At 51.4% G+C, this 111952-nt stretch carries 118 protein-coding genes, 2 tRNA genes, 4 rRNA genes and 7 pseudogenes; 96 read left to right on the forward strand and 35 right to left on the reverse strand.

The window, feature by feature from the left end; translation table 11 throughout:
* Window positions 1-141 precede the first annotated feature (141 nt).
* Window positions 142-267: pseudogene (locus H2P46_RS13720) on the reverse strand (MFS transporter); the annotation flags it as partial.
* Between the two features lie 274 nt (window positions 268-541).
* Here H2P46_RS13720 and H2P46_RS13725 point away from each other — a divergent pair.
* Window positions 542-1596, forward strand: a pseudogene (locus tag H2P46_RS13725) (AI-2E family transporter).
* On the opposite strand, the gene H2P46_RS13730 reads toward H2P46_RS13725, so the two are convergent.
* The gene (locus H2P46_RS13730) at window positions 1585-2265 is read right to left on the reverse strand and encodes a FadR/GntR family transcriptional regulator (RefSeq protein ID WP_193405572.1); all 681 of its coding nucleotides are present in this window, start codon (window positions 2263-2265) and stop codon (window positions 1585-1587) included. The pseudogene H2P46_RS13725 and the gene H2P46_RS13730 sit on opposite strands and share 12 nt — an antisense overlap.
* A gap of 149 nt (window positions 2266-2414) precedes the next feature.
* Here H2P46_RS13730 and uxuA point away from each other — a divergent pair, with 149 nt between their 5' ends.
* The 3 genes and pseudogenes from uxuA to H2P46_RS13745 all read left to right on the forward strand — a co-directional run.
* Window positions 2415-3599 (forward strand): mannonate dehydratase, encoded by a 1185-nt coding sequence (gene uxuA, locus H2P46_RS13735; protein WP_193405573.1) that lies wholly within the window; start codon window positions 2415-2417, stop codon window positions 3597-3599.
* A 127-nt stretch (window positions 3600-3726) separates the two neighbouring features.
* A protein-coding gene (locus tag H2P46_RS13740) for an IS5 family transposase (protein WP_238939006.1) occupies window positions 3727-4532 on the forward strand; the annotation gives its coding sequence in 2 pieces (ribosomal slippage) (window positions 3727-4077 and window positions 4080-4532; 804 coding nt in all).
* Between the two features lie 3 nt (window positions 4533-4535).
* Window positions 4536-5039: pseudogene (locus H2P46_RS13745) on the forward strand (MBL fold metallo-hydrolase); the annotation flags it as partial.
* A gap of 118 nt (window positions 5040-5157) precedes the next feature.
* Here the strand turns inward: H2P46_RS13745 and H2P46_RS13750 are convergent.
* Entirely contained in the window at window positions 5158-6000 is an 843-nt protein-coding gene (locus tag H2P46_RS13750) for a 23S rRNA (adenine(2030)-N(6))-methyltransferase RlmJ (protein ID WP_193405574.1), read from the reverse strand.
* A 277-nt stretch (window positions 6001-6277) separates the two neighbouring features.
* Between H2P46_RS13750 and prlC the strand changes: the two genes are divergently transcribed.
* Complete coding sequence (prlC, locus tag H2P46_RS13755) at window positions 6278-8320, forward strand: oligopeptidase A (protein WP_193405575.1); 2043 nt, start codon at window positions 6278-6280, stop codon at window positions 8318-8320.
* A gap of 8 nt (window positions 8321-8328) precedes the next feature.
* Window positions 8329-9081, forward strand: a complete 753-nt coding sequence (gene rsmJ / locus H2P46_RS13760; RefSeq protein WP_193405576.1) for a 16S rRNA (guanine(1516)-N(2))-methyltransferase RsmJ — start codon at window positions 8329-8331, stop codon at window positions 9079-9081.
* Window positions 9082-9131: 50 nt separating this feature from the next.
* Here rsmJ and uspA read toward each other — a convergent pair whose 3' ends face one another.
* Entirely contained in the window at window positions 9132-9569 is a 438-nt protein-coding gene (gene uspA, locus H2P46_RS13765) for a universal stress protein UspA (protein ID WP_193405577.1), read from the reverse strand.
* A 428-nt stretch (window positions 9570-9997) separates the two neighbouring features.
* Between uspA and uspB the strand changes: the two genes are divergently transcribed.
* Window positions 9998-10333, forward strand: coding sequence for a universal stress protein UspB (uspB, locus tag H2P46_RS13770; RefSeq protein WP_193405720.1), 336 nt, complete (start codon window positions 9998-10000; stop codon window positions 10331-10333).
* Window positions 10334-10368: 35 nt separating this feature from the next.
* On the opposite strand, the gene pitA is transcribed toward uspB, so the two are convergent.
* Complete coding sequence (pitA, locus tag H2P46_RS13775; protein WP_193405721.1) at window positions 10369-11868, reverse strand: inorganic phosphate transporter PitA; 1500 nt, start codon at window positions 11866-11868, stop codon at window positions 10369-10371.
* Between the two features lie 244 nt (window positions 11869-12112).
* On the opposite strand from pitA, the gene H2P46_RS13780 reads away from it, so the two are divergent.
* The 4 genes from H2P46_RS13780 (at window position 12113) to H2P46_RS13795 (ending at window position 15356) form a co-directional block, all read left to right on the forward strand.
* Window positions 12113-13297 (forward strand): aminoacetone oxidase family FAD-binding enzyme, encoded by a 1185-nt coding sequence (locus tag H2P46_RS13780; RefSeq protein WP_193405578.1) that lies wholly within the window; start codon window positions 12113-12115, stop codon window positions 13295-13297.
* 19 nt (window positions 13298-13316) lie between these two features.
* Complete coding sequence (rluF, locus tag H2P46_RS13785; protein ID WP_193405579.1) at window positions 13317-14189, forward strand: 23S rRNA pseudouridine(2604) synthase RluF; 873 nt, start codon at window positions 13317-13319, stop codon at window positions 14187-14189.
* A 176-nt stretch (window positions 14190-14365) separates the two neighbouring features.
* Entirely contained in the window at window positions 14366-14563 is a 198-nt protein-coding gene (locus tag H2P46_RS13790; RefSeq protein WP_193405580.1) for a hypothetical protein, read from the forward strand.
* Window position 14564: 1 nt separating this feature from the next.
* Window positions 14565-15356, forward strand: a complete 792-nt coding sequence (locus H2P46_RS13795) for a hypothetical protein (RefSeq protein WP_193405581.1) — start codon at window positions 14565-14567, stop codon at window positions 15354-15356.
* A 90-nt stretch (window positions 15357-15446) separates the two neighbouring features.
* Here H2P46_RS13795 and H2P46_RS13800 read toward each other — a convergent pair.
* The 3 genes and pseudogenes from H2P46_RS13800 to H2P46_RS13810 form a co-directional block, all read right to left on the reverse strand.
* Window positions 15447-16831: pseudogene (locus H2P46_RS13800) on the reverse strand (sugar porter family MFS transporter).
* A gap of 522 nt (window positions 16832-17353) precedes the next feature.
* Window positions 17354-17923: a helix-turn-helix domain-containing protein gene (locus H2P46_RS13805; RefSeq protein WP_193405582.1), complete on the reverse strand. Its 570-nt coding sequence runs from the start codon at window positions 17921-17923 to the stop codon at window positions 17354-17356.
* Between the two features lie 31 nt (window positions 17924-17954).
* Window positions 17955-18760, reverse strand: a pseudogene (locus H2P46_RS13810) (IS5 family transposase).
* A 383-nt stretch (window positions 18761-19143) separates the two neighbouring features.
* Between H2P46_RS13810 and H2P46_RS13815 the strand changes: the two are divergent.
* Window positions 19144-20166 (forward strand): alpha/beta fold hydrolase, encoded by a 1023-nt coding sequence (locus tag H2P46_RS13815; RefSeq protein WP_193405584.1) that lies wholly within the window; start codon window positions 19144-19146, stop codon window positions 20164-20166.
* Between the two features lie 127 nt (window positions 20167-20293).
* Here the strand turns inward: H2P46_RS13815 and hemB are convergent, their stop codons facing one another.
* The 3 genes from hemB to H2P46_RS13830 all read right to left on the reverse strand — a co-directional run bounded on the left by hemB (window position 20294) and on the right by H2P46_RS13830 (window position 24853).
* Complete coding sequence (hemB, locus tag H2P46_RS13820) at window positions 20294-21271, reverse strand: porphobilinogen synthase (protein WP_193405585.1); 978 nt, start codon at window positions 21269-21271, stop codon at window positions 20294-20296.
* Window positions 21272-21402: 131 nt separating this feature from the next.
* Window positions 21403-22908 carry a glycine betaine/L-proline transporter ProP gene (gene proP / locus H2P46_RS13825; protein ID WP_193405586.1) on the reverse strand — a complete coding sequence of 502 codons (1506 nt, stop codon included), beginning with the start codon at window positions 22906-22908 and terminating at the stop codon, window positions 21403-21405.
* A 352-nt stretch (window positions 22909-23260) separates the two neighbouring features.
* Window positions 23261-24853 carry an EAL domain-containing protein gene (locus H2P46_RS13830; RefSeq protein ID WP_193405587.1) on the reverse strand — a complete coding sequence of 531 codons (1593 nt, stop codon included), beginning with the start codon at window positions 24851-24853 and terminating at the stop codon, window positions 23261-23263.
* Between the two features lie 234 nt (window positions 24854-25087).
* Between H2P46_RS13830 and H2P46_RS13835 the strand changes: the two genes are divergently transcribed.
* Both H2P46_RS13835 and H2P46_RS13840 read left to right on the forward strand, forming a co-directional pair.
* Window positions 25088-25852: a class II aldolase/adducin family protein gene (locus H2P46_RS13835; protein WP_193405588.1), complete on the forward strand. Its 765-nt coding sequence runs from the start codon at window positions 25088-25090 to the stop codon at window positions 25850-25852.
* A 9-nt stretch (window positions 25853-25861) separates the two neighbouring features.
* Window positions 25862-26815 carry an ABC transporter substrate-binding protein gene (locus H2P46_RS13840; RefSeq protein WP_193405589.1) on the forward strand — a complete coding sequence of 318 codons (954 nt, stop codon included), beginning with the start codon at window positions 25862-25864 and terminating at the stop codon, window positions 26813-26815.
* Window positions 26816-27079: 264 nt separating this feature from the next.
* Here the strand turns inward: H2P46_RS13840 and H2P46_RS13845 are convergent.
* Together H2P46_RS13845 and yjbE are read right to left on the reverse strand one after the other, a co-directional pair.
* Window positions 27080-27885 (reverse strand): annotated as a pseudogene (locus H2P46_RS13845) (IS5 family transposase).
* An 80-nt stretch (window positions 27886-27965) separates the two neighbouring features.
* Window positions 27966-28211: an exopolysaccharide production protein YjbE gene (gene yjbE / locus H2P46_RS13850; RefSeq protein ID WP_193405722.1), complete on the reverse strand. Its 246-nt coding sequence runs from the start codon at window positions 28209-28211 to the stop codon at window positions 27966-27968.
* Window positions 28212-28752: 541 nt separating this feature from the next.
* On the opposite strand from yjbE, the gene ompR reads away from it, so the two are divergent.
* Window positions 28753-29472: an osmolarity response regulator transcription factor OmpR gene (gene ompR, locus H2P46_RS13855; RefSeq protein ID WP_001157751.1), complete on the forward strand. Its 720-nt coding sequence runs from the start codon at window positions 28753-28755 to the stop codon at window positions 29470-29472.
* Window positions 29469-30827 (forward strand): two-component system sensor histidine kinase EnvZ, encoded by a 1359-nt coding sequence (envZ, locus tag H2P46_RS13860; RefSeq protein ID WP_193405590.1) that lies wholly within the window; start codon window positions 29469-29471, stop codon window positions 30825-30827. Before ompR ends, envZ begins: the two co-directional genes overlap by 4 nt.
* Before the next feature lie 34 nt (window positions 30828-30861).
* Here the strand turns inward: envZ and pckA are convergent, their stop codons facing one another.
* From pckA to H2P46_RS13885, 5 genes are all read right to left on the reverse strand, one after another.
* Window positions 30862-32481, reverse strand: coding sequence for a phosphoenolpyruvate carboxykinase (ATP) (gene pckA / locus H2P46_RS13865; protein ID WP_193405591.1), 1620 nt, complete (start codon window positions 32479-32481; stop codon window positions 30862-30864).
* 285 nt (window positions 32482-32766) lie between these two features.
* Window positions 32767-33633: an Hsp33 family molecular chaperone HslO gene (gene hslO, locus H2P46_RS13870; RefSeq protein WP_193405592.1), complete on the reverse strand. Its 867-nt coding sequence runs from the start codon at window positions 33631-33633 to the stop codon at window positions 32767-32769.
* Window positions 33634-33684: 51 nt separating this feature from the next.
* Window positions 33685-34086 (reverse strand): ribosome-associated heat shock protein Hsp15, encoded by a 402-nt coding sequence (gene hslR, locus H2P46_RS13875; protein WP_193405593.1) that lies wholly within the window; start codon window positions 34084-34086, stop codon window positions 33685-33687.
* 13 nt (window positions 34087-34099) lie between these two features.
* Window positions 34100-34750 carry a GMP/IMP nucleotidase gene (gene yrfG, locus H2P46_RS13880; RefSeq protein ID WP_193405594.1) on the reverse strand — a complete coding sequence of 217 codons (651 nt, stop codon included), beginning with the start codon at window positions 34748-34750 and terminating at the stop codon, window positions 34100-34102.
* Window positions 34751-34801: 51 nt separating this feature from the next.
* Window positions 34802-36937 (reverse strand): intracellular growth attenuator family protein, encoded by a 2136-nt coding sequence (locus H2P46_RS13885; protein WP_193405595.1) that lies wholly within the window; start codon window positions 36935-36937, stop codon window positions 34802-34804.
* Between the two features lie 388 nt (window positions 36938-37325).
* Between H2P46_RS13885 and nudE the strand changes: the two genes are divergently transcribed.
* The gene (gene nudE, locus H2P46_RS13890; protein WP_193405596.1) at window positions 37326-37892 is read left to right on the forward strand and encodes an ADP compounds hydrolase NudE; all 567 of its coding nucleotides are present in this window, start codon (window positions 37326-37328) and stop codon (window positions 37890-37892) included.
* A gap of 67 nt (window positions 37893-37959) precedes the next feature.
* On the opposite strand, the gene mrcA is transcribed toward nudE, so the two are convergent.
* Window positions 37960-40512 (reverse strand): peptidoglycan glycosyltransferase/peptidoglycan DD-transpeptidase MrcA, encoded by a 2553-nt coding sequence (gene mrcA / locus H2P46_RS13895; protein WP_193405597.1) that lies wholly within the window; start codon window positions 40510-40512, stop codon window positions 37960-37962.
* A gap of 117 nt (window positions 40513-40629) precedes the next feature.
* Here mrcA and pilM point away from each other — a divergent pair, with 117 nt between their 5' ends.
* The 12 genes and pseudogenes from pilM (at window position 40630) to trpS (ending at window position 50517) form a co-directional block, all read left to right on the forward strand.
* A complete protein-coding gene (gene pilM / locus H2P46_RS13900; protein WP_193405598.1) occupies window positions 40630-41433 on the forward strand; it encodes a pilus assembly protein PilM in 804 nt (267 codons plus the stop codon).
* Entirely contained in the window at window positions 41433-41975 is a 543-nt protein-coding gene (locus H2P46_RS13905) for a PilN domain-containing protein (protein WP_193405599.1), read from the forward strand. The genes pilM and H2P46_RS13905 overlap by 1 nt, the downstream gene beginning before the upstream one ends.
* Entirely contained in the window at window positions 41968-42462 is a 495-nt protein-coding gene (locus H2P46_RS13910; RefSeq protein ID WP_193405600.1) for a HofO family protein, read from the forward strand. Before H2P46_RS13905 ends, H2P46_RS13910 begins: the two co-directional genes overlap by 8 nt.
* Window positions 42452-42838 (forward strand): HofP DNA utilization family protein, encoded by a 387-nt coding sequence (locus tag H2P46_RS13915; RefSeq protein ID WP_193405601.1) that lies wholly within the window; start codon window positions 42452-42454, stop codon window positions 42836-42838. The genes H2P46_RS13910 and H2P46_RS13915 overlap by 11 nt, the downstream gene beginning before the upstream one ends.
* On the forward strand, window positions 42795-44045 hold the full coding sequence (gene hofQ, locus H2P46_RS13920; RefSeq protein WP_202987464.1) for a DNA uptake porin HofQ: 1251 nt from the start codon (window positions 42795-42797) through the stop codon (window positions 44043-44045). Before H2P46_RS13915 ends, hofQ begins: the two co-directional genes overlap by 44 nt.
* Before the next feature lie 379 nt (window positions 44046-44424).
* Window positions 44425-44946, forward strand: a complete 522-nt coding sequence (aroK, locus tag H2P46_RS13925; RefSeq protein ID WP_193405603.1) for a shikimate kinase AroK — start codon at window positions 44425-44427, stop codon at window positions 44944-44946.
* 38 nt (window positions 44947-44984) lie between these two features.
* Window positions 44985-46073: a 3-dehydroquinate synthase gene (gene aroB / locus H2P46_RS13930; protein ID WP_193405604.1), complete on the forward strand. Its 1089-nt coding sequence runs from the start codon at window positions 44985-44987 to the stop codon at window positions 46071-46073.
* Window positions 46074-46142: 69 nt separating this feature from the next.
* Window positions 46143-47177: an SPOR domain-containing protein gene (locus H2P46_RS13935; RefSeq protein WP_193405605.1), complete on the forward strand. Its 1035-nt coding sequence runs from the start codon at window positions 46143-46145 to the stop codon at window positions 47175-47177.
* A 96-nt stretch (window positions 47178-47273) separates the two neighbouring features.
* A complete protein-coding gene (gene dam, locus H2P46_RS13940) occupies window positions 47274-48086 on the forward strand; it encodes an adenine-specific DNA-methyltransferase (RefSeq protein ID WP_193405606.1) in 813 nt (270 codons plus the stop codon).
* A gap of 67 nt (window positions 48087-48153) precedes the next feature.
* Window positions 48154-48837: a ribulose-phosphate 3-epimerase gene (gene rpe, locus H2P46_RS13945; RefSeq protein WP_193405607.1), complete on the forward strand. Its 684-nt coding sequence runs from the start codon at window positions 48154-48156 to the stop codon at window positions 48835-48837.
* Window positions 48821-49496 (forward strand): annotated as a pseudogene (locus H2P46_RS13950) (phosphoglycolate phosphatase). The gene rpe and the pseudogene H2P46_RS13950 overlap by 17 nt, the downstream one beginning before the upstream one ends.
* 16 nt (window positions 49497-49512) lie before the next feature.
* Window positions 49513-50517: a tryptophan--tRNA ligase gene (gene trpS, locus H2P46_RS13955; RefSeq protein WP_193405608.1), complete on the forward strand. Its 1005-nt coding sequence runs from the start codon at window positions 49513-49515 to the stop codon at window positions 50515-50517.
* 335 nt (window positions 50518-50852) lie between these two features.
* Here the strand turns inward: trpS and tsgA are convergent, their stop codons facing one another.
* A complete protein-coding gene (gene tsgA / locus H2P46_RS13960; protein ID WP_193405609.1) occupies window positions 50853-52031 on the reverse strand; it encodes an MFS transporter TsgA in 1179 nt (392 codons plus the stop codon).
* A 263-nt stretch (window positions 52032-52294) separates the two neighbouring features.
* Here tsgA and ppiA point away from each other — a divergent pair, with 263 nt between their 5' ends.
* From ppiA to argD, 5 genes are all read left to right on the forward strand, one after another.
* A complete protein-coding gene (ppiA, locus tag H2P46_RS13965) occupies window positions 52295-52867 on the forward strand; it encodes a peptidylprolyl isomerase A (protein WP_193405610.1) in 573 nt (190 codons plus the stop codon).
* Between the two features lie 98 nt (window positions 52868-52965).
* Window positions 52966-53136 (forward strand): YhfG family protein, encoded by a 171-nt coding sequence (locus H2P46_RS13970; RefSeq protein WP_193405611.1) that lies wholly within the window; start codon window positions 52966-52968, stop codon window positions 53134-53136.
* Window positions 53126-53719, forward strand: coding sequence for a putative adenosine monophosphate-protein transferase Fic (locus tag H2P46_RS13975; protein WP_193405612.1), 594 nt, complete (start codon window positions 53126-53128; stop codon window positions 53717-53719). Before H2P46_RS13970 ends, H2P46_RS13975 begins: the two co-directional genes overlap by 11 nt.
* A 41-nt stretch (window positions 53720-53760) precedes the next feature.
* Window positions 53761-54336: an aminodeoxychorismate/anthranilate synthase component II gene (locus H2P46_RS13980; RefSeq protein ID WP_193405613.1), complete on the forward strand. Its 576-nt coding sequence runs from the start codon at window positions 53761-53763 to the stop codon at window positions 54334-54336.
* An 88-nt stretch (window positions 54337-54424) separates the two neighbouring features.
* The gene (gene argD / locus H2P46_RS13985) at window positions 54425-55645 is read left to right on the forward strand and encodes a bifunctional acetylornithine/succinyldiaminopimelate transaminase (protein WP_193405614.1); all 1221 of its coding nucleotides are present in this window, start codon (window positions 54425-54427) and stop codon (window positions 55643-55645) included.
* Between the two features lies 1 nt (window position 55646).
* Here the strand turns inward: argD and H2P46_RS13990 are convergent, their stop codons facing one another.
* Both H2P46_RS13990 and crp read right to left on the reverse strand, forming a co-directional pair.
* Complete coding sequence (locus H2P46_RS13990; protein ID WP_193405615.1) at window positions 55647-57722, reverse strand: YccS/YhfK family putative transporter; 2076 nt, start codon at window positions 57720-57722, stop codon at window positions 55647-55649.
* 57 nt (window positions 57723-57779) lie between these two features.
* Window positions 57780-58412 (reverse strand): cAMP-activated global transcriptional regulator CRP, encoded by a 633-nt coding sequence (gene crp / locus H2P46_RS13995; protein WP_000242758.1) that lies wholly within the window; start codon window positions 58410-58412, stop codon window positions 57780-57782.
* A gap of 301 nt (window positions 58413-58713) precedes the next feature.
* On the opposite strand from crp, the gene H2P46_RS14000 reads away from it, so the two are divergent.
* Entirely contained in the window at window positions 58714-59118 is a 405-nt protein-coding gene (locus H2P46_RS14000) for an OsmC family protein (RefSeq protein ID WP_193405616.1), read from the forward strand.
* Window positions 59119-59148: 30 nt separating this feature from the next.
* Here H2P46_RS14000 and H2P46_RS14005 read toward each other — a convergent pair whose 3' ends face one another.
* From H2P46_RS14005 to H2P46_RS14015, 3 genes are all read right to left on the reverse strand, one after another.
* Complete coding sequence (locus tag H2P46_RS14005) at window positions 59149-60018, reverse strand: phosphoribulokinase (protein ID WP_193405617.1); 870 nt, start codon at window positions 60016-60018, stop codon at window positions 59149-59151.
* Window positions 60019-60079: 61 nt separating this feature from the next.
* A complete protein-coding gene (locus H2P46_RS14010) occupies window positions 60080-60298 on the reverse strand; it encodes a YheU family protein (RefSeq protein WP_193405618.1) in 219 nt (72 codons plus the stop codon).
* A gap of 3 nt (window positions 60299-60301) precedes the next feature.
* The gene (locus H2P46_RS14015; protein WP_193405619.1) at window positions 60302-61294 is read right to left on the reverse strand and encodes a hydrolase; all 993 of its coding nucleotides are present in this window, start codon (window positions 61292-61294) and stop codon (window positions 60302-60304) included.
* Window positions 61295-61378: 84 nt separating this feature from the next.
* Here H2P46_RS14015 and H2P46_RS14020 point away from each other — a divergent pair, with 84 nt between their 5' ends.
* From H2P46_RS14020 to tauD, 5 genes are all read left to right on the forward strand, one after another.
* On the forward strand, window positions 61379-61981 hold the full coding sequence (locus tag H2P46_RS14020) for a LysE family translocator (RefSeq protein WP_193405620.1): 603 nt from the start codon (window positions 61379-61381) through the stop codon (window positions 61979-61981).
* 201 nt (window positions 61982-62182) lie between these two features.
* Window positions 62183-63163: a taurine ABC transporter substrate-binding protein gene (gene tauA / locus H2P46_RS14025; RefSeq protein ID WP_193405621.1), complete on the forward strand. Its 981-nt coding sequence runs from the start codon at window positions 62183-62185 to the stop codon at window positions 63161-63163.
* A 21-nt stretch (window positions 63164-63184) separates the two neighbouring features.
* Entirely contained in the window at window positions 63185-63952 is a 768-nt protein-coding gene (gene tauB / locus H2P46_RS14030; RefSeq protein WP_193405622.1) for a taurine ABC transporter ATP-binding subunit, read from the forward strand.
* Window positions 63949-64776, forward strand: a complete 828-nt coding sequence (gene tauC, locus H2P46_RS14035; RefSeq protein ID WP_193405623.1) for a taurine ABC transporter permease TauC — start codon at window positions 63949-63951, stop codon at window positions 64774-64776. Before tauB ends, tauC begins: the two co-directional genes overlap by 4 nt.
* Complete coding sequence (tauD, locus tag H2P46_RS14040) at window positions 64773-65612, forward strand: taurine dioxygenase (protein ID WP_193405624.1); 840 nt, start codon at window positions 64773-64775, stop codon at window positions 65610-65612. Before tauC ends, tauD begins: the two co-directional genes overlap by 4 nt.
* Window positions 65613-65687: 75 nt before the next feature.
* On the opposite strand, the gene H2P46_RS14045 is transcribed toward tauD, so the two are convergent.
* The gene (locus H2P46_RS14045) at window positions 65688-67592 is read right to left on the reverse strand and encodes an ABC transporter ATP-binding protein (RefSeq protein WP_193405625.1); all 1905 of its coding nucleotides are present in this window, start codon (window positions 67590-67592) and stop codon (window positions 65688-65690) included.
* A gap of 110 nt (window positions 67593-67702) precedes the next feature.
* Here H2P46_RS14045 and kefG point away from each other — a divergent pair, with 110 nt between their 5' ends.
* The 4 genes from kefG (at window position 67703) to slyD (ending at window position 71022) form a co-directional block, all read left to right on the forward strand.
* Window positions 67703-68254: a glutathione-regulated potassium-efflux system ancillary protein KefG gene (kefG, locus tag H2P46_RS14050; RefSeq protein WP_193405626.1), complete on the forward strand. Its 552-nt coding sequence runs from the start codon at window positions 67703-67705 to the stop codon at window positions 68252-68254.
* Window positions 68254-70059 (forward strand): glutathione-regulated potassium-efflux system protein KefB, encoded by a 1806-nt coding sequence (kefB, locus tag H2P46_RS14055; protein ID WP_193405627.1) that lies wholly within the window; start codon window positions 68254-68256, stop codon window positions 70057-70059. The genes kefG and kefB overlap by 1 nt, the downstream gene beginning before the upstream one ends.
* A 23-nt stretch (window positions 70060-70082) precedes the next feature.
* A complete protein-coding gene (locus H2P46_RS14060) occupies window positions 70083-70277 on the forward strand; it encodes a YheV family putative zinc ribbon protein (RefSeq protein ID WP_006120567.1) in 195 nt (64 codons plus the stop codon).
* A gap of 196 nt (window positions 70278-70473) precedes the next feature.
* Window positions 70474-71022 carry a peptidylprolyl isomerase gene (gene slyD / locus H2P46_RS14065; protein WP_193405628.1) on the forward strand — a complete coding sequence of 183 codons (549 nt, stop codon included), beginning with the start codon at window positions 70474-70476 and terminating at the stop codon, window positions 71020-71022.
* Window positions 71023-71085: 63 nt separating this feature from the next.
* Here slyD and H2P46_RS14070 read toward each other — a convergent pair whose 3' ends face one another.
* Complete coding sequence (locus tag H2P46_RS14070) at window positions 71086-71304, reverse strand: protein SlyX (protein WP_193405629.1); 219 nt, start codon at window positions 71302-71304, stop codon at window positions 71086-71088.
* Window positions 71305-71581: 277 nt separating this feature from the next.
* Between H2P46_RS14070 and fkpA the strand changes: the two genes are divergently transcribed.
* From fkpA to H2P46_RS14270, 40 genes are all read left to right on the forward strand, one after another.
* On the forward strand, window positions 71582-72412 hold the full coding sequence (gene fkpA / locus H2P46_RS14075) for an FKBP-type peptidyl-prolyl cis-trans isomerase (protein ID WP_193405630.1): 831 nt from the start codon (window positions 71582-71584) through the stop codon (window positions 72410-72412).
* 165 nt (window positions 72413-72577) lie between these two features.
* Complete coding sequence (locus H2P46_RS14080; protein WP_193405631.1) at window positions 72578-73300, forward strand: helix-turn-helix transcriptional regulator; 723 nt, start codon at window positions 72578-72580, stop codon at window positions 73298-73300.
* Window positions 73300-73683, forward strand: coding sequence for a sulfurtransferase complex subunit TusD (gene tusD, locus H2P46_RS14085; protein WP_193405632.1), 384 nt, complete (start codon window positions 73300-73302; stop codon window positions 73681-73683). The genes H2P46_RS14080 and tusD overlap by 1 nt, the downstream gene beginning before the upstream one ends.
* Window positions 73683-74042 (forward strand): sulfurtransferase complex subunit TusC, encoded by a 360-nt coding sequence (gene tusC / locus H2P46_RS14090; protein ID WP_193405633.1) that lies wholly within the window; start codon window positions 73683-73685, stop codon window positions 74040-74042. The genes tusD and tusC overlap by 1 nt, the downstream gene beginning before the upstream one ends.
* Before the next feature lie 9 nt (window positions 74043-74051).
* A complete protein-coding gene (tusB, locus tag H2P46_RS14095) occupies window positions 74052-74339 on the forward strand; it encodes a sulfurtransferase complex subunit TusB (RefSeq protein ID WP_193405634.1) in 288 nt (95 codons plus the stop codon).
* A gap of 123 nt (window positions 74340-74462) precedes the next feature.
* The gene (rpsL, locus tag H2P46_RS14100) at window positions 74463-74837 is read left to right on the forward strand and encodes a 30S ribosomal protein S12 (RefSeq protein ID WP_003852912.1); all 375 of its coding nucleotides are present in this window, start codon (window positions 74463-74465) and stop codon (window positions 74835-74837) included.
* 96 nt (window positions 74838-74933) lie between these two features.
* The gene (gene rpsG, locus H2P46_RS14105) at window positions 74934-75404 is read left to right on the forward strand and encodes a 30S ribosomal protein S7 (RefSeq protein ID WP_013510774.1); all 471 of its coding nucleotides are present in this window, start codon (window positions 74934-74936) and stop codon (window positions 75402-75404) included.
* 90 nt (window positions 75405-75494) lie between these two features.
* Window positions 75495-77603, forward strand: a complete 2109-nt coding sequence (gene fusA / locus H2P46_RS14110) for an elongation factor G (RefSeq protein ID WP_193405635.1) — start codon at window positions 75495-75497, stop codon at window positions 77601-77603.
* Window positions 77604-77671: 68 nt separating this feature from the next.
* On the forward strand, window positions 77672-78856 hold the full coding sequence (gene tuf, locus H2P46_RS14115) for an elongation factor Tu (RefSeq protein WP_193405636.1): 1185 nt from the start codon (window positions 77672-77674) through the stop codon (window positions 78854-78856).
* A 173-nt stretch (window positions 78857-79029) separates the two neighbouring features.
* Window positions 79030-79224 (forward strand): bacterioferritin-associated ferredoxin, encoded by a 195-nt coding sequence (gene bfd / locus H2P46_RS14120; protein WP_193405637.1) that lies wholly within the window; start codon window positions 79030-79032, stop codon window positions 79222-79224.
* A 109-nt stretch (window positions 79225-79333) separates the two neighbouring features.
* Window positions 79334-79807 carry a bacterioferritin gene (gene bfr / locus H2P46_RS14125; protein ID WP_193405638.1) on the forward strand — a complete coding sequence of 158 codons (474 nt, stop codon included), beginning with the start codon at window positions 79334-79336 and terminating at the stop codon, window positions 79805-79807.
* Window positions 79808-80327: 520 nt separating this feature from the next.
* The gene (rpsJ, locus tag H2P46_RS14130; protein WP_001181005.1) at window positions 80328-80639 is read left to right on the forward strand and encodes a 30S ribosomal protein S10; all 312 of its coding nucleotides are present in this window, start codon (window positions 80328-80330) and stop codon (window positions 80637-80639) included.
* A gap of 32 nt (window positions 80640-80671) precedes the next feature.
* Complete coding sequence (gene rplC, locus H2P46_RS14135; protein WP_193405639.1) at window positions 80672-81301, forward strand: 50S ribosomal protein L3; 630 nt, start codon at window positions 80672-80674, stop codon at window positions 81299-81301.
* A 10-nt stretch (window positions 81302-81311) separates the two neighbouring features.
* Window positions 81312-81917, forward strand: a complete 606-nt coding sequence (gene rplD / locus H2P46_RS14140) for a 50S ribosomal protein L4 (protein ID WP_193405640.1) — start codon at window positions 81312-81314, stop codon at window positions 81915-81917.
* On the forward strand, window positions 81914-82216 hold the full coding sequence (gene rplW / locus H2P46_RS14145; protein ID WP_193405641.1) for a 50S ribosomal protein L23: 303 nt from the start codon (window positions 81914-81916) through the stop codon (window positions 82214-82216). Before rplD ends, rplW begins: the two co-directional genes overlap by 4 nt.
* 17 nt (window positions 82217-82233) lie before the next feature.
* Window positions 82234-83055: a 50S ribosomal protein L2 gene (rplB, locus tag H2P46_RS14150; protein WP_193405642.1), complete on the forward strand. Its 822-nt coding sequence runs from the start codon at window positions 82234-82236 to the stop codon at window positions 83053-83055.
* Between the two features lie 16 nt (window positions 83056-83071).
* Window positions 83072-83350: a 30S ribosomal protein S19 gene (rpsS, locus tag H2P46_RS14155; protein WP_001138115.1), complete on the forward strand. Its 279-nt coding sequence runs from the start codon at window positions 83072-83074 to the stop codon at window positions 83348-83350.
* 13 nt (window positions 83351-83363) lie between these two features.
* Window positions 83364-83696 (forward strand): 50S ribosomal protein L22, encoded by a 333-nt coding sequence (gene rplV, locus H2P46_RS14160; RefSeq protein WP_046289651.1) that lies wholly within the window; start codon window positions 83364-83366, stop codon window positions 83694-83696.
* A gap of 17 nt (window positions 83697-83713) precedes the next feature.
* Entirely contained in the window at window positions 83714-84412 is a 699-nt protein-coding gene (rpsC, locus tag H2P46_RS14165) for a 30S ribosomal protein S3 (RefSeq protein WP_193405643.1), read from the forward strand.
* A gap of 12 nt (window positions 84413-84424) precedes the next feature.
* On the forward strand, window positions 84425-84835 hold the full coding sequence (rplP, locus tag H2P46_RS14170) for a 50S ribosomal protein L16 (RefSeq protein ID WP_008927134.1): 411 nt from the start codon (window positions 84425-84427) through the stop codon (window positions 84833-84835).
* On the forward strand, window positions 84835-85026 hold the full coding sequence (gene rpmC / locus H2P46_RS14175) for a 50S ribosomal protein L29 (RefSeq protein ID WP_003850146.1): 192 nt from the start codon (window positions 84835-84837) through the stop codon (window positions 85024-85026). Before rplP ends, rpmC begins: the two co-directional genes overlap by 1 nt.
* A complete protein-coding gene (gene rpsQ / locus H2P46_RS14180) occupies window positions 85026-85280 on the forward strand; it encodes a 30S ribosomal protein S17 (protein ID WP_006120589.1) in 255 nt (84 codons plus the stop codon). The genes rpmC and rpsQ overlap by 1 nt, the downstream gene beginning before the upstream one ends.
* A gap of 168 nt (window positions 85281-85448) precedes the next feature.
* Window positions 85449-85820 carry a 50S ribosomal protein L14 gene (gene rplN / locus H2P46_RS14185; RefSeq protein WP_006120590.1) on the forward strand — a complete coding sequence of 124 codons (372 nt, stop codon included), beginning with the start codon at window positions 85449-85451 and terminating at the stop codon, window positions 85818-85820.
* Window positions 85821-85830: 10 nt separating this feature from the next.
* Entirely contained in the window at window positions 85831-86145 is a 315-nt protein-coding gene (gene rplX / locus H2P46_RS14190; RefSeq protein ID WP_193405644.1) for a 50S ribosomal protein L24, read from the forward strand.
* Between the two features lie 14 nt (window positions 86146-86159).
* Entirely contained in the window at window positions 86160-86699 is a 540-nt protein-coding gene (gene rplE / locus H2P46_RS14195; protein WP_031376676.1) for a 50S ribosomal protein L5, read from the forward strand.
* A 14-nt stretch (window positions 86700-86713) separates the two neighbouring features.
* Complete coding sequence (gene rpsN / locus H2P46_RS14200) at window positions 86714-87019, forward strand: 30S ribosomal protein S14 (RefSeq protein WP_006120592.1); 306 nt, start codon at window positions 86714-86716, stop codon at window positions 87017-87019.
* A gap of 32 nt (window positions 87020-87051) precedes the next feature.
* Window positions 87052-87444 (forward strand): 30S ribosomal protein S8, encoded by a 393-nt coding sequence (rpsH, locus tag H2P46_RS14205; RefSeq protein WP_193405645.1) that lies wholly within the window; start codon window positions 87052-87054, stop codon window positions 87442-87444.
* A gap of 12 nt (window positions 87445-87456) precedes the next feature.
* Window positions 87457-87990 carry a 50S ribosomal protein L6 gene (gene rplF, locus H2P46_RS14210; protein ID WP_193405646.1) on the forward strand — a complete coding sequence of 178 codons (534 nt, stop codon included), beginning with the start codon at window positions 87457-87459 and terminating at the stop codon, window positions 87988-87990.
* Window positions 87991-87999: 9 nt separating this feature from the next.
* Window positions 88000-88353: a 50S ribosomal protein L18 gene (gene rplR, locus H2P46_RS14215; RefSeq protein WP_013027463.1), complete on the forward strand. Its 354-nt coding sequence runs from the start codon at window positions 88000-88002 to the stop codon at window positions 88351-88353.
* A 14-nt stretch (window positions 88354-88367) separates the two neighbouring features.
* On the forward strand, window positions 88368-88868 hold the full coding sequence (gene rpsE, locus H2P46_RS14220) for a 30S ribosomal protein S5 (protein WP_193405647.1): 501 nt from the start codon (window positions 88368-88370) through the stop codon (window positions 88866-88868).
* Window positions 88869-88873: 5 nt separating this feature from the next.
* Window positions 88874-89053 carry a 50S ribosomal protein L30 gene (gene rpmD / locus H2P46_RS14225; RefSeq protein WP_193405648.1) on the forward strand — a complete coding sequence of 60 codons (180 nt, stop codon included), beginning with the start codon at window positions 88874-88876 and terminating at the stop codon, window positions 89051-89053.
* Window positions 89054-89056: 3 nt separating this feature from the next.
* The gene (gene rplO / locus H2P46_RS14230; RefSeq protein WP_193405649.1) at window positions 89057-89491 is read left to right on the forward strand and encodes a 50S ribosomal protein L15; all 435 of its coding nucleotides are present in this window, start codon (window positions 89057-89059) and stop codon (window positions 89489-89491) included.
* Between the two features lie 7 nt (window positions 89492-89498).
* Window positions 89499-90830 carry a preprotein translocase subunit SecY gene (gene secY / locus H2P46_RS14235; RefSeq protein ID WP_193405650.1) on the forward strand — a complete coding sequence of 444 codons (1332 nt, stop codon included), beginning with the start codon at window positions 89499-89501 and terminating at the stop codon, window positions 90828-90830.
* 32 nt (window positions 90831-90862) lie between these two features.
* Window positions 90863-90979 (forward strand): 50S ribosomal protein L36, encoded by a 117-nt coding sequence (gene rpmJ, locus H2P46_RS14240; protein ID WP_004160566.1) that lies wholly within the window; start codon window positions 90863-90865, stop codon window positions 90977-90979.
* A 146-nt stretch (window positions 90980-91125) separates the two neighbouring features.
* Complete coding sequence (rpsM, locus tag H2P46_RS14245) at window positions 91126-91482, forward strand: 30S ribosomal protein S13 (RefSeq protein ID WP_193405651.1); 357 nt, start codon at window positions 91126-91128, stop codon at window positions 91480-91482.
* Window positions 91483-91498: 16 nt separating this feature from the next.
* A complete protein-coding gene (gene rpsK, locus H2P46_RS14250) occupies window positions 91499-91888 on the forward strand; it encodes a 30S ribosomal protein S11 (RefSeq protein WP_004160563.1) in 390 nt (129 codons plus the stop codon).
* A 34-nt stretch (window positions 91889-91922) separates the two neighbouring features.
* Window positions 91923-92543 (forward strand): 30S ribosomal protein S4, encoded by a 621-nt coding sequence (gene rpsD / locus H2P46_RS14255; RefSeq protein ID WP_193405652.1) that lies wholly within the window; start codon window positions 91923-91925, stop codon window positions 92541-92543.
* Between the two features lie 25 nt (window positions 92544-92568).
* Window positions 92569-93558 (forward strand): DNA-directed RNA polymerase subunit alpha, encoded by a 990-nt coding sequence (locus H2P46_RS14260; protein WP_193405653.1) that lies wholly within the window; start codon window positions 92569-92571, stop codon window positions 93556-93558.
* A gap of 40 nt (window positions 93559-93598) precedes the next feature.
* Complete coding sequence (gene rplQ / locus H2P46_RS14265; protein WP_009087575.1) at window positions 93599-93985, forward strand: 50S ribosomal protein L17; 387 nt, start codon at window positions 93599-93601, stop codon at window positions 93983-93985.
* Window positions 93986-94083: 98 nt separating this feature from the next.
* A complete protein-coding gene (locus H2P46_RS14270) occupies window positions 94084-94452 on the forward strand; it encodes a DnaJ family domain-containing protein (protein ID WP_193405654.1) in 369 nt (122 codons plus the stop codon).
* Between the two features lie 352 nt (window positions 94453-94804).
* Here the strand turns inward: H2P46_RS14270 and mscL are convergent, their stop codons facing one another.
* From mscL to def, 5 genes are all read right to left on the reverse strand, one after another.
* Complete coding sequence (gene mscL / locus H2P46_RS14275) at window positions 94805-95215, reverse strand: large-conductance mechanosensitive channel protein MscL (protein ID WP_193405655.1); 411 nt, start codon at window positions 95213-95215, stop codon at window positions 94805-94807.
* Window positions 95216-95327: 112 nt separating this feature from the next.
* Window positions 95328-96704, reverse strand: a complete 1377-nt coding sequence (trkA, locus tag H2P46_RS14280; RefSeq protein ID WP_193405656.1) for a Trk system potassium transporter TrkA — start codon at window positions 96702-96704, stop codon at window positions 95328-95330.
* An 18-nt stretch (window positions 96705-96722) separates the two neighbouring features.
* Entirely contained in the window at window positions 96723-98024 is a 1302-nt protein-coding gene (gene rsmB / locus H2P46_RS14285) for a 16S rRNA (cytosine(967)-C(5))-methyltransferase RsmB (RefSeq protein WP_193405657.1), read from the reverse strand.
* A gap of 48 nt (window positions 98025-98072) precedes the next feature.
* Window positions 98073-99017 carry a methionyl-tRNA formyltransferase gene (fmt, locus tag H2P46_RS14290; RefSeq protein WP_193405658.1) on the reverse strand — a complete coding sequence of 315 codons (945 nt, stop codon included), beginning with the start codon at window positions 99015-99017 and terminating at the stop codon, window positions 98073-98075.
* A gap of 20 nt (window positions 99018-99037) precedes the next feature.
* Window positions 99038-99550: a peptide deformylase gene (gene def / locus H2P46_RS14295; protein ID WP_193405659.1), complete on the reverse strand. Its 513-nt coding sequence runs from the start codon at window positions 99548-99550 to the stop codon at window positions 99038-99040.
* Window positions 99551-99665: 115 nt separating this feature from the next.
* On the opposite strand from def, the gene dprA reads away from it, so the two are divergent.
* The 6 genes from dprA to H2P46_RS14325 are packed head-to-tail and all read left to right on the forward strand — an operon-like array spanning window position 99666 to window position 103459.
* Entirely contained in the window at window positions 99666-100745 is a 1080-nt protein-coding gene (dprA, locus tag H2P46_RS14300) for a DNA-protecting protein DprA (RefSeq protein ID WP_193405660.1), read from the forward strand.
* Window positions 100746-100761: 16 nt separating this feature from the next.
* Window positions 100762-101235, forward strand: a complete 474-nt coding sequence (gene smg / locus H2P46_RS14305; RefSeq protein WP_193405661.1) for a DUF494 family protein Smg — start codon at window positions 100762-100764, stop codon at window positions 101233-101235.
* 23 nt (window positions 101236-101258) lie between these two features.
* Window positions 101259-101804 (forward strand): DNA topoisomerase family protein, encoded by a 546-nt coding sequence (locus tag H2P46_RS14310; RefSeq protein WP_193405662.1) that lies wholly within the window; start codon window positions 101259-101261, stop codon window positions 101802-101804.
* Between the two features lie 9 nt (window positions 101805-101813).
* On the forward strand, window positions 101814-102386 hold the full coding sequence (gene tsaC, locus H2P46_RS14315; protein WP_193405663.1) for an L-threonylcarbamoyladenylate synthase type 1 TsaC: 573 nt from the start codon (window positions 101814-101816) through the stop codon (window positions 102384-102386).
* A gap of 3 nt (window positions 102387-102389) precedes the next feature.
* Window positions 102390-103208, forward strand: a complete 819-nt coding sequence (gene aroE, locus H2P46_RS14320; RefSeq protein WP_193405664.1) for a shikimate dehydrogenase — start codon at window positions 102390-102392, stop codon at window positions 103206-103208.
* On the forward strand, window positions 103205-103459 hold the full coding sequence (locus H2P46_RS14325) for a DUF1488 family protein (RefSeq protein WP_193405665.1): 255 nt from the start codon (window positions 103205-103207) through the stop codon (window positions 103457-103459). Before aroE ends, H2P46_RS14325 begins: the two co-directional genes overlap by 4 nt.
* On the opposite strand, the gene H2P46_RS14330 is transcribed toward H2P46_RS14325, so the two are convergent.
* The gene (locus H2P46_RS14330) at window positions 103429-103980 is read right to left on the reverse strand and encodes a gamma carbonic anhydrase family protein (RefSeq protein WP_193405666.1); all 552 of its coding nucleotides are present in this window, start codon (window positions 103978-103980) and stop codon (window positions 103429-103431) included. The genes H2P46_RS14325 and H2P46_RS14330 overlap by 31 nt on opposite strands.
* A gap of 505 nt (window positions 103981-104485) precedes the next feature.
* Here H2P46_RS14330 and H2P46_RS14335 point away from each other — a divergent pair.
* The 6 genes from H2P46_RS14335 (at window position 104486) to rrf (H2P46_RS14360) (ending at window position 109770) form a co-directional block, all read left to right on the forward strand.
* Window positions 104486-106027, forward strand: a 16S ribosomal RNA gene (locus tag H2P46_RS14335).
* Window positions 106028-106117: 90 nt separating this feature from the next.
* A tRNA-Glu gene (locus H2P46_RS14340) sits at window positions 106118-106192 on the forward strand.
* Window positions 106193-106412: 220 nt separating this feature from the next.
* Window positions 106413-109315: ribosomal RNA gene (locus tag H2P46_RS14345) — 23S ribosomal RNA — on the forward strand.
* Between the two features lie 101 nt (window positions 109316-109416).
* A 5S ribosomal RNA gene (gene rrf / locus H2P46_RS14350) occupies window positions 109417-109532 on the forward strand.
* A gap of 14 nt (window positions 109533-109546) precedes the next feature.
* Window positions 109547-109622, forward strand: a tRNA-Thr gene (locus tag H2P46_RS14355).
* A 32-nt stretch (window positions 109623-109654) separates the two neighbouring features.
* A 5S ribosomal RNA gene (gene rrf / locus H2P46_RS14360) occupies window positions 109655-109770 on the forward strand.
* The 16S, 23S and 5S rRNA genes sit together here with 2 tRNA genes alongside, the layout of an rRNA operon.
* Window positions 109771-110030: 260 nt before the next feature.
* Here the strand turns inward: rrf (H2P46_RS14360) and istB are convergent.
* Together istB and istA are read right to left on the reverse strand one after the other, a co-directional pair.
* On the reverse strand, window positions 110031-110819 hold the full coding sequence (gene istB, locus H2P46_RS14365; protein WP_193403211.1) for an IS21-like element helper ATPase IstB: 789 nt from the start codon (window positions 110817-110819) through the stop codon (window positions 110031-110033).
* Entirely contained in the window at window positions 110816-111844 is a 1029-nt protein-coding gene (istA, locus tag H2P46_RS14370) for an IS21 family transposase (protein WP_193403243.1), read from the reverse strand. The genes istB and istA overlap by 4 nt, the downstream gene beginning before the upstream one ends.
* Window positions 111845-111952 lie beyond the last annotated feature (108 nt).

A 111952-nucleotide genomic window follows, 5' to 3' on the forward strand; every position in this document is an offset into this window, starting at 1 on the left:
CGCTTTTTTATTCTTCGTTAATCTCTAACCCAGGCTCAGCGGTTTGTCGGCGAATCATGCGTAGAATGCAAAACAGCGCCAGGCAGACCAGCAGCTTGAGTATTCCTGGCGGCATTTATGCCGCGGGCTGTTTTGCACTCAGGGCAGCACCGCCAGCGGCGGGCCGATAGTGAGATAGCTGGCGAAGTTGTACAGCACAATAGAAAAGATCAGAAGGGTAAGCCGAAAACTATGTGGTGTAGATTCCGCTGCAGGTTGCTCTGGCATGAGTCATTGCGCTCGTGTTTGACTGTGCTAACTATCCTCTTTTAAGCATTCACGCCCCCTGCTGCATATTAAGGGTTGGTTAAATTCCCGTCATACCCCTGGGGCTTACTTTTCTCAACGCTCAAAGGGAGTAATAGTTTGCTAACAAGCCCGAGTTCCGGAGCGCAATAAGGCAGAGGCGCGTTAGCTGATTTTTACCGTTTCTCTGATAAATCAGTCGGTTAATTTTACTTACGCTACACTTCTCACAACCCCTATCATTTCAGGAGAGGGAATGAGCGAGTCACAGCAGGAAAAAATTGGGCAAAATATTCTCATCAAACTGGCGATGTTGGTGATTATTCTCTCGGGCATCCGTGGGGCTTCTGACATTCTGGTGCCGTTGCTACTCGCGGCTTTTTTGCCATCGTGCTCAACCCCCTGGTGACAATACTTATGCGGCACGGTTTACGGCGTGGAGTGGCCATCACTCTTGTTATTACCGTGATTTTATTTGTGATTTTGCTGCTGGTCGCGGTAATAGCCAGCTCGGTGAGCGAGTTCTATGCTCTCTATCCACAGATACGTGCCACCCTGGAGCACAAGATGAGTGTGGTTCAGCAGCTGGCGACTCAGTTTCATATTAATGTGTCAACCGATTCGCTGGTGCAACGCTTTGATCCCAGCATGATGATGAACCTGGCCACCAGTGCACTGAGCCAGTTCTCGGGTGCAATGACCCGTTTCGTACTGCTGATATTGACGGTTGTGTTCATGCTGTTTGAAGTACATCACCTGCCCTACAAAATGCGTAATTCGCTGGTTAATCCCAAAATACGCATCGCCGGTTTGCACAAAGCATTGAAGGGAGTCACCCATTATCTGGCGCTGAAAACGCTGGTAAGCCTGGTGACTGGCGTCGCGGTGTGGTTAAGCCTGGTGTTACTGGGCGTGAAGTTCGCGCTACTTTGGGGCGTGCTGGCGTTTATCCTCAACTTCATTCCCAACATCGGACCCATTATTGCAGGCATACCGCCGTTTATTCAGGCACTGCTATTGAACAGCGTATTTGACGCGTTGATGGTAGCGGCGCTGTTTTCGGCCATTCATATGGTGTTTGGTAACTTACTGGAACCGCGCCTGATGGGGCGCGGCCTGGGCTTATCCACGCTGGTTGTGTTTTTGTCGTTAATTTTTTGGGGCTGGCTGCTTGGCCCGGTCGGCATGTTATTGTCGGTGCCGCTAACCAGTATTACCAAAATCCTGATGGAGACCACACCGGGCGGCAGCCGCCTGGCCATTATGCTTGGCACCGGGCGCCCCAAACGCGTCAAAGGCTTAACCAAGTAACCGTTGCTGCACGTGCTGTAAATGATTTTCCATTGCGGCACGCGCAGCGGTTTCATCGCCCGCGACTATCGCCTCGGCAATTCGCTGATGATCCTCATTCATGTCGCGTGCAAAGGCGTTATCTGCATAATGACGTTCCAGCCGCTTAAAGTGCGGGCTGTGGCGCTTGTTCCATAAATATTCCATCATATCGCGCAGCAAATCATTGCCGCTCATTTCGCTGATCAACAGATGAAACTGCTTGTCTTGCTCAAGGAACGCCGCATCATTTTCATTAAACTGTTGCAACTCAGCGGTTAAGGCCAGCAAAGCAGCACGTTGCTGCGCGTTACCCTTGCGCGCCGCAAAAGCCGCCAGCATCCCTTCAAAAGCTTCGCGCGCCTGAAGCAGTTCCTGCAGGCTGAAGCTCTCCACGTCCTTGATTTCATTCTGCGGCAACGGCTGCGCCACATAAATACCGTTGCCGGTTCGTATATCTACCCAGCCGGTCATCTCCAGTGCAATCAATGCTTCGCGCACCGATGAACGGCTCACCCCAAGCTGTTTCGCCAGTTCACGCTCCGGCGGCAACAATCCACCCGGCACAAATTCGCCGTTTTTAATACTATCCATTATCGCATTAGCAATCTGCCGATACAGACGCTCCGTTTTCAGTATGCTTAGCGCCATACCTTTCTCCTTCTCGTAAGCGGTAGGCCAAAGTGTCGCAGCGATCACATTTTTTCATGCTGCGATCCCGATCACGGCCTTTCATTGTCCAGTATCATACTCTTGGTCCAGCGGCCTGACCACTAGGCCAAATTACATACGAGGTGAAAATGGAACACACTTGGCGTTGGTATGGCCCGAACGATCCGGTTTTGCTGGATGATGCGCGTCAGGCGGGTGCAACCGGTATTGTGACCGCTCTGCACCATATCGCTAATGGCGATGTCTGGCCGGTGGAAGAGATTAAAGCCCGCCAGGCATTGCTGGCAGAAAAAGGATTGGTATGGTCGGTAGTAGAAAGTATTCCGGTACATGAATCGATCAAAACCCAGCGCGGTGATTATCAGCGTTACATTGCTAATTATCAGCAATCACTACGCAATCTGGCTACCTGCGGCATTGATACGGTGTGCTACAACTTTATGCCCGTACTCGACTGGACGCGCACTGATTTAGCATGGGAATTACCGGACGGCGCGAAAGCGCTGCGTTTTGATGCTGATGCTTTCGCCGCCTTCGATCTACACATTTTGCAACGGCCCGGCGCCGAAAAAGATTACAGCGAACCTCAACAACAGGCTGCTGCCAGCCGCTTCGCCGCGATGAGCGAAGAGGAAAAAACCACGCTGGTTCGCAATATTATTGCGGGTTTGCCGGGTGCAGAAGAAGGCTATACGCTGGAGCAGTTTCAGGCACAGCTGGCGCAATACGACGGCATTGATAAAGCCAAACTGCGCGAACACATGGCGACTTTCCTGCGCGCCATCGTGCCGGTTGCGGAAGAAACGGGTATTAAACTGGCGGTACATCCTGACGATCCACCACGTCCGATTCTCGGTCTGCCGCGCATTATCTCGACACAGGAAGATATGCAGTGGTTAAAAGAGACCGTCGATAGCCTGCATAACGGCTTTTGCTTCTGTACCGGTTCGTATGGTGTGCGCGCCGACAATGCGCTGGTAGAAATGGCAGAAATCTATGCTGACCGCATCAACTTTATTCACCTGCGCGCTACCCAACGCGAAAAAAATCCCGACAGCTTCCACGAAGCGGCGCATTTAACGGGTGATGTCGATATGGTGGGCGTGATTAAAGTGATTTTGGCTGAAGAACAACGCCGACGTAAGGCAGGTAACCTGCGCGCTATTCCAATGCGCCCTGATCATGGGCATCAGATGCTGGACGATCTGCATAAGCGCACCAATCCGGGTTATTCAGCCATTGGTCGTTTGAAAGGGCTGGCAGAATTACGGGGTGTTGAAGTGGCCCTGCGACAAATCTTTTTTCAGGATTAATGAAGCCGATTGAAAACTAACATCATTCCCAGCTAATCAGACAGCAATCGCTATTTAAAGATGACTTAGAACCTATCCCAAAAGGAATTGTCAGATCGTAAATAATGGCAATTTTTGAGGGCGAAGTATGGCGGGCAACAAGTGGCAGATCAGCGATGGACTCTGGGAGAAAATGGCTCCACTTCTCCCGGAACATAAAACCCACCATCCGCTGGGCACGCATCGTAGACGTGTTGATAATCGTGCCGCAATGAACGCCATTTTCTTTGTGCTCAGAACCGGTTGCCAATGGAATGCCCTGAATGCCACGGATATTTGCTCATCCAGCTCAGCCCACCGCCGCTTTCAGGAATGGCGGGATGCTGGAGTATTTGAACGCTTCTGGCAAAACGGGCTGCTTGCCTGCGAGAAGCGGGATGCCATTGACTGGTCATGGTTGTCGATGGATGGCTGCATGACAAAATCGCCCCTTGCAGGCTCAAAAAAACAGGTCGCAACCCGACTGACAGGGGGAAGCAGGGAGTAAAGCGGAGCCTGATGACCGACGGGAACGGGCTTCCGCTCTCGCTGGCTGTCGCAGGGGCAAATACCCACGACATAAAACTGGTTGAAGATACGCTGGACGCGCTACAGACCGGCAGGCCGGGTCGCAGGCTGCATCTGTGTATGGACAAAGGCTATGAGGCTGAATGGGTGGAAATTTGTTTGAAAGCTCGTCGTTATGAACCTCATATCCAGTCGGGGAAAGAGGAGTCTGAGGCAATTAAAAACAGCGAGTTCAGGGCTCATCGTTGGGTTGTGGAAAGAACGCATAGCTGGATGAATCGCTTTCGCCGCATACTGACGCGATGGGAGAAGAAAGTCGAAAACTACGAGGCGATGCTGCATTTTGCTTGCAGCATCATTGTCTGGAATAAAATCCTTTTGGGATAGGTTCTTAATCATGTTATCGAATGCTTTGGGTATCGCATTGAACAATATGATAAGCCGGGTTTTCTTGATGCCTTGCGCCTGAAAGCCGAAGGCGTGCCGCGCGGTCCCTGGTATCAGCAGTTGAAGCAGGGTAAAACCATTACGCTGGAAGATGGCCGGGAATTTAACGGCGCTGATTATCTTGGTCCCGCTACCAAAGGCAAAACGCTGGCGATTTTCGGCGATACCGCGCCGACGGACGTTGCGCTACAACTGGCCGCGAATGTTGATGTCATGGTGCATGAAACCACGCTTGAAGCGGAAATGATGGAGAAGGCTAACGGGCGCGGACATTCAACTACGCTCCAGGCAGCCGAGGCGGCAAAGAAAGCCGGTGCAAAACGCATGATTGCCACTCATTTCAGTTCACGTTATTTACCACAGGATATGGCGCGCCTGTTGGCAGAATGTCAGTCTGTCTTTCCTGCTACCGAGTTGGCGCATGATTTCGCGGTATTCGACATTTAGGATGGGCGGGGCAGGCAAAACAGCAGGGGCATGACAGGAAACGTTGCTGCACATAATCTGACAGGGGTATCGTCGAGGGTAACAGCCGCGACAGAGATTATCGCGGCTAAACGTCGGGTTATTCTGGCACGACCTGCGTCACGCTGAAGTTTCCCGTACCGGCCGGAACCAGTTTTTGATGCAGCCACGGCAACAGCGTTTTCATCTGGCCCGCCAGTTTCCAGGGTGGATTGATAACAATCATACCGGATGCTGTCATACCGCGCTGGGCGCTATCAGGGCGAACCGCCAGCTCAATTTGCAATATATTTCGAATGCCGGTGGCTTCCAGATCGCGCAGCATATGTTTGATCTGCTGGCGCAATACGACCGGATACCACAACGCGAAAATGCCAGTACTAAAGCGTTTGTGGCCTTCCTGGATACCTTTTACCACTGCCTGATAATCGCTTTTCATCTCATACGGCGGATCGATCAAAATCAGTCCACGGCGTGATGGCGGAGGCAGCCTGGCTTTCAGCTGTTGATACCCATCGGCACGCTCAACGCGTGCGCGACTGTCTTTGCTGAATTCGTTGCGCAACAGCGGATAATCGCTGGAATGCAGCTCTGTTAGCTGTAATTTATCGTCTTCACGTAACAGATGACGCGCAATTAACGGCGAGCCTGGATAATAACGCAGCGTATCACCACGATTGAGGGCATGAATCGCGTCAAAATAAGGTTGCAGCAATTCTGGCGCATCGGGCTGCTGCCAGATACGTGAAATGCCTTCCAGATATTCGCCAGTGCGTTCAGCGTGTTCACCGCTCAGTTGATAACGTCCTGCACCTGCATGTGTATCGAGATAGAAGAACGGTTTTTCTTTTTCTTTGAGCGCGCTGATAATCAGGCTCTGTACGGTATGTTTCAGCACATCGGCATGGTTGCCGGCGTGAAAACTGTGGCGATAACTCAGCATAAAAAATGGGATTTCCGAGGTTGCAGCTAAAATGGGATACAGCGATGTGCGGGATTATAACGCCAGACGCGAACAATTGCTGACGTTTCGCATTGTCCACTCTTATTTGCACCGCTTTGTTGATGTTTCACGGCTTTTTACACCCTGAACCGGACAACTGCCCGTTTCTTCCGCGCCTCGCCTTGCCTGCCATTGATTTTCGCTACACTTAGCCGCATGTTACTAAGATTGCATTGCGCGACCCGTCGCGCCTCATACATTGATAAAGGACTGCGCTATGACCAATCCGTTACTCACTTCTTTTACCCTTCCGCCATTTTCTGCTATTCAGCCTGAGCATGTAGTTCCCGCCGTTACCGAGGTATTGAACGATTGCCGTGCGATGGTGGAAAAAGTGGTGGCGCAAGGCGCACCCTACACCTGGGATAATCTGGTTCAGCCGTTAGCCGAAACCGACGACCGTCTTGGCCGTATCTTCTCGCCGGTTAGCCATCTTAATTCGGTGAAAAATAGCCCGGAACTGCGTCAGGCATACGAGCAAACGCTGCCGCTACTGTCAGAATACAGTACCTGGGTCGGTCAGCACGAAGGGTTGTATCAGGCGTACCGCAACCTGAAAGAAGGTGACAATTACGCGGCCCTGGATTTAGCACAGAAGAAAGCGGTAGATAATGCGCTGCGTGATTTTGAACTTTCCGGCATTGGCCTGGCAAAAGATAAGCAAAAGCGTTATGGCGAAATCGCTGCGCGCCTCTCCGAACTGGGTTCTGCTTACAGCAACAATGTGCTGGATGCCACGATGTGCTGGAGCAAACTGATCACTGATGAAAATGCGCTGGCGGGTATGCCGGAAAGTGCGATGGCCGCCGCAAAAGCACAGGCGGGAGCCAAAGAGCAGGAAGGCTGGCTGTTAACGCTGGATATTCCAAGTTACCTGCCGGTCATGACCTATTGCGACAATGCTGCGCTACGTGAAGAGATGTATCGCGCTTACTCGACGCGTGCTTCCGATCAAGGCCCGAACGCCGGTAAATGGGATAACGGCCCGATCATGGCGGAAGAGCTAGCACTACGACACGAACTGGCTGAGCTGCAGGGCTTTGATTCCTTTGCTCACAAATCGCTGGCGACCAAGATGGCCGAAAGCCCGTCACAGGTGATCGATTTTCTCAACGATTTGGCGAAGCGCGCCCGCCCGCAAGGCGAAAAAGAGCTGGCACAGCTTCGCGCCTTTGCAAAAAAAGAACATGGCGTTGATAACCTGAATCCATGGGATCTCACTTATTACGGCGAGAAACAGAAGCAACATCTTTACACTATCAGCGATGAGCAACTGCGTCCTTATTTCCCGGAATCGCGCGCGGTGGCGGGCTTGTTTGAAGTGGTAAAACGCATTTACGGCATCAGCGCCAAAGAGCGCACCGATGTAGATGTTTATCATCCGGATGTGCGTTTCTTCGACCTGTTTGACGAAACCGGTGAATTACGCGGCAGCTTCTATCTCGACCTGTACGCACGGGAGCTCAAACGTGGCGGGGCATGGATGGATGACTGCGTCGGCCAAATGCGTAAAGCTGATGGCAGCCTGCAAAAACCGGTGGCCTACCTCACCTGTAACTTCAACCGCCCGGTGAAGGGCAAGCCAGCGCTGTTCACGCATGATGAAGTGATCACGCTGTTCCACGAATTTGGTCACGGTTTGCACCATATGCTTACGCGCGTGGAAACGCCGGGCGTTGCGGGCATCAGCGGTGTGCCGTGGGATGCCGTCGAACTGCCAAGTCAGTTTATGGAAAACTGGTGCTGGGAGCCGGACGCGCTGGCCTTTATCTCCGGTCATTATGAAACCGGCGAGCCGCTGCCAAAAGCGTTGCTGGATAAAATGCTGGCGGCCAAGAACTACCAGGCGGCGCTGTTTATCCTGCGTCAGCTGGAATTTGGCCTGTTTGATTTCCGTCTGCATACCGAATTCAATCCGGAAAAAGGCGCGCAAATCCTGGAAACCCTGCGTGAAGTGAAAAACCTTGTTGCTGTCGTACCCAGCCCGGAATGGGGACGCTTCCCGCATGCTTTCAGCCATATCTTTGCAGGTGGCTATGCAGCCGGTTATTACAGCTATTTGTGGGCGGATGTGCTGGCTGCTGATGCTTACTCGCGCTTTGAAGAGGAAGGTATTTTTAACCGTCAAACCGGCCAGTCCTTCCTCGACACTATCCTGACGCGCGGGGGCTCAGAAGAGCCAATGGAGCTGTTTAAACGCTTCCGGGGTCGCGAGCCACAGCTGGATGCGATGCTGGAACATTACGGCATTCAGGGATAAGTCGTTACGTGAAAATCTGTTTGCTCGATGAATCAGGCGCCGGAGACGGCGCCTTATCACTTTTAGCGCAGCGCTGGCAGCTAGAGCACGATGATGATGCACCGTTGGCGCTGGTACAAACGCCAGCGCATCTAGAACTGCGCAAACGCGATGAACCGAAGCTGGGCGGCATTTTTGTCGATTTCGTTTCCGGCGCGATGGCGCATCGTCGTCGATTTGGTGGCGGACGCGGTGAAGCGGTGGCAAAAGCGGTGGGCATCAAAGGCGGTTATCTGCCGGATGTAGTGGATGCGACGGCGGGGTTGGGGCGCGATGCGTTTGTGCTGGCGGCTTTAGGTTGTCGGGTGCGGATGCTGGAACGACACCCGGTGGTGGCGGCATTGCTGGAAGATGGGTTGCAGCGCGGCTATCAGGACGCTGAAATTGGTGACTGGTTGCGTGAGCGGCTGACACTCATTCACGCCTCTAGCGCACAAGCGCTGAGCGATATTTCTCCGCAACCTGATGTGGTATATCTCGATCCCATGTATCCGCATCGCCAGAAAAGCGCGATGGTGAAAAAGGAGATGCGGGTCTTTCAGACGCTGGTTGGTTCTGATGATGATGCTGATGCGTTGCTGGAACCGGCGCGGCGCCTGGCCAAAAAGCGTATTGTGGTGAAACGTCCCGATTACGCGCCGCCGCTGGCGGGTATTGCAACACAATCGGCGGTGGTAACGAAAAGCCACCGTTTTGATATTTATTCACCCTTAGCACATTAATTACAGTAAAAAGCCGGTTCGCAAACCGGCTTTTTTATCAGCGAGAAGGCTTATTCGTCCTCTTCATCGCGCAGCGGCACAATCAGCATGTCGATGTGCACGGGATTAATCAGCTGACGGGCTGATGACATCAGCTTGCTCCAGAAGTCCTGATGATGACCGCATACCACCATATCCACGTCGTACTTCTTAATCGCATCCACTAACACCTGACCGAGATCGCCGCTGCCGCTCAGGGTTTCACTGATCGGGTAACCCGCCGAGTCAGATAAGCCTTTCAGCGCCTGATGCGTTTCCTGGGAAATACGTTTCTGCATATCGCCGAGATTTACGTCAATCAGGCCGGTGTAGAGATCGGAGTAATTCACATCAACGTGAATCAGAGAAATTTTGGCATCATAAGGGCGAGCCAGCGAAACGGCTTTATCCACCAGCAACTGGCTTTCGGGAGAAAGGTCTACTGCAATCAGGATATGTTTATAAGCCATGATATAACTCCTTTCACAAGATTCAGGATGGCAACCTGTCTTTCTGCCGCGTCACAGCCAGGCGAAATCCTTTACGCGAGCGGGCGATGAGCGCCACCAAAGTTTTCGTCTACGAAGCAGACGGCATATTGTTATGTTTTTGAGTATAGCCGTGAATGTTAACAAATGCTTCTGTAGCCGCTACGGTTGTGAATAAGATCAAAAGTAAGCGATATTTGCTCGCGCTGAACGAAAATCCTCGCTGGAAAAAAATGAAACATTTCTCCTACACTGAAAATGACGGCCACATTACCTAATGTACTGGCCGTCCAGGCTTGTCAAAACAATATCGCAGTCTGGTTTATTCAGTGGTTGGAAATTTCTGTGGGGCGTATTCAGCGTTTCGCCGCTGTAAGCGTCTCTGCGGTTCCAGCCGGGAGGGGAACATGATGATCAGCACTATCGCGCTTTTTTGGGCTCTGTGTGTGGTTTGTATTGTGAATATGGCACGCTATTTCTCTTCACTGCGCGCTTTACTGGCGGTACTGCGAGGCTGCGATCCGTTGCTGTATCAGTACGTTGATGGGGCTGGTTTTTTCACTTCTCATGGACAACCCAGCAAACAGGTACGGCTGGTACGCTATATCTGGTCAAAGCGTTACCTTGATCATCATGATGAAGAGTTTATCCGTCGCTGTGAGCGGGTACGCGGCCAGTTTATTTTGACCAGTTCGTTGTGTGGACTGGTGGTCATTAGCCTGATCGCGTTGGCGATTTGGCATTAAAAAGGGCGACTTGCGTCGCCCCAGTTAGCGCTGATTTACACCAGCTTTAGCGCTATCCAGTAAAGCGAACCTGAAAGCACAATGCATACTGGCAAAGTGAAAACCCATGCCATAGCAATGTTTTTAATGGTTCGGCTCTGCAATCCGCCGCCGTCTACCAGCATGGTTCCGGCAACAGAAGAAGAGAGGATATGCGTGGTGGAAACCGGCATGCCAGTATAACTGGCAATCCCAATTGACAGCGCAGCAGTGACCTGCGCCGACATCCCTTGCGCGTAAGTCATGCCTTTTTTACCAATTTTCTCACCGATGGTCGTGGCCACACGACGCCAGCCAATCATCGTTCCCGTGCCTAACGCGACAGCAACCGCCACGATAATCCACACTGGCGCATACTCAATGGTGCCGAGCAGATCGCTTTTCAGCTTGTTGAGAAAGCGTTGGTCATCCGCGGTGGTTTCAGGCAGCTTCGCCGTTTTATCCGCCGTATCTGAAATACATAACAGCAGGCGACGCATTTGGCTGCGTTGATCAACGGACAGCTGGTCATAGCTTTGCAGATTATTCAGCAATCCTTGCGCATGCTGCACCGCTTGCAGCGCACGTGCGCTGTCGCAATGGAACTGCTGCGGGCCTGACGGTACTTCTTCTGGCGTAGGCAGAACAGGCGGTGCCATCTGAACGATGTGCGTCAGCGACTCATTGTGCTGGCGGTAATACTGTTCGAGGTGATTAATGGCATCGCGGGTACGTGTAATGTCATAACCGGAAGCGCTCATATTTACCACGAAGCCCGCCGGTGCCACACCAATCAGAACCAGCATAATCAGACCGATGCCTTTTTGGCCATCATTAGCACCATGTGAATAGCTCACGCCAATGGCGGAAATAATCAGGGCGATACGGGTCCAGAATGGCGGCTTTTTTTTGCCATCAATCTTTTCACGGTCAGCAGGTGTCATATGGATACGCGCACGTTTTTTAGTGCTGCTCCAGTAACGACGCAGGATGAAAATCAAACTACCTGCGATGATCAGACCAACAATCGGCGACAGAATCAGGGACAGAAAAATGTTGATCACTTTCGGGATATTGAGCGCATCAACCACGGAAGTACCGTTCATCAACGCATTGGTGAGACCGATACCGATAATCGCGCCAATTAATGTATGAGAACTGGAGGCAGGCAGCCCTAAATACCAGGTGCCAAGATTCCAGATGATCGCCGCCAACAGCATAGAAAACACCATGGCCAGACCGTGGGCCGATCCAACATTCAATAACAGATCGGTAGGCAGCATATGAACAATGGCGTAGGCAACGCTCAAACCACCGAGCAATACGCCAAAGAAATTAAATACGCCTGCCATCACTACAGCAAGCTGGGCCCGCATGGCGCGGGTATAAATGACCGTCGCAACTGCGTTAGCCGTGTCGTGAAAGCCATTGATTGCTTCGTAAAACAATACAAACAGCAGAGCAAGAACCAATAACAGGCCGGTACTAAGATCCAGGCCAGCAAACAGATGTAGCATAAGCGTTACGCCATTTTGGGAGGACATGAACGCGGCGCATTATCCGCGACAACATGCTGTATGGGAAAGAGAAATATAGCTTTAATTTGTGGGAAAGTTGTAATTTACCTGTCGGGATCAAAGAAAATTTCCTAAAAATTAATCAGTTATAATATGACATATTTACGGTGGTTTTTTGACACTGGCGTCGGAGTGAGCAGATCACTACAATCTGCGCCTTTCTGATAAAGCGGGATAAGCAGCAGTGGAACAATTTGACGTTATCATCATTGGCGCCGGGGCCGCAGGCTTGTTCTGTGCCGCGCAGGCTGGCCTTCGGGGCCGCCGCGTTCTGCTGCTGGATAATGGCAAAAAGCCGGGACGCAAGATTTTGATGTCTGGCGGAGGCCGCTGTAACTTCACTAATCTTTATACCGAAGCTGCGGCATATCTGTCGCATAATCCTCATTTTTGTAAATCCGCCCTGGCGCGTTATACCCAATGGGATTTCATCGATCTGGTAAATAAGCACGGCATCGCCTGGCATGAAAAAACGCTGGGTCAGCTGTTTTGCGATGATTCGGCACAACAGATTGTCGGGCTGTTGCTGAAGGAGTGTGAAAAAGGACGGGTTTCGCTGCGTCTGCGCTCGGAGGTGCTGAGCGTGAACCGCAATGAAGCCGGTTATATGTTGCAATTGAGTGATGGCGCCGTGCAGGCTGGAAAACTGGTGGTCGCCAGCGGCGGGCTGTCTATGCCGGGTCTGGGCGCGTCGCCATTCGGCTATAAAATTGCGGAGCAGTTTGGCCTCACTGTGTTCCCCACCCGTGCAGCGCTGGTGCCCTTTACGTTGCACAAGCCGCTACTGGCGCAATTACAAACGCTTTCCGGCGTTGCGTTGGATACCACCATTAAAGCGCAGGATGGCACGCTGTTTAAAGAAGCGATGCTGTTCACCCATCGCGGCTTATCCGGCCCGGCGGTGCTACAAATTTCAAGTTACTGGCAGCCAGGCGAATTCGTCACTATTAATTTGTCGCCTGCCAGCGATCTGGACGCATTTATTAATGTGCAGCGCGAGGCGCATCCCAATCTCAGCCTGAAAAACAGCCTGGCGAAACTGCTGCCTAAGCGTTTAGTCGAGATCTTGCAAGAGATGAAAATAGTGCCGGACGTCAGCCTGAAACAGCTTAACAGTAAACAGCAGGCCGGACTGGTACAAACGCTACACGAATGGCGCGTGCAGCCAAACGGCACCGAAGGCTATCGTACCGCTGAAGTCACGCTCGGCGGCGTAGATACTACGCAGCTTTCTTCTAAAACTATGGAAGCGCGAGACGTGCCGGGATTGTTCTTTATCGGTGAAGTCGTGGACGTCACTGGCTGGCTGGGCGGCTATAACTTCCAGTGGGCGTGGAGTTCAGCCTGGGCTTGCGCGCAGGCGCTCTAATTTATTTTATGGAGGCATCATGCTGACTAACTCATCTATTCGTCTTAACAAATACATTAGCGAGAGCGGCATTTGTTCTCGTCGTGATGCCGATCGTTACATCGAACAGGGAAATGTTTTTATTAACGGTAAACGGGCGGTGATTGGCGATCAGGTCGCTGTCGGGGATGTAGTGAAGGTGAATGGTCAGCTTATCGAGCCGCGTGATGAAGAAGATTTAGTGCTGATCGCGCTGAATAAACCGGTTGGTATCGTCAGCACGACGGAAGACGGTGAACGAGATAATATCGTTGATTTCGGTAATCACAGTAAACGTGTCTTTCCTGTCGGACGGTTGGATAAAGAGTCACAGGGTCTGATTTTACTGACCAATCATGGCGATTTAGTGAACAAAATCCTGCGGGCAGGCAACAACCATGAAAAAGAATATCTGGTCACAGTTAACAAGCCGGTGACGGATGAATTTATCCACGGCCTGGGCGCTGGCGTGCCAATGCTGGGAACGGTAACCAAAAAATGTAAAGTAAAGAAAGAAGCGCCATTTGTGTTTCGAATTACCTTAGTGCAAGGGCTTAATCGCCAGATTCGCCGCATGTGCGAACACTTTGGTTATGAGGTTACCAAACTCGAACGTACGCGTATTATGAACATCAGCCTGAAAGGGGTGCCGCTGGGTGAATGGCGCGATTTAACTGACGATGAACTGATTGCGTTATTCAGGCTGCTTGAACACTCCTCCTCCGATGCGAAACCGGCAAAAAAAGCTCAGGCTAAAACCGTTGCAGCGAAAAAGCCGGGCGCTAACCGACCGAAAAGCACGGAAAAAGCGGAAGGCCATTCAGCGTCACGTAAACGTTTTACTCAGCCAGGGCGTAAGAAGAAGGGGCGTTAATTTCGTTATCTGCGGGCGGGCTGGCTTTATGTCGGCGCGCCTTCTCAGCCTTTGTCTGAAATACGTATTAGCCGTCTGGCTAATTATTTGAATTTAAGAACACTTACTCTCTATAACATGGCGGGAATGATGATCTGATCACATACTTTCGTTTTATGCTAAATGAAGTGATCAACATGTTCAGATATGCTCTTTCTGTTTTCGCCAGCCCAGAGACGTTCCTTCAGATCATGACCCGCCAGGACATCAACGATTCGATTGCTGATGGCGAGCGCATTATCATTGACGAGAATGGTAATGCCTCCGTCAATATCACCAGTGATGAGGTACGCGAGGATTTTGCTCGCCATGTGAACGCACTGAAAGGGGTATGACATGGGAACAGCGATATTTATGGTGTTGATGGTCAGCGGCTATTGGTACACCAGTCGCGACCTCTCCAGCCGTTTCAAAATTCGCCGCTCATCCGGTTGGGATATGTACTTCCTTGTCGCGTTATACGGCTGTATTTTCGTCTTACAAGGCGTGCTGGCTACCGGCATTATTTGGCTGATTTTGCTGGCTGTGTCAGGGGCTATGAATGCGCTGCAAGCGATTCCCGGCGTCCATTTGAAATGGCAAATGGAGTTTATGAACTGGAGTTTTCTCGGTATCCAGGCGCCGGTGGTGGTGATGTTGGCGTTTGCGATATTCTTTTGTCTTTATCGCTCAAACTGGTCGGGCAGCGCGCAGCTGAACGCGCCAAACCGTAGAAACCTCTATCAACAACTATCCCGTTCCAACGGTGTTGAGCAGTTACTGTTTCAGTGCATGGAAGAGGGAGAACTCGCCTGGATCACCCTCAAATCGCGCCGCATCTATATCGGCATGGTGCAAGCTGCCACCTTTGAATATGAAAATACCGCGAATATAGTCGTGATTCCGATGCTCAGCGGCTATCGCGACAGCAAAACGCTGAAGCTGGCGGTCGAACATAATTACAGTAAATGGTATGCGGAGCATGGCATCACGCTGGAATCAGAACCCAAAAATGCCATGACGTTCCGAAAAGTGATTATGGTCGATCAGATAGAGAGTCTTTCGTTGTTCGATCCGGCCAGCGCCAGCGCCTTATCACAGGACAACCCGCAGGCAGTCACCAAAAGTCCGAAGGTAAAAGAATCCTGATGTTTCCCCACGACGAAATGACTTACGCCAGTCACTCGGAGACCCGGAACTTCGGGCCTCTCAACGCGTTAACTGGCCGATACTGAACGGTTAGTCCCCGATATTCCGCAGTGCCTTGCCTTTCATCAGATTGCGTTCAATGTGTTCCAGTGTGACGTGCTTCGTTTCCGGCACTAACAGCATCGTCAGCAAAATAAACGCCAGATTGAGCGCCGCATAGAACCAGAAAGTGTTGGCATTGCCCAGCTTGTCCAGCAAAGTGAGGAAGGTTGCGCCGACAATCATATTGCCTACCCAGTTGGTGGTAGTAGAGGCAGTAATACCAAAATCGCGCCCTTTTAATGGTTGGATTTCGGAGCACAGCAGCCAGATCACCGGGCCGGCCGCCATAGCAAAACCCACGATAAACATTAGCAACATGGCAATGGCGAAGTATTTCCGGAAATCGGTTTCGACGCCAATATGCAGCAGCGTACCCAGAATGCCCATGCCAATCGCCATGATTAAAAAGCTTGTGGTGAGCATTGGCTTACGTCCCCATCGATCAACAAAACCAATCGCAATTAACGTTGCCAGCATGTTAACCAGACCCACAATGACCGTGCCCCACATCTGTTCACTGGTGCTGGAAAAACCGGCAATATTGAAAATTTTAGGCGCGTAATACATCACCACGTTCATTCCGGTAAACTGCTGCATCACCTGTAACAGCATCCCCAGCCACACGGCGCGACGGAAGTTGCCGTTGGTTTTAAACAGCGACCAGCCACGTTGTTTAACCTGCAAACTTTCACGGATCTCTTCCAGCTCCTGTTTTGCCTGTTCACTGGTGTTACGTAGCCGATCCAGCACGCGTTGGGCTTCATTGAAGCGACCATGCGCCGCCAGCCAGCGCGGGCTGTTTGGTAGAAACAGAACGCCAATAAACAGGATGATGGCCGGAATGGCGATAATTCCCAGCATCCAGCGCCAGCTACCGCTGTAGCTAAAAGCGGTGTCGGACAGATAAGCGACAACAATGCCGGTAGTTAACATCAGCTGATACATGGATATCATCGAACCCCGGATGCGCTCTGGAGCGATCTCTGCAAGATAAAGCGGTGCGGTATACGATGCGATGCCAACCGCCAGGCCCAGCATCACGCGCGCACAGACCAGCGATTCAACGTCGGGCGAAAAGGCCGACCACAAAGAACCAATCACAAACAGTATGGCTCCCGTCAGCATGCTTTTTTTGCGTCCCAGTTTGGCGGACATCCAGCCAGCGCCCAACGCCCCTATCGCTGCGCCAAACATCATTGAACTCACCACCCATTCTGTTCGTGATTGCTGATATGCAGATCGGTTGAAAGAAAGGGTAGCGCTCCGGCAATAACGCCAATATCAAGTCCAAACAGCAGGCCGGACAGGGCAGCCATAAAGCAAACGAACCAGATAAAGCGATTCTGGTGGGTTTTAGTGTGGGCGGTATGCATACATGTCTCCTTGAAGGTTCAGCTTTGTAAATCTTGTTAATGTTATGTAAACATAGCTGACGCCGGTGAGTTACCGGTCACATAAAAGCGAGCCCGATAAGAAGAATTAACCGTAATAAGCAGGAAACTATTCAGGAACAAGGAAATAGAAGAGAAATGCGGTAGCATGTCTTCCGCACAAATACGCAAAGAATTAAGCGTCTGAGCGGCGGAATTTTATAACAGATCGCCCTAACGCGGCGTTTAACCCATACTTAACAGTTACTTATATCTCATTCCTTTAACTGACAACGGCTATCACTGGCTGCTATGGAAGGCAGGCCCGTTTCGTCTGGTCATTTTCCCGAAAGTCGGGTGCTGAAAATGAATAATTTTAGCATCAGCGTAACGGCACCATAATTTGAGATAAATTATCAGAAATTTCAAAGGGATAAGGGGAATAATGACCGTTACATAATTGAATCAGGCGCGAAATTTTTTATCAGCAATATGCTTGTGGCTGCGTTTATTTATTGCCCGACATCAATCGGCATCACATCGCCAGGTATCGCGAGCGCTTTCAGGCGGCTGTGCAATATTATCAGACAGAAGCGTTCTGCTCAGGAAAATAAGTTGCTGGCTTTGATATTTAACGGGGCAAAGCGTACTGCGTTGCGTAGGGCCACTGCATACAGGATTTGCTCTGGCCGTTGTCGCCTGCATACAGAGCGCACAAGGGTGCGGACAATCTGCCAGCTGTGCCTGAGTCTCCGCATCCAGCTGTCTTTTGCGACACACACGTGGCGTACAACCCATTACATGTTTGAATGCGCGGGTAAAAGATTGCTGGCTTTCAAAATGGTATTTTATCGCCAGTCCAATAATGGGCGCATTACTGTTTTTTAAATCGTGCACACAGGCGGCTAATTTGCGCTTGCGAATATAGCGCGCCAGAGTTTCATTTTGGTAACGTGCAAACAGCTTCTGTAAATACCATTTGGAATAACCCGCTTTTTCAGCAATATCATCAACGGTTAAGCGCTGGTCAAGATGATTATTAATCCATAGCGTGAGGGAAATAATCACCCCTTCATTGTATTTCTTGTCACTCATAAGCCACCTCTTGTTTAGACGCCTTAAGAACCTATCCCAAAAGGATTTTATTCCAGACAATGATGCTGCAAGCAAAATGCAGCATCGCCTCGTAGTTTTCGACTTTCTTCTCCCATCGCGTCAGTATGCGGCGAAAGCGATTCATCCAGCTATGCGTTCTTTCCACAACCCAACGATGAGCCCTGAACTCGCTGTTTTTAATTGCCTCAGACTCCTCTTTCCCCGACTGGATATGAGGTTCATAACGACGAGCTTTCAAACAAATTTCCACCCATTCAGCCTCATAGCCTTTGTTCATACACAGATGCAGCCTGCGACCCGGCCTGCCGGTCTGTAGCGCGTCCAGCGTATCTTCAACCAGTTTTATGTCGTGGGTATTTGCCCCTGCGACAGCCAGCGAGAGCGGAAGCCCGTTCCCGTCGGTCATCAGGCTCCGCTTTACTCCCTGCTTCCCCCTGTCAGTCGGGTTGCGACCTGTTTTTTTGAGCCTGCAAGGGGCGATTTTGTCATGCAGCCATCCATCGACAACCATGACCAGTCAATGGCATCCCGCTTCTCGCAGGCAAGCAGCCCGTTTTGCCAGAAGCGTTCAAATACTCCAGCATCCCGCCATTCCTGAAAGCGGCGGTGGGCTGAGCTGGATGAGCAAATATCCGTGGCATTCAGGGCATTCCATTGGCAACCAGTTCTGAGCACAAAGAAAATGGCGTTCATTGCGGCACGATTATCAACACGTCTACGATGCGTGCCCAGCGGATGGTGGGTTTTATGTTCCGGGAGAAGTGGAGCCATTTTCTCCCAGAGTTCATCGCTGATCTGCCACTTGTTGCCCGCCATACTTCGCCCTCAAAAATTGCCATTATTTACGATCTGACAATTCCTTTTGGGATAGGTTCTAAGTTTAGAATAATTTATCGATCCCTCCACATTACTTATGGGAAATTTTAACCAGAGGCGAAGGTTTATTGTTTTGATAACCGGAGCGTCATGAAATAAAAGAGATATTTTTCCTTGTTGCTCTTTTGTTGCAAAAAAGACGAAAAGGAGAAAGGGAATAATAAAATCAATAAATTCACAGGAAAATTATTTAACTGTTTAGTTCTGGTGAATAAGTTGAGTGCTGGTTATATATAAAATCAGCCACATAGCACAGGGCAGCAATACACTTTCTGCTTTGCCGTGCCAGGCTTAGGATAATTTTTATCACACGGAGAACCCGGATGAGCCCGACATACGCGTTGAAGAAACCGCTTGCCGCTTTGCTCACCTCGCTGGCCTTATTCAGTACTACAACGGTCAATGCTGCCAATATTTATGGCGAACAGCTTGAAGGTTTTCATTACCCGGCTACGTTGCAACATTTTAATTTTTCCTCCCAGCAGCAACCGCTTAGCATGGGTTATATGGATGTGAAGCCGCCACAACACGCCAATGGACAAACCGTGGTACTGATGCACGGCAAAAACTTCTGCGGTGCGACCTGGGAAGACACTATTCGCGCGTTGAGCCAGAAAGGTTATCGCGTCATCGCCCCGGAACAAATCGGCTTTTGCAGTTCGACCAAGCCGGCGTATTATCAATACACTTTTCAACAGTTAGCTGAAAATACCCATCGATTATTAACGCAACTCGGCGTCGAAAAAGCGGTGATTGTTGGACACTCTACCGGCGGCATGCTGGCGACGCGTTATGCGCTGATGTATCCCGATCAAACACAAAAGCTGGTGCTGGTAAATCCGATTGGATTAGAGGACTGGAAAGCCAAAGGCGCGCCGTATCGTACCGTTGATCAGTGGTATCAGCGTGAGTTAAAGCTGAGTGCGGCAGGCATCAAAAAGTATGAACAGCGCACCTACTATGTCGGGCACTGGAAGCCGGAATATGATAAATGGGTCGATATGCTGGCCGGGTTAAACAGTGGACCTGGGCATAAGAAAGTTGCGTGGAACTCGGCGCTGATTTACGACATGATTTTTACCCAGCCGGTATTCTATGAGTTTAAAAATCTGAAAGTGCCGACCACCTTGATGATTGGCACTGCGGATACCACCGCCATTGGCAGCGATATTGCTTCACCAGCGGTGAAAGCGAAGCTGGGGCACTATAACGTGTTAGGCAAGGATGTCGCGAAGCAGATTCCGGGGGCGCGTCTGATTGAGTTCCCCGGCATGGGACATGCGCCACAGATGGAAGAGCCGGTGAAATTTAACCAGACACTGATTGATGATCTGGCCAGCAAATAAAACCCTTCAGGCCTGCCACTCCTGAAGTTTGACCTCTTCAGCTGTTGACGCTTTTTATTCAGCATTTATGGTCAGCGAAGCAAAAGACAGCGACCGGGGCAATACAGGTCGCTGTCTTAGAAGGGCATCAGAGTATCTTTTGTTCCGCGAGATCAAGGGCGAAATAGCTGAAGATGAGATCGGCACCGGCACGCTTAATTGCTCCCAGGCTTTCCAGCACCACGTTATGTTCATCAATGGCGCCAGCCTGAGCTGCGAATTTAATCATGGCGTATTCACCGCTCACTTGGTATGCAGCCAGCGGTAATTCTGTCCGTTCGCGAATATCTCGCAGAATGTCGAGGTAAGCGCCAGCCGGTTTCACCATCAGTGAATCTGCGCCTTCTGCGGCGTCGATCAGCGACTCGCGAATGGCTTCGCGACGATTCATTGGATTCATCTGATAAGTCTTACGGTCGCCTTTCAACGCAGTTCCCGCCGCTTCACGGAACGGGCCGTAGAACGACGATGCAAACTTGGTGGAATAGGACATGATAGCCGTTTGGGTAAATCCGGCAGCATCCAGTGCCTGGCGAATCGCCTGTACCTGACCGTCCATTGCTGCGGAAGGCGCGATAAAATCTGCCCCCGCTGCGGCGGCAACAACTGCCTGCTTACCGAGGTTGAGTAAGGTTGCATCGTTATCGACGCCGTGATCGCACAGGACGCCGCAATGGCCGTGGCTGGTGTATTCACAAAAACAGGTGTCAGACATAACGATCATTTCTGGCACGGTGTCTTTGCAAATGCGCGACATACGCGCCACCAGGCCGTTCTCATTCCACGCATCGCTGCCGGTAGCATCAAGGTGGTGTGAAATACCAAAGGTCATTACCGAGCGGATACCCGCTTTTGCAATACGTTCGATTTCATAAGCGAGGCGCTTTTCAGGAATACGGACCACGCCAGGCATCGCCTGAATTGCTTTGTAATCATCCACGCCTTCCTCAACGAAGATCGGTAACGCCAGATCGTTCACGCTAAGGGTGGTTTCCTGAAACATTGCGCGCATCGACGCGCTGGAGCGCAGCCTTCTTGGGTGCTGGATAAGAGAAGAATCAGACATATTCATTGCTTACCAGTATAAAAAAGTGGCGACAGTTTACTCCTTTTGGCGAAAAGGGATAAAGGTTTGTGTGCGGCGAATGAAGTGAGGCAGAAAAAAACTTCCCGCCGGGCGGCGGGAGGGAGAGAGGATTACTCGTTGATGTCCGGGTGTTGTTGCACCAGATTTTTACGTCTGGCTTCGAGGCGGGAAATCTCTTCGTCAATATCTTCGATTTTTTGCTCGATATTGTCGTGATGTTCCTGAAGAATTTCACGCGCTTCAGCCAAATCAGACGCGGCAGGCGTGGCGCCTTTCAGCGGTTTGTTAGCGGTCTCTTTCATATAAATACCGGTAATCAGGCCAATCACTGCAATCACCATCAGGTAATAAGCGGGCATGTACAGATTATTGGTAGTTTCCACCAGCCATGCGGCGACGGTGGGGGTCAGACCTGCTATTAATACCGAGATATTGAAGGCACTGGCTAATGCGCTGTAACGAATGTGGGTCGGGAACATGGCAGGCAGTGACGAAGCCATGACGCCGGTAAAGGCGTTGAGGATCACCGCTAACAGCAACAGGCCAGCAAAAATTAAGCCGATCACGCCGCTGTTAATCATCATGAATGCGGGTATCACAAAGATTAGCAAGGCAATGCTACCAATGATGATAAACGGACGACGGCCAAAGCGGTCACTCAGCATACCCATCACGGGCTGCACAAACAGCATACCGATCATGATGGCGATAATGATGAGCACACCGTGATCTTCCGAATAATGCAGGTTATGCGACAGATAACTCGGCATATAGGTGAGCAGCATGTAGTAGGTTACGTTGGTAGCAATAACCAACCCGACACATGCCAGCAGGCTGCGCCAGTGTTTGGTGGCAATCTCTTTAAATGAGACTTTCGGACCGTCACGCAGACCTTCGCGGTCGCCTTGCTCCAGCTTTTCGACGTGCTGCTGGAACGCAGGTGTTTCTTCCAGCGCATGGCGCAGATACAGACCGATAATGCCAAGCGGTAGCGCCAGGAAGAATGGCAAGCGCCAGCCCCACGCAAGGAAACTGTCTTCACCGATAATGGTAGAGATCAGCACCACTAAGCCCGCGCCGAGTACAAAACCTGCAATCGAACCGAAGTCGAGCCAGCTCCCCATAAAACCGCGTTTACGGTCTGGTGAGTATTCGGCAACGAAGATTGATGCGCCGGTATATTCACCGCCAACCGAGAACCCCTGCGCCATTTTGGCTACCAGCAGTAGCACCGGCGCCCAAATGCCAATCGAGGCATACGATGGTATCAAGCCGATACAGAACGTACTGAGCGACATGATGACAATAGTAATGGAAAGAATCTTCTGACGGCCGTATTTATCGCCCAGCATACCGAAGAACAAGCCGCCCAATGGACGAATCAAGAAAGGTACGGAGAACGTACCCAGTGCGGCGATCATCTGCACGCCTGGCGAGGCATCAGGAAAAAATATTTTACCCAGCGCGTAAGCCACAAAGCCATACACACCGAAGTCAAACCATTCCATCGCGTTACCCAGAGACGCCGCGGTGATGGCTTTACGCAAACGGGCATCGTCAATGATAGTGACATCATCAAGCCCAATTGGTTTTACACGCTTCCTACGTAATTTCATAGAATTACCCTGTAATAGAACATGAAAGTCCTTAACGGCGCGACCCGTAAAGCAGGGTCAGTCCACCGCATTGAGAAAATTTAAGCATAGCCGGAAATAGAACACTTTCCCCAGGCTATACAAGCAAGAATTCCTGCCGAAATTATGACAACCAGCGGAAGAGTATACCGTTTTAGTGTGATATTTGTCATGTTTGAGCTGATATTGGCTATTTTTACGGCGCAATCAGCAAGAATTTTGTTGACCAAAAGTAATTATGCTGGGAAATGAGAATTCGGCTGAAGGGGGTATAACGTACTGCCATAAAATGACGCGTGCCGTTGTTAAAGCGCGATTCGGGTCATCAACGATTTCATTCAGACGTAGCCTGATTTACAGTTTGTATCGGTAATCGTCCTTTCCTTTTGAGCCAGCCTTTCAGCGCCGTATTATTCATCGGTTGAGCATAGTAATAGCCCTGAATAAGCATCACGCCGCGCTGTTGCAGATACAAAAGTTGTAACGCAGTTTCAACGCCTTCACCCAATATCTGTAAACGTAATTTCAGACTGAGGTTGATGATGGCATCCAGCACCGGCGTTTCGCTGCCGAGCGATTCAATAGCGTTAATAAAGCCACGGTCGATTTTCAGATAATCCAGCGAGAAGGTCATTAAATAGCTCAGCGAGCAGTGCCCGGTGCCAAAATCATCAATCGCTACTTTTATTCCAACTTTGCGCAATTCATCCAGCTTGCGCGCCACGTCGTCCCCCTCCTGGATCAGGCTGCGCTCTGTTAACTCAAGCGTAATAACGATCTGCTGATGTTTGACCTTTTCAGCAAGTTTCAGCATATCGCTGACAAAGTCAGGGTGCTGCAAATGCCCGGCGGCGACGTTAATGGCTAAATGAAAGCCCGGCTCAACCTGCCAGCTCTGTACATCTTCGACAAGCAAATGAATAAGATGGCGCGTTAATGGCACAATCATGCCTTCGGCCTCTGCAGCACTGATAAAGATGTCAGGACGGATCACTTTGCCGCTCGGCGTTGTCCAGCGCAACAACGCTTCGACACCGAAGCAGCGCTGCAACCGCGCGTTATAGACCGGCTGATAATGCACCGTGAACTGGTGACCGTGAATGGCCCGGCGAATCTCATCACGCCATGACAAACGGCGTTGCAGCCAGTTTGCAGTGAAGGCCATCAGCAGAATCGAAAAAATAATCGCGACTGGCAGAAAGTTAAACACGACGTGTCGCCAGGCACGGGTTAGCTCAGTGCCTGGCGCGATTACGCTAACGCTAATCGGATAATGGTTTGAGATGGCCTGATAGGTTTGGGCTGTAAAAAAACTGCTTTTCGCTGCCTCATCGTTTCCCGCTGAAATCGGCGCGCCATGACCGAAACGCATCGAGAGCTGATAACCGTGCGACTCGCCAACCGCATTCATAAAATCTATCAGATACTGGCCATCAATTATTGCCCAGAAGCCTTCGCCGTCGGGAAGTTGCCGTACAAAAATCGCCGCAGGACGATTCGGTACGCCTGCCGTTCCGGTAAGCGACAGGCTCCACCATGCGCGTCCCGTGACTGGCGGATCGCGCATTATTATTTCTTTTAGCGAGCCAGGCTCCAGACCGTATGCGGATGAGCAGGAAACCCTGTCGTCCTGCAGTTTACCGATGGCCCGAAAATAGGCGCTTAGCATGTCTGTACGTAAGAGGTTGTTTTGAATCTGGCTGCACGGCTGATAGTGATACCGGTGCAGGGAAGTGATCATATCCCAGCCGCGATCGCTCATTTTTTCAGCCTGAAATAAAAGGGTATTGGCAGCGTTCACCTGCTGTTGGTGGAGCGTATGACGGGCGTCAATGACTGTAAAAATAAGGCCAGAAATCAATGGCAACGCCCCGGCAAGGATGATGAGCAACCTGGCGTAATTGCGCTTTCTTTTCAGTAGCGGCACCGCAAAGCCCTTTGAATATTAACTGTCTTGAGGAGGTGTTAATCAGTCAGCGCAGCATAGCATGTCCGCAAGCGGTGTCGGGTAGGGTTTTGATTACGATCAAATCTGGTTCAGATTAATTATCGACCGGGCATTGCAAATACTGAGAATGTTTTGCTGTTTTTGGTATTTCCCAGGCGTGAAATGGCTATGTCAGGATGACCGCAAACGTACATTCACTGACAAGGAGCGGACATGAGCACAGCAACCCTGGCCCTATCTTCTTTACAGCAGCGCGTAAGCGATGCCGAATGGCAGGCACGCACCAGACTGGCACAGGCCTATGTGTTGGCAGCAAAACTGCGCTGGACCGATCATATCTACACGCATTTTTCACTGCGTGTGCCGGGTGAACAGCCGCATATTCTTATTAACGCCTATGGTCAAACCTTCGATGAAATTCGCCCTGAAACCCTGGTGAAAATTGACATCGACGGCAACATTATTGACGACCCAACCGGCCTGGGCATTAACCCGGCGGGATTCGTGATCCATAGCGCTATTCATCGTGCGCGGCCTGATGCGCATGCGGTAATGCATACCCACACTGCTGCGGGCATCGGTGTCTCGGCGCAAAAACAGGGTTTGTTAATGATTTCCCAGCACAGCACGCGTTTTTATCAACGCGTGGGCTATCACGATTACGAAGGCATAGCGCTTGATCTGGATGAGCAACAGCGCATCGTCGCTGATTTGGGCGCACGCAACGCACTGATCTTACGTAATCACGGTTTGCTGACCAGCGGCGGCAGTATTGAAGAGGCCTTCTATAACCTCTATTACCTTGAACGAGCGTGCCAGGCGCAGCTGGCGGCGCAATCTGGCGGCGCTGAACTGTTTATCCTGCCGGATGCGGTGGCAGAGAAAGCGGCGCTGGCGTTTGAGCAAGCGATTAATAATAAAAAATATTTGCTGCACTGGGATGCCTATATCCGTCAGCTCAACCGTAACGCGCTTTAAGGGACGACGATGAAGATCAGCCAGGCGGCCATCGCCGCAATAGTCGTGAGCATTAGCATAAGTGCGCAGGCGGCGCCGGATTTGAGTCAGGTTACGCTGGTGTTGGGCGATCAGGCGCGAAATTTACGTTCGCTGGTTGAAGCCGCAGGCGTCATGAAAGATGCGCCTTATCGCTATCGCTGGGCAAATTTTCAAGGCGCGGCTCCCCTGTTTGAGGCTCAGCGGGCAGGAGCGGTTGATACCTCCTACGCGGGCGATTTGCCGGTACTTATGGCGGCATCGGGCGGTGTGCCGCTGAAAATCATTGCCACAAATGTCGGCGATAGCGGCGCAAATGGCCTGGTGGTGCCCGCCGATTCGCCGATTCACAGCGTGAAAGAGTTAGCAGGTAAAGAGGTCGTTATATCGTCGGCGCGCGGCAGTATCTCTCAGCATCTGCTTTATCAGGCACTGAAGGAAGCCAACGTGAAACGCGACAGCGTGCCGGTACGCTTTGTGCTGCCAACCGATGCCAGCGCCGCCTTTAATTCAGGGCAAATTAAGGTATGGGCAACGTTCGATCCTTATCTGGGCATTGCGGAACAACACGGTGGACGCCTGCTGCGCGACGGCAAAGGCTTAACCACAGCATTATCGTTTGTCACGGCAACGCAGGCATCACTGGATGATCCAGCCAGGCGGGCGGCTATCGCTGATTTCACCCAGCGCCTGGAAAAAGCACGTAACTGGGCGATCACTCATCCTCAAGAGTACAGCAAGGTTTATGCGCAACTGACGCGCTTACAACCACAGGATGCCGTAAAAATTACCGCGCGTATTTCTCACGGTATTCGTCCTGTCACTCAGGATGATATTGACAGTGTGCAAAAAGTGTCTGATCTGTTTAGCGAATTAAAGATTTTACCAAATGCCGTAAACGTCAAATCGATAACCGACCGCTCGGTGTTTAACGCTGTGCCCTGAATGAATACAGGCGCGTTTACGCTATCCAGTCCAGCTATGACTTTTATGCAGCGGAGCAATGTTGTTTCCTGAAAAGGCGTCGATAAAAAACTGAAAGGAGATTTATAAAAATCACAAAGATGAAACGCAGTTTGTACGCCATAGCCATATTTATCGGCTTCACGGTGACGCTAAAAGCAACAAAGATCAGTAGCCGGAGGTTATTTTTGGGTTAGCTGATGATTAATTAAGAATCCGGAAATAAAATATTTCCGGATTAAGAACCTATCCCAAAAGGATTTTATTCCAGACAATGATGCTGCAAGCAAAATGCAGCATCGCCTCGTAGTTTTCGACTTTCTTCTCCCATCGCGTCAGTATGCGGCGAAAGCGATTCATCCAGCTATGCGTTCTTTCCACAACCCAACGATGAGCCCTGAACTCGCTGTTTTTAATTGCCTCAGACTCCTCTTTCCCCGACTGGATATGAGGTTCATAACGACGAGCTTTCAAACAAATTTCCACCCATTCAGCCTCATAGCCTTTGTCCATACACAGATGCAGCCTGCGACCCGGCCTGCCGGTCTGTAGCGCGTCCAGCGTATCTTCAACCAGTTTTATGTCGTGGGTATTTGCCCCTGCGACAGCCAGCGAGAGCGGAAGCCCGTTCCCGTCGGTCATCAGGCTCCGCTTTACTCCCTGCTTCCCCCTGTCAGTCGGGTTGCGACCTGTTTTTTTGAGCCTGCAAGGGGCGATTTTGTCATGCAGCCATCCATCGACAACCATGACCAGTCAATGGCATCCCGCTTCTCGCAGGCAAGCAGCCCGTTTTGCCAGAAGCGTTCAAATACTCCAGCATCCCGCCATTCCTGAAAGCGGCGGTGGGCTGAGCTGGATGAGCAAATATCCGTGGCATTCAGGGCATTCCATTGGCAACCGGTTCTGAGCACAAAGAAAATGGCGTTCATTGCGGCACGATTATCAACACGTCTACGATGCGTGCCCAGCGGATGGTGGGTTTTATGTTCCGGGAGAAGTGGAGCCATTTTCTCCCAGAGTTCATCGCTGATCTGCCACTTGTTGCCCGCCATACTTCGCCCTCAAAAATTGCCATTATTTACGATCTGACAATTCCTTTTGGGATAGGTTCTAAGCGTGATAATGAACTGAATTATTTTCCGGCCTGGGTCGCGGTGGTCGTCGACGTGCCGTTACCGTGGCCATCTCCGCCGCCGCCAGCCGTTGCCAGCGCTACGCCAAATAGCGCTGCGACTGCACCAACACCGATGGCGTTTGAGTTACCTTGTGCGGTTGTTGACGCTGTTGCTCCTGCGGCTTCGCCCGCCGTCGTGGCAGCATAAACCGGGCTAACGCTGGTCAGCGCCAAGGCACTCAGCAGTAATAATGTTTTTTTCATCATTGTCTCCCCGTAATGACATCGCAAGGCGTGATGCCAGACCAGTCTGAGCGAAATAATTCGGAGAGAAAAGATGACTTTACTGATTGATTTATTAAGCTTTAATTTTAAATGGCCTTATCCCGCGCTGCGCTAAAACTATTCCGAGAGGAGAGCGGTAAAAAAGCGGAAAATGACCGGATTTTATGCTGCATTTTTCCCGCTGAAGTGGATTAGCTGGCGTTCATGCGTAATGATAATGCGATCTTAAGGCAAATTAACTGCTAACTCGCTGAATTTTCTGTCTGAATAAAATCTGGCTTTAACAGGGCGCCAGCGTATTAAAGAAAGATGGCCAATATTTCAGATTTATTGGAACCTCTTCAACTCGCTGTAAAGAGAGCTTTTTACGGCTTAGCTAAGGGGTGAAATTAAATATAAGCTGCTGTTTAATATGCTTTGTAACAATTTTGGCTAGAATATAAACCATTAAGGACTGTCACTATAAGGCACCTTTTTTTAACAATATCGGCTCAGGCAATAGCGCCTTTGGGAGTAGAAAATGCAAGAGAACTACAAAATTCTGGTCGTTGATGATGATATGCGTCTACGTGCGCTGCTCGAACGCTATCTCACCGAGCAGGGCTTTCAGGTGCGCAGTGTCGCGAATGCCGAACAGATGGATCGTTTGTTAACCCGTGAGTCTTTCCACCTGATGGTGCTGGATTTAATGCTGCCCGGCGAAGATGGTTTATCCATCTGCCGCCGTCTGCGTAGTCAAAGCAATCCCATGCCTATCATTATGGTGACAGCGAAAGGCGAAGAAGTGGATCGTATTGTGGGCCTGGAAATCGGTGCGGATGACTATATTCCTAAACCGTTTAACCCGCGCGAACTTCTGGCGCGTATCCGTGCCGTGCTGCGTCGCCAGGCCAATGAACTGCCAGGCGCGCCTTCCCAGGAAGAGGCCGTTATTGCTTTTGGTAAGTTTAAGCTGAACCTCGGGACGCGGGAAATGTTCCGCGAAGACGAGCCGATGCCGTTAACCAGCGGGGAGTTTGCGGTATTAAAAGCGTTGGTCAGCCATCCGCGTGAGCCATTATCGCGCGATAAATTAATGAACCTGGCACGTGGACGTGAATACAGCGCCATGGAACGTTCTATTGACGTACAGATCTCGCGCCTGCGCCGCATGGTGGAAGAAGATCCGGCGCACCCGCGCTATATCCAGACTGTATGGGGCCTGGGCTACGTATTTGTGCCGGACGGCAGTAAAGCATGAGGCGGCTGCGCTTCTCGCCCCGCAGTTCCTTTGCTCGCACCTTACTGTTAATCGTTACCTTGCTGTTCGTCAGCCTGGTAACGACTTATCTGGTGGTGCTTAACTTCGCCATTCTTCCTAGTCTGCAACAGTTTAATAAGGTCCTCGCTTACGAAGTGCGTATGTTGATGACCGACCGATTGCAGCTGGAAGATGGAACGCAGTTAGAAGTGCCGCCAGCTTTTCGCCGGGAAATTTATCGCGAATTGGGTATTTCGCTCTATACCAATGCGGCAGCAGAGGAGAGCGGCTTGCGCTGGGCGCAGCATTACGAATTTCTCAGTGAACAGATGGGCCAGCAACTGGGTGGCCCAACCGATGTGCGGGTAGAAGTTAACAAGAATTCACCGGTGGTGTGGCTGAAAACCTGGCTGTCGCCCGACATCTGGGTACGTGTGCCGCTAACGGAAATCCATCAGGGTGACTTCTCGCCGCTGTTCCGTTACACCTTAGCGATCATGCTGCTGGCGATTGGCGGCGCCTGGTTGTTTATTCGTATTCAGAATCGACCATTGGTGGATTTAGAACACGCTGCGCTACAGGTTGGTAAAGGCATTATTCCGCCGCCGTTACGCGAATATGGTGCGTCTGAAGTGCGTTCGGTGACGCGTGCCTTTAATCAGATGGCGGCGGGCGTAAAACAGCTGGCCGACGATCGCACCTTGCTGATGGCGGGCGTCAGTCACGATCTGCGTACGCCGCTGACGCGTATTCGTCTTGCAACCGAAATGATGAACGAACAGGATGGCTATCTTGCCGAGTCGATTAACAAAGACATCGAAGAGTGTAACGCCATCATTGAACAGTTCATTGATTACCTGCGTACCGGCCAGGAAATGCAGACCGAGCGCGCCGATCTGAACAGTGTGTTAGGGGAAGTTGTCGCAGCGGAAAGCGGCTACGAGCGCGAAATTGAAAACGCTGTCATGTCGGAAGAGTTGATGCTGGACATCAACCCGCTGTCGATTAAGCGCGCCTTAGCGAACCTGGTCGTCAATGCGGCACGTTATGGCAATGGCTGGATCAAAGTCAGTAGCGGACGTGAATTACATCGCGCATGGTTTCAGGTTGAGGATGATGGTCCGGGCATTAAGCCGGAGCAGCTTCAGCACTTATTCCAGCCGTTTGTACGCGGCGACAGCGCCCGCAGCACCAGCGGCACAGGTTTAGGGCTGGCGATTGTACAGCGTATTATCGATGCGCATCAGGGGGCGCTGGAAATTGGTGACAGCGAACGTGGCGGGTTGCGTATTCGCGCCTGGCTGCCATTGATAGAAACGCCCGCGCCCGGCACCAGCCTGAGCGTCCAGAGCTAGACCAGGCGCGGCAAAGCTTGCCGCGCCTGGAGTTTTAACGCTGTGGGCCTGCTTTTACTAATGCTGCGCCTGCGGCGTTATCGGTATACTTCTCGAAATTAATCATAAAACGCTGCGCCAGATCCTGCGCGGCGGCGTGCCATTTCTCTTCGTTTTCCCAGCTGCTGCGTGGATCGAGCATGACCGAATCAAGCTTGCCCAGGCTTTTTGGCATTTGCAGATTAAAAATCGGCAGCGTTTCGGTCGGCGCTTCATCCAGCTCACCGGCCAAAATGGCATTAATGATGGCACGCGTATCGGACAGTGAGATGCGCTTGCCACTGCCATTCCAGCCAGTATTAACCAGATAAGCCTGCGCACCCGCTGCTTCCATGCGCTTCACCAGCACTTCTGCATATTGTGTCGGATGCAGCATCAGGAAAGCGGCACCAAAACAGGCCGAGAAGGTTGGCGTCGGCTGCGTTACGCCGCGCTCAGTACCGGCCAGCTTGGCGGTAAAGCCTGACAGGAAGTGATATTGCGTCTGCGCTGGCGTTAAGCGCGAAACGGGCGGCAGCACGCCGAAGGCATCGGCGGTCAGGAAAATGACTTTCTTCGCATGTCCTGCTTTAGAAACCGGCTGAACAATATTGTCGATGTGATTGATGGGATAAGAAACGCGGGTGTTTTCCGTTTTACTACCGTCCGCGTAATCTACGCTGCCATCAGCGCGAACCACGACATTTTCCAGCAAGGCATTACGGCGAATGGCGCGATAAATTTCCGGCTCGGCCTGCTCAGAAAGGTTAATAGTTTTGGCGTAACAGCCCCCTTCAAAATTAAACACGCCGTCATCGTCCCAGCCGTGTTCGTCATCACCAATCAACTGGCGTTCAGGATCGGTCGATAACGTGGTTTTTCCGGTGCCGGAAAGGCCAAAAAATACCGCCACATCACCCGCTTTGCCGACATTGGCCGAGCAGTGCATTGAGGCGATGCCTTTGAGCGGCAGCAGGTAGTTCATCACCGCAAACAAACCTTTCTTCATTTCGCCGCCGTACCAGCTTCCACCAATCAGCTGCACGCGCTCAGTCAGGTTAAAAGCGATGAAATTCTCTGAGTGCAGACCTTGCTGTTGCCAGTCTGGATTGGTGCATTTTGCACCGTTCATGACCACGAAATCTGGCGTAAAGCTGGCCAGCTCTTTCTCATTGGGTTGAATGAACATGTTTTTGACGAAGTGCGCTTGCCATGCGACTTCGGTAATAAAGCGGACGCTCAGGCGGGAGTCGGGGTTGGCGCCGCAGAAGGCGTCAATGACAAACAGACGCTTGCCAGAAAGCTGCTGCGTTACGCATGTTTTCAATGCCTGCCACGTCTCCTGAGGCAGGGGTTGGTTATCGTTTTTACCGGTTCCCTGATCGTTCCACCACAGCGTATCGCGCGTGGTGTCATCACGAACAATGTACTTGTCCTTGGACGAACGTCCGGTAAAAATACCAGTATCTACCGCAATTGCGCCGCTCTGCGTCAGGGTGCCGCGTTCAAAACCTTCGAGTTCCGGGCGAGTCTCTTCCTGAAATAGCGTGTCGTAATCAGGGTTGTAAACCACTTCCGTAATATCAGTGATGCCCATGTCGGCAAGGTCTTGCGAGGTCAGGCCGTTAACGCGCATTTTACTGCTCCTCAAATCGGTATCTGTTCTGCAAAGGCAGAGAAAAGTTAGCGTCATGCATAATTTATGCCGCCAGGTTAAGGGCAGCTGCACGATCGCGCGCAGTTTACTCCTCTGCATTAGCGGGAAAAGGCTTGTTCCTCAGAAATGCGACACAGGGCGCGTTAAGATGATATTTCGGATGTTTTTAACTTGTTAAGAAAGTAAAAAAAGATAATTTTCCCGAGAAATTAAGGGGATAGTAGGCAGTAAAGCTTACAGGGCGGCAAAGCCGCCCGACAGGAATTAATGCAGGCTCTCGTTATTTTCCACCGAATTGGTGCGAATTCCCGCAATATCGACCGCGTCGAAAATGTAGTGCGAGCCGCAATAATCGCAGTGCATATCGATTTTGCCATCTTCTTCGATGATTTCATCGACTTCTTCCTGCGGTAACGTTTTCAGCACGTCACCACACCGCTCGCGTGAACAGGTGCATTTATAGATGACAGGCTGCGGCTCATAAACCGTGGCTTCTTCCTGATGGTAAAGACGCCACAATATGTCAGTTGCTGGCAGCTCGATCAACTCTTCGCTCTTGATGGTTTCAGTCAGGGCCGCCAGATGCTCAAAGTCGTCTTTACGGGTGTCTTGCGCAGGCAATACCTGAAGCAGAATACCGGCCGCGCCTTTTTCGTTAGTGCGAATAAACAGGCGCGTTGGCAGTTGCTCAGAACGCATAAAGTAATCTTCCAGGCATTCGGCCAGGGTTTCGCCTTCCAGACCGACCACGCCTTGATAGCGCTCCCCTTTTTCTGGAGAAATCGTGATCACCAGATCCCCGTTGCCGATCATGCTTTTCAGCGTGCTGTTATCCGCAATGGTGTCTTTCATACGAGCCACACCACGCAGTTCCTGCTTGTTGTTACCGTTAATGACTGCCAGCGACAGCGGACCATCACCTTGCAGCTGCACAGTGATTTCACCATCAAATTTCAGCGTTGCGGTCAGCAAGCTGGTAGCCACCAGCATTTCGCCCAGTAATGTCTGCACTGGCGCTGGGTAATCGTGATTTTTAACGGTTTCGCGCCAGGTGTGGGAAACGTTCACAAGCTCGCCGCGCACGGCTGCGTTTTCAAACAGGTAACGATGCAGTTGATCTTGTACAGACATAGCTTTTCTCTCGATGGGGGCGAGGCGTATCAGCGCCGTAAACGGATGGCGTTACTCATCGCCCGATAATTTAAATTTCCTCAAATCGCGACGCTCTTTTTTATCCGGTCGTCGATCGGGATGCGGCATTGTGAGCGCATTCAGCTTGCGCGCCTGTGCCATTTTCTCGCGCTTTTCAATACTGGCGTCAGTTTCACGATAAAGCCGTTGTGCCTCACTGGCGGGACGACGTTGCTCGCTGATTTCGGTGACTAAAACGGTGCGCTCGTCGTTTCCCTGACGCAGTGTCAGTTCAGCGTTCAGTTCAACCAGCTTGCTCGGCTTGCTGCGCTGCCCGTTGTAATGCACTTTGCCGCCTTCAATCATTTCCCGCGCAATCGAGCGGGTTTTGTAAAAGCGCGCGGCCCATAGCCATTTATCAAGGCGCACGCCTTCGCTGATTTTTTGTTTCATTGCTGCTCCTGAATCAGATCAGCGTCCGGTAATCGCGGACGGCAGTATGACGCTGAAAGATTTGCTCAGGTCGTCCTGAATCGGGATTACTTACGCCTAAGCACCAGCCAATGCCCCAGACTTTTGCGGCATCCAGAATGGCTTCGTTGTCATCAATAAACAGCGTGCTCGCATTAAGAAATCCCGTTTGCTGTTGCACTGCTTGCCATAGACGCTGGTCTTCTTTCGGATACCCAAAGGTATGGGTGGAAAGTAATAAATCAAGGTGTGGCGCTAAACCGGTTTGTTCCAGTTTTACGTCCAGATTGTAAGGATGCGCATTGGTTAGCAAGATGGTGCGTTTTCCGGCGCGACGAAGCGCCTGCAAAAAGGGCAGGGTGTCCTCGCGGAGGGTAGCGCGGCTGCGCTTTTCCCATGTCATCGCGCGAATATCCAGCGCCAGCTCCCGCGCCCAGTAATCCAGACAATACCAGTTTAGCGTATGCGCGACCGCCTGATACTTTTCCGCGATGATCTGCTCAGCCTGCACCAGCGTAATGCCGCGCTGGAGGCTAAGCGTTTCTGGAACATGCTCCAGCCAGAAGTGGCGATCAAATGCCAGATCAAGCAGCGTGCCGTCCATATCGAGCAGCACAGTATCAATTCCAGACCAGTCGAACGTCATAAATTCACCCCGCAAAAAACAGGGCGACAGGGTAGCACAGTTGGCCAGGGGTCAGAATAACGAGCGCACGCTCTGCATTGTGCTGAGATTATGGTTAAAACACTTGTCGTAATAGTGCTGAATATCTTTCATGCGCTGGCGATTGCGATGTATGCGGCGCAGCGCCAGCAAACCGTTAATCACACAGCACGCGATCAGCACCAGCAGCAGCAGCGCGGTGCCCAGATAACGCCATTGCGCCATCGCATCGGGTTCATTATGCAGCGCAATATGACGGGTGCCGTTCGCATCCGTCGTAATGTTGGTAATAATGCCATTTGCGCTAAACGGCGTATGCAACAGCATTGCAGACATGCGCTGTAGTTCGCGCCATTGCGACGGCGCATCCAGATCAAACAGCGATACGGTCGGCTGCGGCTGATTCACCAACTGACGGCCTTCATCGCTAACAATCAAAAAACCGCCTGGCGGTGGGCTGTTAAGGTTTTCAGCCGCACGGCGCGTTTCGCGGAAGAAGAACGTGGATGTCGCCGTGTTAACCAGATTTTCCAGCGCTTCGGCACTCACCGGGCGCAGCAGCACATTCATACCGTTCAGCTGGCCTGAATCGGCGCGGTGAATCAGCGCTTGCCAGTCCTTAGCATTCCCCAGATTCACCAGCGCATTTTTCAGGCGTACGCAATCTTGCTGCTGATTACACAGGTCTTGCGTTTTCAGCACCAAATCGGAGAAATCGTCTAACAGAATCATGCCCGACTTTTGAATAGCTGACGCCAGTTGCGGGTTCAGCTTGGGATCGGTATTGGTTTCGGGATGCAGTTGTCTGGTGGTAGTTTCCAGCAGTGCGGCCGCTTTATCAATGATGTCCGACTGTGGCTGCGGCAACGGCGTGGCGTTATTCCAGTAAACGGCCGAACAATCGAACGGCATGTAGGCGTAACTGCGGTTGCTTTGATAGTTATCAGGCACTGAACATATGCCGGTGCCGCTGACTTTCAGGTTGTCGCCGACGTTCAGCGCGACGCTGTTAAGTTTATCAACGCTGCTGACGTCCAGACTGTCGGTGCCTTTCGCCCAGGCAAGGCTGAGCTTAATCGGCATGCTGAGCGGAACCCAGGTAATCAGCAACGCTAATACCACCAGCGAGCCGCAGGCTAACACGACATTTTTACGCCAGCGTTGAATCGGGAAATTTTTGACCTCATCCTGCAAGGAGAGAAAACGTCCCTGGCGCACGACCTGACGATTGAGATAGATGTCAACGTCAGTGACCTGCCCTAAATCATGCGCGACGTAGGGTTGCCAGTGTGGTGGATAGGCCAGATCGATAATGCCCAGCGTGATATTGCTCTGTTCCTGATTAAACTCACCAAACAGGCCCCAGCGTTTAGGCGCACCACGCAGACAGTGAATATCACGCAGGCTGCCCTCACCCGGAAAGCGATACAACAGCCACAGACTAACGGCTATCATGGCGCACCCGGCCAGGATCAGCCAGAGCATAAGCGTCTCAGGAACCAGCAAACTAAGGAAAAACAGCAGAAAGGCCAGAGAGATGGTAACGGCTTCGCGCGTGCCATCCGGGCGGGATAGCCGATACTCTTCAGCTGTCTCTTTACGCACTTGCAACAATTCAACGCTCTCGCTTTCCGCTTTGCGTATAGAAGCATTGGTTGATATTGGACGCATCAGCGTCGGCAGCGCAGGCTGATCAAGAGAATACTCAACCAGCGAATGACCATTAAGCGAAATAACTAAGGGAATGGTCTGAGTACGGATCAGCTCAACGTAGTTTTCGTCGGTGATGTACTGTTCCCACAAAGGCGGCAGATGAACTTCGATTTCATCAAGGTAATATCGCCACTTGTGCGGATCGTCGGTTGACAGGCCATAACGCGTAATGGCGCGCCTGGCCGGGTAGACATGATTACTTTGTGCAGTCAGGGCGAGTCGGTCAGCACTGGCGCGTTTCTCACCCGGCAACGCAGCGCGGGGTTGTTTTCCCAGCGTCGCCAGGTATTTTTCAACGGCGCTGCGTTCTTCATCAGACAGCTTTCGACAGGGCGGGCTAATAAATGGCAGTGGTTTCGCCAACGGCGGGCGATGCCGCATAGCGTACCAAAATCCGATGCCTGCCAGAATTGAACAGGTTAGCACTACGGCCAATATGATAATTATTGTGCTCATGCTTTGCTCAATTCAGCCAAAATACTGCCTTCACGTTAAATATGTACTCCTGAATGCGCCCACATGTTAAGAAAAATTATGCGGAAATAAACCTCTCTGACACCTTACAGGCCAGATGAAATACGGCTGCAAATCATTTAATTAGATGTTTTTACAACATGCCTTGCCGGTATGATAACTGGCAAATGCTTAATTAAATATCGGTATCGTCCTAATTTTATGCTGAGATATTGACGGTTAAAAAAATTGCGTAGTTGCAACCCAGCAGCGTCATAGAGATCGCCATTTTTTCCGGCTAACGCGACGTTAACTGGCTGTCGCACAATTGGATGCGGTTAGGTATGCTGATCTGCTCCTGGCCGCTGGGGCAGCAAAGTCTGAGGCTGATATGAAAAATCCGTTAAAAAAACCTGACATCCTCAAGGTGGAAACCGCAGCGCGCTCGCGGCTATTCACTATCGAAGCGGTCGATTTAGCATTCAGTAACGGTGCTCGTCGTGTTTACGAGCGCATGAAACCTTCGGAACGCGAAGCCGTAATGATTGTGCCGATCATTGATGATCATCTGGTTTTGATTCAGGAATATGCGGTTGGTCTGGAAAATTATGAGCTTGGCTTTCCGAAAGGGCTGATTGATCCGGGCGAGTCGGTGAATGAAGCGGCCGATCGTGAACTGAAAGAGGAAGCGGGTTTTGGCGCGGGTGAACTCACGCTACTCGGCAAGCTCACCATGGCACCCTCATACTTCTCCAGCAAAATGAATATCGTGGTGGCGGAAGGTCTGTACGAAGAGAAGCTGGAAGGGGATGAGCCGGAACCGTTAGTTGTCCATCGCTGGCCTTTGAACGATATGCTGGCGCTGCTACAGGAACCGGATTTTCGTGAAGCACGTAACGTCAGCGCGCTGTTTATGGTGCGCGAATGGCTGGTAAAGCAAGGGCGCATAAATTATTAAGCGTTGAACGGCTGACAAATATCAGCCTTGCGTTGATAAGGGACGACAGCTATCGTCCCTTTTTGCATCAGAACAGCTCATGACTTTGGCCGTTATCCATAATGGTCGTACCGACGTCATGCACGGAATACTCGGTTGGTTGGGTGCCATTAATGAAGTATTCCTGACGCGTATTACCACCGCCATTGGCCAGCTTGCCGGTGCTACGATCGATAGTGACCGTAACAATGCCATCGGGTGGCGTTAACGGCTGCGTTGGCACGCCCTCCAGCGCAGTTTTCATGTAGTCGTCCCATGCCGGTTGTGCACTTTTCGCGCCGCCTTCATAACCCGAAATCTGATCCGGAATGGCGCCAGATAACGTGCTACGCCCCAAATCACGACGCGCATCATCAAAGCCAATCCATACCGATGTCACTACACCCGGTCCGTAACCTGAAAACCACGCATCTTTTGAATTGTTGGTCGTACCGGTTTTACCGCCAATATCATTACGCTTCAGATCGCGCGAGGCGCGCCAGCCCGTTCCCATCCAGCCTGGTTCACCAAAAATATTACTATTGAGCGCGCTTTTGATCAGGAACGATAGCGGCGTATTGATTACATGCGGCGCATATTGCTGATCACCACTTTGCTGGGGCTGAGCCGGAACCTGCTCCAGTTCCGGTTGCGGCACTGTACTGTTTTGATTCTGATCGGAAGGCGCGACATTTTCGATGCTCTCCTCGTTCAGTGCCAGCGCTTTTTTGGTGTCGCCATAAATCACCGGCAAATTACACTGCGGACAGGCAATTTTCGCCTTTTCTTCGAACACGGTTTGTCCCTGTTCGTTCTCAATCCTTTTAATGAAATAAGGATCGATCAGGAAGCCACCATTGGCCATAACCGAGTAGCCGCGCACCACTTGCAGAGGGGTAAATGAGGCCGCCCCCAGCGCCAGCGATTCGGTATGCACGATATTTTGTGCCGGGAAGCCGAAGCGCTGCAAATACTCAGCGGCATAATCCACGCCCATTGCACGCATCGCGCGTACCATCACCACATTTTTCGACTGCCCTAATCCCTGACGAAGACGAATTGGGCCGCTGTAGGTTGGCGGTGAGTTCTTCGGACGCCAGTCGGCTCCTGCGCCAGCATCCCAGCGGGAAATGGGGACGTCGTTGAGAATGGAAGCCAGCGTTAAGCCACGATCCATGGCCGCGGTGTACAGGAATGGCTTGATATTTGAACCAACCTGGCGCAGCGCCTGGGTCGCGCGGTTAAACATGCTCTGGTTGAAGTCAAAACCTCCCACCAGCGCACGTACAGAACCGTCAGTCGGATCAAGTGAAACCAGCGCCGAGTTCACATCAGGTACTTGCCCCAGCCACCAGGCATCACCCACTTTACGTACCCAAATTTGCTGACCGGCCTGCAACACCTGCGTCACGCTTTTCGGCGTTGAGCCTTGCAGCGTGTCTGATTTATAGGGGCGCGCCCAGCGTACGCCAGCCAGCGTTAATGACACGTTAGTGCCGTCTTTCATCATCGCTGTGGCTTCATCGCTGCTTGCGTTAACGACTACCGCTGGGATCAGCGGACCGTAAACGGGCAGCTTTTTCAGCGTTTTTTCAATTTGCGCCTGGTTCCATGCCGGTTCACCGACTTTCCATAACACGCTGGTTGGACCACGATAGCCATGACGCATATCATAAGCCATCACGTTATTACGTACAGATTCCTGTGCGGCTTGTTGTAGTCGACGCGTAACGGTGGTGTACACCTTAAAGCCATCACTATAGGCATTTTCGCCGTAACGTTTCACCATCTCCTGGCGCACCATCTCGCTGAGATAAGGCGCGGAAAAGGCGATTTCTGGTCCGTGATATTTAGCAATCAGCGGGGTGTTGCGCGCATCATCATACTGCTGCTGCGTGATGTAATGCTGGTCCAGCATACGCGCCAGCACCACGTTACGGCGCGACAGAGCACGATTGTGGGAATAGAGCGGGTTAAAGGTAGAAGGCGCTTTTGGCAGACCGGCGATCATCGCCATTTCGCTCAAAGACAGCTGATCGACCGTTTTACCGAAATAGACCTGCGAAGCAGCACCAACGCCATAGGCACGATAACCGAGATAGATCTTATTCAGATACAGCTCAAGGATTTCATCTTTTGTCAGCAACTGTTCGATGCGGATCGCCAGAAATTCTTCTTTGATCTTACGCATCAGGGTGCGTTCCGGACTGAGGAAGAAATTACGTGCAAGCTGCTGCGTAATGGTACTCGCGCCCTGGGAAGCGTGACCGGAGACCAGAGCAATACTGGCGGCACGGAAAATCCCGATGGGATCAACACCATGGTGCTCATAAAAGCGGCTGTCTTCGGTGGCAATAAACGCTTTCACCATCTCAGGCGGCATTTGTTGCAGGCTCAGAGGGATGCGACGCATCTCGCCATATTGCGCCATTAACTCACCATCTGCGCTGTAAACCTGCATTGGCGTTTGCAGGCGCACGTCTTTCAGCGTGTTGACGTCGGGTAGCTGCGGCTCGATGTACTTATAAAGTCCATAAACCGAGCCGACTCCCAGCAAAATGCAACATACTGCAAGGATTAATAAATACTTTACGAACTTCACCTGAGATTTCCCATCTGTTGTCAATTGGGCAGTTTATAAACAACCGCGCGGTAGTATAAAGGCAAGCCAGACGCTTTGATATGTCCATTTTCCCCGGACGATAAGGAGATCGCGCGCATGGCTTTTCATACCTGGCAAATTGGACTGGATATTCAGAATAGGCAGCTTTATGCCCTTGCCGTCCAGCAACGTCGTGAAGGCTGGAAGTTGTGCCACTGGTGGCAGCAACAGCTGCCGCAAGATACGTTAAGAAACGGCGTGCTGCAATCTTCACCTGAGTTAGTCGCGGCGTTAACCTCGTGGCGTAAACGCTTACCCCAGCGCTATTCGTTGCGCGTTGGCCTGCCTGTGCAGCTGGTGTTGCAACGGCCTTTACCGTTACCGACCCAACAGATGTGCGAACCCATAATGCGCCGCTACGTACAAACCGCCGCGCGAAAACTGTTTCCCATAGAACCGGAAGCGCTGGCGCTGGACTATCGTTCTGATCCGGCAGGCGATCAGCTTTACGTAACGGCGGCGCGACAATCCGTGGTTGATCAGTGGTGTTTGCCATTGCAGCAAGCCGGTTTGCAGCCGGAAGTCTTTGAGCTGACAACCCATGCTTTTAGCGTGATCGCAAAAGCCGCAAAACTGCCCGCCAATAGCGTGCTGGTGTTACGCCACGGTGAACGCTGGCTTTGGTGTGACAGTGAGGGGATTTGCACGTCAGACGATGCGGCCACGCTGACAGCATTGCAGCAGGTTCTACCACAAGGCGCCCATATTCTTCTGTGCGATAACAAGGAACGTGCGCTTGCTGCAGGCACAGACTTCTTTTCTCCTTTCGATCTCTTCCATTATAAGCAACCGCCGCTACCTGAGTGTCCGGATGATTTCACGCTTGCCGCCGGGTTGGCTCTGCGTAAGGGGGATGACTGATGGTTGCCGTAAACCTTCTTCCCTGGCGTCAGCGGCGCTGGCAGTACCAGCGTCGTCAAGCGCTGACGATCGTTTCGCTGCTACTGTCTGGCATTGTACTGCTGGTTTCGTTCCAGGCGTGGAGGATATACGCAGCCACACAGACTGCACTGCAGCAGCAAGACACGCTACGCATTGCACTGGAGGAGGTCGCTCAGCGCCTGACGCAGCAAAAACAAGCGATGCAGATGCTGGATATGCAGCAAAAGCAGCTAAATAAGCAGCAGTTTCAGGCAAAACAGCTCGCCATCTGGCAACAGTTTTGGCTGGATTTACCGGCTTTATTGCCGGATACGCTGTGGTTACAACGGCTGGAGAAGCGTGATCTTCAATTACTGGTGGAAGGCCATGCAGAAAATATGCAGGCAATACGCACTTTTCGTCATCAGCTGGCCGGTCAGCCACTTTTTGTCCAGGTCAGGCAGGGCAGCGTAAAACGACAATCCGAAGGGATTTACCAATTCTCGTTGCGGGCACAGTTGCAGGAGATGGCTAATGAATGAAGGGATACAGCGCTGGTTATCTCTGCATCCATTACCGCGCTACGCCATGTTGCTGGTGGGCGCGCTGGGCTTGTGGCTGCTGTGCTGGGCACTGTTATTGCGTCCGCTAAGACTGGAGCGGCAAGATGTGCTGGCTGTGCTGGAAAAACAACAACAACGCTTGCAACAACGTCAGAATCAATTATCTCAACATCCCTTACCCGAGACATTACATGACCAGCTGGCGCAGATTTCTGCGCAATTACATACAGTCTCATCAACCCCGGCCTTAGAACGCCTTCTGGCGATGCGTGGTCAGCAGCTTGAGCAATGGCTGCCAGAGGCTCAGCCGCGAACCTTAATCCTGCATTTGCAGTGGACACAATTTCAACCACTGTTTGCCGAACTGGCTCAGGCAGCCGTGCCTTTTCCACAGCGTTTTCAGCTGGCAATGCAGCAAGCGCATTTGGTTGCTGAACTGTGGCTGGAGCATGACGATGCGTCCTAACCTGCTTATTTTGCTGATGTGCTGCGGCAGCGCGTTAGCCCGCGATCCGTTTCAACCCATGGCGGGTGCAGCCTGCATTCAACAGGTTGAAACGCTGCCTGGCTGGCGCTTGCAGGGGATTATTGGACGTGAAGATCATTACCGCGCCTGGCTACTTGGCCCACAAGGCAAAATCATCACGGTAGATGCAGGGCAACCCTTTCCGCTGGCACCGTGGCGACTGGCATCGTTAACCCGCAGTCGCGTCTCGCTGGTGGTGGAAAACAGTTGCTCAACGCAGACCCTCTCATTTCAAATAAAAGGACACGCGCGTGATAAGGCCGAGCATTTTGATGCTGGCATTGTGTTGCCTGGCTCCCGCCTTCGCCAGCCATAAAGAAAAACTCAGCCTGGCTTTTGACGATGCACCCGTAGAGCGCATTTTACAGGCGCTGGCGGATTATCAACATATCAACCTCATGATCGCGCCGGGTGTACAAGGCGCACTGACGCTGCGGCTGGATGATATGCCCTGGGCGCAGGCGCTGGAACTGGTTTCGCGTATGGCACGTCTGACGCTGATTGAAGAGGAAAATGTTTTGCTGGTATATCCCGAACGCTGGCAGCAACAACAGCGAAAGGAGGAAAAAGCACAGCAGGAAGAGAAGCAGCAGCAACTGCCGCTAAAGCAGCGCAGCGTTGTGCTGCATTATGCGAATGCCAGCGATGTGCATCGCAGCCTGCAAAGTGAGCGTCAGTCATTAATGACGCCGCGTGGCAGCGCCACGGTGGATAATCGTACCAATACCTTATTGTTGCGGGATACCGAGTTGGCGCTGAAAGAGACTGAACGCTGGCTTCAGGCGTTGGACGTCCCGCTGGAGCAAGTCGAGCTGGCCGCGCATATTGTGACGATCAGTGAAGAACATCTGCATGAGCTTGGGGTTAACTGGGCTTTAAATGCTGGCGAAGGTGCTGCCATTCAGGCTTTACGCAATCCCCGGCTGGATATTCCGCTAGCTGTGAACTCCCCCAGCGTAAGTGTTGGCGTTACGCTGGCGCGTATTGGTGGACAGCTGCTGGACCTGGAACTGAGTGCGCTGGAGCAGGAAAACCAGATTGAAATTATCGCCAGCCCTCATTTATTTACTTCTCATCAGCAAACGGCTTCGATTAAACAAGGCACGGAGATCCCGTATGAAGTGTCGGCGGGAAACAGCGGGGCCACCAGCATTGAATTCAAAGAGGCCGTGCTGGGGATGGAAGTCACGCCAACAGTATTAGGCAATAGCCGTATCCAGCTAAAAATTCGCATCAGCCAGAACGTGCCGGGACGCAGTATTCAAACGGGTGATACAGAGGTGCTATCAATTGATAAACAGGAAATTGAAACGCAGGTGACACTAAAAGATGGGCAGACGCTGGCGCTCGGTGGTATTTTCCAGCAGCAGCGAACGCACGGACAACGACAGGTTCCACTGCTGGGCAATATGCCCTTACTGGGGGCGTTATTTCGGCAGCAAACAGAAGAGCGCAAAAAAAGAGAGCTGGTTATCTTTATAACGCCTCGATTGGTCAGGGAAGCAGCGCTTATCGCCGGATAAACCGGAAAATACGTTCCTGAATGCCATCCGCATTGACGCAGGGCAGGAATTAGCTTACAAGGTTTAGCGATTTTCAATATGTTGTAACCGCGTTGTAACCGTTTATGTTGGGTTAAGCTCAGCAGACAGCTCAGAAAGAAATCTCCTCTGAAGGCGGCGTTGAAAAAACGCAGCGCTGACGCGTTACAGTTTCGCGAACTACAGGCCAATTCAGAAATGGATGTGCCGCAGGCAATATAATCGGTTGCCAAACGGCCTTGAGTGTTGAGATAATTTTTCGTCTGACTCTTGCTAATGCTCATGAGGTCTCAGTTCCTGTCCCGCCAGCAAAAAGCTGAACGCGGGGTATCATTAACGAATTCTTAGTAATACCGACAAAATGGCAGAAAAACGCAATATCTTTCTGGTTGGGCCGATGGGTGCCGGCAAAAGCACTATTGGCCGTCAGTTGGCTCAGCAACTCAATATGGAGTTCTTCGATTCCGATCAGGAAATTGAGCGACGCACCGGAGCGGATGTGGGCTGGGTTTTTGACGTCGAAGGCGAAGCTGGCTTTCGCGATCGCGAAGAAAAAATCATCAATGAACTGACCGAGAAGCAAGGCATCGTCCTGGCGACTGGCGGTGGCTCCGTTAAATCCCGGGAAACCCGTAATCGTCTCTCCGCCCGCGGTGTCGTGGTGTATCTGGAAACCACTATCGAGAAGCAGCTGGCGCGCACGCAGCGTGATAAAAAACGTCCGCTGTTGCAGGTGGATTCACCACCACGCGAAGTGCTCGAAGCGTTAGCTGACGAACGTAACCCGCTGTACGAAGAGATCGCCGATGTCACCATCCGTACTGATGATCAGAGTGCGAAAGTGGTGGCGAATCAGATTATCCACATGTTGGAAAAAAGTTGATCCAACGCTTAAAGGCTCTGTAACAGGTATTGAGCATTATGGAGAAGATCACCGTTGCATTGGGGAAACGTAGTTACCCCATTACTATCGCCGCCGGACTGTTTAACGATCCGGCTTCTTTTTGGCCGCTAAAAGCGGGCGATCATGCCATGCTGGTGACTAACCAGACACTGGCACCGCTCTACCTTGAGAAGCTGTCGGCGCTGCTGACAGCGGCGGGCGTAAAAGTGGATCAGGTGGTTTTACCCGACGGCGAGCAGTACAAAACGCTGGCCGTGATGGATCAAGTCTTTACCGCACTGCTGCAAAAGCCGCACGGTCGCGACACGACGCTTATCGCCTTAGGCGGGGGGGTCATTGGCGATCTGACCGGTTTTGCTGCAGCCAGCTATCAGCGCGGTGTACGCTTTATTCAGGTGCCCACGACCTTGTTGTCACAGGTTGATTCTTCCGTGGGTGGCAAAACCGCCGTTAACCATCCACTTGGTAAAAACATGATCGGTGCATTTTATCAGCCCGCTTCGGTGATAATTGATACTGACTGTTTACGCTCGTTGCCGCCACGCGAACTGGCGTCAGGTCTGGCGGAAGTGATTAAGTACGGCATCATTCTGGATGGCGAATTTTTCACATGGCTGGAGCAAAATCTTGATCGGTTACTGGCGCTGGAAACGCAAGCCATGGCGTACTGTATTCGTCGCTGCTGTGAGTTGAAGGCGGAAGTGGTTGCTGCTGATGAGCGGGAAACCGGCCAGCGTGCGCTGTTGAATCTGGGCCATACCTATGGTCATGCGATTGAAGCACACATGGGTTATGGCAACTGGTTGCACGGCGAAGCTGTTGCTGCGGGCATGGTTATGGCAGCACATACCGCAGAACGTTTAGGCCAGTTCAAAACCGAAGAAACCGATCGCATTATCACTTTACTGCATCGTGCCGGTTTACCGGTGCATGGCCCAGAAGCGATGAAAGCGGAAGACTACTTGCCTCATATGATGCGCGACAAGAAAGTCCTCGCTGGCGAATTACGCCTGGTGCTGCCTTTATCGATTGGCCGTTCTGAAGTGCGTGGCGGCGTAGCGCATGATATGGTGCTGGCTGCAATTAACGATTGCCAGAAAACTTGATAATAAGCAGTTAAGCGGCAGAGCTGCGCGGTGAAGCGCAACCTATACCCGCTTTACTGAGGAGGCAAAATGGATGAGTTTAAACCGGAAGACGAGTTAAAACCTGACGCCAGTGACCGCCGTCCCTCGCGTCCACGCAAGCCGACTTCTGCACCTAAAGTGCCGGTTTCCCGTCAGAAAATGATGATGGGCATCGGCATTTTGGTTTTGCTGCTGTTAGTGCTGGGCATTGGCTCGGCGCTGAATGGCCCGGACGACAGCAAACCGGCGTCTGATAGCAGTAAGGCTACATCCACAGGTGGATCTAACGCTAACGGCGACAGAAATATCGATCTTACAGGGGCGACTTCCATGACCGGCGGGCAAAATTCGTCCGGACCAGCTGCATCAGCCGTAAACACCCCGCCAGCTGCGGGCGAGAGTGCCAGCAACGCGCCGCGTGACATTTCAATGCCTGAAGTTTCCTCCACTCCTACTCAGGCCGCGCCAGTTGAAGCACCTGCTAACCAGCAACGCGTCACTTTGCCAGGCGACCTCAACAGCGCGCTGAATAATCAGCAGCAGCAAATGGATAACGCTGCGCAGGGTGCGCAGAACACCGGTTCTTTACCAACGGCTCCGGCCACGGTAAGTGGCAATGCGAACCATACAGCCACAGCGCCGGCGAACCGCCCGGCAGCGGGTAAAAACAGCTCGCCGGTGCGAACTCAACGCGAGCAGCCGCATAAAACAGCGACGAAGCCCGTAACCAGCGAAAGCAAAACACATACTACGCCAGCGCGTCCGGTTACCCGCGGTTCTGACACCAGTAGCCATGCAGGAAGCAGTGCCTCCAGCAAATCACTGCCGAGCGGCAACTATACGCTGCAGCTGAGCGGCGCATCGCGTGAAGACAGCCTGAATGCCTGGGCGAAGAAACAGAATCTCAGCGGTTATCACGTATATAAAACCACCCGTAACGGTCAGTCGTGGTACGTGCTGGTGAGTGGCTCTTACGCGACCCCCGCCGAGGCTAAACGCGCCGTTGCCTCGCTACCGGCAGACGTTCGTGAGCAGAACCCCTGGGTGAAGCCGCTGAGCCAGGTGAAGAAAGAAGCTCAATAGTTTATGTGGGGCCAGTCACCCTGGCCCCGTTTTTAAGCGCAGATCTGCTGTCGGTCCAGCCACAGCCTCACCATAAGATGTATTAACCACGACAGCATGAAGAAAAATCGCGCTTTCCTGAAATGGGCAGGGGGGAAGTTTCCCTTAGTTGAAGAAATTCATCGCTATTTACCGCAAGGTGACTGCCTGGTTGAACCCTTTGTTGGTGCCGGATCGGTGTTTCTTAATACCGAATTTGACCATTACCATCTTGCTGATATTAACAGCGACTTAATTAATCTTTACAACATCGTTAAGCATCGCACGGCAGATTTTATTCGTGATGCACAGCTCTTGTTCACCCCGGAAGGCAACACTGAAGCCTGCTATTACCTGCGCCGTACCGAATTCAACCTCAGTGCCGACAGCTATCAGCGCGCACTGCTGTTCCTCTATTTGAATCGTCACTGCTACAACGGCTTGTGCCGCTATAACCTGCGTGGCGAATTCAATGTGCCGTTTGGTCGTTATCGTAAACCCTACTTTCCTGAAGCGGAGCTGCTATGGTTTGCCGAGCGGTCACAGAAAGCGACATTTGTCTGTGAGTCATACGATGTTACCCTGAGCAATGCCCGCAAAGGCTCTGTGGTATATTGTGATCCGCCGTATGCCCCGCTGTCCGCGACGGCCAATTTTACGGCGTATCACACCAACAGTTTTAGTCTGCGTGAACAGCAGCATCTGGCAGAGCTGGCTGGCAAGCTGGCGACAGAAAGCCAGATCCCGGTATTGATTTCCAACCATGACACTGCACTCACACGTTTATGGTATCAGGAGGCAGTGTTATATGTGGTTAAGGCCCGGCGTTCTATTAGCCGAAGCATAAGCGGTCGCACAAAGGTCGACGAACTGCTGGCACTGTTTAGCTAGTCGGTTTCGTCCGCGACCAACGCATTACGCCAGCCGCAAGGTTGGCGCACAACAGTGGGAGAAACGGATGAAACAATATTTGCTGGCCCCTTCAATCCTTTCGGCGGATTTTGCCCGTCTGGGCGAAGACACCGCAAAAGCGCTGGCGGCTGGAGGCGACGTGGTTCACTTCGACGTAATGGATAACCATTACGTTCCCAACCTGACCATGGGGCCGATGGTGCTGAAAGCGCTGCGCGACTATGGCATCACCGCACCTATCGATGTGCATCTGATGGTGAAACCGGTTGATGCGCTAATCCCTGAGTTCGTCAAAGCCGGCGCCACCTATATTACGTTTCATCCCGAAGCCAGCGAGCATGTCGATCGCACCTTACAGCTGATCAAAGAACACGGCTGCAAGGCAGGCCTGGTGTTCAATCCCGCCACGCCGCTCAGCTATCTCGATTACGTGATGGATAAGCTGGACATCATTCTGCTGATGTCGGTGAACCCAGGCTTTGGTGGGCAATCTTTTATTCCTGGTACGCTGGATAAATTGCGCGAAGCACGTAAACGCATTGATCAGAGCGGCTACCACATTCGTCTTGAGGTGGACGGTGGTGTGAAGATTGATAACATTGGGCAAATCGCAGCAGCGGGTGCCGACATGTTTGTTGCTGGATCCGCTATTTTTGGTCATCCCGATTACAAAAAAGTCATTGATGATATGCGCAACGAGCTGGAGAAAGCGAATGGCTCATTTCACTGATATTCGTGCGCTGGCATTTGATCTTGACGGCACGCTGGTAGACAGCGCGCCGGGCCTGTCCGATGCGATTGATCGTACGCTGGCAGATCTAAAATTACCTGCCGCTGGCATCGAGCGCGTATCCACCTGGATTGGCAATGGTGCTGACGTGATGATGTCGCGTGCATTGACGTATGCACTGGGCCGAGAGCCGCAGCCGGACGAGCAACGCGATGCGCGTGCCTTATTCGACAGGCATTACGCCGACACGGTGGAGGCGGGCAGTACGCTGTTTCCACAGGTAAAAGCGACGCTGGAAACGCTGCAGACTAAAGGCATTCCGCTGGCTCTTGTTACCAACAAGCCCACCCCCTTTGTTGCGCCTTTATTAGCCTCGCTCGGTATTGCCGACGCGTTTTCGCTGATTATTGGTGGCGATGATGTCATTGTGAAAAAAACACCCTGCTGCGATTTTTCTGGTACTGGGTAAGTTCGGCCTACTGCCGGGACAATTACTGTTTGTCGGCGATTCCCGCAATGATATTCTCGCTGCCCAGGCGGCTGGCGTGCCCAATATCGGCATGACGTTTGGTTACAATTACGGCGAGCCGATTGCTACCAGCCAGCCTGATTTAACCCTCAACTCTTTCGACGAACTTTTGCCCGCTCTTGGGCTGTAATTATCAGGACACAATCATGAGCAAACCCATCGTTTTCAGCGGCGCACAGCCGTCCGGCGAACTGACCATTGGCAACTATATGGGTGCGCTGCGTCAGTGGGTGCAGATGCAGGACGATTTCCACTGCATTTACTGCATCGTTGACTTACACGCCATCACCGTGCGTCAGGATCCTGCTGCTCTGCGTCAAGCCACGCTGGATACGCTGGCGCTTTATCTTGCCTGCGGTATCGATCCTGAGAAAAGCACTATTTTCGTCCAGTCACATGTGCCAGAACATGCGCAGCTGAGCTGGGTTTTGAACTGCTACGCCTATTTCGGCGAACTCAGCCGTATGACCCAGTTCAAAGACAAATCGGCGCGCTATGAAGAGAACATTAATGCGGGCCTGTTTGATTACCCGGTGCTGATGGCCGCAGACATTCTGCTGTATCAGACTAATCAGGTGCCGGTGGGTGAAGATCAGAAACAGCACCTGGAGCTGAGCCGTGATATTGCCAGCCGTTTTAATGCGCTTTATGGCGAAATTTTCAAGGTGCCGGAGCCATTCATCCCGAAATCAGGCGCACGCGTGATGTCGCTACTTGAGCCGACCAGGAAGATGTCCAAGTCTGACGATAATCGCAATAATGTTATCGGCCTGCTGGAAGATCCTAAATCGGTAGTGAAGAAGATCAAACGAGCCATGACCGACTCCGAAGAGCCGCCAGTGGTGCGCTACGACATTAAAGAAAAGCCCGGCGTTTCTAACCTGCTGGATATTTTGTCTGGCGTCACTGGCAAACCTGTTGCCGAGCTGGAACAAGAGTTTGAAGGCAAAATGTATGGTCATCTGAAAGGTGCAGTAGCCGATGCGGTTTCTGGCATGTTGTCGGAATTGCAGGCGCGTTATAACCGTTTCCGGAATGACGAAGCTTTGCTGGAACAGGTAATGCGTGACGGCGCAACTAAAGCGCGCGCGCAGGCGCAAGAGACGCTGAAGAAGGTGTATCAAGCGGTGGGTTTTGTCGCCCAGCCTTGAGTGTTAAGCGGTAAAAAAAAGCGGCGGGCCTGAACCCGCCGTTTTTACTGGATGCGGCACAGCGACCGCTTTTCACCCGCGGCTGCAAAAAGCGCAACGCTGAGTATGGCTGCATAATAAAAAGTCGAGCGGTTCAAGCTGAAGCGTGCGGGCTGTAAGCGCTCATGTTCTACTGAAGCGCCCGTTACTATAACGCGGCTGTTCCTGCAGCGGTGGTCTGTCAGCGTTTATCTGGGCTTCCAACCGGCGCAATATGTCATCTACCGGCAGGAAAAAGAGGGAAGGATGCCAAAGGTTGAAGGAAGAGGGCAGCGCCGCAGCGCCGCCCGAAAGGATTAATGCGTGACGTGACCATGCTGGCGATGCTTAGACACAAAACCAAGCAGCACACACATAATGAACACCACCGCATACAAACCGTTAGCGGTAAACAGTGCAGCGTGCACGCTGCTCTTCTCAACAATCGGTCCGGTTACCACGAAAGTTAACATAGTGCCGACTGTGCCGCAGGTCAGGATAAAATTCACCAGCTTTGGCGACGAGACTTTGGTTTGCAGCGAACCAAGCGTAATGATGGTGGTGTAAATCGCGCTGGAGCTGAAGCCTAGTGTCATGATGATCCAGCTCAGCATACCGGCATCGTTGCTGCGGACAAACCAGTACATCAATACCGTGGCGAGGCCGGTCAGAACCATCAGAATGCGTTGCAAATCGAAGAAACGCAGCAGGAAGCTGAACACCCACATGCCGATCATATAGGCGGTCCAGAAATTACCGACCAGCTGACCCGCGCTGGCAATATCCATGCCCATGGTTTTGGTCGCGTATTCCGGCACCCAGGAAATAAAGCCGAGTTGACCCAGGATATAGCACAGCGCGGCAATCGACAGGAACAGCACGCCAACGCCCCACTTCTCTTTTTCTACCGTTGGGCTGTTTTCTGGTTTACTCAGGACCGGAAATTCTACCAGCAGCGTCAGCACAAAAATCGCGACGTAAATGACGCCAATACAGGCGTAGACCCAATACCAGGGCAACTGGCGTGCCAGCAGGATGCCTGCCAGCACTGGGAACAGTGTGCCGGCCATGCTAAAAAAGGAGTCGGTAAACAACAGGCGTGAGCCTCGCTGGCGACCTTCATATATATGTGTAATCAGGAAAGTGCCAATCGACATGGTGATACCGCTGACCACGCCCAGTACGAACATACACAGCGAGAAGATGCTTAGATCGCGGCTGGTCATCAGACCTGCTACCGCCAGTATCATTAAGACAAAGCCAAAGATCAGCTGGCGTTTAAGGGGTACGATGACCATCAACCAGGCATTAAGGAAAACCGCCGCCAGAATACCGGCATTAAGAAAAGTAAAAGTGTTACTCATGCTGGAGATGGGGATCTGGAAATCTTTCGCAATATCACCCATTACCATGCCGGTAACGATCACCAGCGCGCCGGTAAGCGCATAAGAAAAAAAGCTGATCCAGGTAAGGCCTAAACGATTTCGGTTTGTCATATTTCTGCACCTGTTAAATACCGGAAGGTCGGTAAAAGTGTGAGAAAGTGTAAACGGAACGGTGCCCTTAATAAACAATCAATGAAAATCTGGATCTATTATTTCACTATTAATGTGATTTCAATCAATTAATGTCCGGCGTTTATCGATTACACCGTTTCGTTAATGCGCACGTAAATAAAGGTAAAACGCTGGCTCTTAGAATACATGCTCTTTACAATCAATCTCGTTTTGAGCTCGCTCTCCAAGGTAAGGAATCTTTTATGTTTAAACGTACTTTGACAGCGGCAGTTGCCCTGTTAGCGCTCTCCTCGGTTTCTGCCTCGGCATTAGCCGCTAAAGGCGATACACACATTCTGCTTACCACTTCTGCCGGTAATATCGAACTCGAACTGAACGATCAAAAAGCGCCGGTTACAGTGAAAAATTTCGTCGATTATGTAAATAGTGGTTTCTACAACAACACTATTTTCCATCGCGTGATCCCTGGTTTTATGATTCAGGGCGGCGGTTTTACGACTGATATGCAACAGAAGCAGACCAACGCGCCTGTTAAAAATGAAGCAGACAATGGCCTGCGTAATCTGCGCGGTACCATTTCTATGGCGCGTACAGCAGATAAAGACAGCGCTACCAGCCAGTTTTTCCTGAACGTGGCAGATAACGCTTTCCTTGATCACGGTCAGCGTGATTTTGGTTATGCGGTATTTGGTAAAATAGTGAAAGGGATTGAAGTGGCAGATAAGATTTCTCAGGTCCCAACCAAAGACGTCGGTCCATACCAGAATGTGCCAACAAAACCGGTCGTTATCCTCTCTGCAAAAGTTCTGCCTTAACACTTCTAACGCCATCGACAGATGGCGAACATTGCCACGCCTCCGGCAAAGGAAAATTTTGCTCTTATACTTAGGGCAAAACGCAGCCAGGAGGCGATATGGCAAACAAACTCACCGAGAAACAAAAATCGACGCTCTGGCAACAGCGGCGCGCAGCCTGCTATCAGGCCAGCTGTCGGCTGGAAGGCTTAGTGCTAAATGAACCCGCACTAAAAGGCGAAGATGCTCAGACGCGACTGGAATCGCTGAGGAGACAGTATGGCCAATAACGCTGCCGTTATCCGCGATCCCTACCTGTGGCACAACGAGGATGTGTTGAAAAATCGCCTTGATATTTATGATGCCGTTCAGCTGCGTAAAGCGGAGTTAAGCTTCAGCGCTGCACGCCTTGCCACGCTTGAACTGGGCGCAAGTACCCTGGGCCTGCCTTATCTTTGCCATATTCATCGTACCCTTTTCCAGGATGACTATAGCTGGGCCGGGGAGTTACGAACCATCGATATCTGGCGCGACGATATGCCGTTTTGCCATTTTGAATATATCGAAAAAGAGGGCAATACGCTGATGAGCGCGCTGGAAGAAGAGAAAGGTTTAGCCGATCTGGGAGCGGAACAGTTTGTACAGCGTATCGCACACTACTATTGCGAAATCAATATGTTGCATCCGTTCCGTGAAGGCAATGGTCGCGCCCAGCGCATCTTCTTCGAACAGCTGGCGCTGCATGCGGGGTTTTTGCTCGACTGGGGTAAGGTTGAGACGGAAAACTGGGCTGCCGCAAATCAGGCTGGCGCTTCCGGTGATTTGAAACGGCTTGAACAGGTATTTGCGAAAATAGTGAGCGAAGCGGGGTAAAAGCGTAGAATGGCGGCGCTTTCAACCACTCTGGATGGGCTATGCTGCTGCTTATCGACAATTACGACTCGTTCACCTGGAATCTCTACCAGTATTTTTGCGAGCTTGGCACGGAAGTTCGCGTTGTGCGAAACGATGCCATCACGCTGGAAGAGATGAACGCCTTACCGTTGACGCACCTGGTTATTTCCCCTGGGCCGTGCACGCCGGATGAATCTGGCATTTCGCTGGCAGCCATTCGCCATTTTGCCGGACGCATACCGGTGCTTGGTGTTTGTCTTGGTCATCAGGCCATTGCGCAGGCGTATGGCGCGAAAGTGACGGGTGCGCGTCAGGTGATGCACGGTAAAACGTCTGCGATTCAGCACACCAACCGCGGCGTATTCCGCAACCTGAACAATCCACTTACCGTTACGCGCTATCATTCGTTAATCGTGCAGCGCGATACCTTGCCGGATGATTTTGAAATCACCGCCTGGAGTCTGCGCGACGGACAACTGGATGAAATTATGGGATTCCGTCATAAAACCCTGGCGCTGGAAGGCGTGCAGTTCCACCCCGAGAGTATTCTTAGCGAGCAAGGCCATCAGCTGCTGCGCAATTTCCTTAATCAGTAAAGTTATGTTTGCCTTTGATTGATTTTTTATGCATATTTTATGATTATTATCTCGCATTGGCTCAACAGCTAATCAAATGAGGTCGTCAATGGCAGCGGAAAAAATTGCGGTAACGCGGGAAACATTCGATAACGTCATTTTGCCTGTTTATGCACCGGCACAGTTCGTGCCGGTGAAAGGCAAGGGCAGCCGCGTATGGGATCAGCAAGGCAAAGAATATATCGATTTCTCTGGCGGGATCGCGGTCACCGCGTTGGGCCATTGTCACCCGTCGCTGGTAGAAACCCTGAAAAGCCAGGGCGAAACGCTGTGGCATACCAGCAACGTGTTCACTAACGAACCGGCGCTGCGGCTTGCCAGTAAATTAATCCATGCCACTTTTGCTGAGCGCGTGTTCTTTGCAAATTCAGGCGCAGAAGCAAACGAAGCCGCGTTTAAGCTGGCGCGTTATTACGCTTACAAACGGCACAGTCCGTTCAAAAGCAAAATTATCGCTTTCCATAATGCTTTTCATGGCCGCACGCTGTTCACCGTGTCGGTTGGTGGGCAGCCAAAATATTCGGACGGCTTTGGTCCAAAGCCCGCAGATATTGTGCATGTCCCCTTCAACGATCTGGATGCAGTAAAAGCCGTTATTGATGATCACACCTGTGCCATCGTGGTTGAGCCGATTCAGGGCGAAGGCGGGGTGATGCCGGCGACGCAGGAATTTATGCAAGGTCTGCGCGAACTGTGCGATCAGTATCAGGCGCTGCTGGTGCTGGACGAAGTGCAAAGCGGCATGGGACGCAGCGGTAAACTGTTTGCCTATGAACATTACGGCGTGATGCCGAATATTCTGACCTCAGCAAAAGCGCTGGGCGGCGGTTTCCCGGTAAGTGCGATGCTGACTACCAATGAAGTTGCTTCTACCATGGCGCCAGGCGTACATGGTACGACTTACGGCGGCAACCCGCTGGCGTGTGCGATTGCCGAAACGGCGCTGGACATCATCAATACGCCGGAGGTGTTACAAGGCGTAGAGACCCGTCGTCAGCAATTTGTCGAAGCGCTGAAAGCCCTTGATGCTCAGCAGGATCTGTTCTCTGATATTCGTGGTAAAGGTCTGCTAATTGGCGCGGCGCTGAAACCGCAGCATGCAGGTAAGACGCGCGATATTCTGCATGCCGCTGCGGCAGAAGGCGTAATGATTCTGGTTGCGGGGACGGATGTGATCCGTTTCGCGCCGTCGCTGGTCATTGAACCAGACGTGATTGCCGAAGGTATGCAGCGCTTTGCCAAAGTGGTGGAGAAGGTGCTTAGCGCCTGATTTAGCTTTTTCTTAAATGCCTGACCAGCCAGCGACCATGTTGTGGCCGCTGGCTCCATGCCAGAGACGAAATGGTATGCATCACATTCAGGTGTCCCAAAATGCGTTTTACATGCTGCTCCACAACCGTAATCGGCCCTTCATTGATATTTTCCGCCTCCTGTAGCACGTTGGTTTGTGAACCGTTACCGTCATATTCCAGCCGCTGCTGGCAGCGTTGCAATGCAATCTCGCACGACTGTAAATAGCGTTCCGCCAGCGCGGGTGTCAGCATAGTATGCTCGCGCGCGAGAATGGTCATGGCGTTGATGTGTTCTATAATGAACTGGCTATGCGTTACCCACATTCGCATATCTTTCAAATATTGAGAGTTGAAACCCGGCTCCTGCATCGCCTGATTCAGCGAGTTAAAGAGTGCATTGTGTGCCTGATTGACCAGTACGCGCTGATAAGCCAGCTTTTCAGCTGACTGTTCCGGGCCAAGCAACATGCGTAGTGCATCCTGATACGTTTCCAGCGCATCATGCGCGTTCTGGCGCAGCAAGCCGCTTTGCCACTGTGGCCAAAGCCACACCATGCCACCAAAGGCGATCAGGCAACCCATCAGGGTATCCATCAGTCGTGGTAGCAGGAACTGTGCGCCATTCAGCGACAGCAGTTGCAGTGAATATACCGCTGTGACGGTAAAACCAATGGTCGCCCAGCCATAAAATTTACGGGTAAACAGGTAACTGACGAAGGTGATAACGAGCATGATAAGCAGCACCAGCGATTCCGGTACGGCGAAGCGCAAAGTGGCAGCGGCAATCACTAAACCGGCAAATGTGCCGAGCGCGCGGTGTTGAATGCGTACCCGCGTAGCGCAGTAGCTATTCTGACTCACGAACATAATGGTCATCAGAATCCAGTAAGGTTTAGGAATATTGAAAAACATGGCCAGTGCGCTGCCCAACATCAGCATAACGGCAAAGCGGCCAGCAGTGCGCAGTGCAGCAGACTTGAAATTCAGATAACTACGCAGGGCGGGCAACAGCGGCAGGTGACGCTGACGATCGGCCATCAGGTCGCGCTGATAGAGTGGTTTTTGCGTGCGCAGTACGCGCGCGATACGGTTGAAATGATATAGACAAAAGTTACCGACCGGGTTATCAGGGTGCTGGCGTGCAATCTTTTCCAGCGCGCCAAGCTGTTTATCCATGGCAAAGCGGTCGGGCAGTTGATGATAAAGAATGTTATCCGCCAGCACCCGAAGCCGGGTCGAAATGGTTCTGGCATTCCAGCGGATCACCGCTTCCGCATGACTCTGCTCCACCAGCTTTTGCACCTCTTCCGGTTGATGCAGGCTGACAGAGATATGCTCCTGCAAATCCAATGCAACCTGAAAGGAACGCTTCAGGCGTTTATGGCTTTCATCGCCATTGGCCGACAACATATGCATCTGTTGATAACAGATGTTAATCAGATCGACCACTTTTTGTTGACGCGCCAGCAGCGGCGGCAACGCTTTTTCTGGATCGACGAATTGCGTCAGTAGCGTGTATTTCGCGTCGCAGTAATCGGCCAGCTCGCGATAGACCAGACTCAGGCTTTCACGCATCGGCTGCTCTTTCCACAGCCAGAACCAAAACCAGTTGAACAGGCCGTACCACAGCGTACCGCCAATATAGAGCAACGGCGGAACATACATCGGCATACGTCCCATCAGGCTCAGTGTGAAAATGGCGGCAATTAGCGAACCGGGCAGTAAACGCCCATGAAGCGGGCTGATTTCACCCGTCACGCCGAGCAATAAGGGCATGACAAGCAGAATGGCGGGTAGCGGAACGCCTTTCAGTGTCAGAAACTGCATAAGAAAACTGCCGAGCGCAAACAGGCTGCCGCCGACAATCAGGCGCTTAAAGAAGCGTTTATGGGGAGTATCGAGGCCAGCAATATTGCAGCAGGCAGGCACCAGCGAGAACAGCAGTCCCTTTTGCAGATCGCCAAACAGCCAGCCGAGTGCAACGGGCACGCAAAGGACCAGCGTCTGCCGCAGGGCGTAGTTAATTTCCGGATGATAGATGATTCGACGCCACATCAGCTCAGCGCAAATAATAACGGCGTGATGTTGCCATCACGCCGGGAGTGACAGGAATTAGCGGGTGCCGTAAACGACGATGGTTTTGCCGTGTGCTGAGATCAGGTTCTGATCTTCCAGCATCTTCAAAATACGGCCCACGGTTTCACGTGAGCAACCAACGATTTGGCCAATTTCCTGACGAGTAATTTTAATTTGCATGCCGTCGGGATGCGTCATGGCGTCTGGCTGTTTGGCCAGATTAAGCAGCGTTTGCGCAATGCGTCCGGTAACGTCAAGGAAAGCGAGGTTACCCACTTTTTCTGACGTTACCTGTAAGCGACGCGCCATCTGCGACGACAGTCGCATCAAAATATCCGGGTTTACCTGAATCAACTGACGAAATTTCTTGTAGGAAATTTCTGCCACTTCGCACGCGGTTTTCGCACGTACCCAGGCGCTACGTTCCTGACCTTCTTCAAACAGGCCAAGCTCGCCAATAAAATCGCCTTGATTCAAATAGGAGAGAATCATCTCTTTGCCTTCTTCATCTTTGATCAGAACCGCAACGGAACCTTTCACGATGTAGTAAAGCGTTTCAGCCTTTTCACCTTGGTGAATCAGCGTACTTTTGGATGGATATTTGTGAATATGGCAATGGGACAGGAACCATTCGAGTGTAGGGTCTGTTTGCGGTTTGCCGAGAACCATTCGCTATTATCCTCTGTTGTAATCGTGCCCAAAATACAGGGGACAATTTCCCTGTCAGGCGATGAAAGCTTCAAGCATTTTCCATTCTGGAAATTATTCGGGCTGCATTTGGCGCATGGCGCTTAATTCTTCCCGGCTTCGTCATCAGGTGACGAAAAATATTTTCAGCTCTGTTTGTAACACAGCTTTTGCCGACTGTCTTGTGTTGTCTCGCTTCAGCAAAGGGCGGATTTCTCTGGATTGCTGTTTACCAGGTGAAAGCGTACTCTGACGCAAATGATCAGGTTATGGAGGCTATATCATGCAGGCAAGAGTGAAGTGGGTTGAAGGTCTGACATTTCTTGGCGAATCGTCGTCGGGCCATCAGGTAGTGATGGACGGTAACGCTGGCGATAAAGCGCCCAGCCCGATGGAGATGGTGCTGATGGCAGCAGGGGGATGCAGCGCGATTGATGTGGTGTCCATTTTGCAGAAAGGCCGCAATGATGTAGTCGAGTGTGAAGTCAAACTCACTTCCGAACGTCGCGAAGAAGCGCCGCGTATTTTTACCCATATTAATCTGCATTTTATTGTGAGCGGCAAAGCGCTGGCTGACAAAGCGGTGGCGCGCGCTGTTGACCTTTCTGCCGACAAGTATTGCTCGGTGGCGATTATGTTAGGTAAAGGTGTGGAAATCACTCACAGTTATGAAGTGACAGAACTGTAGTTGCCGGAGGCCGATTTGTGGCCTCCCCCCTTATTCAATACGTTTGCCTTCCATGAGCCGTTTGACCAGCGGCCCCATAATTAACTCCATCGCCAGCCCCATTTTGCCACCCGGAACAACCAGGGTATTGATATGCGAGATGAACGATCCTTGCAACATCGCCAGCAGATAGGGGAAATCAATATCTTCAAGCGCCTGGAAATGGATAACCACAAAGCTTTCATCCAGCGACGGGATGCTGCGTGCGGCAAACGGATTTGACGTATCCACAGTGGGAACGCGCTGGAAGTTAATATGGGTGCGAGAAAATTGTGGCGTGATGAAGTTAATGTAATCTTCCATTGAGCGCACCACCGAATCCATTACGGCTTCACGAGAATGGCCGCGCTCGCTGGTATCACGTACCAGTTTTTGGATCCATTCCAGGTTCACAATCGGCACTACGCCAACCAGCAAGTCGACGTTTTCGGCCACGTTGTGTTGCGCGGTCATCACGCCGCCATGCAGCCCCTCATAAAACAGAATATCGGTATTGGCTGGCAGTGGCTGCCACGGCGTAAAGGTGCCGGGCACCTGATTCCACGGCACCGCTTCGTCATAGGTATGCAGGTATTTACGCGACTGACCCTGACCACTTTTACCATATTCAATAAAGGTTTGTTCCAGCAGACCAAAATCATTGGCTTCGGGGCCGAAATAACTGACATGACGTCCCAGATCGCGCGCTTTGCGGATAGCCATGTCCATTTCAGGTCGCGTGAAGCGATGAAAACTGTCGCCTTCAAGTTCTGCCGCGTGCAGATCCCACTGCTGGAAAATCTTACGGAAGGCGAGGCTGGTGGTAGTGGTTCCTGCTCCGCTGGAACCGGTCACTGCGATAATTGGATGGCGGGCAGACATAGAAAAGCTTCCTGTGAGGTCGGGCGAAGAGCATTGTTAGCATGAATTCCTCGTTAACGCATTAGCCACGAAATTCATTGCGCGGCATGATATTTACCGTTTCATGCAGTTCGGACCACACTAATAGCACTTCGCCGCGCTCAAGCTGGCGGCGTACGTCAGCGACTTTGTCTTCCAGGCTGCGTTCATGCTCGCCATAGTCGGTTCCTTCGCGCAGCACGAAGGTTTCAATCAGATTTTCGAGGGTTTCGGGTGAAACCTCTTGCCAGGGAATAATCACAGATTAGCCATCCAAAAAAGGTGAAAGCCATTGTGGCACGCGCTGTTCCAGCCACAGTTGTGGCTGGAACAGCGTACCGCCAACAAATCCAACGTGGCCGCCATGCGACGTCATTTGATAAGTAATAGTGGCAGATAATTGGTTTTTTCGCGGGATCACGTCGCTACTCATAAACGGATCGTCTTTGGCGTGAATGATCAGCAGCGGTTTACGTACTGAATTTAATAGAGGCAAGGCGCTGGCGCGACGATAATAGTCGCCGGCATCCACAAAGCCATGCGCGCGTGCGGTAATAGCATCATCAAAATCGCGCAGACGGCGCAGCGCTTTGAGTTGGGTTAAATTCACCGGTAACGTTTCCGGCCATGCGCGTAGCTTGCGTTCAGCATTTTTTTTGAGTTGAGCCAGCAAATAGTATTGATAGAAGCGCGAAAATCCCTGCTCCAGCCGCAGGCTACAGGGTTCAAGCATCAGCGGCGCCGAAACAATGACACTAGCATCCAGCGCGGTATCCTCCCCTTGCTGACCCAGCAGGCAACCCAGCATATTGCCACCCAGCGAAAAACCTACTGCCGCTGTCGGAACGCGACCCCAGCGAGTGCGCAGCCATTGCAAAAAAAAGCGAGCGTCTTCCGTTTCGCCTGAATGATAAATGCGGTTGAGTCGATTGGGTTCGCCGCTGCAGCCACGAAAATGCATCACCACCGCCAGCCAGCCGCGTGCCTGACACCTCGCCATCAGCCCATGTATATAAGGGCTATAAAAGCTGCCTTCCAGGCCATGAAACAACACTGCGCGCGGCTTATGCTGTACCGGTTGTGGATCTTCGCTCCATGCCAAATCAACAAAGTCGCCGTCCGGCAGATCCAGCCGCTGCCAGTGCGGCTGCAAGGTGACATGGCGACGCAGCAGGCGTGGTAGCACGGTTTGCAGATGCGGATTACCGAAGCCAGCGAGTGCGATAAAGCGCTCATGCTGCTCATCCATAAATTTCATGTTGTAAAGCCTTGTCTGTTCCCTATCACACTGCTAGCTTCGATAGGTTTTTTGCTTGCCAGGGGTGAGGAGCACCCGATTTCCATGGAACTGAGTCTTTTTTTATCAATGTTGGGTTTTCTTTGGATCGCTGCGATCACGCCAGGCCCTAATAATATGTTACTCACCGCTTCAGGGGCCAATTTTGGCTTTCTGCGCACCATTCCCTTGATGATCGGCATCATGATCGGCATGCAGGTGATGCTATTGATGGTGGCGTTTGGAGTGGGTGGCTTAATCCTGCTTTACCCTTCACTGCACTTAATTCTGAAGATTGCCGGTAGCCTGTATCTGCTATGGCTGGCATGGAAGATTGCGACCGCGACTTATGAAAAGCTGGAAACCGATACGGCTCGTGTCGCCCCGATGCCTTTCTGGCAAGGAGGGTTGCTGCAATTGATCAATCCCAAAGCGTGGCTGATGGCGCTGGGAGCGGTGGCCAGTTTCAGTCTGGCGGGAGAGGCGTATCGCCATTCGGTGATGGCGATCAGTATCGGTATGTTTATTGTGAATCTGGTTTCAGGGGTGATCTGGATGGGTTTTGGCACCCTGATTGGCCGTATTCTGCGCAGCCGACGCGCCTGGACCCTCTTCAATGTAGCAATGGGGGTGTTAACCGCCGCCTGCGTATTATTAATCTGGCATTAAGCTCATGGGAAGCGCGTTCAACGCGTTTTCAGGACAACGCTTCCCGTCTTTTCTGACTGCTTTTGTATTTGCGAATTTCTTCTTAGTTTTGCAGATGATGATCTAAGAACTTATTTTTATTAGGGATAATTTTTAATTCCTTTGTGAAATTAATCGTTACAGGGAAACTGCCCGCATCGCAAAAAATTGGGGTGCAGCATCATGGCAGTGAAACGACGATTAACAGTTTTAGCAGCAGCACTGGCACTGCTGACTTTTCAGGCAGAAGCGGTGAATGTCACCGTGGCGTATCAAACCTCGGCTGAACCAGCCAAAGTAGCACAGGCAGATAACACCTTTGCCAGAGAAAGCGGTGCAACCGTTGACTGGCGCAAATTTGATAGCGGCGCGGGAGTATTGCGTGCACTGGCCTCTGGCGACGTACAGATTGGTAATATCGGCTCCAGCCCGTTAGCGGTAGCAGCCACGCAGCAGCTGCCGATTGAAGCTTTCCTGCTGGCTTCTCAGCTTGGCAATTCCGAAGCGTTGGTAGTGAAAAAGAGTATCGCCAGCCCGAAAGATCTGATCGGTAAACGTATTGCCGTTCCGTTTATTTCCACCACCCATTACAGCCTGCTGGCCGCGCTAAAGCACTGGGGCATTAAGCCGTCGCAGGTGCAGTTAGTTAATCTCCAGCCTCCCGCCATTATTGCCGCCTGGCAACGGGGCGATATTGATGGTGCATACGTCTGGGCGCCCGCCGTTAATCAGCTTGAGAAAGAGGGCAAAGTGCTGACTGATTCCTCACAGGTCGGAAGTTGGGGATCGCCAACCCTTGACGTGTGGGTGGTGCGCAAAGACTTCGCCGCGCAGCATCCTGACATCGTCACGGCTTTTGCCCGCAGCGCGCTTGAGGCGCAAAAAACCTACATCGCTAACCCTGAACAATGGCTGAAGCAGCCGGATAACCTGAATAAATTGTCACGTCTGAGCGGTGTGCCGGCAGCGCAAATACCCGGTCTGGTGAAAGGCAACACTTATCTCACCGCACAGCAGCAGGTTGAGCAGCTGAGCAAGCCGGTCAACACAGCAATTGTTGATACCGCGCAATTCCTGAAAGAGCAGGGGAAAGTGCCGCAGGCAGAAAGCGATTACAGCAGCTTTGTCACCACGCGTTTTGTTGCGCCATTAGCCAAACCGTAAGCCCACAGGTAAGGAGCAACCATGCTACGCATTTCGCATCTTAATGCCCGTTACGCTGGTCAACCCGTCTTGCAGGACATCAACCTGCAACTGGATAACAGTGAGCTGCTGGTTGTACTTGGCCCGTCTGGCTGTGGCAAAACCACGCTGCTCAACCTGGTTGCCGGCTTTCTGCCGGTTGAATCTGGCAGTATCACGCTGGATGGCAAGGTAATTAACGGACCGGGCGCAGAGCGTGGCGTGGTATTTCAGCATGAAGGGTTATTGCCATGGCGCAACGTGCTGGATAACGTTGCGTTTGGTTTGCAGCTGGCGGGCATGGCGCGTCAGGAACGCGAAATCATTGCGCGCCGACTGATTAAAAAAGTCGGGCTGGAAGGAGCGGAGAAGCGCCAGATTTGGCAGCTTTCCGGTGGTCAGCGCCAGCGCGTGGGTATCGCGCGTGCGTTGGCCGCCGATCCCCAACTGCTGCTACTGGACGAACCGTTTGGCGCGCTCGATGCCTTCACCCGCGAGCAGATGCAAACCCTGTTGTTAACGTTATGGCGTGATAGCGGCAAGCAGATTTTGTTAATTACTCACGATATAGAAGAAGCGATTTTCCTTGCCAGCGAACTGGTTCTGCTGTCTCCAGGCCCAGGCCGCGTTGTTGAGCGGCTCAGGCTTGATTTTGGTCAGCGCTTTGCCAGCGGCGAAGCGTGCCGCAGCATTAAATCCGATCCGACGTTTATCGCCCAGCGTGAATATGTGCTGAGCCGTGTTTTTGCGCAGCGGGAGGCTTTTGTATGAGCGCATTGATCAATGATAAAACGATACCATCGCGACGCCGCCTACGCTGGCCGCTTTCTACCCAGCTCAGCCTGAGCTTGCTAAGTGTCTGCATACTGCTGCTGATATGGTGGGGCGTGACGGCACTTGGCCTGATTGCGCCCCTGTTTCTGCCTTCGCCGCAGCAGGTACTGAGCAAGCTGTTGCTCATCGCCAGCCCACAGGGATTTATGGATGCCACGCTGTGGCAGCATCTGGCGGCCAGCCTGATGCGCATGCTGATTGCACTGCTGGCCGCAGCGGCGATCGGCATTCCGGTTGGCATCGCAATGGGCCTCAGTCCGGCGATACGCGGGTTGCTCGATCCGCTGATTGAACTGTATCGCCCGGTGCCCCCGCTGGCGTATCTGCCGCTGATGGTCATTTGGTTTGGCATTGGTGAAACTTCGAAAATCCTGCTGATTTACCTGGCGATATTCGCCCCGGTCACGCTATCAACGCTGGCAGGCGTTCGCAATGCACAGCAGGTGCGTATTCGTGCTGCCCAGGCGCTGGGAGCCAGTCGCTGGCAGATCCTGCGCTGGGTTATTTTGCCGGGGGCTTTGCCAGAGATTTTGACCGGGCTACGTATTGGCTTAGGGGTTGGCTGGTCAACGCTGGTCGCTGCCGAACTGATTGCTGCCACGCGTGGGCTTGGATTTATGGTGCAGTCAGCTGGAGAATTCCTCGCCACCGATGTGGTGCTGGCTGGTATTGCCGTTATTGCTTTAATCGCCTTTAGCTTAGAGCTCGGGCTTCGCGTGTTACAGCGCCGCCTGACACCCTGGAATGGAGAACAACCATGAACGAACGTCTGAACATCAACGCGCTGGGTCCGTACATTGGTGCGCAAGTGACGAATCTTGATTTGGCTCGCCCGCTTAGCGATGCGCAGTTTGAGCAGCTTTATCATGGCTTGCTGCGCCATCAGGTGCTGTTTTTGCGCGATCAGGTGTTGGCGCCTGAACAACAGCGCGCCCTGGCGATACGCTTTGGCGATCTGCATATTCATCCGGTGTATCCACATGCCGAAGGCGTGGAAGAAATTATCGTGCTGGATACGCATCAGGATAATCCACCTGACAATGATAACTGGCACACCGACGTTACCTTTATCGAGACACCGCCTGCGATAGCGATTTTAGCGTCAAAGGTATTACCGGAATTTGGCGGTGATACGTTGTGGACCAGTGGGATTGCAGCCTATGAAACGCTGTCTGCGCCGATCAAAAGTTTGCCTGACGGTTTGCATGCCGAGCACGATTTCAAAAAATCATTCCAGGAATTTAAATATCGTAAGTCTGAGGAAGAGCATCAGCGCTGGCAGCAAGCGGTGGAGAAGCACCCGCCAGTGCAGCATCCGGTTATTCGTACGCATCCGGTGAGCGGCAAAAAAGCGCTGTTTGTTAATGAAGGTTTTACCACGCGAATAGTGGATTTGAGCGAGAAAGAGAGCGAGGCGCTGCTGGGATTTTTATTTGCGCATGTGACCAGGCCGGAGTTTCAGGTGCGCTGGCGCTGGCAGCCGAATGATGTGGCGATTTGGGATAACCGTGTGACGCAGCATTATGCCAATGCGGATTACTATCCAGCGAGAAGGGTGATGCATCGGGCGACGGTGCTGGGAGATAAACCTTTTTAAATTCTTCATACCGGGCGACGGCTGCGTTGCGTTTGTCGCCCGGTATGAAGAGGTTGAGTTGCGCGAACGGTAGCGTCAGCTTGCCATGAGTTGTTCTAACTTCTCCTGCGCATCCAGCCACGCCATTTCTACTTCTTCCAGCGCCGATTTGCTTTCAGCTTGCTGCTGTAGGGCGGTGGTTAAATCCGCTTTGCGGCTTTGATCGTAGAGCGCGCTGTCAGATAGCTGAGCTTCGGCGTCGGCCAACTGGTTTTGCCATTGGCTCATCTGTTTTTCCAGCTTCTCGATCTCTTTACGCAGTGGCTGAGTTTGTTTACGCAGCTCAGCTTCACGGCGCTTCTGATCTTTACGTGCCTGTGCACTGTTGCCGTTATCCTGCTTCGGTGCAGCGTCCTGTTGTGCCTGCTGTTTTTGCAGATCGCTTAACCATTGCTGATAGTCGTCCAGATCGCCGGGGAACACATCGACTTTGCCGTCGTGCACCAGGTAAAGATCGTCAGTAGTGGCGCGCAGTAAATGGCGATCGTGCGAGACCACGACCAACGCCCCTTCGAAATCAATTAAAGCTTCGGTCAGCGCCTGACGCATATCTAAATCAAGGTGGTTGGTCGGTTCATCAAGCAGCAGCAGGTTAGGGCGCTGCCAGACAATTAATGCCAGTACCAGGCGCGCTTTTTCGCCGCCGGAAAAGCGCTCGGTGATTTCGCTGACTTTATCTCCCTGAAAGCCGAAACCGCCTAAATAATCACGTAGTTGTTGTTCCAGAACGCCAGGCGCGATACGGGCGAGATGTTGCAGCGGTGATTCATCGGCGCGCAAAAATTCCAGCTGATGCTGGGCGAAATAACCCAGCTTGATACTCTTAGCCAGTCCAACTTCGCCCTCAATTGCTTTTATCTCACCGGCCAGCAGCTTAATCAGTGTCGATTTACCGGCACCGTTACGACCAAGCAAGCCGATGCGCGATCCTGGCACCAGGTTCAGTTTGATGGCATCAAGAATGATGCGATCGCCATAGCCGGCCGTGACCTTCTCCATCTTCAGTAGCGGATTGGGTAAGCTTTCCGGGGCGCGGAAACTGAAGCTGAACGGGTTATCAACGTGTGCGGGAGCAATCATCTCCATGCGTTCCAGCATTTTGATGCGGCTTTGCGCCTGTCTGGCTTTAGTGGCTTTAGCGCGGAAGCGATCGATATAATTCTGTAAATGAGCAACTTTTTCTTGCTGGCTTTCATACAGTGATTGCTGCTGCGCCAGTTTAGCGACGCGCTGGCGCTCAAATGAGGTGTAGTTGCCGGTATATTCAAACAGTGATTGCTGTTCGATATGGATAATTTTATCCACGACCGGATCGAGAAAGTCGCGGTCATGAGAAATCAGGATCAGCGTGCCTTCGTAGCTTTTCAGCCAGCGCTCAAGCCAAATAACCGCATCGAGATCGAGGTGGTTGGTTGGCTCATCAAGCAGTAACAAATCAGAACGGCAAATCAACGCCTGCGCCAGATTAAGACGCATCCGCCAGCCGCCAGAGAAATCGCTCACCGGGCGCTGTAACTGCTCCTGACTAAAGCCCAGACTGTGCAGCAGACTGGAAGCCCGAGCCTGTATGCTCCACGCCTGAACGGCATCCAGCTTACCGTGTAACAACGCAATAGCATTGCCATCGTTGCGTGTGTTGGCTTCGTCTAGTTCAGATGCAAGCTGGCGATATTCGCGGTCGCCATCAATAACATAGTCGAGCGCCGCTTTGCTCAAAGCCGGCGTTTCCTGATTAACCCAGGCCAGCGCCCAGTTGGCAGGAAAAGTCATGCTGCCGGCGTCACTGGTGATTTCACCTTTTAGCAGCGACAGCAGCGTGGATTTACCACAGCCGTTTTTACCTACTAATCCGACTTTTTGGCCTGGATTAATGGTGGCGGTGGCGTTGTCGAGCAAGACGCGGATGCCGCGGCGTATTTGTAAGGCAGAGAAGACAATCATAAGCGCCGTATCGTCAGAATATGTTAATTTACAGGCAACATAATAAGATTTTGCTGCGTCGTGCATGGTAGCGGAAATCTGTAGCAATGACGACGCTCTGGAGAACAACAATGTCGCAGCCACCGAAGATTTTACTGCTTTATGCCCACCCGGAATCACAGGACTCGATGGCTAATCGTATTTTGCTGCAACCGGCTCAGGCGCTGGAACATGTTACGGTCCGTGACTTATACGCAACGTATCCCGACTTCTTTATCGATATTCACCGGGAACAACAGCTGCTGCGCGAACATCAGGTGATTATTTTCCAGCATCCGCTTTATACCTACAGCTGTCCGGCGCTGCTGAAAGAGTGGCTGGATCGTGTTTTATCGCGCGGTTTTGCGAACGGCATTGATGGCAATGCGCTGGAAGGAAAATACTGGCGCAGCGTGGTGACTACTGGTGAACCTGAAAGCGCTTTTCAGCATCAGGGCCTGAACCGCTATCGTATGAATGACATTATGCGCCCGTTTGAGCTGACCGCGCAGATGTGTCGTATGCACTGGATGCCACCGATGATTGTGTACTGGGCGCGTCGTCAGAACACAGATGTGATGAAAAATTATGCCCGAGCCTATGGCGACTGGTTGGCGGCACTGCTACCGAACGGAGGATTGTAATGGCAGGACAAACGCTGCTGACCGCGGGGGTGATTTATCTGTTCGCGGCGGTACTGATTGTGCCGGTGGCGGCTCGCCTCGGTATTGGTGCAGTTTTAGGTTATCTGGTGGCTGGCATCGCCATTGGGCCGTGGGGATTAGGTTTTATCAGCGACGTTGACGAGATTCTGCACTTTTCTGAACTCGGCGTGGTGTTCCTGATGTTCATCATCGGGCTGGAGCTGAATCCCTCAAAGCTGTGGTCGTTACGTCGCTCAATATTTGGTGTGGGCGCTGCGCAAGTGATTTTCTCAGCGGCGATCCTTGGCGCGCTGTTATGGCTGGATCATTTTACCTGGCGGGCCGCGGTGATTGGCGGGATTGGTCTGGCGATGTCCTCTACCGCAATGGCATTGCAGCTGATGCGAGATAAAGGCATGAACCGCAGCGAAGCCGGACAGCTGGGCTTTTCGGTGCTGCTGTTTCAGGACATTGCGGTGATCCCGGCGTTGGCATTAATTCCGTTACTGGCGGGAACGGATAGCGGGCATATTGACTGGCTGAAGTTAGGTATGAAGGTACTGGCGTTTGCAGGTATGTTGATTGGTGGCCGTTATCTGCTGCGCCCTATTTTTCGTTATATCGCTGCTTCTGGCGTGCGCGAGGTGTTTACCGCCGCGTCGCTGCTGCTGGTACTGGGTGCGGCGCTGTTCATGGATGCGCTGGGTTTATCAATGGCGCTTGGCACATTTATTGCTGGCATCCTGCTGGCGGAAAGCGAATATCGCCATGAACTGGAAGTCGCTATCGATCCATTTAAAGGGTTGCTGCTCGGCTTGTTCTTTATTTCGGTCGGGATGGCGCTCAACCTCGGCGTGCTTTACACCCATATCTTCATCATTTTGTTGGGTGTACTGATTCTGGTTGCCGTGAAAACAGGGGTGTTGTATGGGCTTGGGCGTATTTTTGGCCTGCGTAGTTCGGAACGTCAGCAGTTTGCTGGGGTGCTGAGCCAGGGGGGCGAATTCGCGTTCGTGCTGTTTTCTGCTGCCTCATCCGTGAAGCTGTTTTCAGGTGATCAGCTGCCGATGCTGTTAGTGACAGTGACCTTATCAATGATGACCACGCCGCTGCTGATGCGAGGCATTGATCGGTTGCTGGCGCGCCGCTTTAACGAAGCTGACGATAATGCGGAGAAGCATTTTGTCGACGACGATCAACCGCAGGTCATTGTGGTGGGATTTGGTCGTTTTGGTCAGGTGATTGGTCGTTTGTTAATGGCAAACAATAAGCGAATTACCGTGCTGGAGCGTGATATTAGTGCGGTAAGCCTGATGCGTAAATACGGTTACCAGGTTTACTATGGTGATGCAACCGAGCTGGAGTTGCTGCGTGCAGCAGGTGCCGCTCAGGCCCAGTCCATCGTCATTACCTGTAACGAGCCGGAAGATACCATGACGATTGTTCATCTGTGTCAGCAGCATTTTCCACAGTTACAGATTCTGGCGCGTGCACGCGGACGTGTGGAAGCTCACGAACTGTTACAGGCCGGTGTGACACAATTCTCACGTGAAACCTTCTCCAGCGCGCTGGAGTTAGGCCGTAAAGCGCTGATGACATTAGGTATGCATCCGCACCAGGCTCAGCGTGCACAGCTGCACTTCCGTCGACTGGATATGCGCATGCTGCGTGAGCTTATGCCGAACCATGCTGATAGCGCCCAGGTTTCACGCGTGCGTGAGGCGCGTCGTGAACTGGAAGATATTTTCCAGCGCGAAATGCTGCAGGAGAAGCGTCAGCTGGATGGCTGGGATGATGATAAGTAATGAGATAAAACAGGCGGAACACGATGCGTAAACGTTTTATTGCCGGTGCGGTCTGTCCGCACTGTCAGGAAAAAGACACCCTGGCGATGTGGCGTGAAAATAATGTCGATGTAGTGGAGTGCGTGAAGTGCGGCCACCAAATGCGTGAAGCCGATAAACAGGCGCGCGATCAGGTTCGCAGCAATGAGCAAGTCATCGGGATTTTCCACCCAGAATAGCGGAATGGCGCAGCTTTTTTTAAGCTTAAACTTACAGCGAGATGGAATTCCGTTACAATTAGCGCCATTAACGCTGTGGTCGCGAGAGAAAGTCATTCACTCTCGTACTCAGCCCCGAACCTTTCTGGTTGGTGTTATTGCACGCAAAAATAGACCAATGAGACGGGATCACAGCTCTCAACGGTTAGGAGATATCATGAAAGTAGCAAAAGACCTGGTGGTAAGCCTGGCCTATCAGGTACGTACAGAAGACGGTGTGTTGGTTGACGAGTCACCGGTGAGTGCACCGTTGGACTATCTGCACGGTCATGGTTCCCTGATTTCTGGTCTGGAAAACGCGCTGGAAAATCACGTAGCGGGCGATAAATTTGATGTGCATATCCCGGCTAATGATGCATATGGCCAGTACGATGACAACCTGGTGCAGCGTGTACCAAAAGACGTATTTATGGGTGTTGACGAGCTGCAGGTAGGTATGCGCTTCCTGGCAGAAACCGATCAAGGTCCGGTTCCGGTTGAAATTACCGAAGTGGAAGACGATCACGTCGTGGTTGACGGCAATCACATGCTGGCAGGTCAGAACCTGAACTTCAATGTTGAGGTGGTTGCAATTCGTGAAGCCACCCCGGAAGAACTGGCGCATGGGCACGTTCACGGCGCTGATGGTCATCATCACGACCATGAACATGATCACGACCATGGTAAAGGTGGTTGCGGTACTGGTGGTTGCGGTTGCAGTCACTAAGCCAGATATGACGATTCAAGGCCACCTTTCGGTGGCCTTCCTTTTTTGACGGAGATGGCGTCATTAATAATGCGGTGGCGGCGTCTCTTCTGACTGAGAAGCCATCATTGAGGGTGCGCTGGCCTTTAGCTTATCCAGCAACAGACGCATCTGCTCACGCATTTTTCCCATTTCCAGCTCGTGCTGCACGACGGTATGGTTCAGCTGATCGATAGTTATTTCCTGAAAGGCCAGTTTGCTTTCCAGCATTTCAAGACGGTGTTCCCATTCGGATTGTTGCATGACCCCTCCTTATAAAATGGATGATGTGATTGGCGCAGGGTTTGATTCTACGGCCTGGACACACAGAATGACCCGATTTTTTACTATCCGCTGGCGTTACGCTTGAAAAACCCCTGTTGCGGCACCATTTCTGATGAAACTTTCTGATGCAAAAAAGGTCGGAGGTTAACCGCGTAATTACGTTGTGGGGGTGTTTGCCACTGCCACGTACAGTTATAGTGTGGACCTTTAGTCCGCAATGATTCCCGAGGTTAAAGGCTTCGGTTTTGGAGAAAGGATGAAATCACTGTTTAAAGTCACATTGTTAGCTACCACCCTGGCCGTCGCGCTGAATGCTCCGCTGGCAATGGCTGCCGAAACTGCCGCAGCACCGGCGGCGGCAGCGACGTCTGCACCTCAGGCTCCAAAAAATGCGGCCTTCAAAAATGAAGATCAACAATCCGCTTATGCGCTGGGCGCCTCGTTGGGTCGCTACATGGACAACTCCCTGAAGGAGCAGGAAAAACTGGGCATCAAACTGGATAAAGATCAGCTGATCGCTGGTGTTCAGGATGCATTTGGCGGCAAGAGCAAGCTGTCTGACACCGAGATTGAACAAACACTGCAAGCCTTCGAAAGCCGCGTGAAAGGCGCTGCCCAGGCGAAAATGGAAAAAGACGCGAAAGAGAATGCCGATAAAGGCGGAGCTTATGCGGCCAAATTCGCCAAAGAAAGCGGCGTGAAAAAGACGGAAAGCGGTCTGCTGTATAAAGTTGAGAAAGAAGGCTCCGGTGACGCACCAAAAGACAGCGACACTGTTGTGGTTAACTACAAAGGTACGCTGGTTGATGGTACTGAGTTCGACAACTCTTATACGCGTGGCGAGCCGCTGTCATTCCGTTTAGACGGTGTGATTCCGGGCTGGACCGAAGGGCTTAAGCACGTGAAAAAAGGTGGCAAGATCAAGCTGGTCATTCCACCACAGTTGGCTTACGGTAAAAACGGCGTGCCAGGCATTCCGGCTAACTCCACGCTGGTATTTGATGTAGAACTGCTCGACATCAAACCCGCGCCCAAAGCAGATGAAAAAGCGCAGGCACCTGCCGCTGCTGCGAAAAAGTCGCAATAATCTGTTCACCGCCGCCTCTGTGCGGCGGTTTCATTTCCGCATCACGACAAACCTCTGGCATAAGCGGGCGACATTTGCCAGACTAGCGCCTGCATAACTATCCCAATATTGAGTCTGCCCGAAAGACGCCGAGACAGGCTCCAGCCATTTAGGGTGATGTCTTCAATGTCTAATCCATTCAATCCTGGTGAACTGAGCGACTTCGATCTTCTGGAGCAGCGTCCGTTCGAGCAAAGCGATTACGATATTTTGAAATCGTACGAGGCCGTTGTTGATGGCCTGGCGATGTTAATTGGATCGCATTGTGAAATTGTCCTGCATTCGCTGGAAGATCTGAAATGTTCGGCGGTGCGCATCGCCAATGGTGAACATACTGGCCGCAAAGTAGGGTCGCCGATTACCGATCTGGCGTTGCGCATGCTGCACGATATGCACGGTGCAGACAGTAATGTGTCCCGCGCCTACTTTACCCGCGCCAAAAGCGGGGTATTAATGAAATCCGTTACCATCGCTATCCGTAATCGTCAGCAACGCGTTATCGGTTTGTTGTGTATTAACATGAATCTGGATGTGCCGTTCTCACAGATTATGTCGACGTTCATGCCGCCGGAAATGCAACAGGTGGATTCTAATGTGAACTTTGCCAGCTCGGTCGATGACCTGGTCATGCAAACGCTGGAGTTCACCATTGAAGAGGTGAGCGCAGATCGTAACGTGTCGAATAATGCCAAGAACCGCCAGATTGTGTTGAATCTTTATGAGAAGGGCATTTTTGATATTAAGGATGCTATTAACCAGGTTGCCGATCGCCTTAACATCTCCAAACACACCGTTTACCTTTATATTCGCCAGTTTAAAAATGGCGACTTTCAGGGGCAGGATCGTTAATGCGTTATGCCTTGCTGGTTACCGGTCCGGCTTATGGTACGCAGCAAGCCAGCAGCGCGCTGCTATTTGCCCAGGCGCTCTTAGCTGCGGGACATCAACTGGAAAGCATCTTTTTTTATCGGGAAGGCGTATTGAATGCTAATCAGCTAACCGCGCCAGCGAGTGATGAGTTCGATTTGGTGCGTGCCTGGCAGGCATTAAAAAAAGAGGGCGTGGCGCTAAATATTTGTGTCGCGGCGGCGCTGCGGCGTGGCGTAACCGATGCGCAAGAGGCGGAACGTCTTCAGCTGGCAGGAAGTAATCTACAGCCCGGCTTTGTATTAAGCGGTTTAGGCGCACTGGCAGAAGCCGCGCTGAGTTGCGATCGTATGGTGCAGTTTTAATGAATCGTGTGGCTTTTGTCTTTACCCGTGGTCCACATGGCAGCAGCGCAGGGCGTGAAGGACTTGATGCCGCACTGGCGACTGCCGCGCTCAGCGAAGAGATTGGCCTGTTCTTTATCGGAGATGGCGTGCTGCAATTAATGACGGGCCAGCAGCCTGATCTCATCTTTAGCCGCCATTATGCTGCGACCTTTGGCGTACTGGCGCTGTATGAGGTAGAAGAGTGTTGTCTCTGTCTGGATTCGTTAACCGCGCGAGGATTGTCTGCTGAGATGCCACGCGTGCTGGAGGTTGATATCCTTACTGCCGTCGCGCTGCGCCAGCAGCTAGAAAATTACGATCGCATTCTGACCTTTTAAGAGATTCTGATGCTGCACACCCTGATGCATTCGCCCGCTTATAGCGATCTTGATACCTTACTTCAGTTGCTTAATGCAGAGGATGATCTCCTGCTGATGCAGGATGGCGTGTTCGCTGCGCTAAGGGGCAGCGCTGCTCTGGCGCGTCTGTTGAGTTCAGCTGCAACAGTTTGGGTATTAGAAGAAGACCTGAAGGCACGGGGATTGGCTGGGCAAATTTCAACCGAAATACAGCCGGTGAACTATACTGGTTTCGTCGCGCTAACGGTAAAACATCCACAACAAATGGCCTGGTGACGCTGAAAACCTGGTTATTTCTTGACACCCTTTTGACACAGCCCTAAAATTCTGCCTCCTCGTAGTCTTACGAGGCGATTTATCACGTGTTTACGAAGCAAAAGCAAATCCAGGAGCTATTTAATGGCAACAGTTAACCAGCTGGTTCGCAAACCACGCGTCCGCAAAGTTGCAAAGAGCAACGTGCCGGCGCTGGAAGCTTGCCCGCAAAAACGTGGTGTTTGTACTCGTGTGTACACCACCACCCCGAAAAAACCAAACTCAGCACTGCGTAAAGTTTGCCGTGTGCGTTTGACTAATGGTTTTGAAGTTACCTCCTATATCGGCGGTGAAGGTCATAACCTGCAGGAACACTCCGTGATCCTGATCCGTGGCGGTCGTGTTAAAGACTTGCCAGGTGTGCGTTACCATACCGTTCGTGGCGCGCTTGACTGCTCAGGTGTTAAAGACCGTAAGCAGGCTCGCTCCAAGTACGGCGTGAAGAAGCCAAAGGCTTAATGGTTCTCCGTTAAGTAAGGCCAAACGTTTTAACTTAAATGTCAAACTAAACTCGTAGAGTTTTGGACAATCCTGAATTAACAACGGAGTATTTCCATGCCACGTCGTCGCGTCATTGGTCAGCGTAAAATTCTGCCAGATCCGAAGTTCGGATCAGAACTGCTGGCCAAATTTGTAAATATCCTGATGGTAGATGGTAAAAAATCTACCGCTGAATCAATCGTTTATACTGCGCTTGAGACCCTGGCTCAGCGTTCAGGTAAAAACGAGCTGGAAGCCTTTGAAGTAGCACTGGAAAACGTGCGTCCGACTGTCGAAGTTAAATCACGTCGCGTTGGTGGTTCTACCTATCAGGTACCAGTAGAAGTCCGTCCGGTTCGTCGTAATGCGCTGGCAATGCGTTGGATCGTAGAAGCTGCTCGTAAACGCGGTGATAAATCTATGGCTCTCCGCCTGGCGAACGAACTTTCTGATGCTGCAGAGAACAAAGGTACTGCAGTTAAGAAACGTGAAGACGTTCACCGCATGGCAGAAGCCAACAAGGCGTTCGCTCACTACCGCTGGTAATAGCCACGTAGTTGTTAAACCAGCGGGCGCTCAAACAGCCAACCCGCTGGGGTCGACTTACTTTGAACGTCCGAGAATCAGAGGAATCAAATGGCTCGTACAACACCCATTACGCGCTACCGTAACATCGGTATCAGCGCCCACATCGACGCCGGTAAAACTACCACTACCGAGCGTATCCTGTTCTACACCGGTGTTAACCACAAAATCGGTGAAGTACACGATGGCGCCGCGACCATGGACTGGATGGCGCAGGAGCAGGAGCGTGGTATTACCATCACTTCTGCTGCGACCACCGCATTCTGGTCAGGTATGGCTAAGCAGTTTGAGCCGCACCGCATCAACATCATCGACACCCCAGGACACGTTGACTTCACCATCGAAGTAGAACGTTCTATGCGTGTTCTTGATGGCGCAGTAATGGTTTACTGTGCAGTTGGTGGTGTTCAGCCACAGTCTGAAACTGTATGGCGTCAGGCTAATAAATACAAAGTTCCGCGTATTGCGTTCGTTAACAAAATGGACCGCATGGGCGCGAACTTCCTGAAAGTTGTAGGTCAGATCAAAACCCGTCTGGGCGCCAATCCTGTTCCGCTGCAGTTGGCGATCGGCGCTGAAGAAAACTTCACCGGCGTTATTGACCTGCTGAAAATGAAAGCTATCAACTGGAACGATGCTGATGCTGGCGTGACCTTCGAGTACGAAGAGATCCCTGCAGAAATGGCTGATCTGGCTGAAGAGTGGCACCAGAACCTGATTGAAGCGGCTGCAGAAGCCTCTGAAGAGCTGATGGAGAAATACCTCGGCGGTGAAGAGCTGACTGAAGACGAAATCAAAGCTGCTCTGCGTCAGCGCGTACTGAATAACGAAATCATCCTGGTGACCTGTGGTTCTGCATTTAAGAACAAAGGTGTTCAGGCGATGCTGGATGCTGTGGTTGATTATCTGCCTGCGCCAACTGACGTACCTTCAATTAACGGTATGCTGGACGACGGTAAAGATACACCCGCTGAGCGTCATGCTGATGATAAAGAGCCGTTCTCCGCTCTGGCATTTAAAATTGCGAATGACCCGTTCGTGGGCAACCTGACGTTCTTCCGCGTCTATTCTGGTGTGGTTAACTCAGGTGATACCGTACTGAACTCTGTTAAATCTCAGCGCGAGCGTTTTGGCCGTATCGTTCAAATGCACGCTAACAAACGTGAAGAGATTAAAGAAGTTCGTGCTGGCGATATTGCTGCTGCAATCGGTCTGAAAGACGTGATTACGGGTGATACGCTGTGTGATCCGAGCGCACCGATCATTCTGGAGCGCATGGAATTCCCAGAGCCGGTTATCTCTATCGCTGTTGAACCAAAAACCAAAGCTGACCAGGAAAAAATGGGTCTGGCTCTGGGCCGTCTGGCGAAAGAAGACCCGTCATTCCGCGTCTGGACTGACGAAGAATCTAACCAGACTATTATTGCTGGTATGGGTGAGCTGCACCTCGACATCATCGTTGACCGTATGAAGCGTGAATTCAACGTTGAAGCAAACGTCGGTAAACCGCAGGTTGCTTATCGCGAAACGATTCGTGAAAAAATTACCGATGTCGAAGGTAAACATGCGAAACAGTCCGGTGGTCGTGGTCAGTATGGTCACGTTATCATTGACCTGTACCCGCTTGAGCCAGGCGGTAAAGGCTATGAATTTACCAACGACATCAAGGGCGGTGTAATCCCTGGTGAATACATCCCAGCCGTTGATAAAGGCATTCAGGAGCAGCTGAAATCAGGTCCACTGGCGGGTTATCCGGTAGTTGATCTGGGCGTGCGTCTGCATTTTGGTTCATACCATGATGTGGACTCCTCCGAACTGGCGTTTAAACTGGCTGCATCTTTAGCGTTTAAAGATGGCTTTAAAAAAGCGAAGCCTGTTCTGCTTGAGCCTGTCATGAAGGTTGAAGTAGAAACGCCTGAAGAGAACATGGGTGACGTAATCGGTGACCTTAACCGTCGTCGCGGCATCATCGAAGGTATGGATGACACCGCAACGGGTAAGACCGTTCGCGCTCAGGTACCGTTGTCTGAAATGTTTGGTTATGCAACTGACCTGCGTTCACAGACTCAGGGCCGTGCTTCTTACTCCATGGAGTTCCTGAAGTACGCTGAAGCGCCGAACAACGTCGCTCAGGCCATTATTGAAGCTCGTAGCAAATAAGTCTACGGTTTAAAATTTGAACAGATGCCTTCGTCAAAGATGAAGGCATAACAGTAAGGAATATCGCCATGGCGAAAGAGCAATTTCAACGTAACAAACTGCACGTAAACGTGGGCACCATCGGTCACGTTGACCACGGTAAAACTACCCTGACTGCAGCAATCACTACCGTTCTGTCTAAAACTTACGGTGGCCAGGCTCGTGCGTTCGATCAGATCGATAACGCGCCGGAAGAAAAAGCACGTGGTATCACCATCAACACTTCACACGTTGAATATGAAACCCCGACCCGCCACTATGCGCACGTTGACTGCCCAGGCCACGCCGACTACGTGAAAAACATGATCACCGGTGCTGCGCAGATGGACGGCGCGATCCTGGTTGTTGCTGCGACTGACGGCCCAATGCCGCAGACCCGTGAGCACATCCTGCTGGGTCGTCAGGTTGGCGTTCCTTACATCATCGTGTTCCTGAACAAGTGTGACATGGTTGATGACGAAGAGCTGCTGGAGCTGGTTGAGATGGAAGTGCGTGACCTGCTGTCTGCGTACGACTTCCCTGGCGACGACACCCCAATCGTTCGTGGTTCTGCGCTGAAAGCGCTGGAAGGCGAAGCAGAGTGGGAAGCGAAAGTCGTTGAGCTGGCAGAGCACCTGGACACCTACATTCCGGATCCGGTACGTGCAATCGACCTGCCGTTCCTGCTGCCAATCGAAGACGTATTCTCCATCTCTGGTCGTGGTACCGTTGTGACCGGTCGTGTTGAGCGCGGCATCGTAAAAGTGGGTGATGAAGTTGAAATCGTGGGCATCAAAGCCACGGCGAAATCAACCTGTACCGGTGTTGAAATGTTCCGCAAACTGCTGGACCAGGGTCAGGCGGGCGAGAACTGTGGTGTTCTGCTGCGTGGTATCAAGCGTGAAGAGATCCAGCGTGGCCAGGTACTGGCTAAGCCGGGTTCAATCAAGCCTCACACCCAGTTCGAGTCAGAAGTTTACGTTCTGTCTAAAGACGAAGGCGGCCGTCATACTCCGTTCTTCAAAGGCTACCGTCCACAGTTCTACTTCCGTACAACGGACGTGACCGGCTCAGTAGAGCTGCCAGAAGGCGTTGAGATGGTAATGCCGGGCGACAACATCAAAATGGTTGTTACCCTGATTCACCCAATCGCAATGGACGAAGGTCTGCGCTTCGCAATCCGCGAAGGTGGCCGTACCGTTGGTGCGGGCGTTGTTGCTAAAGTTATCGCTTAAGTGTGATGTCCTAAATGGCCGTGAAAGCGGCCATTGCAACTGAGAAAAGAGCACTTCGGTGCTCTTTTTTTTATCTTTTAAGTGAAGGCGTATTACCCCACAAAACCTGGGTTTGAAATAAAAACCATTCGCATTTACACTGAGTATAGAAAATGTACCAGAGTGAAAAGTAAATGTACGTCTGCCTGTGTAATGCCATCAGTGATAAAACCATTCGTGAAGCGGTCCGCCGTTACCAGCCAAAATCTATCCAGCAGTTGCGTCAACTCGTTCCTGTCGGAAAGCAATGCGGGAAATGTATCCGCGCCACCCGTGAAATAATGGATGAAGAAATGCAGCACGTTCCGCTGTATAAAGAAGCTATCTGAGGACGTGCTTTTTTACATCCCTGCTTAATACCCACAGTTTCTGTCGCGTTTTTTTGACTTCTTTTTATACGCATCTACGCTCTAGTTAACTGGTAGCGGAGGAAGCAAAATGAAGGGCGACATTAAAATCATTAGTTATCTCAATAAATTGCTGGGAAATGAACTGGTTGCAATCAACCAATATTTTCTTCATGCACGTATGTTCAAAAACTGGGGCCTGATGCGGCTCAACGATGTTGAATATCACGAATCCATTGATGAGATGAAACACGCGGATAAGTACATTGAGCGCATCCTGTTTCTTGAGGGTATCCCAAACTTACAAGACCTGGGCAGACTGAAGATAGGCGAAGATGTGCCGGAAATGCTGAACTCTGACCTTGCGCTTGAGCTTGAGGGAGCAAAAGATTTACGTGAGGCTATCGCCTATGCAGATAAAGTTCACGACTACGTCAGTCGCGATATGATGATTGAAATCTTGTCTGAAGAAGAACATCACATTGACTGGCTGGAAACCGAGCTTGTGTTGATACAAAAAATGGGTATCCAAAATTATCTGCAGGCTCAAATCAAAGACGAGTAAGCCCGTTTTCTGTAACGCCTGTCCCCAGCCCGTGATAGTAAGAGCCGACCATTGCGGGCGCGTTTAACCCTTCCCGACTTGCCTGGTGTCATAACTCTCTTTTAATGAAAAATCAAAAACATTGCGTCGAAAACGATGTGTATTGACGTTGATGCGTCAGCGTATCTGTTACGCATGTCTGGCGGCAGATTACGGTTGGGCAAAACCAGCCAAAGAGATAATCATATTTACTCTTCCCGCTTATGTTGGCAAATAACCCAAAGCCAGCAGGAATCATTTAGCAGGGCAGGGAATTAAAAGCAGAACGCGGGTTGCTTCCTGAACAAATTTACGTATAATGCGCGGGCCTACCGATATTGTTAGGCGCGATTCGAGCAGAATCGTAGACGGCATTTTTTGGGTCGTCTGACAATACTCCCAATTGGGGAGTTATATGCTGAACGATTACACTCTCCCATCAATCGTAATGGGTTCGAGTAGTAATTTTTTTCGTCTATAAAAAGTTTGGAGCTCTGGTCTCATGCAGAACCAAAGAATCCGTATCCGTCTTAAAGCGTTTGATCATCGTCTGATCGATCAATCAACCGCGGAAATCGTTGAGACTGCCAAGCGCACTGGTGCGCAGGTTCGTGGTCCGATCCCGCTGCCAACCCGCAAAGAGCGCTTTACCGTTCTGATCTCTCCGCACGTTAACAAAGATGCGCGTGATCAGTACGAAATCCGCACTCATAAGCGTCTGGTAGACATCGTTGAGCCAACTGAAAAAACCGTTGATGCTCTGATGCGTCTGGATCTGGCTGCCGGTGTTGACGTGCAGATCAGCCTGGGTTAATCAGGTCATCGAGCGATTGAGAGGTTGAAACAATGATTGGTTTAGTCGGTAAAAAAGTGGGCATGACCCGTATCTTCACTGAAGATGGCGTATCTATCCCCGTCACCGTAATCGAAGTTGAAGCGAACCGCGTGACTCAGGTCAAAGGCCTGCAGAACGATGGTTACCAGGCAATTCAGGTTACCACCGGTGCTAAAAAAGCAAACCGTGTGAGCAAGCCTGAAGCTGGTCATTTTGCTAAAGCTGGCGTTGAAGCTGGCCGTGGTCTGTGGGAATTCCGCACTGTTGAAGGTGAAGAATATTCTGTGGGTCAGAGCATCAGCGTTGAGATTTTCGCTGAAGTTAAAAAAGTTGACGTAACTGGCACCTCTAAAGGTAAAGGTTTCGCTGGTACCGTTAAGCGCTGGAACTTCCGTACCCAGGACGCGACACACGGTAACTCCTTGTCTCACCGCGTACCGGGTTCTATTGGTCAGAACCAGACTCCGGGCAAAGTGTTTAAAGGCAAGAAGATGGCAGGTCAGCTGGGTAATGAGCGCGTAACCGTTCAGAGCCTGGATGTAGTACGTGTTGACGCTGAGCGCAACCTGCTGCTGGTTAAAGGTGCAGTTCCCGGTGCAACCGGTAGCGACCTGATTGTTAAACCAGCTGTGAAGGCGTAAGGGGATAGCAATGGAATTAGTATTGAAAGACGCGCAGAGCGCGCTGACTGTTTCCGAAACTACCTTCGGTCGTGATTTCAACGAAGCGCTGGTTCACCAGGTTGTTGTTGCTTACGCATCAGGCGCCCGCCAGGGTACTCGTGCGCAGAAAACTCGCGCTGAAGTAACCGGTTCAGGCAAAAAGCCCTGGCGTCAGAAAGGCACCGGCCGTGCGCGTTCAGGTTCTGTTAAGAGCCCGATCTGGCGTTCAGGTGGCGTGACCTTCGCTGCGAAGCCACAAGACCACAGTCAAAAAGTTAACAAAAAGATGTACCGCGGCGCGCTGAAAAGCATCCTGTCCGAACTGGTACGTCAAGATCGTCTGATCGTTGTCGAATCATTTGCTGTAGAAGCACCAAAAACCAAGCTGCTGGTACAGAAACTGAAAGACATGGCGCTGGAAGACGTGCTGATCATTACCGGTGAACTGGATGAGAATCTGTTCCTGGCTGCGCGTAACCTGTACAAGGTAGACGTGCGTGATGCAGCGGGTATCGACCCAGTTAGCCTGATCGCCTTCGACAAAGTCGTTATGACTGCTGATGCAGTTAAGCAAGTTGAGGAGATGCTGGCATGATCCGTGAAGAACGTCTGCTGAAAATACTGCGCGCGCCGCACGTATCTGAAAAGGCATCTAGCGCGATGGAAAAAACCAATACCATCGTACTCAAAGTAGCTAATGACGCGACTAAAGCAGAGATCGTTGCTGCTGTTGAGAAACTGTTCGAAGTAGAAGTTAAAGACGTAAACACCTTGGTTGTTAAGGGTAAAGTTAAGCGTCACGGACAGCGTATCGGTCGTCGTAGCGACTGGAAAAAAGCTTACGTCACCCTGAAAGAAGGCCAGAATCTGGACTTCGTCGGCGGCGCTGAGTAAGTCGGAGGAGAAAGACAATGGCAGTTGTTAAATGTAAACCGACATCTCCGGGTCGTCGTCACGTAGTTAAAGTGGTGAACCCAGAGCTGCACAAGGGCAAGCCGTTTGCCCCGTTGCTGGAAAAAAACAGCAAATCCGGTGGCCGCAACAACAACGGTCGTATCACTACCCGTCACATCGGTGGTGGTCATAAGCAGGCTTACCGTCTGGTTGACTTCAAACGCAACAAAGATGGTATCCCGGCAGTTGTTGAACGTCTTGAGTACGATCCGAACCGCTCTGCGAATATCGCACTGGTTCTGTACAAGGACGGCGAACGCCGTTATATCCTGGCCCCTAAAGGCCTGAAAGCTGGCGACCAGATTCAATCTGGCGTTGATGCTGCGATCAAAGCAGGTAACACTCTGCCGATGCGTAACATCCCAGTAGGTTCTACCGTTCATAACGTAGAAATGAAACCAGGCAAAGGCGGACAGATTGCTCGCTCTGCTGGTGCTTACGTGCAGATCGTTGCGCGTGAAGGTTCCTACGTAACCTTGCGTCTGCGTTCAGGTGAAATGCGTAAAGTCGAATCTGACTGCCGCGCAACGCTGGGCGAAGTCGGTAACGCTGAGCATATGCTGCGCGTTCTGGGTAAAGCCGGTGCAACCCGTTGGCGTGGTGTTCGTCCGACCGTTCGTGGTACTGCGATGAACCCCGTTGATCACCCGCACGGTGGTGGTGAAGGTCGTAACTTTGGTAAGCACCCTGTCACTCCATGGGGCGTTCAGACCAAAGGTAAGAAGACCCGTAGCAACAAGCGTACCAATAAATTTATCGTACGTCGCCGTAGCAAATAATATTAGAGGATAAGCCATGCCACGTTCTCTCAAGAAAGGTCCTTTTATTGACCTGCACTTGCTGAAGAAGGTAGAGAAAGCGGTGGAAAGCGGTGACAAGAAGCCTTTGCGCACTTGGTCCCGTCGTTCAACGATCTTTCCTAACATGATCGGTTTGACCATCGCTGTCCATAATGGTCGTCAGCACGTTCCTGTTTTTGTTTCCGACGAAATGGTTGGTCACAAACTAGGTGAATTCGCGCCGACACGTACTTATCGCGGTCACGCGGCTGATAAAAAAGCCAAGAAGAAATAAGTAGGAGGAAGAGATGGAAACTATTGCTCAACATCGCCATGCTCGTTCTTCTGCTCAGAAGGTTCGCCTGGTGGCTGACCTGATTCGCGGTAAGAAAGTATCGCAGGCTCTGGACATTTTGACCTACACCAATAAGAAAGCGGCTGTACTGGTCAAGAAAGTCCTGGAATCTGCCATTGCTAACGCTGAACACAACGATGGCGCTGATATCGACGATCTGAAAATCACGAAAATTTTCGTTGATGAAGGTCCGACCATGAAACGCATTATGCCGCGTGCCAAAGGTCGTGCAGATCGCATCCTGAAGCGCACCAGCCACATCACTGTGGTTGTGTCCGATCGCTGAGACTCTGGAGACTAGCAATGGGTCAGAAAGTACATCCTAATGGTATTCGCCTGGGTATTGTAAAACCATGGAACTCTACCTGGTTTGCGAACACCAAAGAATTCGCTGACAACCTGGACAGCGACTTTAAAGTACGTCAGTTCCTGACTAAAGAACTGGCTAAAGCGTCTGTATCTCGTATCGTTATCGAGCGTCCAGCGAAGAGCATCCGTGTGACCATTCACACCGCTCGTCCGGGCATCGTTATCGGTAAAAAAGGTGAAGACGTTGAAAAACTGCGCATGGTCGTCGCGAACATCGCTGGCGTTCCTGCACAGATTAACATCGCCGAAGTCCGTAAACCGGAACTGGACGCGAAACTGGTAGCTGATAGCATCACTTCACAGCTGGAGCGTCGTGTGATGTTCCGTCGTGCGATGAAGCGTGCTGTTCAGAACGCCATGCGTCTGGGCGCGAAAGGTATCAAAGTTGAAGTTAGCGGCCGTCTGGGCGGTGCCGAGATCGCACGTACCGAATGGTATCGTGAAGGTCGCGTGCCATTGCACACCCTGCGTGCTGACATTGATTACAATACCTCAGAAGCGCACACCACTTATGGTGTAATCGGCGTTAAGGTATGGATCTTCAAAGGTGAGATCCTGGGTGGTATGGCTGCTGTTGAACAACCGGAACCGGCTGCTCAACCTAAAAAGCAGCAGCGTAAAGGCCGTAAGTAAGGAGAGTCGCTGATGTTACAACCAAAGCGTACGAAATTCCGTAAAGTGCATAAAGGCCGTAACCGCGGTCTGGCTGCCGGTACGGATGTCAGCTTCGGTACTTTCGGTCTGAAAGCTGTTGGCCGTGGTCGTCTGACTGCTCGTCAGATCGAAGCAGCACGTCGTGCTATGACCCGTGCAGTTAAGCGTCAAGGTAAGATCTGGATCCGTGTATTCCCGGACAAACCGATCACCGAGAAGCCGCTGGAAGTGCGTATGGGTAAAGGTAAGGGTAACGTAGAGTATTGGGTTGCCCTGATCCAGCCTGGTAAAGTCCTGTATGAAATGGATGGCGTACCAGAAGAGCTGGCCCGTGAAGCATTCAAGCTGGCAGCAGCAAAACTGCCTATCAAAACCACCTTTGTAACTAAGACGGTGATGTAATGAAAGCAACTGAGCTGCGTGAAAAAAGCGTTGAAGAGCTGAACACTGAGCTACTTAATCTGCTGCGTGAGCAATTTAACCTGCGCATGCAGGCAGCATCTGGCCAGCTGCAGCAGACCCATCTGTTGAAGCAAGTGCGCCGTGATGTTGCACGCGTTAAGACTTTACTGACTGAGAAGGCGGGTTCGTAATGACCGATAAAATCCGTACTCTGCAAGGTCGTGTTGTTAGTGACAAAATGCAGAAATCTGCAGTTGTTGCTATCGAACGTTTCGTGAAGCACCCGATCTACGGTAAATTCATTAAGCGTACGACTAAGCTGCACATCCATGACGAGAACAACGAATGCGGTATTGGCGACGTGGTTGAAATCCGCGAATGCCGTCCACTATCCAAGACTAAATCCTGGACGCTGGTTCGCGTTGTAGAGAAAGCGATTCTGTAATAGAATTTGCTCTCTTTAAAAATTGAATGAACGGCTCGCAAGAGCCGTTCATTTTTTCTACCCATGTGCGAGAACCGGTGTTATAATGCCGCGCCCTCAATTATGGGGCTTTCTAACGACCTGAGGTTTAGGTCCCGAAGTAGTAGTTGACATTAGCGGAGCACTAAAATGATCCAAGAACAGACTATGCTGAACGTCGCCGACAACTCCGGTGCACGTCGCGTAATGTGTATCAAGGTTCTGGGTGGCTCGCACCGTCGCTACGCAGGCGTCGGCGATATCATCAAAGTTACCATCAAGGAAGCAATTCCGCGTGGTAAGGTGAAAAAAGGTGATGTCCTGAAGGCGGTAGTGGTGCGCACCAGGAAGGGTGTTCGTCGCCCGGACGGTTCTGTCATTCGCTTCGATGGTAATGCATGCGTTATTTTAAATAATAATAGTGAGCAGCCTATCGGTACGCGTATTTTTGGGCCGGTAACTCGTGAACTTCGTACTGAAAAGTTCATGAAAATTATCTCTCTGGCACCAGAAGTACTCTAAGGAGCGAACAATGGCAGCTAAAATCCGTCGTAACGACGAAGTTATCGTGTTAACCGGTAAAGATAAAGGTAAGCGCGGTAAAGTTAAGAATGTCCTGTCTTCTGGTAAGGTCATTGTTGAAGGTATCAACCTGGTGAAGAAACATCAGAAGCCGGTTCCGGCTCTGAACCAACCAGGCGGCATCGTTGAAAAAGAAGCTGCAATTCAGGTTTCTAACATTGCGCTCTTCAATACGGCAACTGGTAAGGCTGACCGTGTAGGCTTTAGATTCGAAGACGGTAAAAAAGTCCGTTTCTTCAAGTCTAATAGCGAAACTATCAAGTAATTTGGAGTAGTACGATGGCGAAACTGCATGATTACTACAAAGACGAAGTAGTCCAGAAACTCATGACAGAGTTTGGCTACAATTCTGTCATGCAAGTCCCTCGGGTCGAGAAGATCACCCTGAACATGGGTGTAGGTGAAGCGATCGCTGACAAGAAACTGCTGGATAACGCAGCAGCTGACCTGGCAGCAATCTCCGGTCAAAAGCCGTTAGTCACCAAAGCACGCAAATCAGTTGCAGGCTTCAAAATCCGTCAGGGCTATCCGATCGGCTGTAAAGTAACTCTGCGTGGCGAGCGCATGTGGGAGTTCTTTGAGCGTCTGATCACTATTGCTGTACCGCGTATCCGTGACTTCCGTGGCTTGTCCGCTAAGTCATTCGATGGTCGTGGCAACTACAGCATGGGTGTACGTGAGCAGATCATCTTCCCAGAAATCGACTATGACAAAGTCGATCGCGTTCGTGGTTTGGATATTACCATTACCACTACTGCGAAATCTGATGATGAAGGCCGTGCTCTGCTGGCTGCCTTTGACTTCCCGTTCCGTAAGTAAGGTAGGGTTACTTAATGGCTAAGCAATCTATGAAAGCACGCGAAGTTAAGCGTGTGAAATTAGCAGACAAATTCTTCGCAAAGCGCGCTGAACTGAAAGCGATCATTTCTGATGTGAACGCTTCCGACGAAGATCGTTGGGATGCTGTTCTTAAGCTGCAGAGTCTGCCGCGTGATTCCAGCCCTTCACGTCAGCGTAACCGCTGTCGTCAAACAGGTCGTCCGCACGGTTTCCTGCGGAAGTTTGGGTTGAGCCGTATCAAGGTCCGTGAAGCCGCAATGCGCGGTGAAATTCCGGGTCTTAAAAAGGCTAGCTGGTAATTGTCACCAATTGAATCACGGGAGTAACACAGATGAGCATGCAAGATCCGATCGCGGATATGCTGACCCGTATCCGTAACGGTCAGGCCGCAAACAAAGTTGCGGTCATCATGCCTTCCTCCAAGCTGAAATTGGCAATTGCCAACGTGCTGAAAGAAGAAGGCTATATTGAAGATTTCAAAATCGAAGGCGACATCAAGCCAGAACTGGAACTTACCCTTAAGTATTTCCAGGGCAAAGCTGTTGTAGAAAGTATTCAGCGAGTAAGCCGTCCTGGCCTGCGCATCTATAAGAAAAAAGATGAGCTGCCAAAGGTAATGGCTGGTATGGGCATCGCTGTAGTTTCTACATCTAAAGGTGTCATGACTGATCGTGCAGCGCGCCAGGCAGGTCTTGGTGGCGAAATTATCTGCTACGTAGCGTAATCGGAGGATACTATGTCTCGTGTTGCTAAAGCACCTGTCGTTGTTCCTGCCGGCGTAGAGGTAAAACTCAACGGTCAGGTAATTTCGATTAAAGGTAAAAACGGCGAGCTGACTCGTACTATCAATGATGCTGTTGAAGTTAAGCATGCTGACAACGCTCTGACTTTTGCTCCTCGCGAAGGTTTCGTTGATGGCTGGGCGCAGGCGGGTACGTCGCGCGCGCTGCTGAACGCAATGGTTATCGGTGTTACCGAAGGCTTCACTAAGAAGCTGCAGCTGGTTGGTGTTGGTTATCGTGCTGCTATCAAAGGCAACGTGGTTAACCTGTCACTGGGCTTTTCTCATCCAGTAGATCACCAGCTGCCCGCGGGTATTACTGCAGAGTGTCCGACTCAGACTGAAATCGTACTGAAAGGTGCGGATAAACAGCTGATCGGCCAGGTTGCAGCGAACTTGCGCGCCTACCGTCGTCCTGAGCCTTACAAAGGCAAGGGTGTCCGTTACGCCGACGAAGTCGTGCGTACCAAAGAGGCTAAGAAGAAGTAAGGTAACACTATGGATAAGAAATCTGCTCGTATCCGTCGTGCGACCCGTGCACGTCGCAAGCTCAAAGAGCTGGGTGCTACTCGCCTGGTGGTACATCGTACCCCGCGTCACATTTACGCACAGGTAATCGCCCCGAACGGTTCCGAAGTTCTGGTCGCTGCTTCTACTGTAGAAAAAGCTATCACTGAACAACTGAAGTTTACCGGTAATAAAGAAGCCGCAGCTGCTGTAGGTAAAGCTATTGCAGAACGCGCAATCGAAAAAGGCATCACTGGTGTTTCTTTCGACCGTTCCGGTTTCCAATATCATGGTCGCGTCCAGGCACTGGCAGATGCTGCCCGTGAAGCTGGCCTTCAGTTCTAAGGTAGAGGTCTAAGATGGCACACATCGAGAAACAAGCTGGCGAACTGCAGGAAAAATTGATCGCGGTAAATCGTGTTTCTAAAACTGTAAAAGGTGGTCGTATTTTCTCCTTCACCGCACTGACTGTAGTGGGTGATGGTAATGGCCGCGTTGGTTTTGGTTACGGTAAAGCGCGTGAAGTTCCAGCAGCGATCCAGAAAGCGATGGAGAAAGCCCGTCGCAATATGATTAACGTCGCGCTGACCAACGGTACTCTGCAGCACCCTGTTAAAGGTGCGCATACGGGTTCCCGCGTGTTCATGCAGCCGGCTTCTGAAGGTACCGGTATCATCGCCGGTGGTGCAATGCGCGCCGTCCTGGAAGTCGCTGGAGTTCATAACGTTCTGGCTAAAGCATACGGTTCTACCAACCCGATTAACGTGGTTCGTGCAACTATTGATGGCCTGGGCAATATGAATTCTCCAGAAATGGTCGCTGCCAAGCGTGGTAAATCCGTTGAAGAAATTCTGGGGTAATCACGATGGCTAACACTATTAAAATCACTCAAACCCGCAGTGCAATTGGCCGTTTGCCTAAGCATAAAGCCACTCTGGTTGGCCTGGGTCTGCGTCGTATTGGCCATACCGTTGAGCGTGAAGATACGCCTGCTGTACGCGGTATGGTTAACGCGGTTTCCTATATGGTTAAAGTGGAGGAGTAAGAGATGCGTTTAAATACTCTGTCTCCGGCCGAAGGGTCTAAACACGCACCTAAGCGTTTGGGTCGTGGTATTGGTTCTGGCCTCGGTAAAACCGGTGGTCGTGGTCACAAAGGTCAGAAGTCTCGTTCTGGCGGTGGCGTACGTCGCGGTTTCGAAGGTGGTCAGATGCCTCTGTACCGTCGTCTGCCGAAATTCGGTTTCACCTCTCGCAAAGCAATGATCACGACAGAAGTTCGTCTGTCTGATCTGGCGAAAGTTGAAGGCGGTATTGTAGACCTGAACACGCTGAAAGCAGCCAACATCGTCGGTGTACAGATTGAATTCGTAAAAGTAATTCTTTCTGGCGAAGTTTCTGCACCGGTAACGGTTCGCGGTTTACGTGTCACCAAAGGTGCTCGTGCTGCAATCGAAGCTGCTGGCGGTAAAATTGAGGAATAAGTAGCAGATGGCTAAACAACCGGGGTTAGATTTTCAAAGTGCCAAAGGTGGCTTTGGTGAACTGAAACGCAGACTATTGTTTGTCATCGGTGCACTGATTGTCTTCCGTATTGGCTCTTTTATTCCAATCCCTGGTATTGATGCCACTGTACTTGCCAAACTGCTTGAGCAACAGCGTGGCACCATTATTGAAATGTTTAACATGTTCTCTGGTGGTGCTCTCAGCCGTGCTTCTATTTTCGCGCTGGGAATCATGCCGTATATTTCGGCATCGATTATTATCCAGTTATTAACGGTGGTTCATCCGGCGTTAGCGGAAATTAAGAAGGAAGGGGAGGCTGGCCGTCGTAAGATTAGCCAGTATACCCGTTACGGTACGTTGGTATTAGCCATATTCCAGTCGATTGGTATTGCTACCGGTTTACCGAATATGCCTGGAATGCAGGGCCTGGTAATGAATCCAGGCTTTGCTTTCTATTTTACCGCTGTTGTAAGTCTGGTCTCAGGGACAATGTTCCTGATGTGGCTGGGCGAACAGATTACTGAGCGGGGTATCGGTAACGGTATTTCGATCATTATCTTCGCGGGTATTGTTGCGGGTCTGCCGCCGGCCATTGGCCATACCATCGAGCAAGCACGGCAAGGTGACCTGCACTTCCTTCTGTTGCTGTTGGTTGCAGTTCTTGTATTTGCAGTGACCTTCTTTGTTATTTTCGTTGAGCGTGGTCAACGCCGCATTGTGGTGAACTATGCCAAACGTCAACAAGGTCGCCGTGTATACGCTGCACAGAGCACACATTTACCGTTGAAAGTGAATATGGCGGGCGTAATCCCAGCTATTTTTGCTTCCAGCATCATCCTTTTTCCGGCGACGATTGCATCGTGGTTTGGGAACGGGACCGGTTGGAACTGGCTGACAACAATTTCGCTGTATTTGCAGCCAGGACAGCCGCTTTATGTGCTACTCTATGCGACTGCAATCATCTTCTTCTGTTTCTTCTATACGGCGTTGGTTTTCAACCCGCGTGAAACAGCAGATAACCTGAAGAAGTCTGGTGCATTCGTACCGGGAATTCGTCCGGGAGAGCAAACGGCGAAGTATATCGATAAAGTAATGACTCGTTTGACCTTAATCGGCGCCTTGTACATTACGTTTATCTGCCTTATCCCGGAGTTCATGCGTGATGCGATGAAGGTCCCCTTCTACTTTGGCGGTACGTCACTGCTCATCGTAGTGGTCGTCATCATGGACTTTATGGCTCAAGTGCAAACTCTGATGATGTCAAGTCAGTATGAGTCTGCATTGAAGAAAGCTAACCTGAAGGGCTACGGCCGTTAATTCAGGTGGTTGAGAAGTTACGGAGAGTAAAAATGAAAGTTCGTGCTTCCGTCAAGAAATTATGTCGTAACTGCAAAATCATTCGTCGCGACGGTGTCGTTCGTGTGATCTGCAGCGCCGAGCCTAAGCATAAACAACGCCAAGGCTGATATTGTCACATATTTTTCTTGCAAAGTCGGGTTGAGCTGGCTAGATTAGCCAGCCAATCTTTTGTATGTCAGTACGTTGCCATTTGAGTATCCTGAAAACGGGCTTTTCAGCATGGGACGTACTTGTTTAATTATAGGAGTGCATAGTGGCCCGTATAGCAGGCATTAACATTCCTGATCAAAAACATACCGTTATCGCATTAACTTCGATCTTCGGTATCGGTAAAACCCGTTCTAAAGCTATCTGCGCTGCAACGGGTATTGCTGAAAATGTTAAGATCAGTGAGCTGTCTGAAGAACAAATTGACCAGCTGCGTGATGCAGTTGCTAAATTCGTTGTAGAAGGTGATCTGCGCCGTGAAATCACCCTGAGCATCAAGCGTCTTATGGACCTTGGTTGCTATCGTGGTTTGCGCCATCGTCGTGGTCTGCCAGTTCGCGGTCAGCGTACTAAGACCAACGCACGTACCCGTAAGGGTCCGCGTAAACCGATCAAGAAATAATCGGGGTGAGTAAATAATGGCAAAGGCACCAGTTCGTGCACGCAAGCGTGTAAGAAAACAAGTCTCAGATGGCGTGGCTCATGTCCATGCTTCTTTTAACAACACCATCGTTACTATTACTGATCGTCAGGGTAACGCATTGGGTTGGGCAACCGCCGGTGGTTCCGGTTTCCGCGGTTCACGTAAATCTACCCCGTTCGCTGCTCAGGTTGCTGCAGAGCGCTGTGCAGAAGCGGTAAAAGATTACGGTATTAAGAACCTGGAGGTTATGGTTAAGGGGCCGGGTCCGGGTCGCGAATCAACAATTCGTGCTCTGAACGCCGCTGGTTTCCGCATCACTAATATTACTGATGTGACTCCTATCCCTCATAACGGTTGTCGTCCGCCGAAAAAACGTCGCGTATAACGCCCCGTTTTTTTAGGATAGTTGGAGAAAGAAAATGGCAAGATATTTGGGTCCTAAGCTCAAGCTGAGCCGTCGTGAGGGCACGGACTTATTCCTTAAGTCTGGCGTTCGCGCGATTGATTCCAAGTGTAAAATTGATCAAGCCCCTGGTCAGCATGGTGCGCGTAAACCGCGTCTGTCTGATTACGGCGGCCAGTTACGTGAAAAGCAAAAAGTTCGTCGCATCTACGGTGTTCTTGAGCGTCAGTTCCGTAATTACTATAAAGAAGCAGCACGTCTGAAAGGCAACACTGGTGAAAACCTGTTGGCTCTGCTGGAAGGCCGTCTGGACAACGTAGTTTATCGTATGGGCTTTGGTGCCACTCGTGCAGAAGCGCGTCAGTTGGTAAGTCATAAGTCTGTTCTGGTAAATGGCCGCGTTGTTAACATCGCTTCTTATCAGGTATCTCCGAATGATGTCGTTAGCATCCGTGAGAAAGCCAAAAAGCAATCTCGCGTGAAGGCCGCTCTGGAGCTGGCTGAGCAGCGTGAAAAGCCAACCTGGCTGGAAGTTGATGCGACTAAGATGGAAGGTGTGTTCAAGCGTATTCCTGAGCGTACTGATCTGTCTGCGGACATTAACGAACACCTGATCGTCGAGCTTTACTCTAAGTAAAGCTTAGTACCAAAGAGAGGACACAATGCAGGGTTCTGTGACAGAGTTTCTAAAACCGCGCCTGGTAGATATCGAGCAAGTGAGTTCGACGCACGCCAAGGTGACCCTTGAGCCGTTAGAGCGTGGCTTTGGCCATACTCTTGGTAACGCACTGCGCCGTATTCTGCTTTCTTACATGCCGGGTTGCGCGGTGACCGAGGTTGAAATTGATGGTGTACTGCATGAGTACAGCACCAAAGAGGGAGTACAGGAAGATATCCTGGAAATCCTGCTCAACCTGAAAGGGCTGGCGGTAAGAGTTCAGGGCAAAGATGAAGTTGTCTTAACCCTGAATAAATCTGGCATTGGCCCTGTGACTGCAGCCGACATCACCCATGATGGTGATGTTGAAATCGTCAAGCCTCAGCACGTAATCTGTCATCTGACCGATGAAAACGCGGCTATTAGCATGCGTATCAAAGTTCAGCGTGGTCGTGGTTATGTGCCGGCTTCTGCCCGAATTCATTCGGAAGAAGATGAGCGCCCAATCGGACGTCTGTTAGTCGACGCTTGCTATAGCCCTGTAGACCGTATTGCCTACAATGTTGAAGCAGCGCGTGTAGAACAGCGCACCGACCTGGACAAGCTGGTCATCGAAATGGAAACCAATGGTACAATCGATCCTGAAGAGGCGATTCGTCGTGCGGCTACCATTCTGGCAGAACAACTGGAAGCTTTTGTTGACTTACGTGATGTACGTCAGCCAGAAGTGAAAGAAGAAAAACCAGAATTCGATCCGATCTTGCTGCGCCCAGTTGACGATTTGGAATTGACTGTCCGCTCTGCTAACTGCCTTAAGGCAGAAGCTATCCACTACATCGGTGATCTGGTACAGCGTACTGAGGTTGAGCTGCTTAAAACGCCTAACCTGGGTAAAAAATCTCTTACCGAGATTAAAGATGTGCTCGCCTCACGTGGTCTTTCTTTAGGCATGCGCCTTGAGAACTGGCCGCCGGCAAGCATTGCTGATGAATAACCGGATCACAGGTTAAGGTTTCACTGAGAAGGATAAGGTCATGCGCCATCGTAAGAGTGGTCGTCAACTGAACCGCAACAGCAGCCATCGTCAGGCTATGTTTCGCAACATGGCTGGCTCTTTGGTTCGTCATGAGATCATCAAGACGACTCTGCCGAAAGCCAAAGAGTTGCGCCGCGTAGTTGAGCCGCTGATTACTCTTGCCAAGACCGACAACGTAGCTAATCGTCGTCTGGCATTCGCCCGCACTCGTGATAACGAGATCGTGGCAAAACTGTTTAATGAACTTGGCCCGCGCTTCGCGAGCCGTGCAGGTGGTTACACTCGTATTCTGAAGTGTGGCTTCCGCGCTGGTGACAACGCACCGATGGCTTACATCGAGCTGGTTGATCGTCCAGAAGCTCAAGCAGAAGCTGCTGCAGAGTAATCTGTAGCAACGTAAAAAACCCGCTTCGGCGGGTTTTTTATTGCCTGCTATTTAGGGTATTGACTATGCTGATCATCTAACCGGTTTATGAGGTGCTTATGTGGTTAATTGACCAGCTTGCTGAGCAACATATTCATGCCGCGCAGGAAAAAGGAGAATTAAGTAATCTGCCCGGCGAAGGCAAGCCTTTGCAGTTAGATGATGATAGCTATATTCCTTCCGAATTAAGGACAGGCTATCGGCTACTTAAAAATTCTGGTTTTCTCCCACCGGAGTTAGAGCTGCGTCGAGAGGCGATTGAGATCAATGATCTTCTTAAGCAGCTGGATCCAAAAGATCCCTCTTTTCCAGAACAACGTAATCGGTTAGTACTTCTGGAATGTAGACTTCGTCAGGCGGTAATGAGCACCGACTTTCTTCATAGTGATTACGGTGCCGCACTTCACCAGCGTTTTGAGAAGAAATGAATGCGTTGTGTTAAGTAAATTGCCTGGCCTGGTGTGGGTTACGCCATGTAATCCGCTTCAACGAAAATAAGTTAACGGGGCCATATCGCTCCACAGATGGAGCGATTAAGAAGAAACATAAAACCACCAAAACAACGCTATCGAAGCCAGTTCTATGAGGCCCTTTTCCGACTGTGCATAAGACGCGCAATTAAAAAGAGCAATCGAGATTTGAGCGTAATGAGGAGTATTGAAGGAAGTAAATGAAAGGCCAGAAATAAGAAAGGGTCTTATTTCTGGCCTTCTACTGCCTGGAAATAACCGCCTGATGTGTCTCAATAAAGAGCGCACTTCCTATAGAGCGGCTTATTTTTTAGATATTGGTGCTTTGCTGTTTCAGCAAATCACGAATTTCAGTAAGCAATACTTCTTCATTGCTTGGTTTAGGTGCTGGCTTTTCAACTTCTTTTTTCTTATACAATTTATTCATTAGTTTAATCGCAATGAAAATCGCGAAGGCGACGATGATAAAATCGAATACAGTCTGAATGAAAACACCATATTCCATTACTACTGCTGGCGTTGTTCCTTCTGCTGGTTTAAGCACCCAACTGAATGATTTAAAATCGACACCACCAATCAGTAAACCCAGAGGGGGCATAATAATGTTGGCAACTAATGATGAAACTATTTTGCCAAACGCAGCACCAATAATGACACCCACTGCAAGATCGACAACATTCCCACGCATTGCAAAATCACGAAACTCTTTGAATAAACTCATTCTTATCTCCTTGCCTGGCCAATGCCCTAAAGTTTAACAAAGCTTCCTGTATTTGCCATTATCACGATAAATTTAACGGAATTATCTTGATATGACCTCTGACAGACAGCCGTTAAAGGAAGAAAGGGCTAGGTTGAAACAAACGCTCAACGTCTGGAACAAATTTCTTATCCGTTAGAAACATAATGACATGATCGCCTTGTTCGATACGCAAATTATCATTTGCAATCATGACGTCATCTCCACGTACAACCGCCCCAATAATCGTACCGGGTGGTAACTTAATATCATCAATTGGACGTCCCACCACGCGTGAGGTTGTTTCGTCACCGTGCGCAATGGCCTCGATTGCTTCTGCAACGCCACGGCGTAAAGAAGAAACACCGACAATATCGGCTTTACGCACATGTCCAAGCAAAGCGGAAATGGTCGCCTGCTGCGGAGATATAGCAATATCAATAACGCTTCCTTGCACCAAATCGACGTAAGCACGGCGCTGAATGAGCACCATAACTTTCTTGGCACCCATTTTTTTTGCCAGCATTGCTGACATGATATTTGCATCATCATCATTGGTTACCGCAATAAACAAGTCGACTTGATCAACATGCTCTTCTGCCAGTAATTCCTGATCTGACGCATCTCCGTAAAAAACGATCGTATCCTGAAGCTGTTCAGCGAGCTCAGCGGCACGCTGCGGATTACGTTCAATTAATTTGACGCTGTAATTTTTTTCAAGCTTTTGTGCCAGGCCAAAGCCAATATTTCCACCGCCCACTAGCATAATGCGTTTATAAGGCTTTTCCAGCCGCTGCATTTCGCTCATAACGGCACGAATATTTTGGCTGGCAGCAATGAAGAAAACTTCATCACCTGCTTCAACAATAGTGGAACCCTGGGGACGGATAGGGCGATCCTGACGGAAAATCGCGGCAACACGCGTATCAATATGCGGCATATGGTCACGCAGAATAGAAAGCGAATTGCCAACCAAAGGGCCGCCATAATAGGCTTTTACTACGGCAAGGCTGACTTTTCCTTCAGCAAAATTAACCACTTGAAGTGCGCCAGGATATTGAATCAGGCGATAAATATTGTCGATCACTAATTGCTCAGGGGAAATCAGATGATCGATCGGCACCGCTTCTGGAATAAATAATTTTTCCGCATCACGTAAATAATCAGCCGCACGAATACGTGCAATACGATTAGGCGTATTGAAAAGTGAATAGGCGATTTGACAGGCAATCATATTGGTTTCGTCAGAATTAGTGACAGCAACCAACATGTCAGCGTCCTCGGCACCGGCATCGCGCAAAACACGCGGATGAGAACCATGGCCCTGAACGACACGCAGATCGAATTTATCCTGTAACTGACGAAGGCGGGTTGAATCCGTATCAACAACGGTAATATCGTTATTTTCGCCGACCAGATTCTCTGCCAGCGTGCCGCCGACCTGACCGGCACCAAGAATAATGATTTTCATCGCTTAAGAATACTCATCTCAATTAGTGCCTGGTTTTTTCATTAGCTTAGCGTAGAAAAAACCGTCGCCTCCATCAGCGGCAGGAAATACCTGTAGTCCTGTTTCAGGCGCACCGGAAAGTGAAAACGCGACAGCGTTATGGTGTCGCTCAAGGAACGCACTTATCTGCATCTCATTCTCTTCGGGAAGGACGGAACAGGTTGCATATAATAGCGTCCCACCCGGCTTAAGATGAGTCCAGACGGCGTCAAGAATTTCGCACTGCAGCTTTGCCAGTTCGGCAATATCCCGATCGCGGCGCAGCCATTTAATGTCAGGGTGTCGACGAATCACACCGGTAGCCGAACAGGGTGCATCAAGTAAAATTCGATCAAATTGTTGTGTTCCGCACCAGGCTTGAGGCGTACGACCGTCACCCTGTTTTACCTCAGCCTGCATACCAAGGCGCTGTAAATTCTCGTGCACACGCGTGAGGCGCTGAGCATCTACGTCTACGGCGAGTACCTTCGCTTCAGGGGCAATCTCCAGAATATGCGTCGTTTTCCCCCCCGGCGCAGCACAGAGATCGAGAATGGATTCGCCATTTTGCGGTTCTAAAAACAAGGCACAGCGTTGCGCTGAGACATCTTGCACGGTTACCCAGCCTTGCTCAAAACCTGGGAGCTGACTCACTGGCGCGGGCGAATCAAGTCGCAACGCTTCAGGCACCTCGGTGTCAATATTGGCTGTTTTTTCATTTTCAGCCAGTAACGCAAGCCAGCTATTACGGGAGTGATGCTGCCGGTTTACGCGGAGCCACATTGGCGGACGAATATTATTCGCTTCAATTATTTGCTGCCAGTGAGCCGGCCAGGCTGTCTGTAGCCGTTTCAATAACCAGTCGGGATGAAGATAACGCTGCGGACCGTCTTGTATACTGGCGAGTAATTCATCCTGCTGACGCTGGAACTGACGAAGCACACCGTTTAACAGACCTTTCAAGCTGCTGCGTTTTAATACTTCGGCACCCGCAACGGTTTCTGCCAGGACAGCATGAGCAGGAACGCGTGTATAGAGCAATTGATATAGCCCGACCATGATCAGGTAATGTAAAACACGCTGCTTGCCCGTCAGAGGGCGCTCCATCAATTTACCAATCAGCGCTTCCAGCTGTGGCAACGTACGCAATACACCGAAGCAGATTTCTTGCACTAACGCGCTGTCTTTATCCGACAGCTTTTTCTGAGCATGAGGTAGCACGGTATTGAGCGATTCGCCCTTATCGATCACACGTTCGATCAGCTGAGCTGAAAGACTACGTAGGTTAATTGATTTGTTCATAGGAGTTTTGTCGTCAATAAAAAGCCCGGTCGTTACCGGGCTAAATAGTCAGTCCAGAAGAGTGCCGGGTTCAAACCATTCACGGCGCGAGTTGAGTAAGTCATGAGCCGACATCGGCTTTTTACCTGCCGGCTGAACCCGGAGCAGATTGAGCACACCCTCTGCGGTAGCTATCTGAATGCCTTGCTTATCAGCCTGGATAACTTCGCCGGGCTGTCTGTTGATATGCGGAAGTACACTGGCTTGCCAAACTTTAACTGGCTGCTCATCAATGATAAAAAAGCTCATAGGCCAAGGGTTGAAAGCACGGATGCAGCGCTCAAGTTGTGCAGCAGATAGCTGCCAGTCGAGACGTGCCTCTTCTTTACTCAACTTGTCGGCATAATTAGCCAATGCTTCATCCTGCTTTACCGGATGAATACTATTGGCAGTAAGCTGCGCTAAAGTGTCAAGCAAACCTTGTGGGCCGAGTTGTGCCAGTTTGTCATAAAGCGTTGCGCTGGTATCTTCATCAGTGATAGGACAGGCAAGTTTATATAACATATCACCGGTATCCAGACCGACATCCATCTGCATGATGGTCACGCCAGTATTCGTATCTCCCGCCCATAACGCACGTTGGATCGGCGCAGCGCCACGCCAGCGTGGCAGCAATGAACCGTGCACGTTAATACATCCTAGCCTCGGCATAGCAAGGACCGCCTTTGGCAGAATCAATCCGTAAGCCACTACAACCATCACGTCAGCCTGAAGATCGGCAACTAATTGTTGGTTTTCCTCAGGACGTAACGATTTAGGTTGAAAGACCGGAATGCCGTTTGCCTGAGCTAATACTTTTACCGGCCCTGGCGTTAGCTTATTTCCGCGGCCTGCGGGGCGATCGGGTTGGGTGAAGACACCCACCACCTGATGTTCAGAAGCAAGCAGCGCGTCAAGGTGACGCGCTGCAAAGTCAGGGGTGCCAGCAAAAATGATTTTTAATGGGGCAGACACGTTTATCCCTTCTGAGGCGCTTAAGCTTCCCGCGCGTTTTGACGCGCCAGCTTCTCTAACTTCATTTTGATGCGCTGGCGTTTCAGCGGCGACAGATAATCAATGAACAATTTGCCATTCAGATGATCAATTTCATGTTGGATGCAGATTGCTAACAAGTCGCCAGTTTCTAGCTCAAAGCTATTACCATCGCGATCAAGAGCACGCACTTTTACGAATTCTGCGCGCGGCACAAAGGCGCGTTGATCGGGAATGGAAAGGCAGCCTTCCTCAATTCCGGTCTCACCACTTTTTTCCAGCAATTCAGGATTAATCAGCACCAGACGTTCTTCACGACTTTCAGATACGTCAATAACAATGATGCGTTGATGAATATCCACTTGCGTAGCGGCCAGGCCAATACCTTCTTCGGCGTACATGGTTTCAAACATATCATCCACAATACGCTGAATATCTGCATTAACTTCTTTAACGGGCGCGGCAATTTTGCGGAGACGCTCGTCAGGGAAATGTAATACCTGCAAAACTGACATAATTTTCCAGATCTTTATTCGATTAATTAAAGTTTACTGCCTCATATTGTAGACTTTTTAGGGCCTGATTGACAGCATTCCCCTGCAGGAAGCCTGAGTAAAAGTGGATGCAAGAATGGAAAAGATGGCGCTGTGTTTGCGACTGGCCGCAGTAAGCGGAATGGTAGGGAAACGTTGGACCGAGGCAGTAAATCACCTGCTACATGCAGAGGACCATACTAAAGCTTTGTCACAGCTTGGATTTGATGAACATCAGCGGCATCAATTTCTAAAGTTTCCTGAAGCTGCATTGGATGCTGTGCAAAACTGGCTCGCCAGCAGTCACATACATCATTTGCTCACCGCGCTTGATGACCATTATCCAGCCATGCTTGCAGAGATTAATCGCTATCCGCCGGTACTCTATATTAAAGGTGATCCCGAGGTTTTAAATACACCGCAGCTGGCTGTGGTTGGCAGTCGGAACTGCTCGCACTATGGACGTCACTGGTGCGACTGGTTTACGCAAAATTTAGCGTTAAGCGGTTTAACCATTACCAGTGGATTAGCCCGGGGCGTTGATGGGGTCGCTCATCAGGCTGCGCTTAATGCTGAAGGCAAGACGGTGGCCGTGTTAGGTAGTGGTATCCGGCATCTTTATCCCAAAAACCACGGCTTGTTAGCCGAGGAGATCGTGACTAAAGGCGGAGCGCTCATCTCTGAATTCCCGCTTGATGCACCGCCACAAGCTTCCCATTTTCCACGACGGAATCGCATTATCAGCGGGCTAAGCCAGGGGGTATTAGTCGTGGAAGCTACACTTAAAAGTGGTTCGCTGGTTAGCGCGCGTTATGCTCTTGAACAAAATCGTAATGTCTATGCCGTGCCGGGTCCGCTGGGTAACCCGAGCAGTGAAGGTACAAACTGGCTTATTCAGCAAGGGGCGATGCTGGTGGCGCATCCTAATAACATTATCGAAGATTTACACAGCACGCTGAACTGGATACCTGTCACACATTCAGAAGAAATATATTCTGATGACAGTGTCAATGCTCCATTGCCATTTGCCGATGTGTTGGCTAACGTAGGTGATGAGGTTACACCTGTTGACGTCGTCGCTGAACGTGCCGGCCAACCTGTGCCAGTGATCTCAGCTCAATTGCTGGAGCTGGAGTTAGCAGGATGGATCGCAGCTGTACCCGGCGGCTATGTCTGATTGAGGAGGGCATGCCATGTTCGACGTACTCATGTACTTGTTTGAGACATATATCCACAACGAAGCAGAAATGGGTGTTGATCAGGACAGATTGACAGACGACTTGACGGATGCCGGTTTTCATCGTGAAGATATTTACAATGCGTTGAGCTGGCTGGAGAAGCTGGCAGACTATCAGGAAGGACTCGTCGAGCCCATTTTGCTGGCAAACGATCCGCTCTCAATGCGTATCTATACAAATGAAGAGAGCAAACGTTTAGATGCCGAAAGCCGCGGGTTCCTACTGTTTCTGGAACAAATTCAGGTATTGAACCTGGAAACGCGTGAAATGGTCATTGAACGCGTCATGGCGCTTGATACTCCTGATTTCGATCTGGAGGATCTTAAGTGGGTGATATTGATGGTATTATTCAATATCCCCGGGTGTGAAAACGCATATCAGCAGATGGAAGAACTGCTATTCGACGCCAATGAAGGTATGCTGCATTAAATTCCTTTCATCTATTTATCGTTATGAGTAAACCTGTACTCTTCGCTGTGCGTAAACACGATCCCTGCCCCGCTTGCGGGGCAGGCGTTGTTATTCGCTCTGGCAAACATGGTCCATTTCTGGGTTGCGTGAATTATCCTGGTTGCGATTATATTCGTCCCTTAAAGAATCAGGCTGACGGACACGTGGTTAAAGTGTTGGAAGGCCATGCATGTCCGCACTGTGGCGCGGATAAAGTCCTGCGTCAGGGGCGTTATGGTATGTTTATCGGTTGCAGCCATTATCCAGTATGCGATTACACAGAAGTGATTGATAAACCAGAAGAGACAACCATTAATTGCCCACAATGTCAGGATGGTAAGCTTGTGCAGCGTCGATCCCGCTACGGCAAAATGTTTCATGCCTGTGATCGCTATCCGTCTTGCCAGTTTGCAATAAATTTCATACCTGTTGCGGGAGTTTGTCCGTTTTGTCAGTTCCCGTTACTAGTTGAGAAAAAGACAGCGCAGGGTATAAGGCGATTCTGCGCCAGTAAAAGCTGCGGCAAACCAATCCCGGAAGAAAATTAAGAGTCCAATATGCATAATCCACCGCTTCCCGGCTCGCTAAATGATTGCGTCAGTTACCTTAATCGCCATGCTGTGATCGCCTATCCTACTGAAGCCGTTTTTGGCCTTGGTTGCGATCCTGATAGTGAAAATGCCGTAATGGCGCTTTTGGCCCTTAAAAGACGGCCTGTCGAAAAAGGGCTGATCCTGATTGCTGCCGATTACGACCAACTGGAACCTTATGTTTCCGATCGCGAGCTTTCGGTTATCCAGCGAGAGCGGATGTTTGCCTGCTGGCCTGGGCCGGTAACATTTGTCGTACCGGTTCCGCTGCATACGCCGCGCTGGCTGACTGGACAATTTGATTCACTGGCTATACGTGTTAGCGATCATCCTGATGTACAAGCTTTATGTCGCGCCTTTGGTAAACCCCTCGTATCAACCAGCGCCAATCTTTCAGGGCAGCCGCCTTGTCGCACGGTAGAAGAGGTAAAATTGCAGTTCGGTCCTGGTTTTCCTGTTTTGCAAGGAGAGACAGGAGGGCGAAAAAATCCTTCTGAAATTCGCGATGTCATTACCGGCGAACTTATACGTCAGGGATAAGTTATGAATAATTATGCTGTTTTTGGTAATCCCATTAATCACAGTAAGTCCCCGCTGATTCATCAGGCTTTTGCGCAACAGACGGGGATTGACCATCGATACGGACGCGTTTGTGCCCCGCTTGATGGATTTCCGCAGGCGCTGGCTGAGTTTTTCGTTCAAAGTGGCGTGGGGGCAAATATAACGTTGCCTTTTAAACAGCTGGCATGGGGGCTTGCCGATGAGCTGAGTGAACGCGCTGCTCTTTCAGGCGCGGTAAATACCTTAAAGAAGCGCAAAGATGGAAGCTGCCTTGGCGACAATACGGATGGTATTGGCTTATTAAGCGATCTTGAACGTCTGTCCATGATCAAACCGGGAGACAGAGTTTTGCTTGTCGGTGCGGGCGGCGCTGCGCGCGGTGTCATTCTGCCGTTGCTCTCTTTAGGTGTTGCACTTACGGTGACGAACCGTACGCAGGCACGCGCCGTAGAGCTGGCTAATATTTTTCAGCATAGTGGCGCAATTGATGCCTGCGGCTTCGAACAATTAGAAAATAAAGGGTTTGAACTCATCATCAATGCTACGTCTAGTGGTATTAACGGACAAATACCTCCATTGCCAGCGTCATTAATACATTCTGGAATACGTTGCTATGACATGTTTTATCAGGTTGGTCAGACACCTTTCTTAAACTGGTGCCAGCAGCAAGGCGCACTTCATTTAGCTGACGGTCTGGGAATGCTGGTGGGACAAGCGGCTCATGCATTTCATTTATGGCATGGCGTTATGCCCGATATTGTCCCAGTGATTGAATCTCTGCAGCGGGAAATGTTGTTATGAATCAGGCGATACAGTTTCCCGATCGTGAGTATTTTGATCCTGAGCTAAACGCTGTCTGTTTTCCCGTTATGGTAAATGGCATAGGTTTGACCTGTGCCATTAATATTGAGATGTTAAAACGACGTTTTGGTGATGGCGACGCGATAACGCTTTTTAACAACCATCGCTGGGATATTGAAGAAGAAGCCGAAGCCTGTATCCATCAAGACAATGTGGATAGTCAGGGTTGGGTTTGGCTTTCGGTCAGGTAATCATTTTTCCAGCCGACATAGTTTCGGGCAGAATAAAGTAAACCTTCGATTTCTACTTCATTAAGCGGCCTGACTTGCCTGACTGGGCTGCCTAAATAAAGATAACCGCTTTCCAGGCGTTTACCTGGCGGAACTAAACTTCCGGCACCGATCATTACATCGTCTTCTACTATTACACCATCTAACAAAATCGATCCCATACCAATTAACACGCGGTTGCCAATAGTGCAGCCGTGCAGCATCGCTTTATGCCCAACCGTGACATCGTCGCCAATAATAAGCGGGAAACCTGCTGGATTTGCCGCAGATTTATGCGTGACATGTAGAACGCTGCCATCCTGTATGTTACTGCGTGCGCCAATACGCACCTGGTTCACATCACCGCGGATAGCCACTAATGGCCAGATGCTGACATCATCTCCCATAATAACATCGCCAACGATAACGCTGGCAGGATCTACCATTACCCGCTGACCTGTTTTCGGGAAAAGACGTTTATAGGAACGTAAAGCTGATGACATGCAGGTTCTCCTTTACTCTATTTCTTGTCAGCCTGGTGCGTTTTCGAACGGCAGACAAGGGGTTTTTTCTTGAGATCGATGGCGATATCATCAATTTGAGCGCTTTCTCGCCACTCAGAAAAAAGATCTAAAAAAAGGCTTGTGCTGTGAAATCGGATCCCTATAATGCGCCTCCACTGACACGGCACACCGGCTTACGGTATGACGTGCTGGCAGGTTCGGGAGACTGAGCCGCCGGAGAAAAACTTCTCAGAAAGAAGTTGACGCTGCAGGAGGAAAGCGTAATATACGCCACCTCGCGACAGCCGGTTAAGCCGCTGTACGCACTGCTCTTTAACAATTTATCAGACAATCTGTGTGGGCACTCGCAGGATTGATATCAGCGTCTCCGGACGTAAAAAATATCAAGCACTCTGCTGAGTGAACACGTAATTCATTACGACGTTAAATTCACAGAGCATCGCTGCGCCGTTCTTTAATGAACGGTGTCAGCAAATCAGACTTTTAATTGAAGAGTTTGATCATGGCTCAGATTGAACGCTGGCGGCAGGCCTAACACATGCAAGTCGGACGGTAACGGGAAGAAGCTTGCTTCTTTGCCGACGAGTGGCGGACGGGTGAGTAATGTCTGGGAAACTGCCCGATGGAGGGGGATAACCACTGGAAACGGTGGCTAATACCGCATAATGTCTTCGGACCAAAGTGGGGGACCTCCGGGCCTCACACCATCGGATGTGCCCAGACGGGATTAGCTGGTAGGTGAGGTAAAGGCTCACCTAGGCGACGATCCCTAGCTGGTCTGAGAGGATGACCAGCCACACTGGAACTGAGACACGGTCCAGACTCCTACGGGAGGCAGCAGTGGGGAATATTGCACAATGGGCGCAAGCCTGATGCAGCCATGCCGCGTGTATGAAGAAGGCCTTCGGGTTGTAAAGTACTTTCAGCGGGGAGGAAGGGATGAGGTTTAATACGCCTCGTCATTGACGTTACCCGCAGAAGAAGCACCGGCTAACTCCGTGCCAGCAGCCGCGGTAATACGGAGGGTGCAAGCGTTAATCGGAATTACTGGGCGTAAAGCGCACGCAGGCGGTCTGTTAAGTCAGATGTGAAATCCCCGGGCTCAACCCGGGAACTGCATTTGAAACTGGCAGGCTTGAGTCTCGTAGAGGGGGGTAGAATTCCAGGTGTAGCGGTGAAATGCGTAGAGATCTGGAGGAATACCGGTGGCGAAGGCGGCCCCCTGGACGAAGACTGACGCTCAGGTGCGAAAGCGTGGGGAGCAAACAGGATTAGATACCCTGGTAGTCCACGCCGTAAACGATGTCGACTTGGAGGCTGTGCCCTTGAGGCGTGGCTTCCGGAGCTAACGCGTTAAGTCGACCGCCTGGGGAGTACGGCCGCAAGGTTAAAACTCAAATGAATTGACGGGGGCCCGCACAAGCGGTGGAGCATGTGGTTTAATTCGATGCAACGCGAAGAACCTTACCTGGTCTTGACATCCACGGAATCTGGCAGAGATGCCTGAGTGCCTTCGGGAGCCGTGAGACAGGTGCTGCATGGCTGTCGTCAGCTCGTGTTGTGAAATGTTGGGTTAAGTCCCGCAACGAGCGCAACCCTTATCCTTTGTTGCCAGCGGTTCGGCCGGGAACTCAAAGGAGACTGCCGGTGATAAACCGGAGGAAGGTGGGGATGACGTCAAGTCATCATGGCCCTTACGACCAGGGCTACACACGTGCTACAATGGCGCATACAAAGAGAAGCGACCTCGCGAGAGCAAGCGGACCTCATAAAGTGCGTCGTAGTCCGGATCGGAGTCTGCAACCCGACTCCGTGAAGTCGGAATCGCTAGTAATCGTGGATCAGAATGCCACGGTGAATACGTTCCCGGGCCTTGTACACACCGCCCGTCACACCATGGGAGTGGGTTGCAAAAGAAGTAGGTAGCTTAACCTCCGGGAGGGCGCTTACCACTTTGTGATTCATGACTGGGGTGAAGTCGTAACAAGGTAACCGTAGGGGAACCTGCGGTTGGATCACCTCCTTACCTGAAGATACCTTCCTGCGAAGTGCTCACACAGATTGTCTGATGAAAACGTAAAGAAGCAGGACGGCTGCGAAGTCGTGACACATTCGTGTCCCCTTCGTCTAGCGGTTAGGACTCCGCCCTTTCACGGCGGCAACAGGGGTTCGAATCCCCTAGGGGACGCCACTGCTTGGTGACAGGTGAAAGGTGTCTCCCCAGTATCTCAAAACCGGTTTCGCGGGTAAACAGCGGCGCCGCGTTTGAGATATTTGCTCTTTAACAATCCGGAACAAGCTGAAAATTGAAACGACACGCCGTGTTCATTCTCCGTAATAAGAATGAAATTAACGGTGTGTCCGGGTCTCAGCTTTGCAGTCTGCATGCGTAAAACGCCTGTGGGTTGTGAGGTTAAGTGACCAAGCGTACACGGTGGATGCCCTGGCAGTCAGAGGCGATGAAGGACGTGCTAATCTGCGTAAAGCGCCGGTAAGGTGATATGAACCGCTACAGCCGGCGATGTCCGAATGGGGAAACCCGGTGCACTCTGTGCATCATCGTAACATGAATACATAGTGTTACGAGGCGAACCGGGGGAACTGAAACATCTAAGTACCCCGAGGAAAAGAAATCAACCGAGATTCCCCCAGTAGCGGCGAGCGAACGGGGAGGAGCCCAGAGTCTGAATCAGCGTGTGTGTCAGTGGAAGCGTCTGGAAAGGCGCACGGTACAGGGTGACAGTCCCGTACACGAAGACACACAGGCTGTGAGTTCGATGAGTAAGGCGGGACACGTGATATCCTGTCTGAAGACGGGGGGACCATCCTCCAAGGCTAAATACTCCTGACTGACCGATAGTGAACCAGTACCGTGAGGGAAAGGCGAAAAGAACCCCGGCGAGGGGAGTGAAACAGAACCTGAAACCGTGTACGTACAAGCAGTGGGAGCACCTTCGTGGTGTGACTGCGTACCTTTTGTATAATGGGTCAGCGACTTATATTCTGTAGCAAGGTTAACCGTATAGGGGAGCCGCAGGGAAACCGAGTCTTAACCGGGCGACAAGTTGCAGGGTATAGACCCGAAACCCGGTGATCTAGCCATGGGCAGGTTGAAGGTTGGGTAACACTAACTGGAGGACCGAACCGACTAATGTTGAAAAATTAGCGGATGACCTGTGGCTGGGGGTGAAAGGCCAATCAAACCGGGAGATAGCTGGTTCTCCCCGAAAGCTATTTAGGTAGCGCCTCGTGAATTCATCTCCGGGGGTAGAGCACTGTTTCGGCTAGGGGGCCATCCCGGCTTACCAACCCGATGCAAACTACGAATACCGGAGAATGTTATCACGGGAGACACACGGCGGGTGCTAACGTCCGTCGTGAAGAGGGAAACAACCCAGACCGCCAGCTAAGGTCCCAAAGTCATGGTTAAGTGGGAAACGATGTGGGAAGGCCCAGACAGCCAGGATGTTGGCTTAGAAGCAGCCATCATTTAAAGAAAGCGTAATAGCTCACTGGTCGAGTCGGCCTGCGCGGAAGATGTAACGGGGCTAAACCATGCACCGAAGCTGCGGCAGCGGCGCGTAAGCGCCGCTGGGTAGGGGAGCGTTCTGTAAGCCGTCGAAGGCGGACTGTGAGGTCTGCTGGAGGTATCAGAAGTGCGAATGCTGACATAAGTAACGATAAAGCGGGTGAAAAGCCCGCTCGCCGGAAGACCAAGGGTTCCTGTTCAACGTTAATCGGAGCAGGGTGAGTCGACCCCTAAGGCGAGGCCGAAAGGCGTAGTCGATGGGAAACAGGTTAATATTCCTGTACTTGGTGTTACTGCGAAGGGGGGACGGAGAAGGCTGTGTCAGCCGGGCGACGGTTGTCCCGGTTTAAGCGTGTAGGCGTGTGTGCCAGGCAAATCCGGCACACTCTACGCTGAGGCGTGATGACGAGGCACTACGGTGCTGAAGTGACAGATGCCCTGCTTCCAGGAAAAGCCTCTAAGCTCCAGGTAACACGAAATCGTACCCCAAACCGACACAGGTGGTCAGGTAGAGAATACCCAGGCGCTTGAGAGAACCCGGGTGAAGGAACTAGGCAAAATGGTGCCGTAACTTCGGGAGAAGGCACGCTGGCGCGTAGGTGAAGGGACATGCTCCCGGAGCTGAAGCCAGTCGAAGATACCAGCTGGCTGCAACTGTTTATTAAAAACACAGCACTGTGCAAACACGAAAGTGGACGTATACGGTGTGACGCCTGCCCGGTGCCGGAAGGTTAACTGATGGGGTTATCGCAAGAGAAGCTCCTGATTGAAGCCCCGGTAAACGGCGGCCGTAACTATAACGGTCCTAAGGTAGCGAAATTCCTTGTCGGGTAAGTTCCGACCTGCACGAATGGCGTAATGATGGCCAGGCTGTCTCCACCCGGGACTCAGTGAAATTGAACTCGCTGTGAAGATGCAGTGTACCCGCGGCAAGACGGAAAGACCCCGTGAACCTTTACTACAGCTTGACACTGAACCTTGAGCCTTGATGTGTAGGATAGGTGGGAGGCTTTGAAGCGTGGACGCCAGTCTGCGTGGAGCCATCCTTGAAATACCACCCTTTAATGTTTGATGTTCTAACGTAGGCCCGTGATCCGGGCTGCGGACAGTGTCTGGTGGGTAGTTTGACTGGGGCGGTCTCCTCCTAAAGCGTAACGGAGGAGCACGAAGGTCAGCTAATCACGGTCGGACATCGTGAGGTTAGTGCAATGGCATAAGCTGGCTTGACTGCGAGCGTGACGGCGCGAGCAGGTGCGAAAGCAGGTCATAGTGATCCGGTGGTTCTGAATGGAAGGGCCATCGCTCAACGGATAAAAGGTACTCCGGGGATAACAGGCTGATACCGCCCAAGAGTTCATATCGACGGCGGTGTTTGGCACCTCGATGTCGGCTCATCACATCCTGGGGCTGAAGTAGGTCCCAAGGGTACGGCTGTTCGCCGTTTAAAGTGGTACGCGAGCTGGGTTTAGAACGTCGTGAGACAGTTCGGTCCCTATCTGCCGTGGGCGCTGGAAAACTGAGGGGGGTTGCTCCTAGTACGAGAGGACCGGAGTGAACGCACCGCTGGTGTCCGGGTTGTCACGCCAGTGGCACTGCCCGGTAGCTAAGTGCGGAAAAGATAAGTGCTGAAAGCATCTAAGCACGAAACTTGCCCCGAGATGAGTTTTCCCTGACCCTTTAAGGGTCCTGAAGGGACGTTGAAGACGACGACGTTGATAGGCCGGATGTGTAAGCGCAGCGATGCGTTGAGCTGACCGGTACTAATGACCCGTGAGGCTTAACCTTACAACGCCAGAGGCGTTTTAGAGAGACCCGGTTTTCAGCTTGGTTCACGGACTGGTTCACGTGGTTGCCTGAGGGTGACGGCGTGAATAAAACAGAATTTGCCTGGCGGCCGTAGCGCGGTGGTCCCACCTGATCCCATGCCGAACTCAGAAGTGAAACGCCGTAGCGCCGATGGTAGTGTGGGGTCTCCCCATGCGAGAGTAGGGAACTGCCAGGCATCAAATTTAGTGTGCTGATATGGCTCAGTTGGTAGAGCGCACCCTTGGTAAGGGTGAGGTCCCCAGTTCGACTCTGGGTATCAGCACCAGTATAGGCATGAGTTCGGATTTAAAGAATTTGCCTGGCGGCAGTAGCGCGGTGGTCCCACCTGACCCCATGCCGAACTCAGAAGTGAAACGCCGTAGCGCCGATGGTAGTGTGGGGTCTCCCCATGCGAGAGTAGGGAACTGCCAGGCATCAAATAAGAGAAAGCCCTTTGCATATGCAAAGGGCTTTTTTCGTTGGCGCATTAAACTGATCAAAATCACCGTTCTATTCTTCTTAATACCCATCCTTTGAATTAAGTTTCTATACTAGCTAACCAGGCACAAATTACTACCATACATCATCCATTAAGAAGCGGTACACACCAGGGTTTAAACGGACTAATAAATTGTCAATACCGATCGAATTCTGACCCACCCTGCCAAAGTAAAACTGACCCACCCCCTTTGAATCATTCGAGCGTTGTTGCTTTCGTTTTCTTCTGGAGTTGACCGCTTTTCAGCTTATCTTTCAGTCGATAGCTTTGGCCGCTGATTTGGGCGATATGCGCATGGTGAAGCAGCCGATCCAGCATCGCTGCCGTCAGTGTCTCGTCATCACCAAACGTTCCGGACCACTGCGTAAACGGCAGGTTGCTGGTCAGGATCACGCTGCCTGACTCATACCGTTTAGCGACTACCTGGAAGAACAGGTTCGCCTCCATTTTACCGAACGGCAGATATCCCACTTCGTCGATGATCAACAGCTTAGGTTTACCTACGACGCGGTTCAGGTAGCCCTTCAGGTCACCCTGACGATGTGACGCCATCAGTTGCAGCATCATGTCGGCGGCGGTAATGAACCGAATGCTTAAACCCGCCATCGCGGCCTTATAGCCAATGGCGGTCGCCAGGTGCGTTTTGCCGACGCCAGAAGGCCCGAGCAGGACAACGTTCTCCTGACGTTCGATAAATGTCAGACCCGCCAACTCCTGGATCTGACTTCGTGGAACGCCACTGGCATAGGCGTAATCGAACTGCTCCAGTGTTTTTATCACCGGCAGGCCTGATAACCGCAAAATGGTCTGGCGACGCCGTTCGTTCTGGCCATCATGCTGGAGCTGCAAAACGGCTTCCAGGAAGTCGGCATGCGTGCCGCTGTTGTCGATGGTCGCCTGTGCCACACCCGGCCACTCTGCCGGCAGGCGGTCGAGCTTGAGTTGCTCGCAGAGCGCGGCAATACGATCATGTTGAAGGTTCATGCTGGCACCTCGAGCAAGGCCTGGTACGTTGCCAGAGGATGTTGCAGGCTCTCGGTCGGCACCGGACGCTGGCTGAGCGCTGGGACAGGTGCAGGCAATGCCAACGTGACCTTCGGTAACGGCAATAGCGCAGCACGCTCGCGCGGCATGCGCTGCTCAGGCGGTACGCCTGTGGTGCCATGCACTCGTGTGTTCGCGACGGTGACCAGCCACTCGCCGATGCGTGTGTTGGCAGCAGGTACATCCAGTACCAGCCCGGCCTGCCGGAAGGTCGCGGTAAGAGGCACGATAAAGCTGTTCTTGAGGTAATGGTTAAACCGCTCAACCTTACCCTTGGTCTTGGCGCGATAGGGTCGGCAGACCTTGGGAGTAAAGGCATACTTCTCGGCGACGTGCATCAACTGCGGGTTCCAGCGATGCTTACCGGGGCCGTAGACATCGCGCTCAATGATGATGGCCTTGGCGTTGTCGAACAGCAGCTGATGCGGCGTCCCGCCGAAGAACCTGAGCGCAGACTCAATGCCGTCACACCAGGCAGCGGAGTCCTGGTTGCTGTAAAACTTGACGAAAGTCGCGCGGCTCCAGCCCAGCGTGGCGACAAAGGCCAGCAATGGGTTATGACCGAGTCTGATGATGGTGAAATCAACTTGCATCTGAAAGCCAGGCTCGGTCTCGAAGCGTGTTACCTCTTCAGTGACGGGCTGCTTAATGGGGTGCAGGAAAGCGGTCAGCATGCTGTAACCACCCTCGTAACCACGCTGACGGATCTCGCGCAGCAGCACACTGGCGGGTATCCAGAGGGGCCTGGCAGCGGCCACGCGCTCAAGGATATAGGTCTTGAACGGGTCAAGCTTGCAGGGTCTGGGTGCGCGAGGCTTGTAGCGCATATCCGCTACGGGCAGCGGGCTACGAATATATCTGCGAACGGTCTCACGAGAGCATGAAAGCTGGCGCGCGATGGCGCGTATCGACATGCCCTGACGGTGTAAAACACTAATCTCCACTCTGGTCTCCAATGTCATCATTGGCAGTGCCTTAAAACTGCCATTTTTACCCTAGGTGGGTCAGATTTACATCGGCAGGTGGGCCAGTTTTACATCGGTAGCGACAATAAATCCTGAATTACTCCTCAT

It is taken from the genome of Mixta mediterraneensis (genome assembly GCF_014946725.1).
In the GTDB taxonomy this organism is placed as follows: Bacteria; Pseudomonadota; Gammaproteobacteria; order Enterobacterales; family Enterobacteriaceae; genus Pantoea; species Pantoea mediterraneensis.

Bases quoted from the DNA above. Each gene is read 5' to 3' on its own strand.
- H2P46_RS13730 (WP_193405572.1), bottom strand. From the start codon at position 2,265: ATGGCGCTAAGCATACTGAAAACGGAGCGTCTGTATCGGCAGATTGCT.
- uxuA (WP_193405573.1), top strand. From the start codon at position 2,415: ATGGAACACACTTGGCGTTGGTATGGCCCGAACGATCCGGTTTTGCTG.
- H2P46_RS13750 (WP_193405574.1), bottom strand. From the start codon at position 6,000: ATGCTGAGTTATCGCCACAGTTTTCACGCCGGCAACCATGCCGATGTG.
- prlC (WP_193405575.1), top strand. From the start codon at position 6,278: ATGACCAATCCGTTACTCACTTCTTTTACCCTTCCGCCATTTTCTGCT.
- uspA (WP_193405577.1), bottom strand. From the start codon at position 9,569: ATGGCTTATAAACATATCCTGATTGCAGTAGACCTTTCTCCCGAAAGC.
- uspB (WP_193405720.1), top strand. From the start codon at position 9,998: ATGATCAGCACTATCGCGCTTTTTTGGGCTCTGTGTGTGGTTTGTATT.
- pitA (WP_193405721.1), bottom strand. From the start codon at position 11,868: ATGCTACATCTGTTTGCTGGCCTGGATCTTAGTACCGGCCTGTTATTG.
- rluF (WP_193405579.1), top strand. From the start codon at position 13,317: ATGCTGACTAACTCATCTATTCGTCTTAACAAATACATTAGCGAGAGC.
- H2P46_RS13790 (WP_193405580.1), top strand. From the start codon at position 14,366: ATGTTCAGATATGCTCTTTCTGTTTTCGCCAGCCCAGAGACGTTCCTT.
- H2P46_RS13795 (WP_193405581.1), top strand. From the start codon at position 14,565: ATGGGAACAGCGATATTTATGGTGTTGATGGTCAGCGGCTATTGGTAC.
- H2P46_RS13805 (WP_193405582.1), bottom strand. From the start codon at position 17,923: ATGAGTGACAAGAAATACAATGAAGGGGTGATTATTTCCCTCACGCTA.
- H2P46_RS13815 (WP_193405584.1), top strand. From the start codon at position 19,144: ATGAGCCCGACATACGCGTTGAAGAAACCGCTTGCCGCTTTGCTCACC.
- hemB (WP_193405585.1), bottom strand. From the start codon at position 21,271: ATGTCTGATTCTTCTCTTATCCAGCACCCAAGAAGGCTGCGCTCCAGC.
- proP (WP_193405586.1), bottom strand. From the start codon at position 22,908: ATGAAATTACGTAGGAAGCGTGTAAAACCAATTGGGCTTGATGATGTC.
- H2P46_RS13835 (WP_193405588.1), top strand. From the start codon at position 25,088: ATGAGCACAGCAACCCTGGCCCTATCTTCTTTACAGCAGCGCGTAAGC.
- H2P46_RS13840 (WP_193405589.1), top strand. From the start codon at position 25,862: ATGAAGATCAGCCAGGCGGCCATCGCCGCAATAGTCGTGAGCATTAGC.
- yjbE (WP_193405722.1), bottom strand. From the start codon at position 28,211: ATGAAAAAAACATTATTACTGCTGAGTGCCTTGGCGCTGACCAGCGTT.
- ompR (WP_001157751.1), top strand. From the start codon at position 28,753: ATGCAAGAGAACTACAAAATTCTGGTCGTTGATGATGATATGCGTCTA.
- envZ (WP_193405590.1), top strand. From the start codon at position 29,469: ATGAGGCGGCTGCGCTTCTCGCCCCGCAGTTCCTTTGCTCGCACCTTA.
- pckA (WP_193405591.1), bottom strand. From the start codon at position 32,481: ATGCGCGTTAACGGCCTGACCTCGCAAGACCTTGCCGACATGGGCATC.
- hslO (WP_193405592.1), bottom strand. From the start codon at position 33,633: ATGTCTGTACAAGATCAACTGCATCGTTACCTGTTTGAAAACGCAGCC.
- hslR (WP_193405593.1), bottom strand. From the start codon at position 34,086: ATGAAACAAAAAATCAGCGAAGGCGTGCGCCTTGATAAATGGCTATGG.
- yrfG (WP_193405594.1), bottom strand. From the start codon at position 34,750: ATGACGTTCGACTGGTCTGGAATTGATACTGTGCTGCTCGATATGGAC.
- H2P46_RS13885 (WP_193405595.1), bottom strand. From the start codon at position 36,937: ATGAGCACAATAATTATCATATTGGCCGTAGTGCTAACCTGTTCAATT.
- nudE (WP_193405596.1), top strand. From the start codon at position 37,326: ATGAAAAATCCGTTAAAAAAACCTGACATCCTCAAGGTGGAAACCGCA.
- pilM (WP_193405598.1), top strand. From the start codon at position 40,630: ATGGCTTTTCATACCTGGCAAATTGGACTGGATATTCAGAATAGGCAG.
- H2P46_RS13905 (WP_193405599.1), top strand. From the start codon at position 41,433: ATGGTTGCCGTAAACCTTCTTCCCTGGCGTCAGCGGCGCTGGCAGTAC.
- H2P46_RS13910 (WP_193405600.1), top strand. From the start codon at position 41,968: ATGAATGAAGGGATACAGCGCTGGTTATCTCTGCATCCATTACCGCGC.
- H2P46_RS13915 (WP_193405601.1), top strand. From the start codon at position 42,452: ATGCGTCCTAACCTGCTTATTTTGCTGATGTGCTGCGGCAGCGCGTTA.
- hofQ (WP_202987464.1), top strand. From the start codon at position 42,795: ATGCTGGCATTGTGTTGCCTGGCTCCCGCCTTCGCCAGCCATAAAGAA.
- aroK (WP_193405603.1), top strand. From the start codon at position 44,425: ATGGCAGAAAAACGCAATATCTTTCTGGTTGGGCCGATGGGTGCCGGC.
- aroB (WP_193405604.1), top strand. From the start codon at position 44,985: ATGGAGAAGATCACCGTTGCATTGGGGAAACGTAGTTACCCCATTACT.
- H2P46_RS13935 (WP_193405605.1), top strand. From the start codon at position 46,143: ATGGATGAGTTTAAACCGGAAGACGAGTTAAAACCTGACGCCAGTGAC.
- dam (WP_193405606.1), top strand. From the start codon at position 47,274: ATGAAGAAAAATCGCGCTTTCCTGAAATGGGCAGGGGGGAAGTTTCCC.
- rpe (WP_193405607.1), top strand. From the start codon at position 48,154: ATGAAACAATATTTGCTGGCCCCTTCAATCCTTTCGGCGGATTTTGCC.
- trpS (WP_193405608.1), top strand. From the start codon at position 49,513: ATGAGCAAACCCATCGTTTTCAGCGGCGCACAGCCGTCCGGCGAACTG.
- tsgA (WP_193405609.1), bottom strand. From the start codon at position 52,031: ATGACAAACCGAAATCGTTTAGGCCTTACCTGGATCAGCTTTTTTTCT.
- ppiA (WP_193405610.1), top strand. From the start codon at position 52,295: ATGTTTAAACGTACTTTGACAGCGGCAGTTGCCCTGTTAGCGCTCTCC.
- H2P46_RS13970 (WP_193405611.1), top strand. From the start codon at position 52,966: ATGGCAAACAAACTCACCGAGAAACAAAAATCGACGCTCTGGCAACAG.
- H2P46_RS13975 (WP_193405612.1), top strand. From the start codon at position 53,126: ATGGCCAATAACGCTGCCGTTATCCGCGATCCCTACCTGTGGCACAAC.
- H2P46_RS13980 (WP_193405613.1), top strand. From the start codon at position 53,761: ATGCTGCTGCTTATCGACAATTACGACTCGTTCACCTGGAATCTCTAC.
- argD (WP_193405614.1), top strand. From the start codon at position 54,425: ATGGCAGCGGAAAAAATTGCGGTAACGCGGGAAACATTCGATAACGTC.
- H2P46_RS13990 (WP_193405615.1), bottom strand. From the start codon at position 57,722: ATGTGGCGTCGAATCATCTATCATCCGGAAATTAACTACGCCCTGCGG.
- crp (WP_000242758.1), bottom strand. From the start codon at position 58,412: ATGGTTCTCGGCAAACCGCAAACAGACCCTACACTCGAATGGTTCCTG.
- H2P46_RS14000 (WP_193405616.1), top strand. From the start codon at position 58,714: ATGCAGGCAAGAGTGAAGTGGGTTGAAGGTCTGACATTTCTTGGCGAA.
- H2P46_RS14005 (WP_193405617.1), bottom strand. From the start codon at position 60,018: ATGTCTGCCCGCCATCCAATTATCGCAGTGACCGGTTCCAGCGGAGCA.
- H2P46_RS14015 (WP_193405619.1), bottom strand. From the start codon at position 61,294: ATGAAATTTATGGATGAGCAGCATGAGCGCTTTATCGCACTCGCTGGC.
- H2P46_RS14020 (WP_193405620.1), top strand. From the start codon at position 61,379: ATGGAACTGAGTCTTTTTTTATCAATGTTGGGTTTTCTTTGGATCGCT.
- tauA (WP_193405621.1), top strand. From the start codon at position 62,183: ATGGCAGTGAAACGACGATTAACAGTTTTAGCAGCAGCACTGGCACTG.
- tauB (WP_193405622.1), top strand. From the start codon at position 63,185: ATGCTACGCATTTCGCATCTTAATGCCCGTTACGCTGGTCAACCCGTC.
- tauC (WP_193405623.1), top strand. From the start codon at position 63,949: ATGAGCGCATTGATCAATGATAAAACGATACCATCGCGACGCCGCCTA.
- tauD (WP_193405624.1), top strand. From the start codon at position 64,773: ATGAACGAACGTCTGAACATCAACGCGCTGGGTCCGTACATTGGTGCG.
- H2P46_RS14045 (WP_193405625.1), bottom strand. From the start codon at position 67,592: ATGATTGTCTTCTCTGCCTTACAAATACGCCGCGGCATCCGCGTCTTG.
- kefG (WP_193405626.1), top strand. From the start codon at position 67,703: ATGTCGCAGCCACCGAAGATTTTACTGCTTTATGCCCACCCGGAATCA.
- kefB (WP_193405627.1), top strand. From the start codon at position 68,254: ATGGCAGGACAAACGCTGCTGACCGCGGGGGTGATTTATCTGTTCGCG.
- H2P46_RS14060 (WP_006120567.1), top strand. From the start codon at position 70,083: ATGCGTAAACGTTTTATTGCCGGTGCGGTCTGTCCGCACTGTCAGGAA.
- slyD (WP_193405628.1), top strand. From the start codon at position 70,474: ATGAAAGTAGCAAAAGACCTGGTGGTAAGCCTGGCCTATCAGGTACGT.
- H2P46_RS14070 (WP_193405629.1), bottom strand. From the start codon at position 71,304: ATGCAACAATCCGAATGGGAACACCGTCTTGAAATGCTGGAAAGCAAA.
- fkpA (WP_193405630.1), top strand. From the start codon at position 71,582: ATGAAATCACTGTTTAAAGTCACATTGTTAGCTACCACCCTGGCCGTC.
- H2P46_RS14080 (WP_193405631.1), top strand. From the start codon at position 72,578: ATGTCTAATCCATTCAATCCTGGTGAACTGAGCGACTTCGATCTTCTG.
- tusD (WP_193405632.1), top strand. From the start codon at position 73,300: ATGCGTTATGCCTTGCTGGTTACCGGTCCGGCTTATGGTACGCAGCAA.
- tusC (WP_193405633.1), top strand. From the start codon at position 73,683: ATGAATCGTGTGGCTTTTGTCTTTACCCGTGGTCCACATGGCAGCAGC.
- tusB (WP_193405634.1), top strand. From the start codon at position 74,052: ATGCTGCACACCCTGATGCATTCGCCCGCTTATAGCGATCTTGATACC.
- rpsL (WP_003852912.1), top strand. From the start codon at position 74,463: ATGGCAACAGTTAACCAGCTGGTTCGCAAACCACGCGTCCGCAAAGTT.
- rpsG (WP_013510774.1), top strand. From the start codon at position 74,934: ATGCCACGTCGTCGCGTCATTGGTCAGCGTAAAATTCTGCCAGATCCG.
- fusA (WP_193405635.1), top strand. From the start codon at position 75,495: ATGGCTCGTACAACACCCATTACGCGCTACCGTAACATCGGTATCAGC.
- tuf (WP_193405636.1), top strand. From the start codon at position 77,672: ATGGCGAAAGAGCAATTTCAACGTAACAAACTGCACGTAAACGTGGGC.
- bfd (WP_193405637.1), top strand. From the start codon at position 79,030: ATGTACGTCTGCCTGTGTAATGCCATCAGTGATAAAACCATTCGTGAA.
- bfr (WP_193405638.1), top strand. From the start codon at position 79,334: ATGAAGGGCGACATTAAAATCATTAGTTATCTCAATAAATTGCTGGGA.
- rpsJ (WP_001181005.1), top strand. From the start codon at position 80,328: ATGCAGAACCAAAGAATCCGTATCCGTCTTAAAGCGTTTGATCATCGT.
- rplC (WP_193405639.1), top strand. From the start codon at position 80,672: ATGATTGGTTTAGTCGGTAAAAAAGTGGGCATGACCCGTATCTTCACT.
- rplD (WP_193405640.1), top strand. From the start codon at position 81,312: ATGGAATTAGTATTGAAAGACGCGCAGAGCGCGCTGACTGTTTCCGAA.
- rplW (WP_193405641.1), top strand. From the start codon at position 81,914: ATGATCCGTGAAGAACGTCTGCTGAAAATACTGCGCGCGCCGCACGTA.
- rplB (WP_193405642.1), top strand. From the start codon at position 82,234: ATGGCAGTTGTTAAATGTAAACCGACATCTCCGGGTCGTCGTCACGTA.
- rpsS (WP_001138115.1), top strand. From the start codon at position 83,072: ATGCCACGTTCTCTCAAGAAAGGTCCTTTTATTGACCTGCACTTGCTG.
- rplV (WP_046289651.1), top strand. From the start codon at position 83,364: ATGGAAACTATTGCTCAACATCGCCATGCTCGTTCTTCTGCTCAGAAG.
- rpsC (WP_193405643.1), top strand. From the start codon at position 83,714: ATGGGTCAGAAAGTACATCCTAATGGTATTCGCCTGGGTATTGTAAAA.
- rplP (WP_008927134.1), top strand. From the start codon at position 84,425: ATGTTACAACCAAAGCGTACGAAATTCCGTAAAGTGCATAAAGGCCGT.
- rpmC (WP_003850146.1), top strand. From the start codon at position 84,835: ATGAAAGCAACTGAGCTGCGTGAAAAAAGCGTTGAAGAGCTGAACACT.
- rpsQ (WP_006120589.1), top strand. From the start codon at position 85,026: ATGACCGATAAAATCCGTACTCTGCAAGGTCGTGTTGTTAGTGACAAA.
- rplN (WP_006120590.1), top strand. From the start codon at position 85,449: ATGATCCAAGAACAGACTATGCTGAACGTCGCCGACAACTCCGGTGCA.
- rplX (WP_193405644.1), top strand. From the start codon at position 85,831: ATGGCAGCTAAAATCCGTCGTAACGACGAAGTTATCGTGTTAACCGGT.
- rplE (WP_031376676.1), top strand. From the start codon at position 86,160: ATGGCGAAACTGCATGATTACTACAAAGACGAAGTAGTCCAGAAACTC.
- rpsN (WP_006120592.1), top strand. From the start codon at position 86,714: ATGGCTAAGCAATCTATGAAAGCACGCGAAGTTAAGCGTGTGAAATTA.
- rpsH (WP_193405645.1), top strand. From the start codon at position 87,052: ATGAGCATGCAAGATCCGATCGCGGATATGCTGACCCGTATCCGTAAC.
- rplF (WP_193405646.1), top strand. From the start codon at position 87,457: ATGTCTCGTGTTGCTAAAGCACCTGTCGTTGTTCCTGCCGGCGTAGAG.
- rplR (WP_013027463.1), top strand. From the start codon at position 88,000: ATGGATAAGAAATCTGCTCGTATCCGTCGTGCGACCCGTGCACGTCGC.
- rpsE (WP_193405647.1), top strand. From the start codon at position 88,368: ATGGCACACATCGAGAAACAAGCTGGCGAACTGCAGGAAAAATTGATC.
- rpmD (WP_193405648.1), top strand. From the start codon at position 88,874: ATGGCTAACACTATTAAAATCACTCAAACCCGCAGTGCAATTGGCCGT.
- rplO (WP_193405649.1), top strand. From the start codon at position 89,057: ATGCGTTTAAATACTCTGTCTCCGGCCGAAGGGTCTAAACACGCACCT.
- secY (WP_193405650.1), top strand. From the start codon at position 89,499: ATGGCTAAACAACCGGGGTTAGATTTTCAAAGTGCCAAAGGTGGCTTT.
- rpmJ (WP_004160566.1), top strand. From the start codon at position 90,863: ATGAAAGTTCGTGCTTCCGTCAAGAAATTATGTCGTAACTGCAAAATC.
- rpsK (WP_004160563.1), top strand. From the start codon at position 91,499: ATGGCAAAGGCACCAGTTCGTGCACGCAAGCGTGTAAGAAAACAAGTC.
- rpsD (WP_193405652.1), top strand. From the start codon at position 91,923: ATGGCAAGATATTTGGGTCCTAAGCTCAAGCTGAGCCGTCGTGAGGGC.
- H2P46_RS14260 (WP_193405653.1), top strand. From the start codon at position 92,569: ATGCAGGGTTCTGTGACAGAGTTTCTAAAACCGCGCCTGGTAGATATC.
- rplQ (WP_009087575.1), top strand. From the start codon at position 93,599: ATGCGCCATCGTAAGAGTGGTCGTCAACTGAACCGCAACAGCAGCCAT.
- H2P46_RS14270 (WP_193405654.1), top strand. From the start codon at position 94,084: ATGTGGTTAATTGACCAGCTTGCTGAGCAACATATTCATGCCGCGCAG.
- mscL (WP_193405655.1), bottom strand. From the start codon at position 95,215: ATGAGTTTATTCAAAGAGTTTCGTGATTTTGCAATGCGTGGGAATGTT.
- trkA (WP_193405656.1), bottom strand. From the start codon at position 96,704: ATGAAAATCATTATTCTTGGTGCCGGTCAGGTCGGCGGCACGCTGGCA.
- rsmB (WP_193405657.1), bottom strand. From the start codon at position 98,024: ATGAACAAATCAATTAACCTACGTAGTCTTTCAGCTCAGCTGATCGAA.
- def (WP_193405659.1), bottom strand. From the start codon at position 99,550: ATGTCAGTTTTGCAGGTATTACATTTCCCTGACGAGCGTCTCCGCAAA.
- dprA (WP_193405660.1), top strand. From the start codon at position 99,666: ATGGAAAAGATGGCGCTGTGTTTGCGACTGGCCGCAGTAAGCGGAATG.
- smg (WP_193405661.1), top strand. From the start codon at position 100,762: ATGTTCGACGTACTCATGTACTTGTTTGAGACATATATCCACAACGAA.
- H2P46_RS14310 (WP_193405662.1), top strand. From the start codon at position 101,259: ATGAGTAAACCTGTACTCTTCGCTGTGCGTAAACACGATCCCTGCCCC.
- tsaC (WP_193405663.1), top strand. From the start codon at position 101,814: ATGCATAATCCACCGCTTCCCGGCTCGCTAAATGATTGCGTCAGTTAC.
- aroE (WP_193405664.1), top strand. From the start codon at position 102,390: ATGAATAATTATGCTGTTTTTGGTAATCCCATTAATCACAGTAAGTCC.
- H2P46_RS14325 (WP_193405665.1), top strand. From the start codon at position 103,205: ATGAATCAGGCGATACAGTTTCCCGATCGTGAGTATTTTGATCCTGAG.
- H2P46_RS14330 (WP_193405666.1), bottom strand. From the start codon at position 103,980: ATGTCATCAGCTTTACGTTCCTATAAACGTCTTTTCCCGAAAACAGGT.
- istB (WP_193403211.1), bottom strand. From the start codon at position 110,819: ATGAACCTTCAACATGATCGTATTGCCGCGCTCTGCGAGCAACTCAAG.
- istA (WP_193403243.1), bottom strand. From the start codon at position 111,844: ATGATGACATTGGAGACCAGAGTGGAGATTAGTGTTTTACACCGTCAG.